Below are 115,343 nucleotides of genomic sequence, written 5' to 3' on the forward strand. Positions count from 1 at the left end.
TGAAGAGATTGAAAAACCCCAGTTAATTGCTGGGGTTTTTATGTATAAAGGTATTTGGCGTTATTGTGCTATTTCTCATAAACCTTTTAATCTTAGTCAGAGTTTTCAAGAAGGTTTCGATTACCTTCGGTGTTCACCTCATTTCTCAGCCGATGCTGGTCATCAATTTTCTGTTGATTACGTTTTTTAACTTCGTTAATAGCAGCGCTTAGTTGATCGTTGATTTCCTCTACTTCAGATTTTGCTGAGAGGTAATCTTTATCTACTGTGACCATGCTTTTTTGTGTAGGCATGTCCATCTCTAGGAGACCTGCATTGTTTTTGAGGTTCTCTAGATTAGTATCAGCACTCGTGATAATTGGTTGAGAAGAATCGTCTGTTTGAAGCCTTGGAGGCTTGTTTTCTTGTGAGTAATTTCTGATTTGTGCTGTGGTGGCTTTGGAGGTGGGTATTGTTTTTTCGGTATTGCCATCGATAGCGTTAGAGGTTTGCGAGGCTGCTTTTTTGGTGTTTTCTAAGCTGACGATTGGCGTATCATTGTTGGTGGTTGTATTCACTGTCTTATTTTTTTCAGTAGTAACAGCGGTACTAGCAGTATTGACGTTATCGATACTATCATTCTTATTATCCAACGTTTTAGTGCTTGTGATAGTAGTGGTATAGACCTTATCTTTGGGCAGTGAGGTGGTCGTGCTGACAGCGGCTAGAGGCTCTGTATTTGTGCTATTGTCAGTCATTTCTGGAGTGTCAGAGGATTTTGCATTGAAATACAAAATAAAGAGAACCCCAGCATGTACCAATATTGCAAGACATAACGCCCAAAACCATTTTTCACGAAATTTCATCATTAGATGGCTTTACCTTTCTCATATTGGTACGTGCTGAACACCTCGAGGTTATCAAATAATAAGCGTTATTGATACAGGGAGTCAATTGAAAGCTTCTGAACTAAGTATTTTAAACCGAGCACTTTTATACTAGGCATCTTTGGTCTCAAATTCAGCAAGCATGTCTGTGATTAGCTGATCTTTTTTGTGCCATACTTGCTCGACCCAGTCAAACATCTGCGCTTTTATCGCTTCATCTGTTTCATAACCGCCGTTTTTAATCGCAGTAAATAAGTCTTCAGGTATCTCAATATGACGTACATCGACGCCTAGACGTTTGATGTTACCTTTCCACAAGTCACTATAAGTAGGTATACCATCAGGGTAGACAATCGTCATGTCCAAGATACCGTCAATCTCTGAGCCTAGGGCGCTCAAAGCAAGTGATAATCCGCCAGCACGGGGCTTGAGCAAGTGCTTATATGGCGAGTTTTGCTTGTCACGTTTGCTAGGAGTGAAGCGCGTTCCTTCTAGATAATTTAGCAAAGTAAAAGGCTTGTCTTTTAATAGTGCACAGGCTCGTTTCGCCTCTTCGATATCTTTACCCTTTAAGGCAGGATTTTTGGCAATGGCTTCTTTAGAATGTCGACGCATCATGGGAAAATCAAGAAAGTAAAAAGCCTGACCAATCACTGGGATATAGATAAGCTCAAACTTTGTAAAAAAGCGCGTCAATGGTAGGCGCTTTTCACTGATATATTGCATGATGCTGGTATCGACCCACGATTGGTGGTTGCTCATCAGCAGGTATTGACCGTCTGTGTGTACATCATCAGGTAAGCTGATACGCCAGTCTTTACGAGGCAGGACATTGTCGATGACAGCATTATTACTGTTGATCCAATAGTTGGTGACATTGATAACGGCTTTGTCAGCGATAGCAGCGCCAGTGATGGCTTTGGCGGCGCCCATTATCCATACAGGAGGTCCTGCCAAGATGCTATTAAAGGTAATCACGCCAGTTGCTGTGGTGAGTGATGCGGCTTTGCCCAGTTTTGGGGCGCGTTCATGTAGTTTCTGAACGATTGATTTCAATCGCATAGTAAGTCCTTTTTCTCATACCAGTGATGAGGTATTGATAATATTGCTGCATGATTTTAGCAGAAATCAATCTCAGTGTACGAGTATTAACAACAAATAATAAATAGCCGCTTTAATGAAACGCATTATTTTTGCCATAAAAAAGCGTACCAAGGCATGACCTTGATACGCTTTTTTCAAAACTATCGCCCATAAAAAGTAGGGCTATTTAGCCATGCATACCGCGGATTGGATAGTTGTTCTCTGGTTTTCTAACGAACACCAAACCGTTTGCAAGCGCTTCAAGGTCTGGTCTAGAGAATGGTGCATTTGAGATATCAACGATTTGTATCTTGCCTTCGCTGTTTATGACAAAGACAGCGGGCTCTGCAAATGGATGATTCGTTTCTTTGGCTGAACGTGGATCAGAGATATAAAGCCCTAGCGTATTCATCTGTTCGATAGTCAGACCATAGGCAATAGGGAAGCTGATATCTAAGTCTTCCAAATGACCTTCTAGCTGCTCTTTACTGTCGCCAGACACGGCAATGACGTCGACACCATTGTCATAAAAAGACTTTTTCACCGTCTCTAACGTATTTAGATATTTTGTGCAGATTGGGCAGTGCTTGCCGCGATAGACAACCACCAGCTTCCAGTCATGACCGTTCGCAGGTTTGCCAAGTTCTGTCATCTCTCCATTTAATAGCTGTACCTCCATTTCAGGAAAAGTAGCACCAGCTTTGATTTTTTGAGCATAATTATTTGACATAGTTCTTATCCTTTTTAATGGCATTTTATGATGAGTATATGTTGAACAATCTTACTTTAGCAGTCTTAATTGTAAAAGTATGGGGTGTTTACAGTGCTCCAAAGTAGCAATGGGAAAAGTTAACATTACCTTGAACATTCTCTAATAAGACTACTTAAGTAAGTGAGTAAGTCATAGACAAAGCGTCTATTTGTTTGATTCTTCAGTGCTCTGAGCATCTAGTTTATCTTGAGTTTTTAGCTCAAAATCTGACGCATCATGACGTTCATGGAGTTGCTCAGAAGGTTCGCCCCAAGTGCGGTTGACCTTGCGCCCACGTTGCACAGCAGGACGCTCTAAAATCTCTTTTGCCCAGCGGCGTACATTTTTATAGCTTTCAACCTGCAAAAATTCTCCTGCACCATAAGCCTCACCAAGTATTAAATTGCCATACCAAGGCCACGTGGCGATATCGGCAATCGTATATTCATCGCCGCCTAAATAGCGATGTTCTGCCAGCTCTCGATCCAGTACATCTAACTGACGCTTTACTTCCATCGTAAATCGGTTAATAGGATACTCAAACTTTTCTGGTGCATAAAAGTAAAAATGTCCGAAACCGCCACCCAGATAAGGGGCAGAGCCTTGCAGCCAGAAGAGCCAGTTCATGACTTCAGTACGTGCTGCGGCATCCTTGGGGAGCAGTTTTCCAAACTTTTCAGCGAGATAAAACAAGATAGCGCCACTTTCAAACACACGGCTACCAGTCTCTGTATCAAACAGTACTGGGATTTTTGAGTTGGGGTTAATCTCAACAAAGCCTGATGAGAACTGTCCGCCTTCACCAATCTCAATAAGGTGCGCGTCGTACTCAGCTTCTGTCACACCCAACGCCAGTAATTCCTCGACCATAATGGTGACTTTTTGCCCATTAGGCGTACCCATTGAGTAAATTTGCAAAGGGTGTTTGCCGCGAGGTAGAGCTGCTTTGTGCGTGGCGCCTGCGATAGGGCGGTTGACGCTTGCCCATTTACCACCACTTTCTGCATCCCATGTCCAGACGCTGGGTGGCTTGTAATGATTGGAGTTTGACATAATGATGATACCTTTTTGTAGACTGTGCTCAGTAGGGTGCGATTGATAGATCAGGTTTATGGTTTTTATTCTGACATCTCAGTCAACTGCTCGATAATATTTTTATAGTTTTCTACGCCTTGGGCACCACTTACTAGATGGCGACCGTTAAAGATGACCGAAGGCACGCTTTGAATGCCTTGCTGTTTGGAGTGTTGTACCAACTGACGTATATCTTCAGCAAAGCGTTGGTCCTCGATGACCGCGAGTGCTTCATTACGATCTAGTCCAATGCGAGCGGCGATATCAGCAAGCACAGCGCTGTCACCTACATTACGATTATCAACGAAGTGCGCGACGAATAATGCTTGTTTTAGGTCGTGCATACGTCCTTGCTGATCTGCCCAATGCAGCAACTGATGGGTATTGAACGTATTGTAAGTACGAAAGTCATCGGTAAACTGAAAATTAAATCCAACTTCTGCACCCGCCGCTGTCATTCTAGCTCGGCTCTCTTTAATTTCCTCAGCAGTTGTACCGTACTTCTCCATGATATGCTCACGATAGTTGCGTCCTTCAGCTGGCGTGTTAGGGTTCAGCTCAAACGGATGCCAGTGAATCTCATGCGGCGTGTTGGTTTGTTTTAATGCCTCAGCTAGTTGACTATAGCCGATAGCGCACCAAGGGCATACAACGTCTGACACAATATCTATTTGTAATGGTTTTTTTGAATGCTGCATATGATCCCTCATTAGCTATCAATTAATATGAAAAACTGCTGCCCGACGATGTTTCGAACAACAGTATGAAAACATCAAATGGACGGTATCAGCGCTTGCTGCAAGACGTATTAGTCAGCTTTATGCCATTCAAACTTCTGGAATGGTTTGTCGACTGGGGTATTAGCTAGGTGGTTGGTGTAGTTGCTCATGACTTTTTGAGCCGCACCAAGAATGACTTCTAGAATCTGGCGTTTAGTATAGCCTGCGTCCAAAAATGCTTGAACTTCTTTATCATCAACATTACCACGATTACGTACGACAGAAAGCGTGAAATCACGTAGCGCTTCTAGGCGAGCGGTTGGTAGCGGCGTTTCATCGCGTAGTGCATCAGTGATGGCGTCATCTACTTTCATGCTCTTAGCAATACCAGTATGCGCAGGCACACAGTAATGGCAAGCATGTTCGACGTTGATGGTTTGCCATACGACAGTGGTCTCTTCATCATCGAAACTGCTGTTTAAAAACAACTCATGCAGACGTTGATAACCTTCTAGCAGACCTGGCGCTTCAGCCATCACAGCATGTAGGTTGGGCACCATACCAAAAGCATTGATAGAGGCATCAAGCAAGGCTTGGCTTTCTTGTGGGGCGCTTTCTTTATCATGTAAAGTAAAATCGGTCATAATAGTATTCCTAATAGTATATTTGAAATTTGGTGTGTTTGTGATTTTTATGCTAGTTAAACTTATCTGCTGATTTATATTTAACGATTAAATTGAGTGTTCACTCAAAATCAGACATATTGCTTTGTAACCGAGTCAATAAAGCCACTATAAATGATGTTGATCAGTCGTTCAATAATAATTTGAGTGATCGTTCAAATAAATTGTAACAGCGAAGTTATATTTCTATCTTCTGCGCGGTTTATAGTAATAATATCAGTGGTTTGAGAAAGTGGTGCTTTGTAAACGCAGACGTAGTAACGAATACTGTCAAGCTAACAAAGCAAATTAAATGATCACGATGCGATATTATCAACCAAAAACCACTCAAAAAAAAGAGCACAGCAGCGCTCTTTTTAATATAAATATTCCTATGGTCTCATTCTCATTGAGTGATTATAGAGATTAAGCAATTTCTGTCATCTCATTCAGTATGAAGGACTCAATAGCGCCTTCTGTTGCGGCTGAAAATTCTTTTAGATGTTGATTTTCCATATGTATTTGCCACAGCTCGCGCGTGGCCCAGCTTTCATGAAACATGAAGTGAGCAGGGTTGTCGTTATCTTGGAACAGATCATAACCAAGACAACCTTCTTCATCACGCGTAGGTGGTATGAGTTTTTCGAGCTCAGCCTTGACTAGGGCGACGCTGTCATCTTTGGCAGTGATATTGGCAATAATCGTTAATGTAGACATGTTTAATCCCTTATTATCGTTAGTTAGTAGGATGGATAGAGTAGCCTGTATGGGTATGCAAAACATTATATCAATGTACAGCATAAGATAAGTTATTACTTGAACGACCGTTCAATTACGGTTATAGTATTTGTCAGATAAGCAGAAAACACGTCTATCTCTACGATCTTTTTTATTCTTTCTACTACCTTTGATAGTTATCAGATGACTATGTCCTAATAGGATAAGATTATGCTTAAGTTTTATTTTCACCAAACGCCAAACCCAATGAAAGTGGCACTGTTTCTTGAAGAGACTGGTTTGCCCTATGAGCTCGTTGCTGTCGATACGCTAAAAGGGGAGCAGCACACGCCTGAGTACCGTGCTATCAATCCCAATGGCAAAACGCCCGCCCTTGAAGATGATGGCAAGCGCGTGTTCGACTCTACTGCTATCTTGATGTACTTGTCTGAAAAAACAGGATTGCTGGCAGGACAGCCAGAAGATCGTAGCGAGATGCTCTCATGGTTGATGTTTTTAGCAACTGGTCTGGGCCCTTATTCTGGTCAATCTGTGCATTTTAGGCACAAGGCGCCAGAAAAAATTCCCTATGCGATGAACCGCTATCTTCGTGAAGCTGAGCGTCATTACGAAGTGCTCGACACCCATTTGGAAGGCCGTGAATATTTGGTTGGAGACGAGTATTCAATCGCTGATATCTCCGCATGGGGCTGGATAGATAAGGCAACGGTGGTACTAGGCGACGCTGGATTAGATAATTATCCTAATCTAAAGCATTGGTTTGCCACTATTGATGCCCGTCCTGCGGTGCAAAAAGCGCGTGAAATTCCTAAAAAAATCGACTTTAAAACTGAGTTGGATGAGGTTGCTGCGCGCGCACTTTACCCGCAGAATTTTGATAAAAACAGTTAATCAAAGCAGAGATATGCAAAAAGCTTCATAATAAAAAAGTGATTAAAAACAGCAACTAAGGTTGATTCTATAAACTTTGCCTTAAAATAGATTTTGAGGCAAAGCTATTAAGGTAAAAATTATGAGTGCTCCAATAAAGTTCAATCGCGAGGATGTGATCGAAAAAGCAAAAAATCTCTATTGGGAAAAAGGCTATCACGCAACCTCGATGCGCAATCTGCAAGACGTCATCAATATGCATCCTGGTAGTATTTATGCGGCTTTTGGTAGTAAAGACAAGCTCTTTATAGAATCCTTAAACCGTTATGCGGCAGATGGTGCCAAGCGGTTGGCTGACTGTATCGAGCAAAAAGACACCGTGCTTGCTGGATTAAAACATTTTATCCATACCGTCATCGTATGTAATAAAGCGACGGCACCAAGCGGTATGTGTATGATTGTAAAAACGATCGCTGAGCTGACTCAGAATGATAGTCCAGCGCTGTTGGCACATGCCACAGGGATTTTGGAAGGGATAGAAGCCTCATTCGCTACGTTATTCGCACAAGCTATTGATAGTGGTGAAATCAGCGCAGAGAAAAACCCGATTGAATTGGCGCGCTATCTTCAAATTCAGATCATAGGTCTGAGGACGTATGCTCAGATTACCAGTGATGACGCTGCAGTAGAAAAGTACATCGATGATATTTTTAAAAACATCGTATAAAGACTGATACTTTTTAGCAAAAATACCCTGACTGTCTACTTAAACAGTCGGGGTGTTTTTTTATGAGCTATTTTATGTATTCCCTTTACGGCGAGTCTTTAGAGTCACTAGAATTATCACGAATGAATTTGAGTAGCAGCTCAGCCAGCTTTTCGCCTTGATCTTCTTGAAGAAAGTGTCCACCGTTAACAATGGTCGTATGCTGCTGACCATTGGTGCCGGGGATGAGTTTTTGCAGAATACGGTCGCCGCCACCCGTCACTGGGTCAGAGTCACTAAACAGTGTGATAAAAGGTTTTGTCCATTTGCTCAGTACTTCCCAAGCCGCACGATTTTTTTCTGACGCAGGATCATCTGGTGTGGTGGGGACAAGCATCGGAAACTGCCGAGCGCCTTCTTTATAAGATTCATCAGGAAAGGGTGCATCGTACGCATCCATCACCGCTTGCGATAGTATTGTTGTGGTACCACTTTTAATAGTCGCGCCTACATTGAACTGCGGTGTCTCTTGCGAGAACTGCTGCCATTTGCGAAACCCTTCGCCAGGATCGTGATCTCCAGTCGGGAGCATCGTATTGCCAGCGGCTACCCGAGCAAACTTATCTGAGTTTTCTGCCACTAAGCGCAGACCGATCAGACCACCCCAATCTTGACAGAACAACGTGATATTATTCAAATCTAACTGGTCAAGTACCGATTGCATCCAGTCGACGTGACGCTGATAAGTGTAGTCAGTACGCGCTGCTGGCTTATCTGATTTGCCAAAACCGATGAGGTCTGGCGCAATGACACGGTGTCCTGCGGCCGTCAGTATCGGAATCATTTTGCGATACAGATAGCTCCAAGAAGGCTCGCCGTGTAGCAGTAATATGGGGTCAGCATCTTTTGGGCCTTCATCGAGATAATGCACGCGCAGCTCACCGCCCTCGGTATCGTCGACCATCAGATAGTTTGGGGCAAAGTCATAATCGGGCAGGTTAACAAAACAGTCATCAGGTGTTCTAAGGGTTTTCATATATCATCCTTGAGTGAAATAAATAACCGTGCACTCTTGCACAGTGTTGAGGAATGTTGAGATTTGCTTTAACAAAGTCCTGAATAAAGACTATAGCGTACAACTGTCTGCTGCTACAAACTTTCGTAATGAACAGTTCAGTGTTGAATGCTATGCATGAGAATACTGAAAAATTGTCATCTTCAGCTCGATTATTACGGTCAATAAGCCATATTTTGTGGGTCTAATCCTGCCGCCAATAAACCTTTATTACAACTTCTGCACGGCTGAGATCAAGTCGCTCTCTGAGCATGGGACGCAGTGCCTTGACGGTGCTTGCCTCTAACGCACCCCAGACTTTATCAATTTTTATAGGCTGATCCGTTAAATAATTACCTACCGTACTATCGATTAGGGAGGCTAAATGCTGTCCTGAGCATTGTTGATCGATGACGATGGGAAGTACGGTGAAGTTGTCTTTAACGCCATTCTTGGTAGTGCGCTCATTATTGCCATCAGTACTATTATTAATGCTGCTATTAATACCAATACCAATACCACTACGTATTTTTACGTTATCAAAATAACGTTGATCCGCCGCGTTGTGTGTGACGCAAACAACTAATGGCGGTGTCGGATTTTCCCAAAGCTCAAGCAATCTCGCGACAGTTGGCATAGAGGTTTCATCAGCGATCAGTAACGCTTGACCATCACGTAAATGATCCACTTTTTCAGGGAATTCTCTTTTGGTGACTATGGTTTCACCTACCTGTAGCGACTGAGCCCAACTGCCACCCAGTGTATCTCCATGAAGAAACACATCGACCCACGCTTGTATGCCAGTAGGCGTTTGCCATGCTTTTCTTAAGGTGTAATAACGATGAGCGCGTGCAGAGCGTGCGTTGTCCTCTATACCAGTGGTTACGCTATTATTAGCGGCGCTATTGTGCGTCAAGTCAAACAAGTAAGCATAGCCTGCGTCATTGATTGGCACTGAGGAGGGCTGTTTGTTTAATGGGTCATTATTACTTAATTCGGGCATGCGTAGTTCAAGACGGAGCATGTTCTCGCTGACTTTATAGCGGTTTTCCACTGTAAAGGTTTGCTTGATTAATTTGATGGTTTTTTTACCCAGTTTTTTATCTGCCCTTTGTTTGAGTGCAATATATTGAATTTGTAGCTCATCAGGGTGGGTAATGGCTGCGGGAAAGGCAATGAAAAAGGTTTGATTCTGCACAGTGTGGTTTTGAGCATTAACAGATTGAGACTCTACATTTTTTGGCTGTACTTGTAACTCGAGACCTTCAGCGTAAACCGTCGTCAATTGTACTTCTATATTATCTAATTCAGCAGTGGATATAGGGGTAAATGTCTGTAAAAACCCTAACAGCTCATCTATATGTTCTTCATTGATATGACTGATGATGTCTTTTAGTTCAGGGGCATTTAAGGATGTATATGGTTTGTCTTGACCATAACTATTATGTGCAGAAGATAGAAAGATATTAGCCATATTGATACTCATAAGCAGATGGTAAGTGAGGAGATAAAACGCTAGTTGTTTAATGATAATTGTTTTTATTATCGTTTACGAGTAAAATCCTCTTTTATTGTCGCTTTTGTTTCAAAACTATAAGCATCATCGACGCCAATTTTTTACTTTTTTATCAATAATGAGTGCCTATATGTTACGTGCAAACCAACTGACCATCAGTCGTCAAGGGAATACTTTACTAGATAACGTGAGCTGCGAGATTGATATCAAGCAGTTGGTGGCGCTAGTTGGACACAATGGTTCAGGAAAGTCGACTCTGATTAAGGCATTGGCAGGGGAGATGGCGAGTAGTAGCGGTAGTATTACCTTAGATGATACTCGCATCAATGATTACGGCAGTAAGGAGCTGGCACGTCATATGGCTTATCTGCCACAGCAACTGCCTGACGCCGCTGGATTTACCGTGCGTGAGCTGGTGATGCTCGGACGCTATCCGCATCAAAAGTGGCTACAAAAGCCAACCCAGATTGATAGAGATAAAGTTGAGCAAGCGCTAAAGGTGACCCAAACCGAAGCGTTTGCTGATCGTATCACGGCTACATTATCAGGCGGTGAGCGTGCCCGTGCTTGGCTTGCGATGTGCTTGGCGCAAGACACCAAGTATCTACTGCTTGATGAGCCGCTCGCTGCGCTGGATATGCATTATCAGATTGAGGTCATTCAGCTTATCCGCCGCTTGGTAGATGAGCAGGGCTTGAGTGTGGTGATTATTATTCATGATATTAATTTGGCCGCGCAATATGCGGATCGTATCATCGCGCTAAAAAACGGCCGAGTTTGTCACAATGGCACTATCAAAAGTACGATGCAATCTGAGGTATTACACGATATTTTTAACGTTGATATGCAACTGCTTAATCATCCTATAACAGGGCAGCCTGTTGCAGTTGCTTGACATCAGATCGCTTCTCTTTCACCCAAACTCGCCTAAAAAGATATGCTCCTATGTTTTCTATTTTTTATCAATACGAATCATTCAAGTGCTCGATACTCATGCCAGCGTCAGTGACGCCAATAACAGTACGCAAGTGGCAGACGCTTTTAGCTTTTATAATATTAGTCTGTCTAACGTTGACCGCTTGTAGTCACTCATCATCCGACAAAGATATTACTCGGTTTGATGAATCATCTCCTGAAAATCTCGTTAAAACAGAAAATAGTCATAGTGACCGTATTAATAGTGACAATATCAATATCGTCTCCCCTGATTGGGGCAATGCTGCAACGCTGACGGCGATGGGGCATGCGCCGATTGCCACTGGTGATATCAGAGTTTGGGACAGATGGGTGGGTCGCCCCCGTCTACCAGCGGCGACCACCGATATTGGGATTCGTTATCAGCCCAATGCTGAGCTGGTGGCACAGCTTCCTGTTGATATGATCGTGGATAACGCTTTTTATGAGCATGCCCGCAGCTTATATGGTGATGTCCCTGCGCAGTCGGTGATGTTTGCGGCAAAAGGAAAAGCGGCAACGTGGGCTGACTATACGGAGCCGACGCGCGCGCTTGGCGTATTGATTAATAATCCCAAGATGGCTGAAGACTATATTGTACAAAGTCAAAAAGACATACAGCTTGCCAGGCAGCAGTTTCAGCAGCGCTATTCAAAAGTAAAAAAAATTGCGGTTGTCCAGTTTGCGGATGCCAATAACATGCGCATGTATGTTGATAACAGTCTGTTTAAGGTGGCATTAGAGCAGATGGGCAAAGAGCTTGTGGTCTTAGGGGAGGGCAATCAGTGGGGGTTTGTACCAATACGAATGGGTGATTTGGCGCGGTTAGATAATGAGACTTGCCTGCTGATCATCGACCCACTCAGTCCCATCACCAGAGCTGAGATTAATGACAGCTTGGTATGGCAGCGTTTGGGCTATGGTGAGCGCCGCTGTATGGCGGAGTTGCCGCCAGTCTGGATATATGGCGGGATGTCGTCATTGGTCAGTCTGGCCAATAATTTATCCACGGTTTCGTTAACAGGTGGCGCGATATAATGACTATTCATACCAATCATACGAGCAGTGCCAGCAACACCAGTAGCGCTAATAGCCTAGGCTCCATGTCCTCCTCGTATACGGAAACTGTGATGACCTCATCGCCCAAGCCGCCACCACATCCATCTCAGCCTCCGTCGTCTGTCATGAGCAGTACGTCTTGGCGATTTTGGATGACTTTTATAGGATTGGTGGTTTTGTCTGCCTGCAGTGGCTGGGCACTATTAGAGCGAGAATGGACACGCCCGCTCAGTGAGCTGTTTTTACCAAGTTTGCAGCTTGATATTGCTAGTATGGCGACACAGCTGCACTTAGTGGCGACCAGTGTGGTGGCGCTATTGGCAGGCGGATTATTAGGCGTAGTCAGTATTTTGTTACAACAGTTGGTCAAAAATCCATTGGCATCAGACACCACTTTGGGAGTCGGAATTGGTGCCCAGTTGGCTATGTTGATTGTGACGCTATTTTTGCCGAGTTTGGCTATTTATGGTGGCCTCTACGTGGCCTTTGTCGGTGCCATCATGAGTATGGGTTTGGTGTTTGCCTTGTCCGCGCCTAGTCGCTTTAATCCGCTGATTCTGATACTGGCAGGTTTGGTCGTCAATATCTTGCTTGCCGCTGTTGCCAATGTATTGGTGTTATTTTTTGCTGAAAGAAGCAATGGTATGTTGTCATGGGCGGCTGGGTTTTTGGCACAAAGCAGCTGGGATAGCAGTCGAGCGCTGATGATCACAGCGACCTTGGCGACGATAGCCTGCCTGCCTTTATTGAAGCCGCTGACACTGATGAGCTTAGATGACTCACAAGCCAAACGTTTGGGCGTGCCTATCAATGGTATTCGCGCCTTAGTGGTAGTGATTGTGGCGGTGGTGACCGCACTAGTCATCAGTGAGGTTGGGCTGATTGGTTTTATAGGGCTTGGTGCGGCAAGTTTGGTCAATGCGCTAGGCATCTCGTCTATCGGTAAACGTTTGGCAGTCGCATTTGCGCTAGGTGCATTGCTGCTACTGTTGACCAGTAATGTTGCGTTATTGCTTGAGCCGATACTGGATATGCAAATCCCGGCTGGTGCCATGACGGGCATACTTGGTGCGCCATTGATTATTTGGCTAATTTTGCGCCAGCGCCACGAGCGTATAGAAACAGTTACCCCTATGATGAGCGGTCAAAATACAACGGTTATATACTGGCGATGGGGGGCGGGTTTGCTCGCTGTTATTATGCTTGCGTGTGTCTTTGTGCAGGATATCAATGGTTGGGGATTTAGTACCGATTGGGCGCTGACACAGCAATATCGTCTACCTCGTAGTTTAAGTGCTGCGGCAACAGGGTTGATGCTCGCGGTCGCAGGCGTGTTGCTACAGACGCTAACGCGTAACCCTATGGCGAGTCCTGAGGTTTTAGGTGTCAGCTCAGGCGCGGCGCTGGGGGTGATTTTAGGATTTTTATTATTACCCAGTTTGGGGCTGTCGGCTGGAGCAGGTACGTTACTGATTTCAGGACTGTCAGGTGCGATGGCGGTATTGCTGTTGGTCATTTGGCTGGCACGTAGAGTCAGCTCAGGCTATTTGCTGTTAGTCGGTATTGGTATCGCTGCCATGATGGATGGGGTCATGCACATGGTCAAGCTCTCAGGTGACCCTCGTCTAGAGGCGATGCTCAGCTGGTTATCAGGCACCACCTACAGTGCTCAGCCTAGCACAGTATGGTATCTGATTGTCATTGCGCTTATCTTATTGGTACTTAGCTTATTGATTATCAAACCCTTACGTGTTCTTGGTCTAGGGACAGGTGTCGCACGAAATTTGGGTGTGGCAGTGACACCCGTGACATTATCGATACTGGCGCTCGTTGCTGCCCTTAGTACCGCGAGCACGCTTGCTGTGGGTCCTTTGAGTTTTATTGGCTTGATGGTGCCGCATCTAGCCACCTCACTTGGAGCGGTAAAGCTCGAGCGGCAGTTGCCATTAGCGGCATTGTTAGGGGCAGGGATCATGGTGATAGCTGACTGGATTGGACGATATGTGATGTTTCCTTATGAGCTACCTGCTGGTACGGTGGCTGCTATCATTGGCGGTGGCTATTTCTTATGGCTTATTCGTAAAGCGCCAACCACCGCTAATGGTTAGTTTGTCTTTTTATTCAGCAATTAAGCATTCATATATACGAGTACAGATGAGCGTTAGAGGCTCTGTACTCGCAAATGATACTTCACTGATCGTAATGGTTGTTGACGATCATGCTAACGCTCAATGCATCATTTCGCTGATCTTATTTACCAATCAAAAAATTGATAAACTGGGTTGACAGTCCATCAGTGGTAGTAGATACTACGCTTCAATAAAGATAATGATTATCATTTACATTATTATTATCTTTAAATAAATATCAGCTGTAGATATGAGTATAGAACTTACGCTGCAACGATGATTTAAAACTACTGACAACAATAAGGCTGACATGATGGATACGATTCTTTTAGACGAAACCCTTGATAATGAATGCTACTTGTATCGTCAAGATCAATTTGAGTCAAAGGTTCGCAGTTATCCGCGAAAACTGCCTTTTGCAATTCAATCTGCCAAAGGGGCGTGGATTACTGATGTTGAAGGTAATGAGTATCTTGATTGCCTATCAGGTGCAGGAACATTGGCGCTTGGGCACAATCATCCAGTGGTCACTGAAAGTATCAAGCAGCTTTTGGACAGCCATCTGCCTATGCATACTTTGGATATCACCACACCATTAAAAGACAAATTTAGTGAATTTATGTATGAGCTGCTAGCTACCAGTAGCGATGAGTATTGCTTGCAGTTTTGCGGGCCGACAGGCGCAGATGCCGTAGAGGCCGCTATTAAACTGGCCAAACAAGTCACTAAGCGCTCAGGTATTGTTAGCTTCAGTGGTGGCTATCACGGCATGACGCATGGCGCGTTGGCTATCACAGGAAACTTGGCACCCAAGCAGGATATAGAAGGTTTGATGGGATCTGTACAGTTCTTACCATATCCCAATATGTACCGCTGCGCATTTGGTTTGCCTTTTGAGCAAAGCATTCATGCTCATATGCACTATTTTGAAAACTTCTTAAAAGATGCAGAAAGCGGTGTGGTCAAGCCGGCAGCAGTGATTTTAGAGGTTGTACAAGGAGAGGGCGGTGTCAATCCTGCACCTATAGAATGGTTAAAGCATGTACGCCAAGTGACCAAAGAGCTTGGTATTTTGTTGATTATTGATGAGGTGCAAACAGGGTTTTGCCGTACGGGACGTTGGTTTGCCTATCAACATGCCGATATTGACCCCGATATGATTGTGATGTCAAAAGCGATCGGTGGCGGTTTACCCCTTGCGGTATTGGGCATCAAAAAACAATATGATGTATGGCAAGCAGGCAATCATTCTGGCACTTTTAGAGGCAATCAGCTGGCAATGGCAACAGGACTTGCCACCCTCAATTACCTAAAAGATAACCATGTTGCTGAGTATGTCTCAAAAATAGGCACGTGGTTTATGTCTCAGCTAAAAATGCGCCAACAGCACTATCCAAAAATCGGTCAAGTCAGAGGGCGGGGGCTAATGATTGGCATAGAGATCATCAATCCTAGCTTACCTAAGCAAAATGATGGCAGCTATCCAGCAGACAGTGATGCAGCTGCTAAAATCCAGCAAGCGTGCTTCAAGCATGGTTTGGTGATAGAAAAGGGCGGACGCGGCGGCACGGTACTACGCTTATTACCGCCACTCAATATAACCAAAGATGAGTTACAGCAAGTGCTGCAAAGGCTTGATAGGGCGCTAGAGGATAATCGATAGTGTCTTAACAGCATTCAAATAGCCATAAAAACAACACTAATAACAAGTCAGTGATCTACGATTGATAGCATCGTGGAGTAGACAGGTGAGGATATTTTGCCTTTATTAAATCAGCAGACCAGTGAGCAGTATCTCACGCAGATGCAAAAGACAAGCGCTGTGATCAAGCAGTGGCTGGATGACAATAACGTGTATGTGGGTGGCACACCTCAACAAGTACAAGTAAATAATACTGTTGAGATCCACGAGCAAGGTCGAGATATCGACTCCATACTTGCGGATATTCAAAACAAGTTTTTGCCAAGCTGTGTGTCCACTGCCAATACCAACTGTTTGGCACATCTACATCCACCCACCCTAGTTGTCGGTCAAATCGCTGAGATGATTATCGCCGCTACCAACCAGAGTATGGACTCTTGGAACCAAAGCCCAGCGGCGACTTATATCGAAAAAGACTTGATCCATTGGTTGTGTCAACGTTGTCAGTTCGATCAGACCTATCATCAAACGAGCGGTAACGCTGGTGGGGTTTTTACCAGTGGCGGGACGCAGAGTAATTTGATGGGATTACTGCTGGCACGCAATCAGTTTTATGAAAATAAAGGCGTTGATGTACAAAAAGATGGTCTGATAGGTCAGCAAAAGTGCTATATATTATGTTCAGATCAGGCGCATTTTTCTATCGAGAAAAACGCGGCGCTCCTAGGCTTGGGTCAAAAATCTGTCATTAAAATAGCGACCGATGCATCAGGTGCCATGTTGATGTCTGACTTGCAGCAAAAAATAGCTCATCTTGGGTCTGACAACGTGATCGCAGTTGTGGCAACCGCTGGCACCACGGATTTGGGCGCGATTGATCCGCTAATGGCTATTGGCAAAGTTTGCCATGATGAGCAAATATGGCTACATATCGACGCGGCATGGGGCGGGGCGCTACTGTTATCAAAGCGCTATCGACATCTGCTTCACGGCTTGGATTACGCGGACTCTATTACCTTAGATTTTCATAAGCATTTCTTCTTACCGATTAGCTGTGGCGCTTTTTTATTGAGGGACAGTCAGAGCTTTGAAAGTATTCGTCATCATAGCGAATATCTAAACTCTGCTGAAGATGAAGAGGATAATATTCCAAACCTAGTCACGTACTCTTTGCAGACCACACGCCGATTCGATGCGCTAAAGCTGTGGATGGCGCTGGACTTACTGGGAACGGATGGCTATGCATCCTTGATTGATAACTGTCTGGATACTGCTAAGCAGGCGGCAACGCTGATTGATGCAAATGAAAATTTTGTGTTGGTACATGAGCCTATTATCAGTAGCATTTTGTTCTCCTTCGTCCCCAAAGATACAGTGCTATCTGGCGAACAGCTCGCTCAGCTCAATCGTCATATTGCGCAAGCATTATTGATTAACAATATCGCCAATGTGGCGACCACTCAGTTTTCGCAACAGCTCTGTCTCAAATTTACCATTTTAAATCCCAATACCCAAATCAATGATATTGCAGACATCATTGAGCAGATGGCTATTGCTGGTTTTAACCGACTCAATTCTGACAACCTGAACGTTGATGAGAAAAAATAACATGATGCAGCATAAAACGCTTGATCGTCTCACACTACAAAATCTAATCAATGCTTACTGTTTTGAGACTGGGCACGGCGAGATTCTAGCCGTAGAACACCAGAATGATGTGCAAAAACAGGCGTCACAACACAAGCCACTATTAATGCTAACGCTTGCGCCTTTCGATACGGTCATGGTCGTACCTGTCGATAGAATCAGCCGATTGGGGCAGCACCGCTTGGCATCTACACCCCTTATATTAAATGAGCCGCTACCAAATAAGCAGCCAGATGCTTCATTGCAAAGCAGCCAATGGATTATCCCCTCTGCGATGAGCGTAGCGTCCCTGCTTATTGAAGACATCGTCCATCGTTATAAAGACAAAGCCGCGCTGGATGCCAATGGTGTCTTAAAACGCTGGATTGAGAGTTATGAGGGGTTACAGATCATCTTGGCGCACCGCAATGATGAGATTGATGACATCGTTGACTATCAGCAAGACTTTATTCAAACCGAACAAAATCTGATTTATGGTCATGCTATGCACCCCACCCCCAAAGGCCGTGCAGGGTTTTATGGGGACGAGTGGGCAAAGTATGCGCCCGAGACCAATAGTAAAACTCAACTGCATTATTGGCTGGTGCATCCGAGCTGCATCACAGAAGAGTTTGTTGATGGGGATAGTATTACCGCTCTACTCAAATCCAAGCTGCAAGCTGGCATGAGTGACTATCAGCAGCACCTACTCGATGCGCATCCAGACTATAAGCTGTTGCCATTACACCCTTGGCAAGCAAGGTTTTTGCAGCAGAAGCCATGGTATCAAAAGCTGCTAGAGAGTAGTCAGCTGTTTGATTTTGGTGAGCTCGGTTGGTATCTGCATCCAACAACATCAGTGCGTACGCTGGCTGCCTTTGACGCGCCTTGGATGTTCAAACTGTCGTTATCGGTGGCGATTACCAACTCTGTGCGGATCAATCTGCCTAAAGAATGCAAGCGCGGTATGCATGCCTGCCGAATTTGGCGTAGTGATTATGGTACTCAGCTAAAGCATCAGTACCCTACGATAGCTGTATTGAATGACCCTGCTTGGCTTGCGCTACGTGTCGATGGAAAAGTCATCGATGAGACGATCTGTATTTTACGTGATAACCCTTTTACACATAAGACACAAGTCACCAATCTTGCAAGTTTAAGCCAAGACCATCCTACTCGTCTGACCAATCGCTTGGAGACACTGTTTAAGTCTATTCATAAACGGACTGGTGAGCCTTTAGAAAAAATAGCTGTCCAGTGGTTTGATGCCTATTTGCAAGTTGGTTTTATACCGCTTATTCATATGTATTACCAGCATGGGATTGGGTTTGAGGTGCATCAGCAAAACAGTTTAATTGAGCTGACAGAGGGCTATCCTACCAAGTTTTGGGCCAGAGACAATCAAGGGTTTGGCTATATTGCAGAGTATGCCGCGCCGCTCATCGATGCTTATCCCGAGCTTATTAGCGAAGGAGAGTGCGTCATTCCAGAGGATTTTGCTGACTCACGATTTGCCTATTACTTAGTGGGTAATAGCATATTTGGCCTGATCACTGCCATTGCTCGGACTCAGCTTGTGAGTGAAGAGAGATTAATCACGACGTTTAAAGAGTGCTTAATGGCGTTAGAGCAACAATACCCGCATCGCTCGTTATTTGATTTGTTGTTGCGTAGTCCTACATTGCCGTTCAAAGGCAATCTGCTCACCAGACTCTATGCGCTTGATGAGCTGACCGCACCTGTTGAAACCCAGTCTATTTATGTCGATATCCCAAATCCCATGGTGACGTAGCTTGCGATGCTGTGGCTTGCTAGGCGGTGCTACAAAAATAATCGCACAATAGAAGCGATGGTGACAAATAATAATCAGAACAAACGCAATGATTGAGGGGCAAACGTGTTAGATATTATTGGTATTGGTGTAGGGCCGTTTAATTTAAGTTTGGCGGCATTACTGAAAAAGACGGAGATCACCGCTAAGTTCTTTGAACAACAGGCGGCGTTTAATTGGCACAAAGGCATGATATTACCGAGCACCACACTGCAAGTGCCTTTTATGGCAGATTTGGTGACGCTGATAGATCCAACCAGCTCGTATTCCTTTTTAAACTACTTACACACCCAGCATCGTCTGCTGAAATTCTATTTTTTAGAAGAGTTTAAAATTTACCGTAAAGAGTACAACCACTACTGCCAATGGGTAGCGGAGCAGCTGGATAGCTTGAGCTTTGATGCGGCAGTGATAGACGTAGTGTTCGATAATGATGATGATGGGTTTGTCGTGACGGTATGCGAGCAGGGGACACAAAAAACCTATCATGCCAAAAATCTGGTCATAGGAACGGGCACGCGGGCCGCGCTACCATCATCATTGCAAGCTATTGCCAAAAAAGCGCCACACCGCTGTATGCATACCGCCCATTTTGCAGACAACTTTGATTTGGATCGCCTTGATGCCAATCGCCTAGATTTGAATAGCGTCAAAGCAGAAGACAAGTTGACCAAAATATTGGTACTGGGTTCAGGACAGTCCTCAGCCGAGGTGTATAGAACCTTATTTGATCAGCAGTTTGATGATGAGCACAATGACCATAGTAACGGCAACGCCAAGTTTCAGTTAGATTGGATGACTCGCTCGGCAGGGTTTTTCCCTATGGAATACTCTCCATTAGGCTTGGAGCATTTTAGCCCGGCGTATACAGACTATTTCTATGGTTTAAACTCAGAAATCAAGCCTAAGGTCGCCGCTAAGCAAGATCTGCTCTATAAAGGCATGGGATTTGAGACCATACGTGATATTTATTACCGTCTTTATGAGCGTAGCATTAACAATAAAGATTTGCATTCAACGCTTATATCCAATTGTGAAGTGACGCAGGCAACATTGGCTGAGTCGCTAGATAGCATCAGGTTGACCATGAGGCAGCGTGAACAAAACCAGATATTTACGGCTGATTATGACTGTGTGATTGCTGGCACAGGATATCGTTATGGTCTGCCTGAGTGCTTAAACACGCTATTGCCTGATATCTCGCATGATGCATTTGGACAGCCAGTGATTGATAGAGACTATATATTAGCCTATCAAAAAAATACTACAGGCAAGATTTTTGTACAGAACCAAGAAATACATACTCATGGCGTTGGCGCTCCAGACTTGGGGCTAGGGGCTTACCGAGCAGGATGCATCGTCAATCAGCTAACGGGTAAGCAGATTTATGATACCGATGCCTTACCGGTTTTCCAAAAATTTGGCGCGTAGCTTATATAAACTGCCTATTTTAAAACCCACTCAAAAAGCGTTCACTATATCACCATACTACAATAATGAGGAGTGAGTCATGCCGACCATCACCCAAAGCCTGCCCGATACCTTTAGTATCGAGGCTTACCAAAAAACGTTTGCACTGAGAGCTGTCAGCTATCCAGAAGACATGCCATTACTGTATCAATGGATGCATGCCGAGCATGTGGTTGATCAGTGGCAGCTACATCTCCCAATGTCTCAGCTAAAGACTCATTTTGAAAAAATGCTGGCCGATGATCATCAGCGTCTGTATTTGATATTGTGTGATGATGAGCCGATTGGTTATACCGAGATTTATGAGACGGCTCGAGATCGGTTGTCGAATTATTATAAAGCCAAAGACACAGACATGGGCTGGCATATTTTGCTGGGTGATCCTGCGGTGGTTGGTAAAGGCTATCTCAAGCCCACAGGTATGATGATTAGTAAATTCATATTTGAGCAGACAGACGCCAAAAAAATCGTGGTCGAGCCAGACAGTAAGGTACAAGTTTATCGATGGGTGGCTGATAGCTTTGCCTATCGTGTACAACGTCTGATTGAGATGCCAGAAAAAACCGCCTCATTGTATTTTTGCAATCGTGATGAGTTTTTGGAATCTAGAGGGTATCTCAGTTTTTATGGTGCCACGGCTGAATGAGCAAAGCGCCCATACACACTGTGGCGATCGATAAAGCGCCTATCAATCAGACACTGACAAATAATACTCACAAAAACAGCAATAGTAATCGCCTAAGCGATAAGCAAGTACGGCGGGTACTGGTGACCTTATTGCTTGGTGGTACGGTCATAAGCTTTAGTAATAGTGCGCTCAACCCAGCGATCCCTGTGTTTATGTCAGTGTTTGACGTCGATATTGTGCTGGGCGGCTGGGTGTTAAATGCTTATGTATTGGCCATGAGTGTGGGGCTGATGCTGAGTGGTTACTTAAATAAAAGGTTTGGTTTTAAGCCGGTTTATTTGGCGGCAATACTTGGTTTTATGCTCGGCTCGGTCATTGGCATGTTGTCCTCTAATATGCTCTTTGTCATTGGGGCTAGAGCTGTCCAAGGGCTGAGTGGCGGTCTGATTATTCCGCTCTCGATTGGCATGCTATATCAGATCTACCCAAAACAGCAACACGGTAGGATAATGGCGCTATGGGGCATCGTTATTATGATGTCATTGGCGTTTGGCCCTCTGGTCGGGGCTTATTTGGTTGAGCAGTTTGCATGGTGGACACTATTTGCCATTACGTTACCACTCAGTGTGGCGGTCATGGCGATGGTATGGCGGCTAATACCTGACATGCGCTCACATGACAAAACAAGTTCTTTTGATGCGGTAGGGTTTGTCAGTTTGATCATTTGGCTATTGGCCATGATGGTTTGGCTGAGCACACTACAAATAGATTTTACTCAAGGTATCTCAAGCCGCGATGGTTTGTTAAAAATAGCGGCGTTGGGTGTATTGTTTATTGGGTTTTTGCTGTCAGCCGTGGCTTGGTGGGCATATGAGAGTCGTCAGAGCCATCCATTATTAAATACTCGATTGTTCCATAATAAAAACTATTTGCACAGTAATATCATTAGTATTACCCAAACGGTAGCCCTGATGCTGTGCCTCTTACTATTGCCTATATTGATTCAGGATGTAATGGGTGAAAGTGCTTTATGGACTGGGGTTGTCCTGATGGTCGCTACGCTCGTAGCCAGTATCACCACGCATTACGCTGGCAGGCGGGTGGACAAGCGTGGCGCCCGAGGGATTGGTATTGCTGGGATTATGATTAGTGCGCTGTCTACCTTGATGCTGGCATGGTGCTTGTACCAGCCAACACTTTGGCTACTCATACTGATGATGAGTATGCGAGGTGTGGGAGTGGGTTTGGCGTATCTACCAACCACCACGGTGGGGTTCAGTAGCTTACCCAAAGACTCGGTCACCGAGGGAGCTGCACTCAATAATATCAGTCGCCGTATTATCTCTACTATATTTATCACGTTGGCAACCCTCTATATCCATAGTCGAAGCGCGCAACTACTAGCCGCAGGAAGTAGTGTTGGTATGACAAGCGCAATCCAAGAAATACTGGTGATAATCGCGTTGATGCTATTATTCACGATTCCCTCTGCCTGCAAGTTACCCCGATCAGCATGATCACATAGTTAATATTTGGGATAAATATGGATTATAATTGTAAATAATTATCATTCGCCTTAATGATTGTCCATTTTATATTTTTATTTGATTCAATTCTTAGACAGGAAGCTCATATCAATGTTCAATAATCTAGCAAATGCCCTCCAAAACAATCATAGCGCAGAGTCCACTTGTGCCAATAGGCCGTGGCACGCGCCTGTTGATTTGCCAACCATGAGACGCGCTGAGCAACGAGTGATTAAGCAACTATTACAAGCATTACTCTATGAAAATATCATTGATTTTGACTCTCAAAATGTAAACAAAACTAATGATAGTGCTGATAATCAGACGCTGCTCACTTTTACTATCAAAGCGGGTGAGGATATCTGTTATACCGCACAAGGGTATATTCATTATAGCTTCGACATCATCCGTTTAAATGACACGAACGTGCAGCGGGTAGTTAATGGTGTTGCCCAAGACGCCATCCTCGAAAACATGATTAGTGATATTTTGCTTAATATTGAGCATGCAGCGCTCAAGGATGGCTTTATTACCGAGCTACGCCACACCTTAGTAAATGAAACACAATCTCAGGTGCTAACGTCTCATGAGCCGGTTTCTATTGAGACGCTCACGTATGATCAGCTCGAAGGCTATCTGACAGCAGGGCATCCTTATCATCCATGTTTTAAGTCTCGTATTGGTTTTGATATACAAGATAACTATGACTACGGGCCAGAATTTGGTCAAAACATTGAAGTGGTCTGGTTGGCTGTTAGGGCAGGGCTGCTTGTTAGCAATACCACGACTGATATTAATGCTAATGAATGGGTTGAGGATTATATAGGCACTGATAAGCTTGCTCTGCTCACTGCCAAGCTCAGAACAGCATTGGTCACTAAAGATGAGCTGGCTGATGATTATAGTCTGATACCTGTGCATCCTTGGCAATGGCAAAATACCCTAATTCAGGCGCTACAACCACTGATTGCTGCACAAGAAATTGTTTGTTTGGGCAGTACAGGCCATCAATACCATGCTCAGCAGTCTATTCGCTCGCTGACAATGCTTGATGATGACAATCGTCATGAAGGTATTAATAATAATAAAGCTTACTTAAAACTGAGCATGCATCTGATCAACACCTCAAGCACGCGACTGTTGGCCAAGCACACCGTGATGAATGCAGCTATTGTCACTACCTGGTTGAATCAGCTGATTGCAGAAGATAAGACCGCACAAGCCCTGCCCATCGCGTTTTTGGGTGAGACCGTTGGTGTCAGCTTAGATCATGAGGTGCTACGCACACGCGGCTATCAGCATCCAGATCTATACGGCGGAATGGCGGCTATCTGGCGACAAAACGTCAATCAATATCTAGCAGAAGGCCAAACAGCATTTCCGCTTAATGGAGTGAGTTTTATCAATGCAGATGGCTCACATCTTATCGCACCTTGGCTAGATAAATATGGCGTAGAGACATGGATTAAACAGCTGATTCAGGTTACTGTCACCCCTTTATTACATATCTTATTTGGTTATGGTATCGCATTAGAATGCCATGCCCAAAATATCGTCTTGGTACATGAAGCGGGCTACCCCATAAAAATCTTGTTAAAAGATTTACATGATGGGATTCGTTATTCGCCTAAGCACTTAACTCAGCCGCATTTGCGCCCAGATTTTTATAGTTTACCAGCAGCCCATGCTGCTTTGAATAGAGGGTCATTTATCGAGACAGAAGACACGGATGGCATCCGTGATATGGCGGTTGCCTGTCTATTTTTTGTGGCATTGTCAGATATTGCAATCTTTATGCAGACGCATTACCAGTATTCTGAGGTTGCGTTTTGGCAGCAGGTTGCTGATTGCGTGACCGACTATCAAGCATCTCATCCAGAGCATCAAGCGCGGTTTGACTTGTTTGATGTCTTTGCCAAGCAAACACGTATTGAGTCTTTGGCTAAGCGTCGCTTGTTTGGCGACAAAGCATTTCCGATTAAATATATCAATAATCCATTGTTCAAAAGTCGGGGGTGAAGTGATGCATACGTTATTTCCTGTGCAAACCCCTGTAAAAAATGGTCACATTGAGGCAAAAGACAAGCCAAACATAGAAGTCATCCAATGGGCGCTGATTAGTCATTTGGTAGAGTGTTTCCTATTAGAGCAGTGGGTAGAAGAACGCTATATCCAAGTGACAACCACCACTGAGTATTTAGCGACCTATAAAGTCTCTGAGGCGCAAAATATCCATCAGTTTTTAGCGTTATTACCGCAGCCATATCATCAGTTTTTTGAGCAAGACAGTCCGCTAATCGTAATGGAGGTTGACGATGACAGACAGTTACTACTGCTGGTAGAACCTGCGTACGTCTCACCGTGGCGACTGTCTAAATCTTGTTTCCCTATCCTTCATAACCTTGATAACAGTGCTATTAACAATAACGCTATTGGCAGCAATGCGCTAGTTAACAAGCCACTAGAATCAATCAGTACAGCGCAGCAGCTGTTAGAAATTTTCCTATCAATGATAGATAAGGCAATGCTATCTGATGAAGGTGTCGCAAAACTCAAAGAGAGCTTGGAATCCTCATTGATCGCTCAAAAAAACTCAGCCGCTGCCAATATATCAATGGCGGTTTGTCAGCGCCCATACTGGCATCAGACCCTGATTGCCGCAGAGCAATGGGCATCATTGATGGATCGTCCGTTTCATCCGCTAGCAAAAGGAAAGCTGGGCTTTACGTCAGCTGAGTATCGACGTTATCTGGCAGAGTTCAACCAACCGATGAAGCTGGTATGGGTTGCTATTGCCAAGAGCCATCTTATGGTGGCCGCGCATGTCATCGACTTGGCAGCACAGAACCCAGCGGCTTATTTTTTGGATGAAGGGCAACAGCAGCAGTTAACACAGGAGCTTACCGCAAAGCGTATTGCAGAGACGCACGTGGCGCTGCCGGTACATCCTTGGCAGATGACGCATGTGGTTGATGATATGTATGCTGATGAATTGGCTGATGGTACAGTAGTCATACTTGATTTTGAGGCACTGACTGCCTACGCCAGCTCATCCATGCGCAGTCTGCTGATTGACACAGATACGCCAAACAGTATCAAGTTGCCAATAGGGGTACATGCCCTAAACTCAAAGCGCTACTTACCCGTACTAAAGCTTATCAATGGTGAAAAAAACCAAGCCATACTGATGCAGGCAAGAGACATAGACGATACTTTAGCATCGCAGCTGCGGCTATGGGATGAGCGTCTGTGGTGGGGGTTTATGTCAACAACCCATTTGCATGATAAAAGCGCTATCAATCCCTATTTTTATCAAGAAAAGCCCACGCACTTGGGGGTGATGCTGCGTCAATTACCAACAGACTTGTGTGATGATAGAGTTCAGTTATTACCCATGGCAAGTTTAGGTATGGTGGTCTACAAGCAGGGTGTCAGTCATCATATTTTTGATGAAATCATTCAGGGTAGTAGTCAAAATAAGAGTGCAGCCAGTCATCCAGATCATTTGACAGCCAACAAAAAATCTTCGGTAATAAGAGTGTTTAGAGATCTCTGTGAGGTATTTTTGGGGACGATGCTACGCTGTCTACGTTTGGGGTTTGCGCCTGAGATGCATGGGCAAAATATAGTGCTCGTGTTAAAAAACCATCATTTTACCAGTCTATTACTGCGCGACCATGACTCAATCCGTGTTTATCTGCCCTGGCTGGCGCGTCATCAAATCCCAGATCCTCACTACCTCAGCCCACCAGAGTTCAAAAATCGTTTGTACCGAGAGACGCCGCAATCGCTGATATTCTACTTACAATCGTTAGGAGTGCTGGTCAACATTCGGGCGATCATTGAGTCACTGGTTGAGCATTACTCTATTAATGAAGAGGCGCTGTGGCATGCGGCAATGATCAGTATTGAAACCGCTTTGACAACGATCGATTTTGATGCCGATCAGCGTCAGATACTCCGTGATGAGTTACTCACCAACCCAGAGTATCCACACAAAACCTTGCTATTACCAGTTATCGCACGCGGCGCTGATCCGCATGGTAGTATGCCAGCTGGAGAGAGCAGAACAACAAATCCATTTATGCAGGTCAAAAAGCACCTCTAGTGAGAAATCCATGAATACTATAGACATTAATCATCTGATAAACACCTATAAAAACATTGGCAGCTCAACCATTGGTCATCTGACTGCAGCGGGATATTTGCCAGATATCAAAGCATTTAATCCTTGTAACAGCACGATAGCGGGCAAAGTATTGACAGTTCAGCTGATCTCTGACAATACCGATGTGATCAATCAAGCACTCATTCAAGCAAAACCGGGTGATGTGCTGTGTATTGATGCTCAGGTACTAGGGACAAAGTCATGTTGGGGAGCGCTGCGTACTTGTGCCGCCATTTATGAGAAGTTGGCTGCCGTGATTATTCTTGGGCAGGTTACCGACTCAGTACAGCTTCAGCAGCTAAAGTTTCCTATCTTTGCCAAAGGCATTAGTGCGCTCACCACATTCAAAAGCCCCCAGGCAGCAGGTACACTGGCAACTGACATTGATTATCGCTTTGGAGAGCAAGTTATTCCTATTTATTCAGGGGGCATTGCCATCATGGATAATGACGGCGTGTTTATCTTGCCTATTGCTATAGCACAGCAACTAGCCAAGAGATGTCAAAAAAAGCAGGGCGAAGATGACACTAAGTTTCAGCGGTTTATTGAGGCTTATCGCAATGATCAATTAGAGCAGTTATAGCTAATCTACTTTAAAAAAGGTACCTTGCTACTGGTATTCATTTTTCGCAGCCTCATGAACACCAGTAGCACCTGACAAAAAGTATGTCAGCTCTTGGTTGGATTGACTGTATTTAGCCGCTAGCAAGTGGCCATTATCTGAGCCAGTGACTTATTTATTGGGACGAAGAGGTCATCAGTAAAATAACAGATAGCCACTTATAAACAGCTATTTGTAAATACCTATAGAAATAAAAATCATTATCATTTAGAATGTCATTCACAAAGTTAGTACATACAGTATTATTTGCTAAATATAACGCATATCACTGCCTACTATCCAACTAAGTGAAATAACCTAAGTGAAGTAATTATGAAAAGCCACCACCACGTTGCTCTATCTCTCCTTACCCTTTGTATCAGTCAGCAGTTATACGCACAAACCAATGCCAATTCAGTACAAAGCGCATCAAATGTGCAGACCGTCGCTGCGGCGACCTCGAATGCAGCATCAAGCGATGTGCCTAGTGTGACCTTGGAGACTATCAAAGTCGCTGCCAATGCCAAAACAGGCACGGCGCTGGCACAAAAAATCAGTGAAATGCCCGCCGTCACGCAAGTGATTCGTGAGGCAGACATTCAGGCGCAGGCGACGGGCAATCGCACGGTCGGGGACATCTTAGCCCAGCTCGTGCCCAGCCTCGGCGTGAGTAGCGGCTCAGTCAGTAACTATGGCACGACCATGCACGGGCGTCCTGTACAGTATTTGCTAAACGGCGTGCCATTATCTGGCTCGCGCAGTCTGTCACGTGAGCTGAACAGCATCGACCCTGAACAAATCGAGCGCGTCGAAGTGCTCTCAGGCGCGACCAGTATCTATGGCGCGGGCGCAGCGGGCGGTCTGATTAATATCGTGACCAAATCGACGGCAGGCTATGGCTTGACAAGACAAACGCGCCTTGGCATCAACAGCAGCCGCGAGTTTGAATCCGACTCGCTCGGCTACCACGTGGGACAAAGCCTCGGCTACGGCGGTGAGCGCGTGTATGGTAATCTCGATGTGGACTACGAGACCACAGGCGGCAAGTTCGACAGTCATGGCGACCGTATCAGCCCCGATGCCAACCAAACCGACAACCAAGACACCGATACTATCAGCGTTAACGCCAACCTCGGCTTCGATATTAGCGACACCAAGACCATGAACCTTGCGGCGACCTATTATGACAGCGAGCAAGACACCAATTATGGCGTCGATTATGGAGATAATCTGTCTGTACTGCTAAAAGGTACCACACCGTCACTACGTGCTATCGATGGTGCTAAAATCGAAAACCAACCATACAATACCAAAAGCTCAGTCAACCTGAACTATAACGACAGCGACTTTTTGGGTTCAAACTTAAGTCTGACAGGCTATTACCGTGACGAAAAGGCACGCTTTTATCCGTCAGGGAAGCTTTTTAACAAACAAGCCCAAGAGGTATGGGTAAATAATGGCTTAACCGATGCAGATACCTTAGGCAAATTATTGGGTGCAGCGGCTGTGGTCACCCAGTCGGAGGCGGACATTGAGGTGATGGGACTGCGCGCCGCGATGCAGACCGAAACCGATGTCATGGGCAAAAACACCTTGTTCAGCTATGGCGCGGACTTTGAGCGCGAAAACAGCGAGCAGACCTATTATGGTCAAGATTTGGATACTTTCCAAACCAGTAATGGCCTTATCTCAAAAAGTAACGGCATCACCTACAACGGCGGGCCAAAAACCACCATTGATAAATGGGGCGCGTTTATCAACGCTGATGTGGATATGACCGATAAATGGCACACCAGCGCTGGTGTGCGCTATCAAAACATCAAATCGGATACGGATCGTTTTGTACCCATCTATGAGCAGTTGTTAGAAGACTACTTTGCCGATCCGCGTATCAACGGCGTTGCCAATGCCTATGGTATCGACTATCAAGCGGGCGATGTCGAGGCGGGCAGCAGCGAGCATGACAAGGTACTGTTTAACCTTGGCACCAGCTATCAGCTGACCGATGATGACCAAGTGTTTGCCAACTTCTCACAAGGCTTTACCACCGCAGACGTACAGCGCGCCTTACGTGACGTGCGTGCAGGCTATGTGGTCAACTCAGACAACATTCAGCCGATTTCTATCAATAACTACGAGCTGGGCTGGACAGGCACGCGCGGTGATACCAGCGCAAAAATCAGCGGCTTTTATAACGACTCGGACAAGACCGTACGCTTTACCAACGATTATACCGTTGAAGTTGTCGATACGGACGAGCGCATCTACGGTGCTGAAGCCTCGGTCACGCATGATTTGAACAAAGACTGGCAGTTTGGTGGCAGTCTGGCCTACACGCGCGGTCAATACAAAAGAGACGGCGACTGGCTGGAGCTGGACGCGGTGCGCCTAACGCCATTCAAAGGTACGGCATACGCGCAGTACAACTTTAGCGAAGACAGCAACATCCGCTTGCAAGCGCTGGCAGTGGGCGGTAGCGATAAGGCGTTTAAAGACCAACAAAACGATCCAGACGCGAGCGCACAGCCATTGACAGGCTATGCGACTTTTGACGTGCTTGGGCAAGTCAAACTGCCTGTCGGACGCATGGGCTATGGCGTGTACAACATTTTGAACAAAGACTATCAGAGCGTCTATCACCAAACGACCTTTAACGATTTAAACCGTCTGCCTGCCTCGGGTACGACTTATGGGTTGAGCTATACTGTCGATTACTAAAAAGCGCCACGCATTAAAAAATCCTTGAGGCTATGAAAAATTAGCGTGAAGGGTTTTTTAATGTTCATAACTCTCTAAATCATTCATTTGCTCCAAGAGTATTTGCTAGCGTTTCCAACTTTACGCTTTATCAGATGTAAAATTCTTCTTTAGTATTTTATGATTGACTTATAACGTATCAATGCTAATCTAAGCATTCTTTGGGGAGTAGCCTGCTTTCGTATTGCGAAAGCGTTCGTATCAACATACTTGGCCACATGCCATGGTACGAACACCTCTCGGTTGGCGAGACCATCGATATATCTACACTGCAGGTCGGGGGTGTGGCTATGTCGTGGACTCTATACTCGACCAGAGAAAATCACATGAATCCTATCGCACTTCTACTACTTGCTTTTTCTATGTCTACGGATGCCTTTTCTGTGGCAATCAGTAAAGGAGCAATTCTTAAAAACCCTCGTTTTACCGAAGCTTTGAGAATGGGCGTTATTTTTGGCACCATTGAAGCGATCACGCCGATTATTGGTTGGTTAATTGGTCATTCTGCTACAACCTTTATAGATACGTCTTTTATTGAGGCATGGGATCATTGGGTCGCGTTTGTCATACTTCTTGCGCTCGGTCTGCACATGCTATATGAGGGATTGAAGCCAAGTGATGAAACGGCAGAAGCGCCGTCGAAACATTCTTTTTTCAAACTTGCTTTGACTGCATTTGGTACCAGCATTGATGCCATGGCTGTTGGTGTAAGCCTAGCATTTGTAAAGGTCAATATTTTACTGGCGGCAGGTCTGATTGGTCTAGCGACTACGATAATGGTCACGCTAGGGGTGATGTTAGGAAAAGTGTTGGGCTCATTAATTGGTCATAAGGCGGAAGTATTTGGTGGTGTCATGCTGATGCTCATCGGTGCATGGATTTTATTTAGTCATCTTTAGTCACTCGATAGATATTAGCTACTTGATAAATGAAAGCCCATCTATATCAATAGTTGGGCTTTTTTCTGTCTACAATCAGCACATAACACCATAACTCTTGCTAAATGACCGGAACATCTCAGCACTACAAAAATTGTTAATCATCAATAGGATAACCATGGTAAAGATAAAAATGCCAATGCCCCACATAGGCAAAGTGAGCATCCAATTCGTCAAATTTTGGTTACCACAATGGCTACAGTTCCAATCAGAACGTTTTAGGCTAGTATCACATTTCGGACATCTTTTATGATTAATAAACAATTTAGCCTCCCTTACAAATATATACTTTTATAAGAGTATATATCCGCCATACCGATTGGGCAATTGTTTATCAGGATAATCGTATATTGTCAGTGATTGGATAAAAATCTCTAAAACCATACATATTTAAAAATATTTTGTTACATATTGTTAAATATCAGCCGATGCTATGTATAATGCAGCACTAGTACAGTTTTCATTCATATGCCCTTAAGAAGAAGATTTTATCATGTCAAATAAGCGTCCCTTATATATTCCCGTTGCTGGCCCTGCTCTTTTGGAGACCCCTTTGCTCAATAAAGGCAGTGCTTTCTCAGCAGAAGAGCGCAATAGCTTTAATTTAACTGGGTTACTACCGCATAATATTGAGACGATTGAAGAGCAATCATTGCGTGCTTATCATCAGCTGCGCTCATTCACGAGTGATATGGACAAGCATATCTATTTGCGTAATATTCAAGACACCAATGAAACCTTGTTTTATCATTTGATTGAGCAGCACATCGAAGAAATCATGCCGCTCATATATACCCCGACAGTTGGTCAAGCGTGTGAAAAATTCTCGCAAATCTATCGCCGTAAACGGGGGTTATTTATCTCATATGCTGAGCGCCATCAAATCGATGATATATTGCAAAACGCTACCAAACAAAACGTCAAAGTGATCGTTGTCACTGATGGCGAACGTATATTAGGACTAGGCGACCAAGGAATTGGCGGCATGGGTATTCCAATTGGTAAATTGTCTTTATACACGGCGTGCGGTGGTATTAGCCCAGCGTATTGCTTACCAATTTTGTTAGATGTTGGCACCAATAATCAACAGCTCCTTGACGATCCTATGTATATGGGCTGGAGAAACCCACGTATTTCTGGTGATGAGTATAATGAATTTGTGGATTTATTCATTCAAGCCGTTAAGCGCCGTTGGCCAGAAGCATTATTGCAGTTTGAAGATTTTGCACAGGAGAATGCCACCCCATTATTGAATAAATATCGTGACCAGTTATGCTGTTTCAATGATGATATTCAAGGGACGGCTGCGGTATCGGTCGGTACTTTGATTGCTGCCTGCTTGAATAAAGGTCAAAAACTGAGCGAGCAAAAAATCGCATTTTTAGGAGCAGGCTCGGCAGGTTGTGGTATCGCCGAACATATTGTTCGCCAAATGCAGCGTGAAGGATTGACTGAAGCGCAAGCACGTAGCCAAGTATTTATGGTTGATCGTTATGGTCTATTGACTGATAACATGACAGAGCTGCAAAAGTTCCAAGTACCATTAGTACAAAAAGAATCCGCTATCGCACACTGGGATAAAAGTAACAAGCTGGGCTTAGCGCAAGTGGTTAAACAAGCAGAAGTCACCGTATTGTTTGGTGTCAGTGGCCAAAAAGGTCTGTTTACCCAAGAAGTCATCGAAGCGTTATGCGCCAATACGGAACATCCAATTGTATTACCGTTGTCAAACCCAACATCTCGTGTAGAGGCAACCCCGCAAGAAGTGATGAACTGGAGTCGTGGCAAAGCCATTATTGCAACAGGTAGTCCTTTTCCTCCTACGACCTACAATGGCCAGACTTTTGAAGTGTCTCAGTGTAATAACAGCTATATATTCCCAGGTATCGGTCTTGGCGTTCTGGCGGCTCAGGCGACAAGTATTAGTGATAATATGCTAATGGCGGCAAGCCAGGCTCTTGCAGATATCTCTATGGAGTACGAAAAAGTACCAGGTGCTATACTACCGCCAATCAAAGTGATCAGAGAGATTAGTGAAAAAATAGCCTATGCCGTAGCAGTGCAAGCGGTTGAAGATAAGCTGGCACTACCTGATACTGCGGAGAACTTACAACGCCGAATAGAGGCAAACTTTTGGTTACCTGAATACCGTCACTATCGCCGTACTTCTTTTTAATATAGAAAAGATATAAAAAAAGCCCAACACTGCGATAGAGGTAGTGTTGGGCTTTTTTGTGTGAGCAAGCAGATGAGGCTTATGCTCGCAGAGATGCAAGAAAATTAGAAGGATATCGATAGTATACTGGCAGATTATGAGTAGAGGAATTAAGTAACTCAATCAAAACTGTCAGACAATAAAAAACCCTTACAAGCCAATGCCTGTAAGGGTTTGAATTTGGTGGGCCCAGTATCAATCACATAAATATGTTAAATTGTTGATTTAATTAATTTTATATAAGAATATTTTTTCTTATACCAACGGTTATACCAACAATTGAATCGAATTATAGATCGATTTTCCAGCCAATATTACAGTATGTTTGGTCTTAAAATTAATTGTTATTTATTGTTAGATATAAGTAATATGCTAATTGAAGAATATAAATTATTCTAACGCTACCTTAACATCATTCAGATAATATGTGGGGAAGGAAAATGCTAAGAAGTCATGTATATATTCTTACCCCATAGTGGTAGGTAGTGAGTAAAATATTGTCTATTCTAGTGAGAATTTAATATTCCAACGACCAGCTTCCTTATATTCACCTTTAGCATTCAATTTAAAATATCGGTTCTTATCAGCATCTGAGGTTAGCTGATAGGTTACACCACATTGCGAGTTTAAGCATTGCGCGATAAAGGTACGATTGGTTGCTCTTGGTTCAAATGTGGATAGTTGATGACATAAAGGGCAGTGCTTCAAAACTGCTACTTCTTGATTTTTTTCTAGCAGACTCGCTTTATCTGTATGACGCAAGTAGCTTTCAATTTCTTTTTTACTATTAATAGATAACTCATTTATTAATTGATAGCTACTGGCGTTCTTATAGATACTATTAGTCTCTGCTAGACTTTGTAGAGCACGACTGGAGATTTTATTAAATGGTAGGTCACTGGCATATCCTGTTAATATGTCAACGTATAGCCATTCTAGCAGTCGAGTAATAAGGCGCTCGGTAGCCATAAAATTAAGTGGATTAGCTAGTATCGCATTGTTTGTGACAGGCTTATTCTCTGATAGGTCAATCTTTGACTCTAAAAGATGAATAACGATCAGATGGGGATTACTTTTTATATCATGATTTAAGGTATCATCAATTTGATTGGCGATGGAAATAATATTTAATAGGTTTTTCGAATATGTATGAGTCAAACGCCAGTTATGTGTTTGTTGATCGACTTCAACAGTTACTTGCCAGTTAAGTTCATCGTTTGCTAGAAGTATACTACCAGTAGTTTTTTTAATAGTATTAAAATTCAACTCTTCGAGTGCCCTTAATAAAATTAACAAAGCATATTGATTGTACTCTTCTTGGAACTGGCGCTTTTTTTCCAACGCTTTAATTAAATCTTTCACTTCTTGAGACTGTTTATTGAGTTTTGTCCATAAAATACCCACATGTCTATAGTGTTGGTCATGCATCAAGATATTTGTCTTGTGCAACTGGTTTGAAATATTCTTATGGGCTTGAGGGATTTTTAGGTAGAGTCCAAAACTTTGTAATCTAGTTATGTTATCTTGCAATGCTAAGTTTTTTTCACTAATTGTCATTAGCTCTTTGCGTTTTTCGGCGGATTTTTCATCACTGAGATTGCTTGCCCATAAACTACAAAGAAGGCTGGTTAGTTTGTAATAGCTTTCATGCGCTTTATCAAGTTGTAGGGCATCATCAATATTATTGATTTGTTCCTCTAGTTCTCTAAGTCGTTGTTGTAAAAATAGCATGACCCTATCGAGTAGTCTTGAAAAAACTTTATTTTCATATATAGAGTAGTTATCGTCACTAATTTTAGCTAAAAGTTTTCTAGGATACACGCCTGCTAAAGTACGCCTTTGCCAAGTCTCGGAATGCACAGCTAAATAACGATGAGCTTTATTAGATATCTTCTTTGCTCGGCTAACATCAATTAACTCTTCATCGTAACGAATATCAAGTCTAGGCTGGTAGGCTATTTGATGTAAATGACCTGTTTCCAATACGTCGAACAAAGATTGTTCAAAATCGTTCAATTTAGCAGTGTCCTCGAACACTTTCTCAGGCACAAGTGGGCTAGGTAGAGGAGTCAATTCATCCTCTGCTAGCCATAATGCCAATTGTAAGGCTATATGTTCAATTGAACGACTCATTGTACTTGTTATCGCTGGATCTAGGCATAGTACAGAATCTGCGTCATCTATCACAAAGTGCCCTGTACTATCACAGAAAAGAATAGTATAAGCATCTACTTCAAAACGTCGATTGTAAGTAAATGGGCGAGTATTCACATATCTTTGTGGAATTACAGAAGTACTTATAGGTAATGTGGATAATGAGACGATATCGCCTGTAATTCTATCAAGCATATATTAGACTCCATTTAACCTTTCTATATCCTGCTCTAAAAGATAACTACTCTCTTCAGGAACACCCGATAAATCTAAGGTCTCCCATATTCGTAGTAAGCTATCGTTGATATCTTCAATCTTATCAGAACGTGTATCATATCGACCACAGACTTTACCAATACGGAATACTTTAGTAGCTAACAAATGGTCAAGTGCTTCTGCCATCGTGCCACCGCAAGCCATATAGACAGGAATAAACTTACGAGCTTGGTTTTGCAAGCGATTACCCCAGCTAACTTTAATTTTAAGTAGGTTTTTTTGCAATTCGCTCTCTAATAACAACTCGAATATATCATCGACATCTGACTGATATTTTGTAATAGCTTGTTCAAAACGTTCTATCAAACTGCTATAGGAGTATTGAGTATTGTCCACCGTATTATCGAAAGTAAGTTTCTCACTTCTGTGTATTTCCATAACGTGGGCTCTATCATAGGTTTTGTCAGCAAACTCTTTGGTTGTTTCATCGTGGTTTGCAGTGCCTATAAACCATACATTTTTAGGTATCTCTAAGGTCCGACCATTTTTAAATAGCAAGGGTGCATCATGATGTGAGCTATCTAATAAGTTTATTTTTGCGATATCAGATGTTTCTAGTAGAGACAAAAAGTCAGCAAAATACTGTTCAGGTTGGGATAAGTTCATTTCATCTAATAAAATTATTTGTAGAGTATTCTGAAATCGCGGTTGTTGAGCACGGTATAAAGCTTGTAATGCTTCTTTGGCATAGAATTTTTTCTCAAACGCGTTGTAGTGGCCTAATAAATCTTCTCTATCACGCCAGCCTGCTTGTACTCGAATCACCTCGCAATAAAGTTCATTATCATTATCGGGTGGGTTATTAATCGCTTTTGCAAAGGCACGAGCTAAGCTGGTCTTCCCTGTACCAGAGATACCTTGCAAAATATGTAGCTTGCTCATTGACAGTCCAGCAATAAATAGCCGTATGTCTTTATTAGTGTAATAAAGCCCTTGATTGGCAATGCGGGCACGCATAAGGTTTGAGAATTCCTCTAAGCTTGGCACGGCTTGCAAGCCACTTGCTAGATTACTGAATTTTTCATCCATGTCACTAAGTAGCGCAAATGGCAGTGCGCCTTTTTGAGCATCTTCTAAGTCATCAATTTGACTTTTTAATTGTTCAATACTAATATTCAAAACTCTTTTATGTTCTTCTAATATTCGTTTTTCTTGTAGCAAATTTTGACGTTCAAGTGCGCTTAATCGAGTGTTATTAAGTTCACTCTGAGCCTCGGCATAGCGTGCTTTTAAGTCTTCTAACTGACTTAGTGTGTCATCTAATCTTTCTTCTAATCTTTCATTATCTTCTATTAAGCCATCTTCATAACGTTCACTTAGTTCATGCTTAAGCTCTCTATTCTTCTGTCTAAGTCGGTTTAGTTCTTCTTGAACGTTATTGATACCATCGTTGTTTAGTTGGCGCTTTAAATCTTCAAATTGAGCATTTTCTTGTGCCATTCTATCTATCTCATTGATTGCCTTTGCTTTACTCTCTATAAGCGCTTTATTTTCAGCGGTTAATTGAGTTATTTTTGCTTCAAACTTCCGATGAATATGACTTTTTAGCACATTGTTTTGAATGTCTAACTGTGCTTTTGTTTCTTCTAATTCAGTTTGTGCCAGTTTAAGTGCACTCTCCTGTTCGACTAAATCCAACTTTTGCTTTTGTAAGGCTTTATTGTCATTTTCCTTTCTGGCGTGTAATGCTTTTAATAAATCCTGTTCTAAATTATTGGCTCTAATGGTTAATTCTTCTTCTTTTAATACGATTTGTTGTTCACGTTCACTAAGCTGGACATCTTTATTATAAATATCTTTTAATCGTTGCTCTATTTGAGCCAGAGATGTTTTTTGTAGTTCACTTAGTTCTTTATTTTTGACTTGTAGCGCTTCTTGTTTTTGACTCGCAAAACCCAATTCAGCATTAATTTGTTGCTCTTCTAAAACAGATAACTGCTTTTGAAGCTCAAGCTGTTCTTTTTTTAACCCCTTCTTTTCTTCTAGTAACTGCTGGCGCGCCTTATCAAGCTCTGTTTGCCCTTGAGCTATTGATGCATTATCTTCGTCAAGTTTGGTCTTTTGACGGTATAGATCGCTCTTTTGTTGTTCTAGAGCTTCAATCTCTTCATTTAGAAGAGTGTTTTTACTTTGGTATTCAGCCGAGTCTTGCTTGTATTGCTGTTCAGCTGCAGTATAAGACTCTAGGTCAGCTAGCATTTTCTCTCTAAGCTCACTATCCTTTTCCAATAACATTTCTTGTTCTTTATCGACAATCGAACCTGTAACACTTTTTAGAAGCTCTGATATTTTTGTAACCTCTTTATTTGCACTAGGGCTAGGAATTTCAGACTTTACATGGTTATTTTTTCTGTTCTTTCTTGCCATAGTGCTATGCCTTATCAGTTAATTGGTTTAAGTAATTTTGAACCCATTGAGTTGTAAATTTTGCCAGATCGAGCGCTGTACTTTGGGTAATATCAGTCTTTGGCCCGTCATGCGAGCTTTCATTACGGTAATCACATATTTGACTTAAAAATAGCAAGTCAGCATCTAAATCATCGGTAAGTAGCAATGGGTGATTAGAGTAATCAGCAATTGCTAGAATATTTGCCGTTATAATAGGCTTTAAAGAGCTATAGATAGTGGGGTATTTACCCGTTGAAAAACCTATAGCTGACTGTACCGCTCTAACATTACAAGTAGAGAAAGGTTCTAGACTCTCATCTAGAGCTCTGTTATTTGCTCGTAAAATTAGGGCTTGCAATAAGAATTTTTTATCTGAGGAGTAGGGCAGTATCTTATTATGTTGATGTGGGTAAGTGGTCAAAACATGTTTAAAGCAAGCTTCTAATGACTTTTGAGATTGCAATAATAAGTCATCGATATCTGCGCTATAGTTATGTTCTTCGAGATGTTTTTGTCTGCGCAATAGTTTAGCGAGATGCATATCGAGATTATCAATCTCATTAACATTTGGATATGACGATAATATTTCAAAACGCATTTCTTCTTGTAAATGCGCCTCAAACTCTTCAATGCTTTGTTTGTCAGACTGATCAAGCCCCATAAATCGTTTAACTTTACTTGCAAAGGGTTTGTTACCCTGTGCTATGCTGTCATGTAAGTGGATAATCCAGTCATCAGATTGAGTAATATGTAATGGGTCTTGAAGCTGAGAGAAATGCTTTGTATCTATACTGTGCTGTAGATGAGTAAGGATAAAGTATGGTGTGGGTTGCTTGCTGGCAATATCAAAGTTACCAAGATTGATATTAGAAGTGGCAGTTTTTTTTGAGTCATTACTACGGTTACGTAATCTACCACTGGCTACGGCTCTTTTATATAGTTCAAGTGCTTGCCTAAACTCATTCTTAGTTGGTTTGGTAAAACGATATTTTTGAGAGGTATTTACGATAAAAGGTTCAATGTTTTGTCCTGTGTTTCGATCCGCTTTGATAGTAACGCTATGGTCGTTCTTAACAACATCTAAGTAATTTAGCTTATGTGCGACAACACGAGGCCAAAGATGACCGTCAATAGCATCTTGGATAATATAACCCAGTTGTGTCTTATAAGAGGGCGTAGCTGTTTTATCTAGTGCCTGCCAGCCCAATGGTGTAAGATTTATAATGCCCTTGTCACTATTCACGTAACCACGATTAAAAAGTTCATTTATGATAATATCAACAAGTTCAGCATCAATATTTAGCCATTGACTCATTTGCATGCGATCACGCTTGTTATACTTTAACAGCTCAAGAATGGTACGTTGAAAAAAGTTGAAGTTATCTTCTTTGTCCGCGATGGGGGTTATTACTTCCCACAGCCAGACTGGAAGAAATGCCATGTTATGTCTATCATTGGTATTTAGATCCTTCATATCGCTATTGCTATAGAAAGATAGGTAATTATCAGAAAATTTGTCCATAATCACCTCGACATAGTTGGCTCATAGCTGTTAAAGATGGAATGTGTTGTTCTGTTAATGGATGCTCAGCTAACATTAAGTCACCTGCGATAATAATCAAACTTCTTTGTCGACTAAAAGCCACGTTAAGGCGATTATCTACACGCAAAAAGCCATAGAGCGAATTGAGTTGAGGTTCAGTCATCTCATAGCCCCTATTTTTTGTTACGGTTTTTAAGTCATTAGGTAGCGTGCGTACAAGTGACAATAACACCACATCAAACTCTTTACCTTGAAATGAATCTACTGTACCCACTCGCAAACGCTCATCACCTATATGACTGCCTTTAGTCAGTTGTTGATAGTCAGGATGTACTTCGTTGTTTAGAATCAAATCAAGCTTTTGCATTTCTTGCATTAGAGCGCTTCTTTGATCTCCATAAAAGGTGATCACACCGACACTTATTTCTGGATTTTCATCTAGAATGCGTTTTGTCTCTTGGGAAATCCAAATAGCTTCATTCATATTTCTTCTCTTATTACCTTTTTGAGTACCTTCAATATGTTGCCAGTGACATACCATGCCTTCGTATCCAGATATGTCATGAATAAAGTCAGTAGTGGGTCTACCTGACTTAAGCTTAGATAGCCCATGATTTTCGTAAAAATTTTTGCTAATAAAATCTCCAAGCACTGGATGCATACGGAATTGCTCATCAAGCATTACTACTCGTTTTGGTTGCCCGTCCTCTTTCTCTAGCTGGGTTAAGTTCTTTACCATTCTTTGAAATAAGCTGTCGCGTAGCATTTCGCTTTGCAAGCTGTCCCAGTCATCTTCTTCTACCATTTGGGTTTCCACGGCATCATCAAGCATATGCGGCAGTTGTCTATGATCTCCTACCAATACAATCCGTCTATTTGCCATAGCCATTGGTATCATAAGATCTAATGGTGTGGCACGTGCAGCCTCATCCACAATGACATTTTCAAAGTTAATGTTGGAATCTTGGCTAAGTTGAGTTAAGCGTCTCATGTCTTGGCTGGCTGATTTTTGACAAGTGGCCGCATAGACAGAGGTATAGTGGGCGATTGTTTCGTCTACTTTGTTATCATCAGTAGCGACTGTTTCACGAAATTGCTTTAAAGCCAAAAGATACCCTAATGTATGCGACTCGCTAATTTTTTTAGTCATTTGAGTATCAAGTTCATCTAACCTATCGCAATCACTAGCAGTTAGTATGCTTTGTATATTCAATGGTCTAAAGTCAGGTAAGCTCTTATCTAATAAAGTATCTTTCAGTTGCTGTAATGGTATTAGATCAGCGTCTGAAGGAGGGGGGATTTGCATATGACCAAAGTTATCTAATATTTGAAGTTTATCTTCTGATATGAGCTGAGTGTCTGGATTATCATTTTGTAATAATGTTAAGTAGGCGCTTAACTCCGCGCAACGTTGGATTCCATCATCGGCAAAACTTGAAGCAGAGGTTCGAAGTGCCCAAATATTAGGTATACAGTTTTGTAATAATGAAGGAGAAAAGTAAGACTGCTCTAACGTAAAGCCTTCCCACCATAAGCGCCAATCATGAGACGGTACAATATGATAATACGTATTAAAGTCTGTCAAGATTCGGTTGATCTCTATTTTACTGCGCTCTTTTATATCTCTAGCACCCAAACGCAAGTTTAGGGTTGCATGCTTTAATGAATCGAGTAATGTTAACGCATAACAATCGTCTATCTCTTGAGTTAAAACATCCTGTGTAGAATTACGCCATTTTTGGATAGGCAGATTGACGTCTTTTTGTCCTACGTTGTCTTGATACTTACTACCAACACGTAGACCAGGTAAGCCTAATACCTGTGTTCGGCTATTGGCGTTATCAACTGCATCATGTTGATAGCTGGTTAACAGGATGGAACGTTGAACTGGCGTATCATCCTTTGCTTTTTCTTCTACGATTCGCTGTTGAATAGCAGCGATGACTTGAGTCTTTCCTGTACCAGGTGGTCCGATAATAACAGTAACATCAGTACTGTTTAAAGCCGTTTCAATGGCTTGTTGCTGTCTGCGAGTAGGTGGGCCCGCTTTAAATAGAGTTTTTACCTGTGGACTATGCCATCTTAATTTGCGAGACTTTTTGATAGTGGGTACAGCAATACCTTGCATTAAATAGTCTAAACTTGGCATTGGATTATGATGATGACTAATTTGCTCTAAGGCTAGAACCTGACGTTGGCGTTGAACTTGAGTTGAATAAATTGATAAAAATAGAAAGCTATTACCGTGTTTATCGACAGGTTTTTTTTTCTCACGAAATCCTGTGTATTTAATAGTCAAGTATCCTGAATCACTGTCAATATCAACGATTTCACATTTCCAAGGTTCTTCTAGAGCTTTCTTGTGGTCAGCTTTACTGCTATTCCCAGGGCTGCTGTTACTTAGCCACTCTGGCAATGTCGATGCTATCTGAAATACATGGTTTTCTTTATCATTACTTTGAATACTTGCCTGTAATGCTTCGGCAAATTTTTTTAATTGCTCTTTGTTTACACTAAGACGAGACAAATTTTGTTGCTCTAAAATTTTGTCATCTAGTATTTTTAAATAGTTAAATTTTTGCGCATTTATGACAACTTTTTGCCATTGTAGATCACTATATTTTTGCCATACTTTGATATAGTTACCATGGGTGTTTTTACTATCTTTGAGCGCAGTTTTATAATGAGGCTGATTGAGCTTTTGCGCCTGAGAGTTATCAAAGAAAACAATATTACCCTGTATCGCGCTTAATTCAATATTATCACTATGTGGATTAAATGGTCTGATTCTTTGTATATTCCATTGGTTATTTGATACTTTAATATCAAGGATATGTGCTTTACCTACTAGACTTAAAGTATCATCAGTAGAATTTTGATTTAGGAAGGTTATAAATAGTGCTGTAGTATAAGAATGAGAAGTCTCTACAAATGATACATTCTCAGTGATTAGAAAGTTCTCTTCTAACCATACTATAGCTAAATTGACGTCATTATCTCCAATATGTTTTTGGTTTTTGAGTTGCTCAACGATGTATTCACTGATACCAAGATTAAAATTTTCCCCGTCTACTCGAACTATTTCATCTTTAAGGGGTGTTGCCATTAGCCAAAGTGCATCGGTCTCTTGTTTGACTAATGACCACAATAGATTGTGCTGTTGAATATATAGTTTAGCATGAACAGCTGTCTTATCAGCAGACTGTATATTCTCTAGGGTAGTTACTGTGCCACCTTGAGCTAAGTACAGAGATTCGCCTTCTACCCATACGTTTACTGGTTTTTCCTCTATCAATCTGACGCTATCATCAATGAGGGTTGCTTCAAACAACTCACTGGAGTTGATTCTAAGTTCAAATAAGTTCATTTATATCTACCAGATAAAACGCCAAAAAAAGTATGAAGTATTGTCAGTACTGCTAGAGGAAGATGATATTTTCAGTGCATAAAAATCATTTCGTTTAATTGCTATTTTCAGTAAACGAGTCTTCTTAATATCTACTGTTTTATTATCTTTTAGCCTGATAATTGTAATAGTTTCATTATTTTTTGGTGTTATATGAAGGCCGTCATCAGTGAGCTTGAGTTCACACCAAGGTGATAGTTTTGTTAAGTCAAAGCGGCTGTAAGGTTCGGTATACAGATATTTGTCATAATTCAAGCTAATGATTGAAGTATTATGACAGTCTATATCTTGACTACTAGTATCGTCTATTTGTTCAGTCGTATAAAAGAACTGTGATATGGATAAGGAGTATGGTTCGTTAGACTCACCACAAAAAAAGCATTGCCTATCATTATTAGCGACAAAACTACTCTGAAAATGCTCACCTTGACAGGGCTGATGTTGACAGTACATTAGTATCTGAAGCGTTTTATTTAGTTCGTGGTGCCATTCATTCATACTAGGCCTAAGGTATAGGCCACTACGTAGTCTACTATCAGCAAAACAACGTTTAAACAGTTCAAATAGGTCATCATTAATTAATTCATTCAGTGGCATACCTGCGCCATTGTGCTCATTACTATCATCTTCTGGATCAAATATCCAAGCGTAAGCTCCTTGTTCAACTTGCTCATCGACCACATCGGAATCTTCATCATCATAAGCATCTTCCACACCGATACCTTCATTATATGGATGATTATGAGCAAGTAGTTGCTGTGCTATGACAGCAAAAGCCCAACAGTCTGTCCAAGAACTGTTTTCTGACTCATTTCTTAGGACTTCTGGAGCGCCATAGCCAGGCGTGTAGTAAGAAGCAGCGTGCGAACTTTCCTGCGTTTTGATATTGTCAGCATCTATCAGCCACACCTCATTATGATCATAAGATGTAGACACATAGATATTGTCTGGTGATAAGTCGCCATAACACAAGCCTTTGCCATGAAGCTGGGCTAACGTTTGGGCTAGTTGTATTAATAATTTTATCCGTCTGGCTAATCCACCAGTGTCACGATAAGCGTCTGCCATGCTAACGTTGATAGAACTATCTTGAATACGCTTTATTTGCTGAGTAAGCGATTCGAGGTTATCCATTAACTCCATGACATAGCCGACACGATTTTTTAATTTAAGTACGGCTATAGGTAGAGCGATATTTAAATCTCGTATGGGCCTACGTACCACCCATTGTATTTTTGCAAATTCTTGATGTCTTTTGACGTCACTATCTATAGGGTTGGTTATTTTTACAATCAGATTATGATGATTGGTAGTGAATACTTGACCTTGCCCGCCTTGCCCAAGTTTGCTTGTTAATTCGTAGACGGTGCCATGAGTATCTTTAACTTCCTTATTCTTTTGTGCTACTGCCATGTTGTTTTTTCCAAATAATTACCCCAATACTTTTATCATCACTATGATGAGGGGTTTGCCAATTATTGAGCTCATTAATTAGGTATTTCTTACCTTGACGAGGGCTAATAGCTATGAATTTACCAGACAGAAAATCTAAAAATTGTTGAGGCTTATCTATATCATCACTAATTCCATCTGTCATTAATGTAATTGTGGCACCAAAATCTAATTGAATTTCTCGGTAAGTCCAATCTTGCCAACGTATTGAATATCCTAAAGCAGTTGTTTCATTACCAAACATATTGTCAGATTTTTCATGATTAACGCCGAAAGTATCTGTCATATAGTAAATAGCACCGTCACCTAGCTGAAAAAGCCTTACTTTCCCTGAGGAGTCTCCCCAAGCAAACAGGCATGTTGTGGCGGCATCTTTAGGAGAGGTACGAGGAAGATAATCTTTCAAGTACATTAGCCATTGCTGGTATATTCTTTTTACTACACTTTTTTCAGGCTCATTGAAATTGGTCTCACGTAAGGTAGTACACACTGCTTTACACGCAAGATATGAGCCAAGGGAGGCATAAGGACGAGAACCCATACCATCACAAACGACTACTAACCAATGAGCACGCCAAACACGCTTCAAAATAGCATCTTGATTACGTTTAGATTCACGATGGTTTTTTGGCCCTCGAACAGTAGCTATAGATATATTTACATTCACTAGTCGAAATCACTTAGGTCAAGCTCATCGTCTGTGGATATATCATTAAAATCTATCTTATTAATTTGATTTGGCTTTGTGCTACGAGATCGTAAAGTGACGCTCATGCTAACTGCTCTAAAAAATCTAGAAATGTCTTTAGCATCATGTGCTTTGAACACCGGCGTTTCAAGGTCATTAATAAATTGTTTTAACATATGTATATTAGCATCTGCTCCAATACCCATTGCCATTCTTACGGCTTTGCTGGCACGTTCAGATTCTTGTAATTCGACAAAGGGTTGTTCCCAATTATCTGTAGGGTTGCCATCAGACACCAATACTAGAGTAGGCTTGTATGCTCGACTTGGTATGAGCTCTTTGTCTTCTAACAATTCTTTTGCCATTGTCATTGCACTACCCATGGGAGTACCGCCACTTGCTACTAAGTCTTGCATACCTGATATTTCATCAGCTGAAGTTAGAGGTAATATCATCGAAGCATTCTCTCCCCCAAATGCGATGATAGCGACTTGGATAACTGCATTGAGATGGCTTTCTTTGCCAAACGATATCAGCATGTCTTTAAGTGCTAAATTCAGAGCTTCCATTTTTCCATCTATACTCATACTACCGCTAGTATCTGCCAAAATAATAACTGGTAGAGGACGTGGCTTAGCAGCTGCGAATTCGCGCATTGCCATAATTATTTCCTTACATTAGACGAGATTTATTGCACTATCCTACTGTCTAATCTTACAGAGGTAAAGCAGTTTATTAAGACTTTCTCGAGCAAATATTTTTAAATGTTATTGTCAACTTGTACATAAACTAGAATGGTTTTAGCTATGAAACCCTGACTGTCACAGAGCCAACAGACAAATCTTATGATTAGCAATTTGTAGTGCAAGCTTTATATAAACAGGCTTAGATGAATTATCGATATAGTATGTTCACATTTTGGTAGGTAATCAGTTTATCTATAAATGCTATCTGTAGACCCGTAATATTGTAGGTAACGGCATCTAGTAATACTTAACTCATAGATGTAAATTAATTCTGTAAAATCTCATTACTTCAAACCCCGATATTAATAGCGTCACCTAAGAAAAATAAATTTCATACTCCAGCCCTCTACACTATATAGATAAACCCCAATATCAGACACGCCACCTGAGTATTTGTTGTAAGGCTGTAATTCCCTCTAAGCTATATGATAAAAGGCGTAAAAGTAATTTATTGTGTAGGACTATTTTAACTGCTTGTTTCTTTATTCTATTAAAGTTAATAATGCAATACCCTAAAAATCGCCGATATCCTCACCTAAGAAGCAGATCGTATCTAATTTATAATAATGAATAAAGGTTTAAAATTGAGTCGAAATATATGTAATGTACATTCATATTGCTCATAAAATGATAAGCGATGTTAAGTGAATCGCCTGGACAATATGAAAGTGTATTTTACCTGAGCAGCCAGCAACGCCTAACCAATTAAGATTGTTATGATATTGCTTTTTAAACTCAAAAGATAATATATAGCCAATTGTAATACTCTGTCTATCATGACTGCAGAGTTTCAGGTACGCACCAGCCTTAGAGTCAACGGTTTGAAAGTTGACCACGTAGAAAGATAATCAGCTCATTTGCTACACGTATTCAAGGTTTCAATCTATAACGCAATTTGAATAATGTGGAAAAGACCTAGTGGTTTATTGATAAAGCGTTATACCAGGGTATAATGACAAACAATTTTAGGGCCATTAACTTACAAAGATGATTGACACAACTTCTTCATTATTCAATGAGAGCTTATAGTTATGACTACAAAAGAAAATCAACAAAAATTTGGCTTTAAATTCGGGCAAAATGGTGCACATTCAGCCCGCACTATGATGTTCTCGGAGCTGACACAACTATTTGAGGGACAACCAGTAAATGCAAAACCTGACGATTATCGTGATGATATTGAGCAGGCTAACGTTTTACATAAACCTACCAGTAAGTCGCGCACCTTGACTTGGCGACATCTCGTCGATTTGTATGGCATGGATACAGAAATTACACTTTTTCGAATCTTCCGACAATTATGGGAGAGTGATGCTAGCGCACGTCCTTTACTGGCGTGTCAGATGGCATTGACGCGTGATCCTATATTAGAGATGTCCAAAGCCAAAATATTATCTCTGCAGTTAGGTGAACACTTGCCAAGAGAAGATATGGAACAGGCTATTAGTGATCAGTATCCTGACAGGTTCAGTGCAGCGTCGCTCAAATCTCTAGCGCAAAATGTTAACGGCACATGGACAAACGCAGGTTATTTGCACGGACGGAACAAAAAGCATCGAGCTGAGCCTGACGTGAGGCCGGTTAATGTGGCATTTGCTCTATTACTCGGCTATCTACAGGGAGCGACCGGAAATCGGCTGTTTAATACCGAATGGACTAAAATCCTGGGTTGTCGTCAGGAACGTTTGGTCGAGCTGACAAGGCAGGCAAGCTACAGTGGTTTAATTGATTTCAAGCACTCTAGTGAGGTGATGGAAGTGACATTTCCTAACTATTTAAATGAGGAAGAGGAGTCATGGATATATGAGTAATCGATTGAATCGCCTGATTCAAAGCTATTCTAGTTATATTAGTATTCCCTGGATGAGAGGATTGGCAGATGAGCAGCGTGTACTGTTTGCCGTCTACCACAAAGAAGATGAACTAAAGCTACGAGCGCGTACTGAAGAGTTCCGTTTGGCGACTGAAAGCGCAGGACATACTTGGTTAGAGTTGGATATAACGCGCCTGTTTCCTGAATGGATGGCAGAACAAAAATACCGTGAAGACTATTTTGAAGATCCAGAGTTTTTGAAGTCTAAGTATAAGGTATTTACTCGACAGTCTGTGGAGCTGTTAGCAGAGCGTATTCAAAATGAAGCTGATGAAGACACCCTGGTGGCTCTAGTAGGGTGTGGCACATTATTTGGCTTAGCTTCCGTATCGGACTTTGTAAAGCAATTAGCTCTTCATGTACCAGGTCGCTTACTGGTATTGTTTCCAGGAGAGTATATTGATAACACCTATCGATTGCTAGATGCTCGCGATGGCTGGGGTTATCAGGCCACAGCGATTACAGCAGAAAACTAATATATATTAATAATATACCTACCTGTCTTACTTTAGATCAGCGTAATGTTTGCAATGGAGCTTGAAGAAATGTTGAACCGTGAAATTTATCAGTTAGATCCGACGCTGAACCGATTAGAAAACAATGGTGTTGCAGAAGTAAAAGATGATCAGTCTAGTCAAGCTCTTAAAACTTTGCGTTATGAAATACAGACATTCGTCTGTGATGGTGAGTATGAAGCTGGATTAGATAAAATTTTATCTGCCTATCTGACAAACCTAAACAGTGATCATGAGCAGCCAGGAGTCTGGATCTCTGGTTTTTTCGGTTCAGGTAAGTCGCACCTGGCAAAGATGCTTAGAGCTTTTTGGATTAACCAAGAATTCAATGATGGAACTAGAGCAAGGGATATTGCTGATTTGCCATTAGAAATTAAAGATCAATTCAAAGAGCTGAGCAGTGTTGCTAATCGATATGGTGGTCTTCATGCCGCATCTGGAACATTAGGGTCAGGTGCAAATAATAATGTGCGCATGGCGCTACTAAATATCATATTCAAATCTGCCGGGCTCCCAGAACAGTATCATCAGGCTCGTTTTGTGATGTGGCTCAAGAAGAAAAATATTTTTGAAAGCATTAAAGCACGTGTTGAAGATGAAGGAGATTGTTGGGAAGACGAATTAGAAGATCTGTATGTCTCTCGTAGTATTGCTAGGGCATTGCTTGAAGAAGACAATACGCTAGGTGAAGACTTCAAAGAGGTGCGTCAGCTTCTTCGTGAACAGTATCCCATTGCCTCAGATATTACTAACCAACAGATGGTAGATGCAATTTATGATGCTCTGGCATCAGATGGTAGCTTTCCACTAACTCTGATTGTATTAGATGAGGTACAACAATATATTGGCACTGATGCTGAAAAAGCACATCAAGTCCAAGAAATGGTTGAGACTTGCTGCAAACATTCTAAATTTAAAAGCAAATTGCTATTTGTCGCCACTGGTCAAAGCGCATTGTCGGGCATGGCAAACTTGCAACGCTTGCTTGGTCGCTTCCAGATTCCTGTACAGCTGTCTGATACTGATGTTGAGTCGGTTATCCGCAAAGTTATCTTACAGAAAAAAGCCTCGGTTAAACCCCAGCTAGAGTCTATGCTGCAATCTCATCTAGGAGAAATATCTCGGCAATTACGAGGTACGAAAATTGAACATCACCGTGAAGATGAGAAAGTTCTGTTGGCTGATTATCCATTATTGCCGGTACGCCGGCGTTTTTGGGAAAAGGTCTTACGTATCGTAGATACAACAGGTACAGTTTCTCAGCTACGCAATCAGCTCAAAGTCATTCACGAAGCAGCTCAGGCTACAGCAGACAAGCCACTAGGTCATGTCGTGCCAGCTGATTTTATCTATGATCAAATCTCAGTAAACCTTTTACAGACGGGTGTAATCTCTAAGGAAATCACAGAAACCATTGGTCGGTTTTCTGCGGGTGATGCTGATGACAAGCTCAAGTCTCGTATACTCGCTTTGGTCTTGTTGATTGGGAAACTGCCTACTGATCCAGCAGCTGATTGTGGTGTAAGAGCCACCGCTGATATGCTTGCGGATTTACTGATAGAAGACTTTAATAACGGCAAGGATGCGATCCGTACGGCCGTGCCTCAGTTACTGAAAGAGTTGACTGAAGAAGGTCTGCTGATGGTTATGGAGACTAGCGTAGGCGCTGAATACCGACTGCAAACGCAAGAAAGTGCCCAGTGGTATGACACTCTACGTCAGGAGGAGGCAGATCTGCGTGGTAATATGCAGCGCGTCGAAAATATACGTGTGGACTTGCTCCATAAATCTATCCGCCAGGACATTAGCAAGATTCGATTGACTCAAGGTAAGTCTAATGAGATGCGTCAGCTGATTGTTAGTTTCGATTTAGAGCTGCCAAGCGATGCCAGTGAAAAAGTCTATGTTTGGATACAGGACGGTTGGAGTCTTGATGAAAAAAGCTTTATATCCGAAGCCCGTCGTCGTCAGCCTAGCGAGCCGACAATATTTGTTTATATCCCTGCGCGTAACCGCTCTGAGTTGACCAATGCAATCATTACAGAGAATGCAGCATTTGCGACACTAGAGAAGCGTGGCATTCCTAATACTGACGCAGGTACGGATGCTCGTAGTGCGATGGAAACTCGCCATCGTGACGCACAAAAGCAAGCCCAAGCTTTATTGAGTGAGATTTTTGCTGGCGTGCAAGTATTGCAAGCCGGTGGTAGTGAAGTTGAAGGTAATAGCATTGCAGAGCGTGTTGAGACGGCTGCTAAAGCATCCTTAGTTCGTCTGTATCGTGAGTTTGATGTCGCTGATAATACGGGATGGGGTAAGGTCTATGATCGAGCTCGCAAAGATGGCGGACAGAATGCATTAGAAGCTATAGGTTACTCTGATGAGCCTGAGCAGCATCCAGTTTGCGCACAAATCAAACGCTACATAGGAGTATCTAAAAAAGGTAGTGAGATTCGAGATTATTTTTCTGCCGCTCCCTACGGTTGGCCGCAAGATACTATCGACGGCGCTCTATATGCATTATTGGCCAGTGGTATTCTGATTGCTAAAGGTAATGGCAATCATCCTGTTTCTGTAAAAGAGTTAGAACGTAAACAAATCAGCCAAACTAATTTTCAACCAGAAAGTATCACTATTCGCCCAGTAGATATGATTAAAATACGTGGTTTAATGAATGCTAGCGGCATTGCGTGCCAGCCTGGTGAGGAAGCGGCTAAACTAGATTTGCTAATAGATAAAGGTCGTACATTGGCAAAAGAAGCAGGTGGCGATGCTCCTTTTCCTGAGCGCCCAAGTTACCGTTTGTTTGATGAGATTGCGCAGCAATCTGGTAATGCCAAGCTTAAATATGTTCTAGATGAGCAAGATGCCATCAAGCAGTCACTCCAACAATGGGCTGAGACTGCTGATAAGATTCAAAAGAGACGACCTGATTGGTTTGTGTTAAAAGATTTGTTAGACCAGAGTCAGGGTCTGTCATTCCAAGCTGATATCCAAGCCGAAGTAAGTGCCATCGAAGCCAATCGCTCGTTACTCGACGAACCTAACCCAATTACTAGCCTTAGTAAGCAATTGGTTGATAAGTTACGTGAGGCCGTACAGTATCGTGTAGATAGTTACCTCGAACAGCATGCCAAGAATTTGGCTCAGTTGGAAGATGATAGCTATTGGCAGCAACTAGATGATACTCAGAAAAATGAGATTCTGAATAAGTTTAAGCTAACGACGTTTAATCAGCCGGCTCTAAACAATGCTGATGCAATTATCGACGCACTGAATGAGGTTAGTCTAGAGCAATGGAGAGATCGTACAGATGCTCTAGCCAGCAAGTTTGATAATGCACGCATGGAGGCGTTACGAAGATTGCAGCCTAAAGTACAATATATTGCTCTGCAACGAGCGACTTTTGAGACAGAGGAAGACGTCAATACCTGGCTAGCGGAAGTTAAAACTCAAATTCTTGATAAACTTAGTGATGGACCGGTGACTTTCTAATGGCAACAACTCGACAACCTCTTGATAAAGCATTGCGTCGTACGTTAGAAGCGACAGTGATTAAAGCTCGTGATATTGCTGAGCTAGCGGCAAATCAAGCAATTAATCGTCTGGGTGTAGGTGATGCTAAACCTGCTGACTATTTAAATGATGAGCAGCGCAAATTACGTACTCGCTTGCGCGCGCGTGGTCGTCAATTGGGCGACATTAAACATGATAATGGTCGTCAAGCCACTCATAAACTAGTCATCGAAGTGGCTTATGAGCACTGGCACCGTATGCTATTTGCTCGGTTTCTTGAGCAAAATAACTTGCTCATGTATGACGAACACACTTCGTTAAGCTTAGATGAATGTAATGAGTTAGCCCAAGACTCTGATACAGCTCGCGATGATTTAGAGCGTGGCTGTGAAAGCGGTTGGGAGTTGGCAGGCGTGTTGGCATCGAAGATGTTGCCGCAGATTTTTCGTATAGACTCGCCAGTGTTTGAGTTAGAGTTCGCTCCTGAACATCAGCGTAGTCTAGAGCAACTTGTCACTGGGCTGTCTTTAGCAACTTTTCAAGCTCAGGATAGCTTAGGCTGGGTATATCAGTTTTGGCAAAGCAAGCGCAAAGATGAAGTAAATAAATCTGAAGTGAAGATAGGCGCAGATGAGTTGTCGCCTGTCACTCAGCTATTTACTGAACCTTACATGGTCAGCTTTTTGATAGACAATGCCTTGGGTGCTTGGTGGGCTGGCAAACGACTGACTGACAGTGATTGGCAAAATGCTAGCAGCGAACAAGAGCTACGCAATAAAGCCGCTATTCCAGGCGTATCACTTGAATATTTACGCTTCGTACAAGATGAACAAACCAAAATATGGCAACCAGCCTCAGGCACTTTCGATGCTTGGCCAGATGAGCTTAGTGAATTTAAAGCCATAGATCCATGTTGTGGATCAGGTCACTTCTTAGTTGCTATATTCCTCATGCTTGTGCCAATGCGTATGCAGCTTGAGAGCCTCAGCGAACAACAAGCCATAGATAAAGTGCTAAGTGAAAACTTACATGGGCTTGAGCTAGACCAACGCTGTGTAGAGCTGGCAGTTTTCGCCTTAGCGTTAGAAGCTTGGCGATATAAAAATGGTGGTGGATATCGTAGTCTGCCAGAATTACATTTGGCTTGTAGTGGTCTATCTATTTCTGCTGCCAGAGACGAATGGAAAGCGCTAAGCCGAAATGCTGGCAAGCAAAACCTAAGTATTGCGCTGGACTGGATGTATCAAACCTTCCAGGATGCGCCAGTGTTAGGTAGTCTGATTAACCCGCGCCGTAGTGATGCGGCAAAGATTGCTAAATGGAACGACTTACAGCAATTGCTAGGCGAGGCACTAGAAAAAGACCAAAACAAAGCTCATGACGCTGATAACAGCGATCAAACCAACCAACTAGAAGCAGGGATTGTGGCTCAGGGCTTAGCAAAAGCGGCTGAACTATTAGGTAGCCAATACACTTGGGTAGTGACTAATGTGCCTTATTTGGCATTAGGAAAACAGGACGACACTCTGAAAGACTATTGTGAAGCTAATTATTCAGAAGGTAAGAACGATCTTGCAACCGTGTTTCTTGATCGCTGTTTAGAGTTTTGTGTTGAAGGTGGTACATCTAGCGTTGTTTTACCGCAGAACTGGTTATTCTTAGGTAGTTATAAAAAATTCCGTGAAAAACTTTTAATCAATGATACATGGCATTTTATCGCTCGCTTGGGAGCTAAGTCTTTTCAAACACCTATGTGGGATTTTAATGTTCAGTTACTTACCTTGAGTCGTGGCAATACTACTAGCGGAGCAGTGAGTTTGCTAGATATTGGTGGACAAGATAATTGGATTCGAGGTATTGATGTATCTGTACCCCGTACTGTGACGAAGAAGAGTGCCAGCTTATTGAAGAATGAAATTAAGAGTGTAAAACAGAGTAAACAACTGGATAACCCGGATGTGAGAGTAATATTTGGTAAGGAACAAAAAGGCAAGCTTTTTGATCAGTATGCATACTCATATGAAGGACTCACAACCGGCGATCTTGATAGGTTTGTAAGATCATTTTGGGAGATTGTACAGAGTTCTGATTGGTCGTTCTATATTCAAAATACAAATTCAAGCTGTCATTATCATGGAAGAACTGACTCTATTCATTGGGGAATGAATGGAGAAATTGTGGCTGAATTTCCAGGATCATTTATTAAAGGAAAAAAAGCATGGCAAAAGCGAGGGCTCCGGATAACACAGATGAGAGATTTACCACCAACGATTTATTCTGGTGAAGTTTTTGGAAAAAATGCAGCAACATTAATTCCGAATGATAGCAAGCACCTTACTGCCATGTGGTGCTTTTGCTCATCTCCTGAGTATAGCTTAGCAGTCCGAGAGATTGATCAGTCATTAAAAGTAACTAATGCTACATTAGTGAAAGTCCCTTTCGACCTAGACCACTGGACCAAAGTAGCCGAAGAGCAGTACCCTAATGGACTACCAGAGCCATATACTAATGATCCTACCCAGTGGATATTCCATGGTCATCCCTGTGGCTCAGTGATTTGGGATGAAGAAACAAAATGCACTGCGAATGGTGAACTACGAGTTGATGACAGTATATTACAAGTCGCTGTAGCTCGTTTATTAGGTTATCAATGGCCAGCTGAGAATGATACTGAAATGGAGTTAGCTGTTGAACAAAGACAGTGGGTTGAGCGTAGCAAAGAGCTTAACCAATTTACTGACGACGACGGTATCGTCTGCTTGCCAGCAGTGCGCGGTGAAAAGGCTGCTGATCAGCGCTTAGAGGCATTACTCCAAGCCGCCTATGGCGAAGCCTGGACGACACCTCTAAAAAATCGCCTGCTGGAAACGGTAGATGGCAAGTCTCTCAACCAATGGCTACGTGATAAGTTCTTTGAGCAGCACTGCAAACTGTTCCAACATCGTCCCTTTATTTGGCACATCTGGGATGGTTTAAATGATGGTTTTAGTGCTTTGGTCAACTATCATATGTTAGATAAAGCAGGGCTTGAACGACTCATTTATACCTATCTGGGTGATTGGATCCGTACCCAGCAAAGCGGCATGGCTAGTGGCGAAGACGGAGCACAGGAACGTCTCGCAGCAGCTGAAGCGCTGAAGCGAGAGTTAGAAGCTATCCTTGAAGGTGAAGCACCTTACGATATTTTTGTACGCTGGAAGTCATTAACAGAGCAACCTATAGGTTGGAATCCTGATCTTAACGATGGTGTTCGCTTAAATATACGCCCATTTATGAAAGCTCGTGATGTCGGTAAAAAAGATGCTGGCGTGTTGCGTTGGAAGCCTAATGTAAAATGGACCAAAGACCGTGGTAAAGATGTCGAGTCTGCCCCTTGGTACACCTTAGGTTTAGAGTACGAAGGCAAGGAAGGTGATCGTATTAATGACCATCACCTGACGTTGGCTTACAAGCGCGCGGCGATGGAGAGTAGGTAATGAGTGAAAACTACCAGGGTATGCGCTGGCTCAAATGCGACTTACAAGTGCAGACTCCCGAGGATAGTGCGCATTGGGCTGATAACGATCTGCGTTTAGGGGAACCACGGAGATCAAAGGTGGGTGGAATGCCTTGTGAGAAGAGCATTCAAGAAAAAGCTAGAGTTTTCCTAACACGTTGCCATGAGCTTGAGTTAGATGTTATTGGCATAACTGACCATAATTTTTCGCAAAAATCCGATCCGAGGGACTGGTTTCTAACCCACTTAGTTGAACAGAACCGAGGGGTTGCAAGAGAAGTTGGACGGAACCCATTGGTTATTTTCCCTGGGTTTGAAGTGGATATTGGTTATCATGTTTTATGCTTATTCCCAACTGCTAAAAAACAAACGCAGTTAGAAGATTGTAATCGCTATCTTACAAAGTTGGGTTTAGCTGAGTCAGAGAGATTTTCTTCAGGCACGCCTAACCTACTTAGAAAAGATGGGCAAAATGTTTCATTGAAAACGCTTATTAGCTTAGTTCAGAGTGAAATGGGCGGAATTGTGATAGCAGCTCATTCAGACCAAGCTAGCGGTATGTTAGAGCAAGCGATATATCGAGAGGATTTTAAGCACCCTGAGCTGTATTGTGTTGAAGTGACTAAGAACCCACCAGCGCAAAAATATTTAGATATCTTAGAGGGAAGAAATACTGACTGGAAAAGAGACGGGTTTTATCCCGCTTACATAATGTCATCAGATGCAAAATCTCTAAAGACAGAAAGCTGTGGGAAACCAAAGCCTAACAGTCTTGGCTATAGGCATACTTGGATTAAAATGTCCAAACCCTCTATTGAGTCATTACGGCAAGCATTTTTAGATCCTACTTCTCGCATTAAGTTACCTGAGGACGTCACAACCGATAAAAACCCATCCGTTTTAAGTAATTACCCTTATATCAAATCCATTAAAATCGAAGGGGCTGAATTTTTAGATAACCAAGAAATTCACTTTTCACCCAATAAAAACTCTCTAATTGGTGGGCGTGGTAGTGGCAAGTCAACAGTGCTTGAGTATTTGCGTCTTTCCTTGGGTAAGGAAAATAAAGAGCAAGGTAGCAAAGCAGAGCGAGTTAAAAAGACTACTCAAAACCCAGACTTTAAAGCGACAGTCGAATACCGTCAAAAGCACGGTGTGGATTATACGCTTGAGCTTACGTCTGCGGGAACGTCAGTTATAAGTCACAATGCACAAGACCAGGCTATATTATTAGAAGGTTTGCCTGCTCAATTTTTTAGTCAGCAGCAATTGAATAAGATTACTGAGGCAGATGAGAATGGGCAGTTAAAAAGTACAGAGCTGCTACTAGAGTTAGTAGATGGCTTCGTTGCTGACGAGCTGAAAGAGTTAAAAGAGAAAGAAGAGATTTTGTTAGGTCAGATCAAGCACAAGCAAAGTCTAAAAATACTACATGATGATAACTCAGAAAAAATCACTAAGCTGAAGCAGGAAATTGAAGGTTTAGCGCAACAGTGGCAAGCAAGACAAGACGTACGGGCTGATGCTGAGACTCATAGTCTGCTTAAAAAAGAGAAGGCTTATGTTGACTCATTGGTTGGTTTAGTTAATAACGATATTGATCAGCTTAAAATTAAAGCTTTAGAGTTTGATGTGAGTTTTAGTGGTTTTGTTCATGATGATACTCCCAATACTGCATGGTTTAAGAGCGTTGATCAGAAGGTTAAAAACGCTAACCAAGTATTAAAAGACAATATTTTAAGGCTAGTTGAACAACATAGATCAGAGCTTGATAGTTTTTTTGTGGGAAGTGAGCAGTGGGCGTCAATTCAAGGTCAGCTTGATGAAGCAGACGGTACATTTCAAAAAGCTTGCGCATCAAAAGGTATTCAGCCAGAAGATATAAAAGAGCTAACATCGTTATCAGCTCAGAAGTCGCAAAAAGAACGAGAAGTTAGTCAGCTCGAAAGAAAAAATAAGGAATATGGTAATGATATTCAGGAGCTTGATGTATTAAAGCAAGACTTAGAAACTATTTGGGGGCAGCAGCTTGACCTCAGAAAGCAGGCTGCAGACAAAGCTAACAAGCTAGCTGTTTACGAGGGAAGTAATAAGTCTTTTGTGACAGTAGAGTTGATATACCAAGGAGACAAACAGTATTTCTTACAAGCTTGGGAAGATTTTGGACCAAAAGACAAACGAGCAACGTTAGCTAAGGATTGGTGTGACTTAATCAAAGAGTGTTTAGAAAGAGCAACCTCGAATCTAAACAGTAGTATTTGGACTGCTCTTTACCAAGAGCTTGAATCAGATGAAGAGCTAACAGAGGTGAAAAGTTATATTGATTCAAACTCTAGTAAGTGGAATAAATTAATAACTCGTAGAGTTCCTGATTCCATTGATATTACGCTTTACCGTTCTGATGGGTCTGAAGCGGGTAAAATATCAGCCAACACCTTATCAGATGGTCAGAGAAATACCGCAGTTCTAGCTTTACTTTTGGCGCAAGATGGAGGGCCATTGATCATCGACCAGCCTGAAGATGAGCTGGATTCAAATTTTGTTTTTAACGAGCTTATTCCAATGATTCGTCGCATGAAAATGAAGCGACAGCTCATATTTGCCACACATAATGCCAACCTACCAGTTAATGGTGATGCAGACTTGCTTTATGCCTTCGAAGCAAAAGATGGTAGGGGAGTTTGCAAAGCGCAGGGTGGTTTAGATTGCCAAGATGTAACTGAGGCTGTTCTAGATATTATGGAAGGTAGTGAAAAAGCGTTTACTAGTAGGCGTGAAAAGTATGGATTTTAAAGCAAAAGAGATAAGCATAAGAGTGTAAGTTTATTCATTGCCTATTTGTTGAATATACAAGTTGAAGTTTAAAGCTATAACACTTGTATTAGGTGGTTTTGCATTTTTTATTAGCAACATTCCTATCTATCCGCAAGGAATATTATGAAACTTATTGATTTACTGGCCAAAGAATTACGTGCCAGCGCTAAGTACAACTTGAATGTTCAAGTAGCTCCCAGTGTGATTCTTTGGATCGATAAGCAGCGGCAGGGGGCTGAATAAATGAAGTGTAATTGGCCTGACTATGATCCAGCAGTAGCATTTTTCCCTGTCGAACTGAAACCTGTATTTATACAATCGTCTCGGCAGAGTGGAGACTTATTTGGTTATCATGCATTGCCGCGTCATTTTGCAGTAGTAGAGAGCGAAAGCGACTATGTTTTTGCGGTAGTGACTGAGAATTATAAATTAGTGACTAACCAGCAAGCATATGAGCTCGCAGCAGAAGCACTTAAGGTAGTATTTGATTTCACAGCATTGAAGGATATGGCATGTCTAAAAATAATAATGCCTAAAACACGCTCTTTTTGTCACATAGATCTGATACATAAGGAAAGTAGTTTTAAGCCATGGAAAAATGATCAATGGATACCTTTTATCCGTATCACCAACAGCTATAATCGAACGCATAGACTACGTTTTGAGATAGGTTTCTGTCGTCTGAATAACCTTAATGAAGTTATTTTTGAGAGTAAGAGTGTAGAAATTAGTTTTGCTCACACTAAGCAATTGCATGACATTATGCTTCGCTGGCATGAGAATATTGGTGAAATTAAAGAGCTAGAAGTTGAGTTCATTAATCAGCTGAGAAACCTTGAACGTTTTCATGTGCCTAGGCGTTATATGTTGCCACTAGCATGTAAGGTATTTGGGATTAAGCTAAATCCTAAGAAATCTATCAGCTCAAGCAGAATTAACGATTTAATCCTATTTCGTAACGATATAGATCGGCTTACTAATGACTATTTCCATACTCTAGGCGAGCAAGGTTATGCTGCTTTGAATGTACTAATGGACTATGCTATTCGGCCAGTTGGAGTAATGTCTCCTGAAAATAAGATAGATAGATACCAGCGTAGAGCTGGCGATTGGATCAATGATTTCTCACAGCAAATAGAGAGTCGAGAATTCTCTTTTGAAAACTACCTTAAAGACTATATAACAACCTCCAAGATGATTACTGAATTATGATTAAGTCCGTTTATAACTACCCAGTTTCTACCCTGCTCGATATTGAAAGCGATGTAATATACGTTATCCCACGCTATCAACGTGAATATACTTGGAGTCGTATACAGTGGGATGCACTGCTCGATGATTTATTAGATAACGAACTTCATTACTTTTTGGGCTCAATTATCTGTATCAATCAATCTCAGGATTCTTTAGCAATTCGGGAGCTCGAGTTAGTAGACGGTCAACAACGTATGACGACAATATCGATTTTGCTGGCTGCCATCTATGATATTTTCAATAAGCAGCCGAATCTCGTTATGGAACAACAGATTGAGCTCTACAATCTAAAGCATAAATTAGCTTTAAAGAAAATGCCAAATCAACCACGTCTAGTACCTCAAGTACAGAATAATAATCAACAAGATTATTTTTCGGTATTGGATAGTATAGGCATTCTTCAAGATATAGAGATGGCTGCACATGCAGGTAATCGCCGAGTGTTTAAAGCGTACCGGCACTTTCACTCTCGCATTAACCAGTATCTTGAGCACAGTGATAATCCGATTATTAAACTTCAAGAATTATTAGAAAAAGTAAATACAGCAACTTTAGTGAAGATTGAAGTAGCAAGTACTTCTGACGCCTACACTTTATTTGAATCGCTAAATAACCGTGGCGTGCCGCTTACCGCCATCGACCTTATCAAAAATAAGCTACTTGCTGTACTAGAGTCTCAAGATAAAGGTAGTATTGATAAACAGTATAATCGTTGGAAAAAAGTGATTGATGCTTTGGGTGACGACTATGCAGTGCAAGAACGGTTTTTCCGCCAATATTACAACGCTTTTAAGCCCAGTTTAAAGCAGATAGTCTCTGTACCGGTAGCCACCAAGTCAAATCTGATTAAAATATATGAGAAGCTAATAACCCAAGATGCTGAAGGTTTTCTGCAGACAATGATTCGTATGTCTGAATACTATGCGCAAATTGTAAGTTATCGCGCTGTGCCCAATCAGCCTAAATTATCTTCGTTATTACTATCATTAGATCGTATCCAAGGTAGACCAGCATATCTACTACTAATGGTGCTATTTGAATGTAAGGCTGATCTTAAACTGCAAGACATTCACTTAGAACAAACAGTAGAATTTCTAATCTCCTATTTCGTTCGCCGAAACGCGACTGACTTACCACCAACCCGAGATCTCACTCGTATTTTTATGGATGTGGTTGAGAGTATCATGACATTAAAAGGTGATGAAGTGGTTAAGCATATTCAAACTAGACTCAAAGCCGAAAGCGCTAGTGATGAGCAGTTTAAGAAGAGTCTCAAAGGACCCATTTACGAGGATAATAAAGCAGTCTGTCGTTTCGTTCTATGTGCTTTAGAAGAAAGTCGTATGACTCGTGAGACTCAAGTGGATCTATGGGCGCTTAAAGGTAAAAAGTATATCTGGACTATTGAACATATTTTTCCTCAAGGCGACAACATACCGATTGACTGGGTAGAAATGATTGCTGATGGAGATACAGAGCTTGCTGAGGAGTATCGTCAAGCTTATGTACACTGCTTGGGGAATTTAACCATCTCTGGTTATAACAGCGCGCTAGGTAATAAAAGTTTTGAAGATAAGAAAAACCGAGTGGATAAGCAAGGGCGTAAAGTTGGCTATAATAATGGACTATATTTAAACGAATCACTAATTGAACAAGACAGTTGGTCTGTTCAAAAGATTGAAGATCGTACTGATAGACTAGTCGCCGAGATAATGGAAAAGTACCTATTAACAGTATCAATTGCCAGTATTTAGTAGTGTTATAGCAATGCCTGTTTATCTCTTTATGGGAAGATTATGAAAATTATTGATTTACTAGCAAAAGAAGTACGTGCCAGCGCTAACTATAACTCAAATGTTCAAGTAGCTCCTAGTGTGATTCTTTGGATTGATAAACAGCGGCAGTGGGAGTCAGCACTACCTTTATTGCAAGCCGCTATGTCTGAGCTGATCGTTCTAGGAGACTATGCTCCTGAGAAAAAAACAGGTCCTGCTATCTGGATTAAATGTGTTGTTGATGGCGCTCTTTCAGAGGTTGAGCTTCCTAAAGATCGCACTCCTATTGTTTATTTACCAGGCATTGAGCGCCGAGACTTACGAGCCATTGCTACTTGTCCTGAAGCGCTGATGCCTTTAGCTGAACTGCAATACCGTGGTAGCTGGTGGATATATAATAATTCTGGACGTGATTGGACCGTAAATGCTTTTTTGACTTCAGATAACGGTGGTGTGGGTCTTGATGTTGCTAGGGATGACAAAAGCCAGCAAGCGATGTTGCGTGTATTGAATGAGGTTCTTGAAAGTAAGCGTGAAGATCTAGCGAATCGTCGTCTTGAGGCTTCAGACTTTAACAAGCTAGTGTCCAGTGATCCAGTCCGTGATTTACTCAGTTGGATGAACGATGAAAAAGCTTGCCGTGAGCGCTGGGATGAGGCGCGCTGGCAAGCGTTAGTCGGTATTTGTGAAACTGAATATCATTTCAATCCCGAGCAAGATGGCGAGCTGACAGCCGCTGAGCTGTTATGTCAGCGTCAGGGAGTTTGGGAGGGAGTGTGGCAGCGTTATGTTGAATCCTGTCATCATTACCCTTCTTTGCCCGAGCTATTACTAAAGGTTCAGGGTGATCTTGTTGCTGATGGTGCAAGTTACCCAGTTATAAACCAAACTGAAGAATCTGCTTTAGAAGAATCATTATCTCAGCTACAAACACTTAACTCAGTCGAGATACGTCAAGAGTTAGCTGCACTAGAACAGTATCATGCTGAACGACGAGAATGGATTTGGTTTAAGTTAAATATGGCTCCGCTGGCTGGTGTGCTGAAGTATTTGAGTGGTGTTGCAAGTATAACTCAGCAGGGTTTTTCTGGCACTGACCCTGAAGAGATGGCTACGTTATACCGTGATAAGTATTGGCAGGCGGATGACCTAACCCTCAAAGCCTTGGCTTATCCTTTAAGGTCCAGTCAGCAAGCTTTAGTACAAAAACTGCTTGCCCTCATCTATACGCCGTGGCTCGATGAGGTTACCTATAACTTCCAAAGTTTAGTAAAAGATAAAGGCTATCCCGGTACAACTCAACTCAACAAGGCGACAGCTGATTATGCTGATGCGGGAGAGGTGGTATTCTTCGTTGATGGCCTGCGTTATGACTTGGCACAGCGTCTTGTTGAACAGTTAAAGCCATTGGGAGAGGTTGGACTTGCCACTAACTGGTCGGCATTACCTTCAGTTACTGCAACGGCTAAAGCTGCTGTCACGCCAGTACACGATCGTCTAACCGGTAGAGGAACCGACCGTGATTTTGAACCAAGCCTACTGGATGAAGATAAAAGCTTCTCTGCTTATTACTTAAGAAAATTTCTGAAAGAAAAAGGTTGGCTCTACCTTGAAGAGGGTGACTCAGGAGATCCGGCATTTAATGCATGGGTACAAAGCGGCGATATAGATAAGGAGGGCCATGTAAAAGGTCTTAAACTTGTAGGAAGGGTTGATAGTTTATTAGATGAAATAGTTGAGCGGATTGAAGAGTTGCTGGCGGCAGGATGGCGTAAAATTAGAATCGTAACGGACCATGGGTGGATGTTGACTCCTGAAACGATGCCGAAGGTGGAGCTACCTAAACACTTAACAGAAACTCGTTGGGGACGATGTGCAGTAATTAAAGATTCAGTTGCCAGTGGCTATTTGCAGGTAGGTTGGTACTGGAACAGCCAAGTCAGTATCGCTATAGCCCCAGGGGTTTCGTGTTTTAAGGCTGGCTTGCATTATGATCATGGTGGCTTGAGCCTACAGGAGTGCTTGACACCGGTGATTGAAGTTCTTAATAAACAAAGCTCGATCCCAGCTACTACATCAACGATTACAGCGACCCTATCAGATTTGCGTTGGATTGGGTTTCAGTGCAGAGTGCAAGCTGATAGTGACTTTGATGGGATTGTCGCAGTGCTACGAATACACGCGGCTGACTCAGACTCTGAGATTAGTAAGCGTAAACCCCTTAAAGAAGGTAAATGCACGCTCATGGTGGATGACGAATATGAAGATACGTCAGCTATTCTTGTACTGCTAGACGAGCATGGCAATGTGATAGCAAAAAAACCAACATTAGTAGGAGACATGTAAGTGGAATTAGATGGGCTAGACCAAAAGGCTGCAGATTTCTTTGAGGGCTACATCGTTCGTAAGGATCTTGTCCGTACATTTGCTCGCCAGTTCCCAGTACCAACTTATGTGGTTGAGTTTATGCTGGGTCGTTATTGTGCATCAACAGACCCAGATGAAATAGAGGAAGGTCTTGAAATTGTCCAGCGTCAGCTGTCTTCAAGAACAGTACGTGCAGGAGAGGAGGAGCTATTCAAAGCACGTGCCTATAAGGATGGATCAGCCAAGCTTATTGATATCGTTAGTGTCAAGTTTGTCGAAAAAGAGAATGGTTACCTTGCCAGCTTACCTAGTTTAAACCTTACTAAAGTACGTATACCGGACAAGATTGTTGATGATAATGAGCGTCTTTTGACAGGTGGGTTTTATGCTGAAGTAACGCTTGAATACGACAGTATTATTGCAGAAGAAAAAGGCAATGCTTTTGGTATAGCTGAATTGCGACCCATTCAAATGTCAAAACGTAACGTGCTAGATGTGATGAATGAAGCTCGCACAAACTACACTAGTGATGAATGGCGTGATTTCTTAATTCGCTCTATCGGCTTGGAACCAAGCGCTTTATCACAACGGGCTAAAGATGCCATCCTACTGCGTATGGTGCCATTCGTTGAGCGTAACTACAATATGGTCGAATTGGGACCACGTGGTACAGGTAAGAGCCACTTGTTCCAGCAGGTATCCCCTTATGCTCATCTGATTTCTGGTGGTAAAGCAACAATCGCTAAGATGTTTGTGAATAATGCTAGTGGGCAGCGTGGTTTGGTCTGTCAGTATGATGTAGTTTGTTTTGATGAAGTTAGCGGAATATCCTTTGATACTAAAGAAGGTGTCAATATCATGAAAGGCTACATGGAGTCAGGTGAGTTTAGCCGAGGTAAGGAAAGTATCCGTGCAGATGGGTCGTTGGTGTTCGTAGGAAACTTCGATGTGGATGTTGAGCATCAGCAACGTGTGGGCCACTTATTCGGTCCTTTACCTGCAGAAATGCGGGATGACACCGCATGGATGGATCGTATTCACTGCTATTTGCCAGGCTGGGATGTCCCAAAAATGAGTAAAGAGCTCACTACAAATCATTTTGGTTTAGTTAGCGACTTCTTTTCTGAATGCATGACTCGCCTGCGCTTTCAAAGTCGTGTCTCTGCTATGCAGAATCGTGTGTATTTAGGTGGTGCACTCAGTGGCCGTGATAGCAATGCAGTTAATAAAACAGTATCAGGCCTACTAAAATTAATGTATCCAGATGCCGAGCTTAGCGTATCTGATGAAGACTTAGAATGGGCAATTCGTTTGGGGCTTGAAGTACGCCGCCGGGTGAAGGAGCAACAGAAGCGAGTTGGTGCTGCTGAGTTTCGTAATACCCATTTCAGCTACACTATCGGTGATGATGGAATTGAAAAGTTTGTCGCTACAGCAGAGCTAAGAGCAAATAACGAGATAGGCGATGACCCCTTAGAGCCAGGACAGGTTTGGACTATTAGTGAGGGTGGTTCTGAGGTTGATGACAATGCCGGTTTGTATCGTATTGAAGTAAACGAAGGGCCTGGCTCCGGAGTGAAGATTCTTAATAATCCAGCACCTGCTGCGTTCAAGGAGTCCTTACGTTACGCTGAACAGAACCTCTATGCGCGCTCCATGCAGCTGATAGGAGATCGTGATCCTAGAGCTCATGAGTTCACAGTACAACTGAGGGCTTTCGATGCGGCTAAGAAGGGTTCTAGGATCGGTGTTGCAGCGCTAGTTGCTATGTGTAGTAGTGTGCTGAAGAAATCGCTAAAAGGTGGCTTGATCCTGATAGGGGAAATCAATTTGGGTGGCTCTATTGAACCAGTCACCAATGCGGTGAATATTGCTGAGCTGGCAGTGGAAAAGGGTGCCAGCGTGCTACTTATGCCAGTTACAGCTAGGCGTCAGCTGTATGACTTGTCAGATGATATGGCTACGAAAATTGATATACAGTTTTACCAAGATGCACGTGATGCACTGTTGAAAGCTATAGTAGAGTAAACCCTAACATTACTCAAACCACCTGAGTATTTCGTAAAATCTTAAAAGCGCCTCTAAGTAATTTCTGATTTGACTTAGCGGCGTTTTTTTGTACTAGGTTATGCTAAGCACGTCGTTATTTTTTCCACTAAATCTAATAATAACAAACCCTAAAAAATGACGATATTAACACCTAAGCAGTAGAGCTTGCCCAATTTTATATACTGATAAAAGTCGATATATACTTCATTCTATATACTACACATCCATAGTCCTCGGGTAACCCTCCTAACAATTGATCATGATTATTGAAGCAAACGATAGAATTTAGAATAGTATATAACCTAGAAAACTAATTGGTAGGCAGTTTAATATACTTATCTTAATGATAATCACTGATGAGCGAATGGATATGACAGCGGTTTTAAGTAATGAGGATGAACCTCTTATTGAAACAATAGCCCACGCGTGCGCCATTGCTTTTCAAGGTAATGCCAGCAACGGACTGCAGTAAGACTATTTTTCTTTCTAGATCATTGGGGGGATTACCATTGGTATCAAGAGGATTTAAGGGTGATGGCAGTGACATCAGTACAAGCGCCATTTTGTCTTGCCGTATCGGGTGGCGTTGCTAGCTCTAACAAGTCACAGCACTGCTCAAAGGCAGTTGTCAAAGCAATTTATGATAGTTCACTTTTAAGATGACAGTTTGATAGATTCGATAACCTATAGAGTAGCTCATATGTCTACACACCCAATCGCAACCTACAAAAAATCAGCCCGTTTGTTTGCGCTCTATCAGCGCTTGCCACGTAGTAAAGACAAGGCAATATCACTCACAGAGCTAATGAGTGTTTATGGCTATAATCCTGACCATTACGCAAATGAGCGCAAAAATTTAGAGAACGATCTAACAAGTCTCAATCAAATATTCAATGACGTTTTTCACAGCGATGCTTTAATGCGCCTGCCAGCTTGGGGTCAAAATATCAGCGGCAAGACAGCACGGTTTTATATTGAGCCAAGTTTTAGTATCGATATCATTAATGAGCAAACCGTCTTTTTTTGGCAGATGCTAGCTAATTATACTGCAAACTACTTGCCAGCACCTTTTAAGCAAAGTATTGACGATAAATTGACTCAGTTAGATCGTCAAGATAGACATAGCTTTAATCAAAGCAAGCTGGGGCAGTGGCAAGACCATCTCATTACCCTGCCGAGTATCGTACAAGCACCAAAGCTTGATAGTGAGGTGCTGGCTAGCATTCATCAGGCGCTATTACACAACAAGCAGCTTCAAATCAGCTATCAAAACAAATGGCGTAACAATCCTACAATCAGGGTAATCTACCCTAAAGGACTTATTTTTATCGACAATATGATCTATCTTACTGGGTTTAATCCAACGAGTGATCATATCGATGATAACGTCCTGTTGAAGGCACATCGTAATTTTGCAGTTAATCGTATTGAAGCAGCTGAAGTAACAGAGCAGTTGGTACCGGACTGGGTAGAGCGCAATGCTTTTACTCTTGAGAATCTACGTAAGCTAGGAAAGCTTGAATTGAATAATGGTTTGAAAATCGGACTGGTTCTAAAGGTGCAAAAATATGCCTGCCAGCATTTATATGAGCGGCCGTTATCATCTACTCAAACGATTACGGTTATCGATGACACTTGGAACGAAGTGCGTGCAACAGTTGCCAATACGCAGCGCTTGCAAGACTGGCTAGTCAGTATGTCGCAGTTGGCAGTGGTGATTGAGCCTAACGAGTTAAAAGCGGTTATTTTAGAGCGTTTAGAAAGCGGGATGAAATTATATACAAAATAGTTGATCAAGAATTTTGCTAAAGTACTAAAAGACAAATGCATTTTTTTAATGTCATCAAGGAGCTAGAATGACCACACCTAACTTATTTAAATTTGCCACCTCTGAGTTATCACAAGACGCTTTTATCTGCTGGCTTCTATCGTGGGCGGACAAAGACTATCAGATAGGAAGCGATAAACATAAAGCGCTCAATAAGATAGCAACCAGTGTATTGGCGTTATTCTTCGATAAAGCGAACAAATCACTACCGAGCCATATTGATGAAATAGTAGTGAAGCGTCAAGTGAATAACATTGATGTCCTTTGTATTATTAACGACACTTACTGCGTATTAATTGAAGATAAAGTAGGTAGTATTCAGCATTCTAATCAGTTGGTTCGATACAAGCAGTTTATGATTAATGATCATAAAGTTACTTTCACAGAAGATGAGATAATCCCAATTTATTTACAAACGCATGATCAAAGCAACTACAAAGCTGTGTTAAAGGATGGCTTTTATCCAGTAACTAGAAGAGATTTATTAGACCTCTTTAATAGTGAACAAAATGCGGCACTGCAAGAGAGTGATATATATAGCGATTATCTTAACCATCTGCAGTCTATTGAAGAAGCAGTGCAAAGCTTTCAATCAAAACCCGTCAAAGAATGGAAAAAACGGGCTTGGATTGGCTTTTTTCAACATTTGCAGTCTTATTTAGGAGAAGGTAATTGGAAGTATGTCGCCAATAAGTCAGGAGGGTTCATGGGTTTTTGGGCATTCAAGAAAACGGTAGATGACATCGCTATCTATTTACTACTAGAACAAGATAAGGTTTGCTTTAAAGTCTCTGTTCCTAATATTAAAGGGCGTAGTAAGATTAGAAATGAGCTTTATAAATTATTTAAGACAGAAGCGTCTAAGTTCGATTTAAAAGTGAGTAAGCCGAAGCGCTTTGGTTCAGGCAAGGATATGACTTTTGCTGTACTAGACACAGATATCTTTGATGGTGAAAACTTCATAGATATACAGCAGGTTAATAGACTGATGGATGAAGTACAAAAATTCATTAATCATACGATAAGTCAGTATAAAAATAAAAACGAGTGATACTTTTAGTGTCATAACATTTAGAGTAACAAAAGGTCTAATCATGAAATATCAGCTCGACGAATCGAAAGTAGATGACATTCCATGTGTCGCCTTATACCGACCAAATAAAGGCCATTATTCGCCATCTGTTATCGCCTGTTTTATGATCAATGACGGTTGGAATGAGCAAGCACTACTAGCGCTAAAACAGAAAGTAGATGCTGATATTTTAGTAGGCTTACAGACAGATGATCATAAGTATGAACGCTTGGATATTATAGAGGGGGTTGTTAGATGTCAGCCTGATGAAGTAAATGATGTCATTGAACTGCTAGATGTAAAGTCTGCAAGTACTATCATCGGTATAGATGTAGCAGACGTTATAAGCTTGTTTGAGTGTGGTTATTCATTTCAGTTTGTTCAAGCAAGTGCCACAGGTGAGTCTGAATCAGATTTAATAAAAACAACCACACATAAACTTGTGAAACAACTTTCAAAAGCTCATGATACTAGAGGATTGTTTGTTGGAATGGAGAATGTTGAAAGTCTCCCACTAGATGTCTTTTCTTATATATCAGAAGCTGTTGAAGCGTTATTATTTACTGATGATGTATCTATTTATTACAGCTCAAGTATGATTGATGAACCTGATTGCTTTCGTTTAAAGGCAGTTTATGCTGAAGAAAAGCAAAGCCACATATAATAAACATATGGCTTTGACTGCTACTATAGTCTAATCCAAATAAAACCGATACAATCCTATTAATAATTGCATTTAATGAAATGAACCATGACTTATTCAATAGACTATCGCAAACAGGTACTTTTTAGCATCGCTGATGGTATGACCATACGAGAAGCTGCGCTATTTTATGGACTTAGCACCAGCACCATTCACAGCTGGCAGCAGAACCTAGCTCCTAAAACAACCAGAAATAAAGCACCGACTAAAATACCTGATGACGCCTTAATTGAAGACGTAAAAACATATCCAGATGATTATAACTATGAAAGAGCTCGTCGCTTGAACTGTAGTCAAACGGGTATCTTTAATGCTTTAAAGCGTCTTGGTATCAGTCAAAAAAAAGACCCTAGAACATCCAAAAGCGTGTCCGATAAAAAGAGCGGTATTCCAGAGTAGGCTTGATCGCTTTACGCAGCAAGGCTACCCCATTGTCTATATGGATGAAAGCGGCTTTGAGGCTGAAACCATTCGTTCTCATGGCTATGCACCGATTGGTACACCCTGTATCGATAGCTACAACTGGCAAGCAAAAAAGCGAACCAACGTCATCGGAGCTCTCTATGAAAAGATGCTATTTGCGCTTGATTACGTTGAGCAGAATATCAATAGCACCATATTCTACGACTGGTGCAAACACACTTTAATTCCAAGTCTCAAGACTAAATGCGTGATTGTCATGGATAACGCTCGGTTTCATAAAAGCAAACGTATTCAAAAGCTACTCAACAGACATGGCCATCGTATTCTTTGGCTACCACCGTACAGCCCTGATCTGAACCCTATCGAGAAGAAGTGGGCACAGGCTAAGCTTCTACGCCAAGGATGGATGGAGAATAATCTACCTAAACTGTTTTATGATATGGGCTGTATCGATTTTATAAAGATTTAACTATATCAATTGAAGCTAGTTATATTTGCTAATAGAGTCTCCGCGCCACATAGCATGCTCACATACTGCACAAAACCAACTCTCTTTTGCCCGCATATAAGCAATATCGGCAGGTACTTCAATAGGACAGGCGCTTCCGCAATATTCACAGCACACATCATCTAGGCATGCGTAGCATTGGCTTACGGTTTCAAATAACGTATGGGTACTAATGCTATATTTTTGACAAAGCAGATGGACATAATCCACATAACTCATTTTATGGTTATAGGCCCAATAATCCTCACAAACCCGTTTGTCCCAAGCGTTTTGTGTCATGCTCCATTCAATGCTGATGCCCACAACGTACTCCTTTTTAATGACCTGATACCTACGATTAGCATTACCTTTTTATAGTAATGATATCTATTGAACCAGTCGCACCTATCATCATTAGCCAGCTATTGAGCAGCAAGATAGGTATATGACATAATAAAGCGTTAGTCAGCATAAAATAGTTTTTGACGGAAACTTAGTTATTGCCAACGAGTATTATTCTAGCAGAAAAGTAGTCACTGGCAAGTATTTTTTACTTACCAATAAGGATTTTATTGTGATTTCTTGTAATCTCCCTGTACTTCTAGCAGAAAGACGACTACGGGTGGCCGATCTAGTAAGGATGACAGACATTAGTAAATCAACACTTCATAGGATTTATAACGATGAGACGACTCGTATAGAGTTCGATACGCTAAGCAAATTGTGTGAAGTATTAGAGGTGACACCATGTGAGATATTAAAATACATACCTGATGAAGACAGTAAAAATTAGGTTTTATAAATAATGTAGTTGAATCTATATATTCATTCTAAACTCTAAAAAATAACGATATTATTACCTGATAAGAAATATTCATAGCTCTCACAAATAATAGCATAGCTATTATTTGTGAGAGCTTTTTTAATGACTTTGCACTCATTCATAGCCAACATATTTTTTAATAAATATAATTAAATCATATGCTTGCATAATGTTATGTTATAACGTACCATTAATGAAATAATGATTTTTAGAGCAGTATATAGTGAAAAATAAAACTCTTCGCTCAACTCAAAAGCTGTTAGTTTTGAACTCAGCAAACCTCACCATTCACCCTGATGCAAATACTGCTTTTATGGTTTGGCAGCAGCATAGGTTGCCTCTGCGTCGACCACAGCTGGCAGGCTTAGATGATTATTATCGACCAGCATTGAGGTTATGTATGCTTGATAAAGACAGTTATCAGTTCTTCAATAACTTTGCACGAATCGATGAGGTAATGAGGTTCGAAGATAGCTGGCGTCAGCCTTGTCTGATTGCGCTTGAAAGTCGTCATGATATTAAGCGGCTGGCGTGGTGCGAGGTTCTCAATCTATCTAGGTTTGCTGGCGTGAACCATCCAGCCTTATTTCAAGCCATATATCAAAGTGCGCCAAAGCAGCTTGTTTGTGAGCTGATGGGCGTGCACCGACTAACTGTTAGCAATTACTGTCAGTTTGCAGGTATCAGTCAAAGCAGCTATGAGTATCAACAGTGCAAGGCAGCATGTGATAAGACTTTATTAGGTTTGCCTAAAAATATGAACTGGATGGGTGGTGTACATGGCTGATACTAAAGCATTTGTTGACGTGACTGATAGGCGAGTATTAGATAAGATCGTTCCTGTAGGTTCGCCGCATTATGTCCAAATGCAAGCATTGGTTATTGATATTATTAGTCTGATGCCAGATGATGAGATTGATCTATTGTGTTCGACATCATGTGCTGATACTACTGATTTTCAGGGCATCGATTGTACTGAAATAATCCAACAGATTGTAGGGAAAGGTAAGACTGGAGAGTGGGCGGTTACATACATGCTGCTCGTATTTTATCAAGCATATGGTGCTGTCGATAGCGGTAGTGATGCTTGGCGGTTTATAAGTGGCTATCTCAAGATCATGTTTATGATTGCGGCTAGGCACGATAAGCATTTTGCTAAAATCGACAAATTGGGCGTTCGTATTCGCATGGCACTAAGACCTGCTGATCCGCAGCGCGATATCCTCAGCCAGCTAATTTGTATTCATGCAAAATATGATCGGTTATCTGATTGTTTGAATGATATCAGAAAGTATGAAGCGCTGATCAAACAAGAGGAAGCTACGGGTAAAATCGCTAATCAGCATCTTGCCAGTAAAATTGGTCAAATCAGGTTGGCTTATGAAGTGGTCATCAATAATAAAGCCTTTATCGGTAAAACCTATAATAAGAGTCACAGAAAATCAAAACAGTCCCAAAAAGTAATCAATACAACAACGCTCATTGATGGCGAGCCATTACAGAAAAAATTGTTTGGTACGAAACAATCAAAAAAGCACAGTAATGTGGCAATTGCTGAAAATATTGCCGATAACGATGAAGTACCATTGCTAGACAATGACTTTAAGCCCGCCATACAAATCGCTAAATCCTCAGAGCTACAGCAATGGCGATTAAGAAACAATCACCGACATGCCAGCCGTAATCAGTTTCATTTCCCAACCAATCACCGCCAATTGAGTATCACTGGCTATCAAATGCTATTTGCAATGCTATGGCAGCGCTTTATGAGCGGACATACAGGAAATAGGACGGGCTATGCCGTACTGCTATTGTCACTATTAAGCGGTATTAGTATTGACAATATAATTGATGATTGGCAATGCAGTCGTAGTCAGCGTCAGTATTTTGTTTATGACCGTATCCGTAAAATCAGTAGTATTGCTATCAAGATTGATGTGACCACCAATACCCGAAGTCATCTGCTTGCTCACAGGCAAAGCTATGGTAGCGTATTCAAGCGAGCATTACCTGAAGCGCTGCAGATCATGTTAGAGGATAAAGTTACTGTTTCACTTGATGATGTCAAACTAGCCATCACTGAAGTTAAGAATCAGCTCAACCTGCCAGCTTTGAGTACTCAATATATCGAGTCTGGATTGTTTGTAGTGGTTAAAAATGGCCTTAGTAAACCGCTACATGCTGACATCCTCACAGGTGTTGATGTAAGGCACAGCTCGCCGCTGTATTACACCAGCATCAAAACTGCTGATCTAGAGCAAACCTATATAAAAGCAGTAGCACTGCTAAGCGCATACTGTAATAACAAGCAAAAAGCGTTATTGATAGATGAGTGTAGTGTGCCAATGAATGGTCAAAAACGCTATATTGGTAGTGATATGGCGCTTGAAACTTTCACGTGCCAGCAGTTCTTTAACCAACTGGCTATGAGCGCTGAGAGCTATAATGGGCGGCTTAATCACAGTATCGAGCGCTATATTGCACAATTTAATAGCTACAGCACCTGGCTGTGGCATATTATTATGATTCAAACCGGTATCCGTCCGGTTAAACACGCACCAGGGCTGCTTAACCAGTTTGATTTTAAGCGACGCATATTGTGGGTGTCTGATAAAGAAGAGCGTCACGGTCAGTCTGATGGCAGGCTTATTCCGTTAAGTCAGTTTTTAGTGACTGCTATACAAAACTACATTGATTATATCAAGCAATTTGCTGCTATTTATAACCCTATCTGCCCCAAAACGCCTTATCCCATCGATGCTATTTTGCAATCAGAGCAACCGCTTATTCAAATTTACCAAAAAAATCCAAAAGGCTTTATCGGTATCTCGCCAAGCCGCGTTCGCTACCAGTTGCAAGACTTTTTTAGCCATCAGGATAATTGGCTGCGCCATCAACTGAGGTCTATGCTGACAGAATGCGTGCCAGATTACCTGATTTGTGCGCTTTACGGTCATGAGCATCCGGATCAAGAATTCATGCATCCGATGTCATCAGGCTCTATTAATCAATTGCACCAGCTCAGCCTGCACCTAGATGCAATCGCCGACGAGCTTCACTTAAAACAAATTGAGGTTCGCTTATATGGATAATGTCACTGCGCACAAATTACGGCAGCTCAACAGAGATGATACTAAAAAAAGTGTCAAACACGCAGCTAAAGCTCTGATTGCGGGCTATGTTAATCAAAATCCCATGCAGACGCCTTGTGAGCTACAGCATCATTATGAGGCGATTAATGAGCTATTAGAAAATAAGTTTGATACTGCCCAAAACTTTCAATTAGCGCGGCGCGGGTTTTTAGAATTTATTCGTGATTATAATAAAGCCCATCAGCTATACCTCAATGAGCCTGTGGTGCCAATACTGGCAACTCGTGAGCGCCTGACTACTAACTATGACTGGTTTGTCAATGGACGCGCTGTAGCAGATAGCAGAGCTATGATGATAGATATCTGGCAACGTAAACGACGGTTCTCAGTGAACGATTTAGTTGAGGGACTGATTTATTGCAGTATTATGTATGGTGGTATCAATGATATTGAGGAGTTAAGAGCGCTTTACGTTTGGTTGTTTGGTGAGCGGCTTATTTATCAGATTCGTCTGCCAGCGACTGATGAGAACCGCGCAGAACAGGTAGCTGTAATACCACTTAGCGTGCCTGATGACAACTATGGCTGCGCATTGGATGGTAGTGACGACTTACAGCGCTTTATCGACTACGTACCTGATGATATGACCCTGTGCTTTTTATACGCCATAAAAGATAAGGACTTGAGTAAAACAAAAATAGAGCCATTTAATACCATAATTAATGATATCTCAAAAAGACTTAAACTCACCAATAAAGATATTGAGCGTCCGCAGCACTCCATGCTTATTAAGCATGCCAACTATCACTGGCGGCAGACGGAAGGTAGTCAGATAGATGGCGCGCTTGCCGTGGTGAAGCAAGGTGATATTAAAACCACAGGACTGCCGACTGATAATCTCATTCATTATAACCGAGAGCCCATCAATCAAAATCCTGAGCCGCTTACGTGGTCTGAGTTGTTTGATGTCAGCTATAAAGTATCAGATAAGACACCTAATCAGAGTAATACCATCAACTATCCTAGCTTTAGCAAAAACTTAATTAAAGAAGTGCAAGATGCGCTCAAACTCACCAGAAGTGCTGCTATTTCTACTCTCACAACATTAAAGGTAGATGCTAGTCAGCCTAACGCACGACGTTTGCTTGGCTGGGCGTTGTCATTGGTGGGTGATCATAGTATTCGGCTCAATACGGTCAGTAAATATTTGGGCTGCATTGGTCGCGATTGGCTGATGCTGACGATGGATGAAGATATTGATCAGTGGGAAGGCGATGACTTTGAGGATATCTATGAGCAAATTATTCAAAGTAAGGTTAAAGATGGTCGGAAAAATTCAATCTTAAATAAATCATCTGAATTTAACCGGAGTACTGATGATACAGAAGATGAAGCCAACACATTAGTCGATTCTGTTGAACAGAAAGCAGAGCGAAATACTTCTACGCTAGATCATTTAAAGGATAACCAAAAATTCACTTATGGTCGTCTGCGAGCATTTCATGATTATCAGCGGGCGCGTTTCGATGCACCTTATGTGTATTTTCCATGGGGCAATAACCGGCAAGTGGTTAAAGCCGAAATGGTGTCACCACATGTATATCGCGCAATGAAAAGATACATACAATCATCGAAGTTAGAGGTTGAGCAACAGCAGTTATGCCTAATTGTTTTGGCATTCGCTTATCGCACTGGCATGCGTATTAATGAGATTGTTGGTATTAAAGTTGATGATATTACAGATATAAGCAGTATCAATGGCTATGTCATTGAGTACCCTAAAGTTATCCTCAGACCCAACCGTTATCGTAGGCTTAAAAGCAGTAGTGCCAAAAGGGTTATACCGATAGATAGTCTTTTCAAGGATGATGAATTAAAGCTGTTCACCGCATTCTATTATCAACAAAAAAGGTTAAAGCGGCGTTATTTACTCTCACAAGGCTCGGGTGACCAGCCACTGCCGTCTGTATTTTTTAGTAATATGATGAAAATAATATGGGATAGACTGCTGCTTACCCATGACTCTACCTTTCACAGATTACGGCATACGGCACTTAGTCAGCTGACATTGGTGTTGAGCGGCTCGCCACTGGCTCAGGTGATGACAGACTATGATAAAGAGCATAGTGACGCTATCGTTAGCGCCGTGCTTGCTAATAATAAAGAAAAAGGGATGTGGTTTGGGCTGGCTAGCTTTGCTGGGCATCTAACGCCAGATACTACGTTTGAGCACTACATTCATACCGCGCATTTGCTGGCAGGTTGGCAGATGAGTCAAGCTAAAATTAGTATGCCTATAACTGTATTTGAGATGCTGACAGGTATTGGTTATCAAACGATAAATAAACAAGATGGCATGGCGTATGATGCAAGCACTAAACAGGTTCGTCTTGATAAGATGCGTGGTTATTTGATCAATAAGGTTGCTGGTAAAAGACCACTATTTATTGATAATGATACACTGAACAATGAAGCTTGCCAGCAAGCCCTACAGTCAAAACCAGAAGAAGTGCGACAGTCTATATTTATTCATCCAAAAATATACGATGTAATTGCGCTATTAGAGGAACTACAGACAGTAAATGTTGATAAACGAGTAGGGCAGTTGGCAGAGGTCGCACTTCGGCATGGTATTGCTATCAGTAATGCTAGACAAATTTACGATAATGCTTGCCAGCTATTTACCGATGATAGACTGATTTTAGGTGCGCCTACCGGACATAAGAACCAAAAAGTTTTAGTGACTGCGCTTGATCGTGCGTATCAAATGTCTATTGATGACTCTGATAGACTGGAATCATTTATGAATATATTTTCAAATAAGAAAAATTTAAATATTTCATCAATCCATTTTGGTGTTAAAGAAAGCCAGCTTAAGTTGCTACAGCAATTTATGGCAGTAGGTTGTCAGCTTATTGATGCCAGTCATTGGCAGATTAGGGCGTATAGTGAGCAGGCAGTACGCAATGTAAAAAAAGAACTAGGGCTCGATAGTTTAATACGTATTGGTGCTCGTGAAAATTTCCATGGTTACGAGGTTAGGGTAGTACAGAAAAAACGCAAACGGTCTGATAATAATTTGGCTATAACAGATGAGTATTATAGCTCGTCAGGGGTTTTGAAGTATTTGGGTTGCTTATTGTATGTATTGGCTAACGTTAACAACAATCAATAAAAACCTGTTTTATCTCAGGAAAGAAAGGTATGCTTTTATGTATGTGAGCTGATAAATATTAAGCTATATATATGAATTAGGCCGGGCTTTTCGGAGTCAAGGTCACTTGTAGCCCCATACCATCAATAATCTTTAGCATGGTGTCAAAGCGCGGCTTTTCGGACTGCAAGGTCTTGTAAAGACTCTCGCGTCTTATGCCTGTCCTTTGTGCCAGCTCATTCATACCCTTTGCGCGTGCCACATCGTTGAGCGCTTCAATAAAGTCACTAGGCGCACCATCGCTCAGTGCTTCATTTAGGTAAGCATTGATAAGCGTTTCATCGGTTAGGTACTCCGCCACATCAAAGCGGCTGATTTTACTATCGGTCATGAGGGTACTCCTTTGTGTCGTTCTGTACTTGTTGCCATAGGGTGCAAGCCTTAGCAATATCGCTTTGCTGGCTGTCTTTGCTGCCTCCTAACAGTAACAAGTAAACCGTATCGCCCTCTTGGGCATAATACACGCGGTAACCGTTGCCCTTGAATATTCGCATCTCATAGATACCACCTGTATTAGCTAGGGGCTTATGGTCACCAAAATTGCCGCCTTGCGCTCGTTTGATACGTGTCAAGATGCCAACTTTGCCTAATGGGTCTTTGAGCTTATGCAGCCAGCGCCTAAATGCTTCAGTTTGGTTAATCTCAATCATAAAGTTAGATTATTAGAAAGCTAATAATTAATTGTAAACTTTCGGATAATAGATAACAAGTTACGATTGTGCTGACGGCGCTTTTTATGGGTATATAAGCATCTGGCACAAAAAAGCAGATGGTCATGCCTGCCCATTTAGTTTTATACCTAAGAAAAGCTGCTTAAACTGCTTAAACTGGCTATAACATATGATAGGCAAGGGCTTAGCTTAAGGTAGGCGTTTGCTTAACGTTGCTTAAACTGCTTAATCTGGTCTTAAATTGGCTTGTTTTAGGCTGAGTTTAAGCAATTTAAGCAAGCTTAAGATTGGGTAGTCCTAACACAAAGCCCCTAGCTGTATGGGCTAAGGGCTATTTAAGCAGTTTAAGCAAGATTTCTTAAGTATTAATATTAATCGTATAACTTTGGATTAATAAATATCACTTTGCTTCGTCCCTCCATATCTTGCCTGATATGTTTAGCAGACTCTAGTTTGTCTAACTCAATCTGTAATAACTTAGTGTTCTTACGCATGGGGTTAGGCGCATTGTTAGCGATATAAGTTCTATTGAGCTTATGCGAATTTCTATCACGCGCTTTATCCACTAGCCAATTACTTAACTTCTCACTGTCGTTCTGCTCACCTGTAGGCGTGGCATCAAGGTAGCGCAAGCGCTCGCTTGTAGAATATTCAACCAACATAAAGGCGCGTTTTATGTTATCAGTGGTGATCGTATCGCACCCCTCAAAAAATGCGATCAATGATGCTATGCGGCTTGCATTTTCGGCCATGCGTGAGGCGTAGGCTTTAAGGTACTGTAAGTCACCACCGCATGCCTGTCTGTTCTCAATCATCTGTGCGTGCTCATAAAATACTTGTTCGGTCTGTACGTCCTGCCAGCTCATCTTAACGCGCTGTGGCTGCCCTTGTGTGTCTGTTGGCTCATTGGCGGGTAGGGTATCAAGTAAGCTGTGACAGCGTTGCCAGTATTCTATTAAGACGGGATTGTCATAAGGGTTATCACTACGGCGCTGTGGATCATTCCAAACACGCTGCCCGCGCAGATCATCAGGACATGCAATAAGCGCCCGCGCTAAAAAACCTTGCCCGTTCATCAGTGGGTCGGTCAATGCTGGCTCTAATACCACGCGCTGACCTTGAAGCAATAGTGTCATGCGAACGTGATAAGCATCTGTGCGCGGTGTGGCGTGGGCGGACTTTTGCGAGCGTTGGCGCGATGCTCTGCCACTGCTATGTAGCTTTGTGATTGCGCCTAATGCGCTGCCTGCGGTATCGCCTTTCATGGTATGACCGTTAAAAAACTGCGTCCCCTCATCGGTTGCCCATGATGCGTTACTGATCTCACCATCGACAAATTTATCTAAGATAGGTTCAATCGTTGCATCATCAAAAACAGTCTTGGAGTTGGTGGGCTTTGGCGTGTCGTTTAGATACTCTTTTAACTCAGCACCCTTTAAGCCTGCTTTGTCTGCCTCCCATGTATCTAATTTAGTTAGATATTGTTCATATTGCCCGCGCTCATGCTCGTCTATTTTGAAGTGAGTTAAACCCATAGCCTGCGTTTTACCGCTACCGCTTTCGCCTTCAGTTATTAATATCAGGCTGGCTGGCATATGACTATGCCCCATTGGCGCATCAATAAAACGCTGCCCCATGTGTGCCAGTGCACCTAAGATGCATTGACCAGCCATTGCAAGTGGTACTTGTGCGTAATACGCCACGGCTTCAATGACTCTTCTTAATAAGCCTTTGAATGCATTGATAGGATAGGGCGTGGGGGTGCTAGAGTCGTTAGCTAAATTTTCAGGATCAGGCCATTGCTCATTTTTCGTTAGTTTATGATCGCTTAAGCTTTCTAGTTTCGTGCTATCATTGGCTTGATCACTATTGAATTGACAGTCGCATGTGAATTTATTGTGGTCGGCAACGCTCATGCTACCAACATGAGCGTTTCTATTTTTTGTTTTATTCATAGCCACTCTCCTGTACGTTATGAACAGGATTACCATGACTTTCTAGCCATTCTAAAACTTCAGAGTTTTTCCATGCCACCATGGTTGGTGATAACCTCACACTAGCAGGAAATCTGCCATCACGACTCCATTCATGTAGAGTAGTGCGGCCGAATGGCAAGAGGGGCAGGATATCGTGGGCTCGCGACATACCTTGAGGTGGTAAAAAAAGAGGGTTTTTAGAAATTTTATCTGAATAATTCGGGTTCTGATTACTCATCCTATATCTCCATGTGAGCCGTGACGGGATGTCACGGTATGGATAGAATGATAGATAGAGTATAGAATGATGTCATCGCAACTTGCGACTTGCAAATCGCATGTTGCAACACTCTGAGCCTCAATCGAAAAGTGCTTTATTGGCTTGGCTTAAAATTTTTTCAATATTACTTCTACTCAACTTTGGTATTTCTTTGTTCTCAATATAATCAACCAGATCAGTTTGTTTTTTGAAGTTAAAAGTTTGTTTGTTTTCATCTTTGTCTAGTTTCAATGCAATATCCTTTAAAATACAGACCATACGGTATACGCTATCTTTTACGTCTTTTGTACTTTCACTAGGCTTATTAGAAATTTCGACTTGCTTTTTAAGTCTTTTGATTTCTTTATTTTGTTGACTTATGAGTCTATTAGCCTCCTTCAAGTCTTTAGCTAATCTAGGAGCTAAATTAATATTTTCAATTCTATGAAGAAGATGATTTAAATCTTGGCTTGAAAATTTCAATCTGCAAAATTTTTCAAGTTTTAACTTTTCATGATATTCACTATCAGGCATATGTAATACCCAGCCTAAAACCTCGGCCTCTTTCAGTGTGGGTGGTAGATTCTGTGATTGATATTTATTTTTATGGTCTAGTAATATGCCTGTGTAATCACAACTAGTATAATCAAAAGGACTATTAGAAATGAACTTCATATGCTGAGATATAGGTTTAAAATCATCAATAATAACTTTTAAGCCTAAATGACTAAGTATTACGTTATTAGGAGATATACGAAATATACCTTCACTATAGTAGGCAACATTAATTTTACTCGCATCATACTTATCCACAAAAGTAGCAAGTAGCTTTTTGGTCTGATATATCAATGTGTCTATGTCTAATGAACTATCATATTTTTGTGGAGCTAAAAGCTCCTTTAACTCCAAATCACTAATATCTTCATTTATAGTAGCTGATAACTGTTTTATAGCATCTTCACGGTTCTCAGCATAGATGGATTTAACAGGATTAACAAAACCGTTATAATGAACATAGGGTGTCAGTATATGAGTATCAATAAGCTTTTTTATTGTCTGGTCACTACTAAGTTTAGGGTCTTTCGTTTCAGCTAATTTACTTTTAACTTCATCGAGAGTATAAAAATCTTTTAAATGATCGGACATTATTGTTCCTCTTTTCCTAAAAGTTACTCAAGTAGTCTGCCCAATCATTCATCATTTCTCGACGATAGTCTAAATGCTGAGCACCGTTGTAAGCCTTACTAATTTTGTTTTCTTGTTCATGAGCTAGCTGTAATTCAATAGCTTCGTGCATATAGCCCTGTTCATGAAGAGTAGTACTTGCCAGCCCTCTAAACCCATGACCAGTCATCTTGTATTTATAGCCCATTTGATAAAGGGCATTAATAAATGCGTTCTGACTATACGGCTTACGAGTAGAAGGGTTGTAGAACACATACTGCTCTGAGAAATTTAGCTCTTTGATTTGCTCTAATATCTCTATAACCTGTGGCGCAAGCGGCACAATATGAGGTCTGTCCATTTTCATTTTGCTTGCCGGGATGCGCCAAACTTTATCGTTCCAGTCGATCTCTGACCATTCCATGAACCTAAGCTCATTTGTGCGCACGAACGTATAGCATAAAAACTGTAGGCCTAATTTGACTGTAATATGCCCAGTGTAGTCATTAATATCTTGCAAAAGCTTTGGCAACTCTTTCGAAGTAACTCGACTATGGTTTTTAGTCTTATGCGGTTTAATGACCGCTGATAAATCTGCTGCTGGGTTTGAGGTAGCCGTACCTATACGAATAGCATGTTTAAATATCTGTCCAACTTCTGCCATAATCCTGCGCGCCATCTCGTTAGCGCCGCGTGCTTCAACATTCTTGCCGATTGTCAAAATGTCGGGTGGGGTAATATCATCAATCAGTTTATGACCAATAATTGGTTTTACATCACGAATATAGGCTGAATAATTTCGGCTAAATGTACTAGCTGCTAAAAAGGTCTTGCGGTCTGCATACCAAGCCTGAGCAATAGTATCAAAAAGCCTCGAACCGTCTTGCTCTGCGATTTTTTCTTTCTTTTTATCTTTTGGGTTAATACCTTCGTTAATAAGCTGCTTTATTTCTAAATTACGCTGGCGGGCCTGTTGTAATGTAATAACTGGGTATTTACCTAAAGTGAGCGATTGCTGTTTACCCTGCCAGCGATAGGCGCTAACCCAGACCTTGTTCCCTGTATGTCTTACCCACAGTTGTAGACCGTCACCATCACTATGTTTGTCAGGGCGGCTAGGTGTACATTTTTCGCTCGGGGTTAACTTGTTGATGATAGTATGAGTTAGTGGCATGTTGGTATATCTCCGCGTTGGTATAATCTATACCAACAAATATACCAATATTCTATATGGTTCGCCACATACCAAGATATTCGTAAATCTCGCAAAACCCCATAAAAAAAGGCTTGCCGCATCGCTGCGAACAAGCCTGATTCATTATATGGTGGGCCCAGTAGGACTTGAACCTACGACCAAAGGATTATGAGTCCTCTGCTCTAACCAACTGAGCTATGGGCCCTAACGTTAGACGCACAATGATACCTGATTTTTTGAATTTTTCAAGTAAAAGATAACAAGTAATCAATAAATTTTTTATCAGTTTTGATGGTGATCAAACGCTACCGCCAGCTAGGGTCAAACTACGGCCACCATCCACTGTGATAATCTCGCCTGTGACATAACTTGCTTGTACCAAGTACAGTACGCTATGAGCAATTTCTTCAGGTTTGCCGATTCTTTGCATAGGAACGGAGGCAATAATATCTTGCTGTTTTACATTATCAAGTGCTTGATCACTATCAGACTCAGGTAAGATATTGACGCCAGGAGCGACACCATTGACACGTATGTCTGGTGCCAGCTCTAACGCTAACGACTGCACCATCATTCGATGCGCAGCCTTTGCCATATTATAGACCGTATAATTACTGAACGGTCTATCCTGCGCATGTATGTCCAATAAGCTGATAATACAACCTTGCTGATGTTTCAGATAGGGCACTAGCGCTTGACTCAATAATAAAGGTGCCTTGGCATTGGTCAGAAGTAATTCATCCCACTGGGTATAATCAATGTTACCAAGCGGGCTTGGGTAGAACCGTGACGCATTATGTACCAGTACATCTAGCTGCCCAAACGCTTCTATGATATTTTTAACAAAATCCTCTAACGCTGCACCATGATTGACTACTGCCAAATCCGCAACAATAACCACTGCGCTATTAGCACGGCTTTTATTAAGTTGGTCAGCTAAGCTCTTAGCTTCTTTTTCGCTACGATGACAATGAATAATGACACGGTAGCCTTGACTGTGTGCTGCTCTGATAATTGCCGCACCAATGCGCTTAGCGCTACCAGTTACCAGCATCACCGGAGGTTGGGTGCCAGTATTCTTTGATGGCAGAGTGTTAGGTTTTTGGTTCATAGTGACAATGCTTTTTAAAATACTTTTTAATAGGCGTCATGCGCTTGTAAGTGTTCAATTCTACTTTGACGTAATGCTGCCCCAATGGCTGGCCCTTTGAGATCTGGTGCAATATCTGTCATACCGATTGCATGAAAGCTATTCAGTGCCAGCATCATCTGACGGTGCTGTTTTGCCAGCTGTAAGACGTGACTGCAGACAAGGAGCTGTGACAGCTTATCTGGCTCTTTATGAGCACCACAAGCTTGTATAAGGTCAATCTTTTTGGTAGCGCTCAGACTATTTATCATGCTTAGCGTTTCGGCTTGCTGAGCGAATAGGGTAGCGAACTGTGTATGCGCTTTGGGGACTTTAGCTTTATTACCGATATCATTGATATCTCTTAGCGCTTTTAATTGGTCAGATTGTGCATCCCTATACTCATTATTAAATAGTGACGGGGTCAGGCTGACCATTAACAGTGCCCAACGCTGTGACAAGCTTAGGCGCATTTGGCCTGCAAAATATAATGCTGTCTGAACCGTCTCTCGTATATGAGTGTCCTCCCAAGCATCATGCAATGGTGCAAAATACTCTGTGAGCGCGCCAATTTCAAACAATTGCTGCCAGTATACTTGCGGTGATACCTGCATCGTTGCACGGCTTGATTCTTGCCAGATACGTTCCGCACTCAAATGAGCAAGCTCTCCTGAGTTAACCAGTTGACGCATTAGGGTCAAGGTGTCTTCCGCTATGATAAAACCCAAATCATAATAACGCCCATAAAATCGAGCCGTCCTCAGCACTCGTAATGGGTCTTCGCTAAAAGCGTCAGATACATGACGTAGCGTTTTGTTCTCTAAATCTTGTAGCCCACCATAATAGTCAATGACTTCACCACTGATAGGGGTGTCATCAGCAAGACTAGTGACCTCTATAGCCATCGCATTGATAGTCAAATCACGACGTTGTAAATCGTCCTCTAAGCTCACATCAGGGCTGGCATGTACGCTAAAGCCTTTATATCCTGAGCCTTGCTTGCGCTCTGTACGTGCAAGGGCATATTCTTCGTGAGTGGTGGGATGCAAAAACACAGGAAAGTCGGCACCTACCTGCTGAAACCCTGCATCAAGCATCTCTGCGACGGTGGCACCAACCACAACGAAGTCTTTATCTTTGATGGGTTGCTTTAGCAGTCGATCACGGACAGCGCCGCCCACAAGGTAAATTTGCATAGTAGCCTCTTTTTTTTTAGCTAGATGTTACCAACTCAATTTTCATTTATCAAAAAAAACAGCCAATGCTTTATAAGTTGCATTGACTGGTTTTAGTATAGCAGAAGGGCTCTGTCAATGGATGACAGAGCCCTTCTTAATATAGTCAATCCTCTATAAATTGGCTACGGTGTCAGCCTCGCTCAGTCTACTATTTGTAGTACTTTCACTCGGCTTCCTTGTATCCAAATTATATTGAACCGACTATAGTGCATCCATACTGTGTATGTTTAATGACTATTTTTCGTTTTCTAGGTCTTGAGCTTCCGTGACCGTAAGCGCAGTCATATTAACGATACCACGCGCGGTCGCTGACGGCGTCAAGATATGTACTGGCTTATTAGTACCTAATAAGATAGGCCCAATAGAAGCGCTACCAGTCGCTGTTTTAAGTAGGTTAAAGGCAATGTTTGATGCATCAAGGGTTGGCAAGATTAGCAAGTTTGCGGCACCTTTCAATGGGCTTGATGGCATATCATTTAGGCGGATATGTTCATTGAGTGCTGCATCCCCTTGCATTTCGCCTTCAAACTCAAAGTCTACATTCATATTGGTGAGCAGTTCATGAACCTTACGCATTTTGACAGCGCTGGCACGATTTGAAGCACCAAAGTTAGAATGAGAGACCAACGCAACGCGTGGCGTGATACCAAAACGGCGTATTTGATCAGCAGCCAAAACAGTCATTTCAGCCAACTGTTCAGCGGTTGGATCTTCATGCACATAAGTGTCAGCGATAAAGATATTACGATCTTGCATCAATACAGCATTCATCGCATAAAAATCATTGACGCCTTCTTTTTTGCCAATGACGTTCTCGACATATTTTAGGTGCATCTGATAGTCACTAAACGTACCACAAACCATACCATCAGCATCACCGTTGTCGACCAGTAAAGAACCAATCAACGTGGTTTTGCGACGAACATCACGACGAGCAAGTTCAATACTGACACCGCGACGTTTGTTTTTCTCGTAATAACCCTGCCAGTAGTCTTTGTAGCGAGGATCGTCATCAACGTTGACGATGGTAATATTCTCGCCAGCTTTTAGGCGTAGGCCTAGCTTTTGGATATTGGCTTCGATAACTGAAGGGCGACCAACCAAGATAGGTTGTGCTAGCTTCTCATCAACGACAACTTGCACAGCGAGCAAGATATTGTTGTCTTCACCTTCACAGTAAACGATACGTTTTGGCTCAGCTTTGGCACGAGCAAAGATGGGCTTCATCACAAACGCTGAGTTATAAACAAACTCAGACAGACGCTGACGATAGGCTTGCATGTCATCGATCGGTAGCGTGGCAACGCCTGAATCCATCGCTGCTTTGGCCACAGCAGATGCGATTTCAATGATTAGATTTGGCTCTAGAGGGCCTGGAATTAAGTAGTCACGACCAAAGCTCTGCATCTTTTCGATGTTTCTAGCGCTGGTAGTTGGAGTGGCTTCGACATGTGCCATCGCAGCGATTGCTTTTACGCAAGCGACTTTCATCTCTTCGTTGACGGTTGTCGCACCAACATCCAATGCGCCGCGGAAGATGTACGGGAAGCATAGCGCGTTGTTTACTTGGTTTGGATAATCTGAGCGACCGGTTGCCATGATGACGTCTGGACGTACCGCATGTGCCAATTCTGGCATGATTTCAGGTGTTGGGTTGGCAAGTGCAAAGACGATAGGGTCTTTTGCCATACGGCGAACCATATCTTCTGATAGTGTACCGGGCATTGATAGGCCTAGGAACATATCAACATCGTCCATGACTTCTTCAATAGAAGTAGCTGTGATATCACGAGCATAGCGCTGTTTGGTTTCATCGAGGTTTTCACGGCTAGTGCTGATGATACCGCGTGAATCTGAAACAATAATGTTGTTTTTATCAACACCAAGTGCGCAAATGATATCTAAGCAAGAAATGGCTGCCGCACCCGCGCCTGAACAAACAATTTTAATCTCTTCGATTTTTTTGCCAGTAATCAACAAAGCGTTTAGCATCGCTGCGGCAACAATAATTGAAGTACCATGTTGATCATCATGGAACACAGGAATGTTCATACGCTCACGTAATACGCGCTCAATTTTGAAACATTCTGGTGCTTTGATATCTTCTAAGTTAATACCACCAAAGGTAGGCTCAAGAGAAGCAACCGCTTCGATGAACTTATCTGGATCATTTTGATCAATTTCAATATCAAAAACGTCGATACCTGCGAACTTTTTGAATAGAACGCCTTTACCTTCCATCACTGGTTTTGATGCCAATGGACCGATATTACCCAGACCCAGTACAGCAGTACCGTTAGTGATGACACCAACTAAGTTATTACGTGCCGTATATTTAGAAGCGAGCTTTGGGTCTTTTTGAATCTCAAGACACGGTACAGCCACACCTGGAGAATAGGCAAGTGCTAGATCGCGTTGGTTAGCCAGCTGCTTAGTTGGAGTTACTGAGATTTTACCTGGGCGTGGAAACTCATGGTAATGTAAGGCAGCTTGTTCAAACTGCTCTTTTTCTGTACTGAGGTTATCCGTATTCGAAGTGGTATCGTCATTCATAATAATTGCCATGGTTAGAATAAATTGGAATAAATTAAACGGTGATAAAAAAACGTCTAACCCTCAGAAATAATTGAATGATTGTAATCATCAGCAAAGGGCTTTGAACGTTAAATGACTAACGACCATCAGAATCACGGTCGTTGATCAAAAATCAGGTCAAAAAAGCAATCTAGCAAAAATAGTCATTCTACCATTATTGGCAATTCACTGCCTAGTCAACCGTATGGAAGCATGCGAATAATATAATAAAATGATATTCGTTATTTATCTGGTTGATAATGCCAAAAAACACAGACAAATATCAACCTTAATTTGATAATATTTCAAAATATTACAGTATACATCCATATTAAGATGAGCAGCTAATAGGCATTTGCGGTACGTTCGGCGCCGGTGCACTCGTATCGAGATCAGTCGCGATATCTTGGACGTGATAAGGATTAGCCAGCAAGCGATAGACACGATCGACTTCTTCAAACTGACCTTGCTCTGCGGCAGTAATGGCACGCTGCGCCATACTATTGCGCAAAACGTACACAGGGTTATTGGTCCACATATCGTTGATTGCTTGTTCAATTGGTAATTGCTCAACCTGTGCCAGATAACGTATAGACCAATCTTGCCACATTTGCTGTGCCTCAAGGCTTAATTCAGTAGTCATGGTAGTCAGTAATTTTTGCTCATATGGGTGATCGTTTGGCGCGACCAAACCGAGGAGCGCACGGAAACTATTGGTATAATCGAGTAAGTTGTCTTCTAACAACGTTAACCATTCAAAAGCCAAGCTCAGGCTGTCGCTTTGGTGTGGTAGTCCAAGCTTGCGGCATAGCCCTTGCTGATAATGCTGCATAAAGGTTGCTTCGTAAGGTGCCAAGCACTCAGAGAGCGTCTCACGGTTGATACCTTGCAAGCGCATAAAATGCGGCAGCCAAACGTTTAGATTCCAATGACCGATAGCGGGCTGGTTTTGGTAAGCGTAGCGACCAGTGTGGTCAGAGTGATTGTTAATCCATGCAGGATTGAAGCGCTCCATAAAGCCAAACGGTCCAAAATCCAAAGTGCTACCTGTAATAGATAAGTTATCCGTGTTCATCACACCATGTGCAAAGCCAATCAGTTGCCAGTCAGCAATCATCCGAGCAGTGCGCTCAACGACTGCGGTCAAAAACGCTGCTATGGGCGCATCGCTATCGCGGCACTCTGGATAATAAGTGTCAATCATATAGTCGGTAAACTCACCGAGTAAGTCAGGTGCAAAGCTGGCAATCCATTCAACATGACCAAGGCGAATATGGCTATCAGCCACACGCATCAATGCCGCACCCGCTTCGATACGCTCACGGCGCACTCTCGTAGCAGAGACAACAAAACCCAAGGCATTGGAAGAGGAGATACCAAGCTGCGTCAATGCGTGACCGCATAAGTACTCTCGAATCGTACTACGTAAGACCGCACGTCCGTCACCCATGCGTGAGTAAGGCGTCAGGCCAGCCCCTTTGAGGTGCAAGTCTTGTGGTTGTCCATTGCTATCAAGCACTTGCGCCATCAGCAAACCGCGTCCGTCACCCAGTTGTCCAGCCCATTGTCCGAACTGATGACCTGCATACGCCATTGCCAATGGTCTAAAGTCAGATGGCACATATTGGCCACCCAATATCTCAACCCAATTGGTCATTAAGTCTTCATTGTCTGTCCAACCTAACTGCTGTGCGACTTGGGCATTGAAGTGTCCAGCACGGGGAGTGTCCAGTGGCGTGGGCGGCTGCTCATGATAAAGGCGCGTGTCGAGATTGACATAAGTATTTTGATAACGCATACAGGCCGTTTCCATTAAAATATAAAAGTGAGAATGCCACTATAACATAGCACTCATATGGCATCGTTGCACTCTGTCCATCTCTTGTAATATCTAGCCAAAAAATAAAATTAGCTAATTTGGGTGAGCTGAGTTTAGTGGGCTAGTTGGTTACTGTCTCTAGGTTGGAGATCGCAACGATTGAGCCTATATATTTCACCATTTACTACGATAATAAGATTATTAAAAGTAGAGACAGTGACATAAACCATAAATTATAAACAAAAAAATCCCCCTATCTAGGACGGATAGGGGGAAGGAGAAACGTTACGATTACAGTAGTTGATTATGCTATTTAAGCGGCTTTTTGGCTGACACCAATAGAACGGAAAGCATTTTTCAAGTTATTGTTATGCTCAAGAATTTTTTGCTCAATCTTGGCATAATCATGCTTTAACTTATCATCAGCTTCATGCAAACGATCAGCGAACTCTGTCTTTTTAAGTTCAATCGTTTTTGCTTTTAGCGCCTGCCACTCTGCAACAGTCTGTGTAAAGGCATCATATTCAAATTTAATACGATCTTGGAAACTCTTCATCGCGTGAGGAAGATCAATGCCACTGTTTGTAGCCGTATCAATTTGCTGCTGTGCTGTTTTGAACTGCATTTGAACTTCAGCATGTTTGATCGTCGTATCATCCACAGTACGTAGATCAGAAGCCAAACCAATCTTTGACAAACCAGCGATTAACCATTTGGTTGGATCATACTGCCACCATTTTACGCCATTACGATAGTCGTATTGGAAGAAGTGATGGTAGTTGTGATAACCCTCACCCCACGTAAAGATAGCCAAGAAGAAATTATCACGTGCAGTATTGGTATCGGTATAAGGACGATTACCAAGCATATGGCATAAAGAGTTGATAAAGAACGTAAAATGATGCGTTAGTACTAAACGTAGTAGCCCTGCGATAACCAATGTACCCCAGACATCACCAATCAACCAGCCAATAGCGGCAACCATACCGACGTTCATAGCAACAACCCACAGACCATAATACTTATGTTGTATCTGTAGTACTCTGTCTTTGGTCAAGTCCGGAATGTTTTTGTAGTCGAACTTACCACTAGGATAATTACGCAGCATCCAGCCGATATGACTGAACCAGAACCCGCGTTTTGCTGAATACGGATCTTCTAAACGATCATCGACATGACGATGATGGACACGGTGACCAGAGACCCAGTCAAACGCAGAGCCCTGTACCGCTAGGGTAGAACCAAGCAATAAAAAGTTTTTAACGACTGGGTGCGCTTTATAAGCACGGTGCGCCAATAGACGATGGTAACCCGCTGTGATGCTCATACCTGTCCATACCATAAAGGCACCAAATACGCCCCAAACAGGCGCACTCACTTCATGAGTAAATAAGTACCATGGTGTAATGATAGCAGCAGCGATTGGCGTCGCTACCAAAATAGTCGCTGGAATCCAGTTGATTGGCGCTTTTGTAAATTCAAACTCGCGCATATCAATACTTTGCTCTTTTGTCAGAACATCAGTTTGCTCAGAAGCGTTAGCGTAGTTGCGTTTTGCGGTAGGCTGCTCGTCAAGCGCCATTTGCGCTTTCTTTTCATCAAAACGAGTCTTGAAACGCGTGACTTGAGTGCTGGCGTTCTTTGCAAACGTATCGCCAGATCTGATAGCGAAACGTAAGCCTTTCAGCGGTAAGCCAAGTGCTTTTTTTGCAATCATATAATATCCCTAACGGTATTAATTTAAGTCCCCATAGTACCTGAAAAAACGTATAAAGTGAACACTTATACACTATAAAAATATTGCTAAATAACAATAACTTGTATGAATTACAGACTGTATGAGTCAAAAATGCCGATGACTTATCAGGCATTAAGGGAAAGTGTAAGTAACGCTATAGATATGTAGGGACTATGAGGGTGAAAAAAGAGATTTATTCAAAAGTGGAAAAATATGAATAGAAAGTTCAAGGTAATAATAAATGACGTGGAAAGTCAGTAATAATCACGTCAGTATTCCAGCTTATAAGCTGTTCAATCGTATGGACATCATTGACCGTCCAAGCGCTCACAGGCAACCCATAACGGTGACTATGTTTGATAACATCTCGAGTCAAAAGTGGATAATGAATACCTAATTGAATACAACCAAGCTGCAAAGCGGTGTTTGTCGCTCCTGCCAAGGCATCTGGCGTGCGAATCAATAATCCTCGCGGTATGCGAGATAATAGTTTGTGGCGTTGTAACCGATTATGCAGCTCCACATCAAAGCTGGTCAGCACCACCGGTAAGCTGGCAAGCGGTGTATCGATAAGCTCTTGCGCCAGTGCATTAACCAACACTGCATAATTGGTTCTATTGTGAGTTTTAATCTCAAGCTCAATCACCCTAAATCCGCTCAATACAGGTGCTATATTGGCTAAAGTCATGATTGGCTGCCCAAATTGTAAGCGGCACTGAATCTCTGTGAGCCCGAGCTGATCAACACGTGACTGTTGACCGCACATGCGCTCCAAATCATCGTCATGGAATACAATCAAGTGACCATCCGCATTCAGTTGAATATCAAATTCAACCCCTGCCAAGCCTTGTGAAGTCAGATTTTGAGAATACTTAAAGCCTGAAAATGTATTCTCTAAACTCTCTCCGCGAGCGCCACGATGACCTAATAAACGCGTGTTTTTAAAATTTACCATATCACATGACTACTGACTAATTTTACGACTCATCATATATCGTCATGGCATCAACGTCTAATAGAATTTGTGGCGTGAACCAATGCACTTTGTGTCTGATATTTCAGAAGATGATTTTCTAGTATTTGTTATGTTTTTGCAACCAAACGCAGGTTTTACCCATAATGAGGGGCGCTATTTGTATATCCATGGGCTACACTAATGACCATTTCAACCAAACACCGTATAATGATGTGGTTTTCAAATCTATCGCAGACCGTTAATAACACCATTGTTTTATAAGTCTGCAATGCAGTTTGAGTGTTAAATACTGTCCATCAGGGGCGGTAAGAACCAGTAAATTGGGAGTAAAGTAAATATGAGCGTAGCAAATATAAGTTTGAGCAAGTGGCATAAAGTGGCTGGAATCGGAATAGTATGTAGTTTGGCGCTTGCAGGCTGTGATCGCTCAGAGAAAGAAGATACTGCCGATACGGCAGAGATGACGGAACAAGAGCCAGTAGCGACCGAAAGTGCCGTTGCTCCTGCGATCAATTGTGATGACCCGATGGTACAAGACCGTCTCAAATCTGCTTTAAAAAATACACTCAACCAACAAGCACAAGCGTTGGCTGCTAATTATGCAAATGATGCCGAGATTAGCCTAGAAAGCGGCGTTGTTACTGAAAAAATCAATGGCGTGGTTATTGATGTGCAAAACGCTGCCATACTACAAAAAGCCAATGACAATGGTATGACAACATGCCAAGCAAGTGTCAGCATGACACTGCCAAGTGAAGATTTGTATCAAGCCAGTCAAGTGCAAGCGGCTAACAATCAGCCAAGCCTGCAATCTCGTTTGGCGCAAGACAATATCCGTATCAATAACAACATGCTCGTTGATGACGCCTTTACTTATGTTGTCGGTACTCAAGGCGGGCAAGTGCGCACGCGTATTGCTGGACAGCCAGCATTGATTACTGTGGTTTCAGATGTGATGGCAGGCTCTGTGTTGAAATCTGCGATGGATGAGGAGCGTGCTGAGCGCCGTGCAGCAGCCCAAAGCAGTAACAATAATACTCAAGCAGCACCTGCTCGTCAGCAGCCTAGAACCATCACGCCAGTTGAGCCGATTCGTCCTACTAAACCTGCAACGCCGCCAACCATCAATAAACCGACCAGCAACCAAAACAGCTCGACAGAAAACAATCAAGCAGCGGCTACTACTGAGACCGAAAAACCAGTAACGCCAGCGACGCCAAAAGCAGTGCCGAAAGATGAAACCATCGATATGGTCATCATTGAAGATGATAGTGCTACTTATTAATTTGCAATTTTATGAGTAGTTAGCAACTGGTAGTTGATAGATACTGTTAGGTTAAAAAAACCCCGTAACATGAGTGCTGCGGGGTTTTTTATCAGCGAAAAATCAATCTAGTTCAAAGAATGCTAGCAAGATTAGGTTTGATTCACTAGCGATTGTCAGCGAAGTTTTGCAAGACTTGACTGTCCCATAGTACTTCAGAGACTTGTTCGGGATCTGTACAAAAGCGCGCGGCGACAAACAACCAATCAGATAAACGATTGATAAAGCTGATGGCAGTGCGGCGTATGGCTGCTGGGCGCTGCTCCTGCAATAACACAGCTTGGCGCTCAGCTCGGCGACACACGCTACGTGCTACATGCAACTGGCTCACCAGTACAGAACCTGTGGGTAAAATAAAGTCTTTTAGTGGTGGCAGCGTGGTATTCATCATATCGATTTGTTGCTCTAGCCACTCAATATGAGTGACATTGACGCCCTCATATTCTGGCATGGCAAGCTCACCGCCAATATTGAATAATAGATGCTGAATAATAACTAAGGCTTGAGAAAAATCTTTGCTGATAGATTGGCCTTTGTTTCTTTGTAGTTGAGCACGCACCAGTCCAATGTGTGAGTTGAGCTCGTCGATATCACCCATGACACCGAACAGATTATCAGCTTTACTGAGTCGACTGCCATCAGCCATACCAGTGCTGCCATCATCTCCAGTACGCGTGTATATTTTGCTTAATCGATTGCCCATCTTTACATCCTTAATGGTTTTTATGATTGAATGGTGGTAGTTGCCTGCTCATTGTAGTATTTTACGCCTGTTTTCGCTAAGATAATGGGTTACGTTAAAATTATAATCATACTATCAGTACGGCTTGCTTATTTGCTGCGCCTGATATTTTCAATCTATTTATTTTATTTATGCTAAAAGGCTCTTTTATTATGACCACACCACTTGCAGATGCAATGTCTCAACTTGTTATTTATGACTCACTGACTGGCGGCAAGCGTCCGTTTGAACCACTCAAAGCAGGTAAAGTGGGTATGTATGTGTGTGGCATGACCGTCTATGATTATTGTCATATCGGGCACGCTCGAATGATGATTGGGTTTGATATGGTGGTACGTTGGCTCACTCAATTGGGTTATGACGTCAATTACGTGCGTAATATCACTGATATTGATGATAAAATTATTGCGCGCGCTGCCGAGAATGGCGAAGAGATTGGGGCGTTGACCCAGCGCTTTATTACAGCGATGCATGAGGATTTTGTAGCCCTTGGCTGTTTGGCGCCTGATGCTGAGCCGCGCGCGACCGACCATATTGATGATATGCAAACCATGATCGAGACACTGGTCACAGGTGACTATGCGTATGCAGGCGATAATGGCGATGTCTACTATGCTGTCGATAGTTTTGCGGATTATGGCAAATTGTCTAAGCGCAATCTTGATGAGATGCAGGCAGGATCACGTGTCGATGTCGAAAATGATAAGCGCAATCCGTTTGACTTTGTGCTCTGGAAAGCGGCGAAACCCGATGAGCCGCAGTGGGCCTCACCTTGGGGGCAGGGGCGTCCGGGTTGGCATATTGAATGCTCGGCCATGTCTACCAAGTGCTTGGGCAATACCTTTGATATTCATGGCGGCGGTCATGACTTGCAGTTCCCGCATCATGAGAACGAGATAGCCCAGTCCGAGGCGGCAACAGGTTGTGAATACGCGCGCAACTGGATGCATGTTGGATTTATCAACGTTGATGGCGAAAAAATGTCTAAGTCGTTGGCTAACTTTTCAACCATTCGTGATGTGACAGCAAAATACCTGCCCGAAACGGTGCGTTTTTTCTTGCTATCTAGTCATTATCGTAGCCAAGTTAATTTTTCAGACAGCGCATTAGATGAAGCTCATAATAGCCTAAGCAGACTATATAACGCGTTAAAACTGGCTGAACAGCAGAAAGGGCAAGCAATCGTAATTGATAAAAACTTGACCACCGAAGCTTATCGTACGGATGCTGGACAAGATTTTATTAAAGCTATGAATGATGACTTCAATAGCTCAACGGCAATTAGCGTGTTATTTGGTCTAGCACGTGACATCAACAAAGCTATCAAGGCTGAAGAAGTCGATACAGCGTGGCAGTTGGCACTGCAACTAAAAGCATTGGCGCAGGTGTTGAATATCTTACAACAACCCGTGCAGCAGTTTTTGCAAGCGGTGATTGGTGATAAAGCAGAAGATGGTTTGACTGATGCGGCTATTGATGGGTTAATCGCCGAGCGTGCAGATGCCAAAACCAACAAAAACTTTGCGCGTGCTGATGAAATACGCGAACAGCTAAAAGAGGCTGGTATTGAGCTTGAAGATAGCCGTGCAGGCACCACATGGCGCCGTGCATAGATATATAGACGCTGTACATCAGATTACATACGTATGCTAATAAATTAAGTCAGCTCACGCTGGCTTTTTTTTGCAGAGTGCATTAGGTTAAAGCATACCGAATATACTTTGTATATCCATCCCTTTTATATCCGTTCCTTTTGTAGACCAATGGCTTTGAAAATATGAATACTCTTAAAAATAATAATGCTGATGATCGTGGCATAGCAATGGATATTGACGGTGGTCACCGCCGCGATGTAGAGCGTAATAATATCCGCTACAATGCAATGCAGGTGGTTTTAGGGTTTCTTATTATAGCCATCAGCGCTATCTACATCCCCGCCAGTGCGGCAAATGAGCAAGTATCAAATGAGGAAGACCGCTCGCAAGTCGATAGCAAACCTGGCAATTTGGCTGAGTACGCTGTCCAACAAATAAATACAATCAAAGACGAAAATATTAGCATCTCTGGTATTACTGAAGAGATATTTGATCCCACTGAGCGTAGCGCGGTACAGCAGGCAGGGATATTGCAAGGTGATGTGGGATTGACAGGGGAGTATAGCGAGAATTACTACTTACTCAACAAGCTCAATGTTGGGTTACCACCATTAGCTGAGCCACCAAATTTGGCGACGCCGCTTGCGACCTTGGAGTTTTTTCAATCTGCGGTGATGAAGCAACAGTATGATTTGGCGGCTTATGCACTCAATATGAATTTGATTGATGAGCAAAACCAGCGTACCCGTTCGCTTGATTTAACCAAGCAGCTTGATTTTCTGCTATCTGAAAAAGAGCTATACGTATTTGATGATATGCCCGATCGTCCTGATGGTCTGATCGAGCCACCACTGGGTAACGATAGTAGTGTTATGGGCATCCCTAGACGCTCTATTCAGCTGGGTTATATCGAGTACCGAGAACGCCGTGTTCCTGTTTACTTGGAGCGGGTAAGGGTAGGTGATCAGGCGCCAGTTTGGATATTCTCTGCGCAGACAGTGGGTAATATTGAAAATCTCTATAAACAATATCATCCATCAGAGTTTGAGCGTTATCTGCCTACTTGGTTGAAATTCCAGTTTTTTGGTATTGCGTTATGGGAGTTTTCAGCGCTCATCCTGTTTTTCTTATTTACCATGGGCGTCGGTTGGATATTAAGTAAAAGCACGGAAAAACTCATCAGCCGCTATGTTGATCATGAAAAATACAATATCTCTGCTGGCAGTGCCAATGGTGTGGCAGATTTGGTCAGCAAACTGACCGTGCCACTAACCTTTACTATCAGTTTTTCGCTCGTTTTTACCTTAGTCTCTGGCGGTTTTCCTTATCTAGATGCAGTGGCTTCATCAACCCGTCCGCTGATTTGGACGGGGTTGGTATTTAGTGCGATGTGGCTAGGCATTCGTGCTATCAATTTTTTTGCCAACCGTTACCAAGACATGCAGATTGAAAACCTAGCAGAAGAGCATTTTGATAAAGTGCGCCGTCGCCGCACTTATGTGTCAATATTCCGCCGCGTTTTCATTTTTGTCATGATATTGGGTAGTATCTGGATAGGACTGAGTGAGTTTGCCAACATGGAAGGTCTTGGCAAAACCTTACTGACTTCAGCTGGTATTGCTGGCGTGGTCATTGGTATCGCCGCTCAGCCCATATTGGGTAACATTATTGCTGGGGTGCAGGTGGCAGTGACGCAGCCTGTACGGATTGGCGATAGCGTGATAATGGATGGTAATTTCAGTACTGTGGAAGATTTGCGTTATACTTATGCGGTACTCAAAACATGGGATGAGCGTCGATTAATCGTACCGATGCGCCAGTTGATCACTGAGAGGGTAGAGAACTGGTCACATACTGAAGTGCATCAGACTTGTCCTGTGTTTTTATATATTGATTATGGTGCAGATATAGATGCCATTCGCCAGCAGTTTATATCAGTAACTAAAAATAATGAGCTTTGGGACAATGAAACTGAGCCCGAAATATTTGTGGTTGAAGTGACAGAAAACACCATTCAGCTGCGCGGTGCTGTTTCAGCAGTAGGTCCTATAGAAGCATGGACACTTGCTTGCGAAGTGCGTGAGCAGATGCTTGGCTACTTGCATCAGCAGCAAAATAAGTACTTGCCGACAGAGCGTTTTACGTTAACATAAAATCCTTAACGCTCAGAGAGAGTTAGTCGCTATAAAAAAGCGTCATTAACTATACAGTGCATGTTTGTCATCGGCAAAGATGTAGAAGATGTATTTGTGTAAAATAATCTGACAAATATAGTATGTCAGAGGGGTGCTTATTTGTTATAATGTGGCGTTATTTTTATAGGATAACTGAGTGGTTAGCCATGAGTCAGCATTGTATATGCAGTTGCAATGATTGATATGTCTAACTCTGAGCTCCTACCCATCAAAATAACCACCACTAGGGGTCTGTATGTTGCGAATTGTCGATGAAGCCTTAACCTTTGATGACGTTTTATTATTGCCAGCCTATTCTGAAGTTCTGCCAAAAACTGCCGATCTGTCTACCCGTTTGACCAAAAACATTACGCTAAACCTTCCGCTGATTTCTGCGGCTATGGATACAGTAACTGAGTCTGAGATGGCCATTACCATGGCACAGCTTGGCGGCATGGGTATCTTGCACAAGAGTATGGATATCGAAAAGCAAGCAACACAAGTACGCCGCGTCAAAAAATTTGAAGCGGGTACGGTTGTTGACCCAATCACCGTACATCCAGAGATGACAATTGGTGAATTGCTACGCTTAACGCAAGACAATAATATCTCAGGCGTACCTGTGGTCGAAAAGGGTACAGATAACGTAGTAGGTATCGTGACTCACAGAGATTGGCGTTTTGAGACCAACTTGTCATTGCCAGTTAGTCAGATCATGACACCAAAAGAGCAGTTGGTCACCGTACATGAAGGTGAAAGCAACGAGAATATCAAAAGATTGCTACATGAGCATCGCATCGAAAAAGTCATCGTTATCGACGACAACTTTCGCTTACGCGGCTTAATTACGGTCAATGATTTTGCCAAAGCCGAAAATAATCCAAATGCGTGTAAAGACGAGAAAGGTCGTCTGCGTGTTGGTGCAGCGGTTGGTACAGGTGCAGACACGCAAGCACGCGTCGAAGCGTTGATCGCTGCTGATGTTGATGTGATCGTAGTAGATACGGCGCATGGTCACTCAAAAGGCGTGATTGATAAAGTCTCTTGGATCAAGAAAAACTATCCGCATGTTCAAGTTATCGGTGGCAACATCGCCACAGGTGAAGCGGCACTTGCACTACGTGATGCTGGCGCTGATGCGGTAAAAGTCGGTATCGGCCCTGGATCTATCTGTACCACGCGTATCATTGCAGGTATCGGTGTACCACAAATATCAGCTATTGATAATGTTGCTAGTGCATTGAAAGACAGTATCCCATTGATCGCTGACGGCGGTATCCGCTACTCAGGTGATATGGCAAAAGCGATTGCAGCTGGTGCATCGTGTATCATGGTAGGCTCACTGATGGCTGGTACAGAAGAGGCACCAGGTGAAGTTGAGCTGTTCCAAGGCCGTTATTACAAAGCTTACCGCGGTATGGGTAGTCTGGGTGCGATGTCTGGATCAAACGGCTCATCAGACCGTTATTTCCAAGATGCCAAAGATGGTGTAGAGAAACTCGTACCAGAAGGTATTGAAGGCCGCGTTCCTTACAAAGGACCTGTTGCTGGTATCGTTAACCAATTGGTTGGTGGCTTACGCTCATCAATGGGCTATACAGGCTCTGCGACTATCGAAGATATGCGCACCAACCCACAGTTTATCAAAGTCACATCAGCAGGCATGAAAGAGTCGCATGTTCATGATGTACAGATCACGAAAGAAGCGCCGAACTACCGTGTAAACTAATCGGTATTTTATAGCTTTGCACTGTTTGAGAACTGGCTCAGTTGCAGAGCTGTAGTGACGTTGAGATACAAACAGCCAACAATGCTCTGTTATTGTTGGCTGTTTTTTTTGTAGAATATAAAAGCATATTATTACAATAGCAGTATTGCCTGCGTATACGCTTGGCCTTTTATTTTTAGAACTGAGGAACATACATAATGAGTTACTTTGGCACTGATGGTATCCGTGGAAAATTTGGTGAATTGCCTATTACCCCTGACTTTATTTTAAAACTGGGTTATGTGACTGGACAAGTACTCATAGAAGCCAATGAAAATTCTACGCGCAAACCAAGTGTGGTCATCGGCAAAGATACGCGTCTCTCAGGTTATGTCATTGAAGGTGCTCTGCAAGCAGGTTTTAACGCTGCTGGCGTCGATGTTTATATGCTTGGTCCATTGCCAACGCCAGCGATTGCACATTTGACTCGCAGTTTTAATGCGGATGCTGGCGTGGTTATCTCAGCGTCACATAATCCTTATTATGATAACGGCATCAAGTTCTTTTCAGGTAATGGTAAAAAAATCAGTGATGAGATGCAGATAGCCATCAATGACAGATTAACGGCAATCATGAGTGACGCTAATAACAATAATGCCACGATGCCTATCCTTGACCCTGCAAACCTAGGAAAAAACCGCCGGATTGACGATGCAAAAGGTCGATACATTGAATTTTGCAAAGGCAGCTTCCCATATCAGTATGATCTCAGCCATCTGACCGTCGTGGTTGATTGTGCCAATGGTGCAGGCTATAGCGTCGCACCTAGAGTCATGCGTGAGCTTGGTGCTAATGTTATCGCTATCAACAATACACCCGATGGTATTAATATTAATGCTGAATGTGGCTCTACCCATCCTGAAAGTCTGCAAAAGGCTGTGCTTGAGCATGAAGCAGATGTTGGTATCGCATTAGACGGTGATGGCGATCGCATTGTGATGGTTGATGAGACAGGTAAGCTGGTTGATGGTGACGGTATCTTATATGTGCTTGCGACCCAAGGACTCACCAAAGCGCAAGGCGTCGTTGGTACGCTCATGAGTAATATGGGATTAGAGTTAGCACTAAAAGCAGCAGATATTGATTTTACTCGTGCAAAAGTAGGTGACCGCTATGTCATGCAAGATCTGGAAGCCAATGGCTGGATACTAGGCGGTGAGCCGTCTGGGCATATTCTGTGCCTAGACAAAAGCCGCACAGGCGATGCGATCATAGCAGGGTTGCAAGTATTGGCTGTGATGCAAGCGCAAGGACGTGCACTGAGTGAGCTGGTCGAAGGGTTTGACGTACTACCACAGAAGCTGGTCAATGTACGCTTGTCTCAGATGCAAGACCCGTACAAGCATGAAGAACTGGTCACCGCTTTTGACAAAGCACAGACGACTTTAGAAGGCCGTGGCCGTCTTCTTATTCGCCAATCAGGTACAGAGCCTATGATTCGAGTCATGGTTGAGTCTGATGATGAGATAGAGTGTGATGTGATGGCAAATGATTTGGCCGATCTTATCAAGTCAGTATTAGGCTAATAGTATTCAAAACTTAATACTCAAAGCTTAGTATTCAAAGCTTAGTATTCAAAGCTTAGCACTCAATATAACAATGTTGAAATGTCATAATTTTACAACAAGGAATGACCATGAGCATGGACTTTACCGACCAACGCCTTTCATATGAAAAAGGCGAGCTTGATCAACAGTCAGCACCAGCGTCACCATTCGAGCTATTTAAGGCTTGGATGGATGAGGCAATAGCACAAAAAGTGCAAGAACCTTATGCTATGAGTTTGGCAACCTGCGGTGCAGACAACAAACCTAGCGTCCGTATTGTGTTATTACGTGAAATTACGGATACAGGTATTATTTTTTATACCAACTATGACAGCGCAAAAGGACAGGATGTTGTAGAAAATCCTAATGCTGAAGCACTGTTTTTTTGGCATGAGCTTGAGCGCCAAGTTCGTATCAGCGGACCTATTGCTAAAATTGATGCTGAAAAATCCGCTGCCTATTTCCAAAAACGTCCACACGATAGCCAGATAGGTGCTTGGGTCAGTCAGCCGCAAAGTGGAGAAGTGGCGAATCGCGACATAATGGAGCAAACGTTCGAGCAACTACAAGCAGAGTATCCAGACGGTACTAGCGTACCAACACCAGCGTTTTGGGGTGGGTATGAGATTACGGTCGAAAAAATCGAGTTCTGGCAAGGTCGCGCCAATCGTATGCATGACCGCATCGTATATACGCAAGATGATGATGGACAAAGCGCTGAAAGCTGGACGACCAAGCGTCTACTACCATAGTGTTTGAATAAGTCTAAAATCCATAGTATTAGAAAATATAAAAAAGCCACTCTATGTGCTCAAATAAGAGTATGTAGAGTGGCTTTTTTATATCAGTGATTTGCTTTATTTGGCATTATTTAGCACTGGTATCGACATCCACAGAGACCGACATACCAGGACGCAAGCGTGCAAGCTCAGGTTGATTCGGATCTAAGTCGATACGTACTGGGATGCGCTGCGCAATTTTTATATAGTTACCTGTCGCAGGATTGGCGGCACCTGCACTAAACTCACTGCCAGTGGCTGGTGAGATATTGCTCACATGACCCGTAAACTTGGCACCGCCAAGCGCGTCCACATGAATAGTAGCTGGTTCGCCAATTGCCATACTGGCTATTTGGGTTTCTTTAAAGTTTGCGATAATCCAGATACCTTTTGGTACGATATACATGAGCTGGGTGCCCGCGCTAACGTACTGGCCTTCTTTGACACTGACTTGGCTTAGCTGACCGGACTCAGGTGCTGTGATGATCGTATTATCGAGATTAATTTGTGCTTGCTTCACACCTGCCTCAGCACTTTTGATATTTGCGTCTAGTGAGGGTTGGGTGCCACTGGTTTTGGCGCGGTTTTGTTGCGCGGCTTGTAAATTGGCTTCAGCTTGTTGCACGCTTGCCTGTGCTTGAGCAAGTTGCGCCTTGATATGAGCCACTTCTGCTTTTGATACCGCACCAATAGCATCTAAGCCCTGATAGCGATTGACGTCTTCACGAGCGCTCTCGACATTGATTTTGGCACTATATAAGTCGGCTTTGCGTGCTTCTATTTGTGCTTGGCTAGATTGCGTGTCTTGAGCATTGGTAGAGCGACTGGTGATCGCCACTTCAGTATTGGCCTCTGCTTGTTCCAGTTGCTGCTGAAACGTTCGATCATCTATTTTTATCAGTAGATCGCCCGCTTTTACATCAGCAAAATCCTGCACCGCTACTTCGGTGACATAGCCGGAAACTTGCGGGCTGATAATAGTGGTTTGACCTTTGACAAAGGCGTTATTAGTTTGTTGCACCGTAGGAGTGAACGGTGGGAGCTTCCAAGCGTATAAGATCAAGGCCACCCCAATGACAATCAACACAATCAATAATCCTAAATTTAGGTAGGATTTTTTCTTGGGAGACCAGCCAGCCGTATTTGAGATCGGCTCTTTTGGCGGCATAGGCGTTTCATTATCATCGTCTTGATTTTCTACAGGGCTCTCTACGGAGTTATCCTCACGCACGCTATCAGGCGTATCAGTAGCTGCTTGTATCTCGGATGTATCCGCTTTCTTTTGCGTAGCGCTTGCAGCGGTCTCTGCTGGAGCCGTAGCAGACTCTATACGTGTGTCTGTTGCTGGAGCATCAGTTGACGTCTGAGGTATTTTATTAAGCTCATTTGGTTTTTCTTGGCTCATGACGTACTCCTAAATGTTAATAAGCAAATATCTGAATATTCTGACTATAAATGAATATGATAAAAAATCACTAATATAATAAGTTGGATTATTTTGTTTCGCGCATCTTGGCAATGACAGCGAGCTCTTTGGCCAGTGGATTGCGCTTGTGGTAACGGTTATAAAGATAATTGATCAGCAAAATAATCGTAACGGCAGTAGCAAGACAGGCCATCAGAAAAAACAGATCGCTGTACGCTGCGACCGTTGCTTGGCGCTGAATGCCTTGCAGTACTTGACTAACTGCACTGATATTTGCTTGGGCCGCGTCAGTGGTCTGATTCGACAGCATATTACGAGTGCCTGCCACCTGAGCGCTAAATGTAGGATCCCCCAAATTCAATGAGCTGACCATGTCTGCATAATGCATTTGTGTACGAATGGTCGTAAATGCTTGAATGGCTGCTGCACCTGCCAGTCCGCCAACTGTTTGGGAGATGCCAAAAATCACTGAAAAACTAATAATATACGCAGGACCACTGCCAATAGCCCGCAAAAATCCTTCAAAAACCAAAGGTCCCATGAAATACACCGCGGCAAAGGCAATCAAAAACTGGCTAAGATAAAACATATAGGGTGCTGAATTAATTGACACACCAACATCCATCCAAGACCCTAAGGCAATCAATGCCACTGCAAAAATAACAGGTCGGCGCAAATCCATCGCATTGGTACTAAAAATACTAATAATCAAAGCCAGTGCACTGGCGGCTATAATGACCGCATAAAAAGTAACCAGCTGATCGTTACCGTAGCCAAGGTTGGCGAGTAATCCTGCCGCGCCGACGTTTTGCTCAGATAACAAAATCCGCATGACAGCGCCCGTCACCATAAAGGCAATAATATTGCGGCTACGCATCCAACGCACTTGTAGCATCGGGTTTTTGCGATGCGTCTCAATCCATAACGCGATGCTAATGCCGGCGATAGCAATCATCAGTGGATAGACGAGCCAAGGTGTCGTCCACCATAAAATTCGACCTTGTACTAAAACGACAGCTAATGCAGCCAGACCACTAGCAAAAAAACCAAAGCTTACAAAATCCAATTTCTCAAATACTTTTTCTGTATTCCCTGGTGGTAGCTCTAATATATTAATCAGCCCAAAACAAATCAGCGCCAAACCAAATTGAAATAAAAATAAGTTTTCAAGCTGACCGTCGATAGCGAGGTAGGGTGAGATGACACGTGATAATGGAATACCAAACTGCACCAGACCAAAACCCAATATTAGGCCACTAGTACGTTTGACGGTTGGCATGCCTTGCAGACAATAAAATAAGCCCAATACGGTCATACCACTTGCCACCATACCACTAAGTCCCCTAGCGACAATCTCTAAATAGTAGGGCTCAATGCTAATATTAGGTGTGTCTAACAAGTGACTACTGATCAGCCACTGTAGACTGGTGGCGGCTAACAAAAATGACAGGGTGATTTTACTAAAAAGCGACATGCCAAATTGCTGACGAATTTTGTACAGTAGAACGGTGATACAGGCATTGGTCATATTATAACTGACCGATATCCAACCACCTTCAGCAGGCGTCAAGCCCAGCTGACCTTGAATTTGCGTCAGGTTAGCGACAAGTAGGCCATTTTGGAAGCTGGCTGTAAGACCTACAAAAATCCCAATAAGTAAATAAAATACTTTACGGCGTGCCGGATGGTCAGGATTGGCTGGAGAGCCCACCATTATTGGCTGTTCGTGGGGCTTAAACTGGTATTCGTTACTCATGGGCGTACCACAATCTGTATAAGGAAATAGAGTGACATAGGACAGATGCCAGACGGGGAGTCAGGTCAGTGCAGTTGGTATTTATAGCGTGAAAAGTCAGTCAACTCACTGATGGTATCTGAAAGATAACCCAAAAAATTCAGAAAGGATTTTATCATAAATTTTATCGTGCTTTTGTCATCGACACGTAATTCATGGATGGTGTCAAACAGTTTGTTTGGTTGCTCTATGGCTTAATGCTCTCATATGACATTGATGACTATAATGCGATGGTTATTTATGCAAGCATAAAATAAAGCACGCATAAAAAACAGCTCTATACAGAGCTGTTTTTGTGCATCAGAAAATGGGTCTGTCAGTTATGATGCAATGCTAAACAGATTGGTCGTACTTAGCCTCTAACTGCATAGCACGTTGATAGCTATCGAGACTGGCAAGTGCTTCAGCATATTGTCTAATATTCGGGTAAGCATTGAGTTTTTGACGCTTAGCAAGAATGATTAAGTCAAATGACAACATAAAGTCAGCACCACTTAGCTTATCACCCACAATAAAAGACTTACCTTCAACCGATGAATCCAGATATTCAAACAATCTGGTTTTTTCTGTATCGATGTAGCCATTCAAAAACTCATTGTCATCAATACCTGCTTTTTTGGTAAATAGCTCAAGCATTAATGGCAACATCAGCGAACTTTCTGCAAAGTCTATCCACTGTAGATAGTATCCATAATCCGAACTATCTGTAGCAGGGCGCAGACGCTCTGGCGCAAATCGTTCAATCAATAACTCGGTAATCGCACCGGACTCAGCGTAAATCTGTCCATCCATCTCGATAACCGGAGATTTACCGAGCGGGTGAACTGCCTTCAATGAATCTGGTGCCAAATGAGTCTTGGCATCACGCTGATGACTGACTACTTCATAAGGCACGCCTAGCTCTTCTAAGAGCCACAGCGTACGCAACGAGCGTGATTGGTTAAGATGATGTAAGCGAATCATGATATTAACCTTTGAGCTTGCTAATCAAACGCTTAGCCGCTTCTTCTGATGACGCTGGGTTTTGACCTGTGATTAATAAACCATCTTCAACCACAAACTCTTCCCAATCAGCGGCTTTTTCATAGTTCCCGCCATTGGCTTTCAAGACATCTTCTACTAAGAAAGGCACCACATCTGTCAAACCAGCAGCTTCTTCTTCTGAATTAGTGAAGCCAGTAACGGTTTTACCTTTTACTAAGTACTCGCCATCCACTTTGACGTTTTTAAGCGCGGCAGGTGCATGACAAACAAAAGCAACAGGCTTATCTTGCTTAACGAAATTCTCGATCAATTCGATAGAGTTCTTATCTACTGCCAAGTCCCACAATGGACCGTGACCACCAGGGTAGAAGACTGAGTCAAAATCTTCTACTTTCATGTCAGCAAGTTTTTTGGTATTAGCCAAGTGCTCTTGCGCATCTTTGTCGTCTTTAAAACGCTTGGTATCTTTGGTTTGTGTGTCTTCGGTATCGCTACTAGGGTCTAGTGGTGGCTGACCACCAGCAGGAGACGCTAGAGTGACATTGGCACCTGCATCGAGAAACGCATAGTAAGGAGCTGCAAATTCTTCTAGCCAAAATCCTGTTTTCTTACCAGTATCGCCTAGACGGTCATGTGAGGTTAGTACCATTAAAATATTCATAATTATCCTTATTTATTGTTTATATGTGAGTAAAACAAATCATTAACAGTCACATTTTTATTGATAGGGTATTCATTCAAATGGCGAGCCAAATGATCAAAAAATCATCAGTATAAGTGGTGACCGCTAATATTATTCCTGCTTCGGACGTAACTTTCAGTAGTGATCTTAGCGATTTGTGTTGTTAAGTGGTTATTAATAAAAAATCGTTACCTATCGCTTATTGCTTAACAACACTCACCTAACATCAATTACTGAACGTCAGAGACTTTGACCACTGTTTTACCAAAGTTATCACCGTTTAACATACCGACGAAGGCATCTGGTGCATTGTTTAGACCATCAGCGATGTATTCTTTGGTTTTGACGTCGCCTGATTCTACCCATTTGCTCATGGTTTCTAAAAACTCTGGGAAATGGTCGCCGTACTCTTCAAAGATAATAAAACCTTTGATGGTGAGGCGGCGGCTTAAGATAAGGCCGGTCAATACGCTCAAACGATCTTTACCTTCAGGAAGTTCGGTCGCATTGTACTGGGCAACAAGGCCACAGACAGGAATGCGAGCATGAGCATTTAGTAAAGGCATGACCGCATCAAACACATGACCACCGACGTTTTCGTAATAGATGTCGATACCATCTGGACAGGCCGCTTTTAATTGCTCAGCAAAGTCATCGGCTCTGTGGTCGATACAGATATCAAAGCCAAGCTCCTTGACCGCAAAGTCGCATTTTTCTTTACCGCCTGCTACACCAACGGTGCGCAGACCATATTGATTACCCACTTGACCGACCGTAGCGCCAACAGGTCCAGTAGCTGCAGCGACAACTAAGGTTTCGCCTTTTTGTGGTTTACCGATATCAGTCAGACCCATGTAGCCTGTGAAGCCGGGCATACCTAATACACCCAAACCATAAGAAGGGTTTGCCATGTTTTTATCAAGCTTAAGAACACCTTCGCCATCACTGACGCTATAGTCCTGCCAGCCGGAATTTGATACGACCAAATCACCGACAGCAAATTTATCGATATTGGACTCGACCACTTGCGCTACGGTCCCACCCATGATGACGTCACCGATCTCTAATGGGTCTGCATAGCTTTTTGCATCACTCATACGTCCACGCATGTATGGGTCTAATGACAGATATACCGTGCGCAATAACATCTCGTTATCATTTGGCGTTGGGATGTCGCTGGTTGTCATGTCAAAGTTGTCGGCGGTTGGTTCGCCGTTCGGGCGGCTGGCAAGTTTGATTTGACGGTTGGTTTGTTGATTCTGTTGTTTGTCGAAGCTCATGGTAGGACTCCTTTATATTTATTCATTGTCATTATTATAGTGGTGTTAAATGTAGTAACTACTCAGGATTAAACTGAATAGCTACTATAAATAGCATAACGATATGTAGTTATTGTTACTGTCGCGATTTTTTTATAATTCTTTTGACAGTTCTTGCTATAGCGCTTATTAAGACGCTTTGCTAGTTACAGCGCGCTGTAAGATACGACGTGAGACGTCTAAGTCGTTTTTGCCGTGCTCACCAAGTTTGACCATGTTATGTGCATCAAGTTGCTTGATAATTGGATCAATCGCTGACTCAGTCAAATCCACGTCTTCTAGGCTCACTGGTAAACCAAGCTCGCGGAAGAAGTTTTCAGTATAGACAATGGCCGTTTCGATGATGGCATCGTCGTCTTGGTCAGTATCAGTGATGTTCCATACGTTACGTGCATACTGCAACAGTTTTTCTTTTTTACTCTCTTTTAGCTCACGCATGACTGATGGCAACACGATGGTTAATGTACGTGCATGATCGATGGCGTGTAGTGATGTGAGCTCATGGCCAACCATGTGAGTTGTCCAGTCTTGCGGTACACCAGTACCGATCAGACCGTTCAATGCCATGGTTGCTGTCCACATAATATTCTTACGTGTTTCTAGGTTTTCTGGGTCTTGCTTAACAACTAGGCCTTCATCGATAAGGATTTTAAGCAGGCTTTCAGCAAAGGCATCTTGAACTTTAGCATTAACTGGATAAGTCAGATACTGTTCCATCACATGGACGAATGCATCAGCAACGCCGTTCATGACCTGACGTTCAGGTAGTGTAAGGGTTTTTACTGGATCTAGGATTGAGAATTTAGGGAAGGCCAGTGGGTTGCCAAACGGTAGTTTTGCTTGACGTTCACTATAGTTAATCACGCCGCCTGAGTTCATCTCAGAACCCGTTGCTGGGATGGTCAATACCGCACCTAGGTCAATAGCAGAATCGATGTTTTTGCAATAACCAATTAGGGCATCCCAAGCTTGATCACGTGAGACAGTACCGTCTTCTTCAGTTAATGAAGATACAAGTGCAACAAATTTGCTGCCATCAATCACAGAACCACCGCCAACTGCTAATAAGAAATCGATGTTGTGCTCATTAACCATGTCAGCTGCTTTAAGCAATGTGGTGAATTCTGGGTTAGCCTCGATACCACCAAATTCAAATACAGTACGGTTACCGCTCGCTGACAAGGCGTCTTTTACTTCGTCTAGTGTACCAGTGCGCTGTGCTGAACCACCACCGTAAGTAATAAGAACGCGTGCATCAGTAGGGACTAGGTCTGATAATTGCTCGATTTGACCTTCACCAAAAACGATACGGACTGGATTATAGTATTGAAAGTTATTCATAAAATTCCTAATGTTGATAAAAATGGTTCCGTCAAATATGTTGACGTTAAACAATGAATAGTAAGCAATGATTATTTTGCATTTGCTTTAAAACTTGATGCGCATTGTACACCAATTAGACCAGTCGTCTAGTAATTATTTATAAATGATTACAAAACTCTCATATAACGTTTTTATCAAGCATTAGTTCTTTAAACGACAATATGATGTGTGGGTGCAAACATAAGCCCCCAATTTAGGGGGCTGCAATATCAAGAACATTACTGTTTGTTATCAACGTCCCATTTGAGTGGTCGTCATTTGCCAGATCTCAGCTAGAGGCGTATTTGTTTGACTGATCTTAGCCATTAGGCTGGCACCAAGCCACGCGAAATACCAGCGTTTGGCCATACTCTCAGCTGATATATTATCGTGACGAGGTACAGACCCGTCCATCCATCCTGCCTTGATCTGCTCGGCGAGCCACATGGTTGTCTGTTGATAGCCCCTATCAAGCGCTTTACGCATAGTTTCTGACATATCAGCCACTTCTGCGCTTAGTTTAACCACTAAGCATCTCTCGTGATCACAACCGTTCTGCTGGGTGTCGTACCAGTTTTGGAAGTAATCATATAGCTTTTGTTGGGCGCTCACGTTTTGTGCATCGATGATATCAAGACGAGCTTTATATAAGCTGAAGTAATGATTGATAATGGCCTCACCAAACGCTTCTTTTGAGGCAAAGTAATGATAAAAAGAGCCTTTAGGCACGCCAGCTGTGTCTAAGATTTGTTTGAGGCCGACGGCGGTAAAGCCTTTTTTGGCTATTAACTGGTAACCAGTAGCAAGTAAATGGGCTTTAGTATCGGGTGTGGTGCTAGTGTCTGTGATATTAGACATAAATAGAATTCTCTCCCTTGATAATCATAGTAATAGGGTTGTCAGGTTTCATTTGAGCGTCATGTTGGTGGCATATTCTAATGATATATATTTATATGTGTTACGTTTTATCAACAATATTGCTCAAAAAAATAGTCTTGTTTTATTAATAGCTATGGTAGCATTAGACCAGTCGTCTATCAAGGTGGGTTTTGTTCTTATCAGTTACTATGAAATTTTTGTTTCAACTTATGATTAACTATAACTATGAATCCCCCACCTACAAGACATCTCCAACTATTTTATTCAAAGTACTGAAAATAAATTTTTATACAGTAAAGCAAACATGAGGATAATTATGTCAACCAACGATAATAACAGTAACGCCTATAGTGATTTTCATTTGCAATTCATCGGCGGTGAATGGCAAAAAGGTAAAGATGATAGCATTAATACCAACACTAATCCCTACAATGGCGATACGCTTGTAGAGATTCAGCAAGCGACTAAAGATCAACTAAATGAAGCATATGATGCTGCTAGTCAAGCTCAAGCCGAATGGGCGAAAACGACCCCAGCTGAGCGTGCAGCTATTATGTACAAAGTGGTCAGTATCCTAGATCAGCGCCAGGATGAAATCGTTGACTGGCTGATTAAAGAATCAGGCAGTACTCGTATCAAAGCCATGGTCGAGTTCGGTGCAACGCGTGCGATTACCCTTGAAGCAGCGACATTCCCTAATCGCGTCCATGGTGAGATTCGCTCATCGAATACCCCTGGTAAAGAAAACTTCATTTATCGTGAGCCAATCGGCGTTGTCGCTGTCATTAGCCCATGGAACTTCCCACTACACTTAACTCAGCGCTCCATCGCGCCAGCCTTAGCGCTTGGTAATGCTGTTGTGCTCAAGCCTGCTAGCGATACGCCAGTGACAGGTGGTTTGCTATTGGCTAAAGTGTTTGAAGAAGCGGGTCTACCAAAAGGTCTATTAAACGTTGTGGTCGGATCAGGCAGTGAGATAGGCGATGCAATCGTTGAACACAAAGCGCCAAGTTTAGTGTCGTTCACAGGTTCGACCTCAGTGGGTAAACATATCGGTGAGTTGGCAAATGGCGGCGAATATATCAAGCAAGTGGCACTTGAGCTAGGTGGTAACAGTCCATTTGTGGTATTAAAAGATGCTGATATCGAGCAAGCGGTGAAAGCAGCTGCCTTTGGTAAGTTCTTGCATCAAGGTCAAATCTGTATCGCGATTAACAGAGTGATTGTAGAAGATGAGATATATGATGATTTCGTAGAGCGTTTCTTGGCGCACGTCAAAACATTGAATGTCGGTGATCCTAGCAAGCAAGATACGGCTGTCGGTCCTATCATCAACGAAAAACAAGTTAAATCGCTCAAAGAAAAAATCGCCAAAGCGCAGGAAGAAGGCGCGAAAATGATACTTAGCGGTGAGATTGAAGGCCAAGTCGTACCGCCGCATATCTTTACTGAAGTGACTCGCGAGATGGATTTATCATGTAATGAAGTGTTTGGACCATTGGTCGGTATCATTCGTGCTAAAGACGAAGACGATGCATTATCAATCGCCAATGACTCTATGTATGGCCTATCTAGTGCCGTATTCACTGCTGATATGCAAAAAGGTCTGCGTTTCGCTCGTGGTATCAGAGCAGGTATGACCCATATCAATGATATCTCAGTGAACGACGAAAGTAATACGCCGTTCGGTGGTGAGAAAAACTCAGGTATCGGTCGTTTCAACGGTGAGTGGGTACTAGAAGAGTTCACTAGAACACATTGGATATCAATGCAAAACGAACCACGTCAATATCCGTTCTAATAGCATTGCGTTACGATAAATAATAAAAAAGACCGCTTCGATAGCGGTCTTTTTTTTGTGATGTTCGATGGTTATGCTTGAACCTACTTAGAGGACAATTGGTTTATAGTTTAGTCATCTATCTAGCATGGAAGCCTAATAACCCTTCAATTTCTTCGATAGTCATACGTCTGACCAGTGCTTGCTCTTCTACTGACAAGCGATTGGTATGTTCTTTTATCATGGTATGGATGCTCCGAGATATCTCAGAGGTCGTGGCGTAATACATTTGTGGCTGCTCTTTCGTCAATCTCATCAAAAAACGATTGATAAGTTTACGTTTCTCGTCTGATTTATTTTCTTCAGTCGTAGTATTATTTTGAGTCATGGTATTCTCCTAGAGGTAAGCCATTTAAGCAGTCGAGCTTCTGAGAGTCAATGGTTATAAGTAATTTTTGGGGCTAAGCGCATCACCTTACAAGTACTACGCTCGTCTCATGGTTGAATGCTCAGTGTGTTTTACATCGTATATGATATTTCAGATTTCAAGACTAAAAATAAATGAGCGCTAAATGGCCAAAAGGATAGGGTATGTCAAATGAATCAGCGAATAATTCAGAGAACAACTCAAAGAATAATAACGTCACATTGGTACTATTCCACAACGATCTGCGAGTAGCGGACAATGCTACATTGTCAAAAGCCGCTGAGCTAAGCGGTAATGGACAACTGCTGCTTGTTTATGGAGCATCATTGGCGGATGGGTTGAGTGATAAAAATAATCATCCTGCTTATCATTATGACACTATGGGTGTCGCCCGCCAGCAGTTTTTACAAGAGAGCTTGATTGACCTAAATGCATCGCTAGAGCAGCTTGGTAATAGATTACTGTATTTGCAACAAGCTTCCGCAGTGTCAGATACCTTTGCGCAGTTGAATGAGCTCATTAAGGCGCAGCAAGTTACCGATATCTGTGTCAGTAAAACAGACGACTATTATCAAAACCAAGTCTATGCGCTACTACAGAATAAACATCCACAGATATGTTGGCATATCGAGACAACGGCTACTTTGTTTGACGAGTTACCGCTAGAGAGCTTACCCAAAAGCTTTACGCAATTTCGCAAAAAAATTGAAGCAGATTATGATTTGCTGCATGCCGAGAAAGATATAGTGATTTATCCAACGCCAGAAACACTTGCTCCATTGCCTGACAATATGCAGAGTAGGGACGAGTACTTTTTTGAATCGCAGTTGTCTAATGAGATAGAAATTGATAAGACATTAAATCAAGCATCTAACTTTACAGGTGGAGAGTCAAATGGCCTCAAGCACTTAGATACCTATTTTGATTCTGATGCGCCGAGCACTTATAAGGCCACACGAAACGCGCTTGATGAGTGGACACATTCCACTAAGTTCTCCGCTTGGCTGGCGAACGGCTCTTTGTCTGTCAATACCGTATTGAATCGACTGCGCCGTTATGAGCGTGATGTCATCGCCAATGACTCAACTTATTGGATATGGTTTGAGTTACTTTGGCGCGAGTATTTTTATTGGTACGCTGTCACCCATCAGCAAAAGTTGTTTTGGTTCAAAGGTATTGGTGAGCACACGCCATCAACCCAACTTGATCAAAGGCGTTTGGAGAAATGGAAAAGTGGAAAAACGGCGTACCCCATTGTCAACGCCTGTATGCATCAACTGAAGGCAACAGGATATATGTCAAACCGTGGACGACAGCTAGTGGCAAGCTGCTTTATCCATGAGTTAAATCTTGATTGGCGCTGTGGGGCGACTTACTTTGAGCAGCATCTTATCGATTATGACGTCGCCAGTAACTGGGGAAATTGGCAGTATCTAGCAGGTGTGGGGGCGGATCCAAGAGGATGTCGGCAGTTCAATCTTGATAAACAAACCCAGCAATACGATCCAAACGGTGAGTTTATCCATCAGTGGCAAGGTGAGTTAGAATAAGATGTCTCATTCATATATCCTAGAAATATCGACAGACTAAATACGAGGTAGATTCATATCATGAAAAAACCAAGTCCTTATCTCACCTTTGCAGGTGCTATTCCGTTTGTCGCTTGTGCGCTCTTGCTGGTTATAGGCATTATTGACATACCTTACTTAGGGGCAGTAGCTGATATATTAAGCGCTTATGGTTTGGTGATTGCATCGTTTATGGCCGGATCGCAGTGGGGTAATCATTTAAGCTTGGCGGATGACGACAAATGGGCCGTCCGATTGCCTTTAGTCAGTAATGTGATTGCAATTGTTCTGTGGCTCGGGTTTTTAATGTTACCAGTGGTCGGTTTTATTTGGTTACTGGTCATTGGATTTGCCAGCATGTTGATGATTGATTATGGGCTCAATCGCGCGCGTATTATCACGCCAGATTATTTCAAAGTGAGAACCTATGTGACGGCGATAGTGGTTGTGTCTTTGATCGTGGCTGCTATGCAATGACAAGTAATATAATCAGTTATATTTAATAAAAAGGGTCGCTAATATGGCGACCCTTTTATATTGGTAAAGTATATCTGTTAATGTAAAAACTATGCTTTTTCTAGCTTAGGACGGGCTTTCTCAATAGCTTTAACCAATGCTGTTTCAAACTCGCCATCATTGAACCTCACAAGATAAGAGTGTGCTGCGCAAAAATTGCGAACGTCGCGCCATTCATGTGCTAGGTTGGTTGCCCAGTCGCAATATTGTGCGCCTGCATTTGGCTCATTTTTGAGTGCTTTTTTGGTGGTAGGGTGCAATATTAGCTCAGGTAAAACGGCTTCTAATAGCTTCATTGGCGGGCTCATAAACGTATCATCAACGTGTAAGCTTTGGCTGGCAGGATGATAGGCCAATAGGGAGCCTGCATGAATCATCTCATTGGGTGCGATATAATGGA

At 42.4% G+C, this 115,343-nt stretch carries 83 protein-coding genes, 1 tRNA gene and 1 riboswitch (1 of these 85 running past the window's edge); of the genes, 44 read left to right on the forward strand and 40 right to left on the reverse strand.

Annotated features, from left to right (window positions below; translation table 11 throughout):
• Positions 1–92: 92 nt before the first annotated feature.
• From I3255_RS11280 to I3255_RS11310, 7 genes are all read right to left on the reverse strand, one after another.
• Positions 93–848, reverse strand: coding sequence for a hypothetical protein (locus I3255_RS11280; protein ID WP_238038901.1), 756 nt, complete (start codon positions 846–848; stop codon positions 93–95).
• Between the two features lie 129 nt (positions 849–977).
• Positions 978–1,928: an acyltransferase gene (locus tag I3255_RS11285; protein ID WP_238038902.1), complete on the reverse strand. Its 951-nt coding sequence runs from the start codon at positions 1,926–1,928 to the stop codon at positions 978–980.
• A 208-nt stretch (positions 1,929–2,136) separates the two neighbouring features.
• Complete coding sequence (locus tag I3255_RS11290) at positions 2,137–2,679, reverse strand: peroxiredoxin-like family protein (protein ID WP_238038903.1); 543 nt, start codon at positions 2,677–2,679, stop codon at positions 2,137–2,139.
• A 186-nt stretch (positions 2,680–2,865) separates the two neighbouring features.
• Positions 2,866–3,753 (reverse strand): glutathione-dependent disulfide-bond oxidoreductase, encoded by an 888-nt coding sequence (gene yghU / locus I3255_RS11295; RefSeq protein ID WP_238038904.1) that lies wholly within the window; start codon positions 3,751–3,753, stop codon positions 2,866–2,868.
• Positions 3,754–3,818: 65 nt separating this feature from the next.
• Positions 3,819–4,472: a DsbA family oxidoreductase gene (locus tag I3255_RS11300; protein WP_238038905.1), complete on the reverse strand. Its 654-nt coding sequence runs from the start codon at positions 4,470–4,472 to the stop codon at positions 3,819–3,821.
• 110 nt (positions 4,473–4,582) lie between these two features.
• Positions 4,583–5,137: a carboxymuconolactone decarboxylase family protein gene (locus I3255_RS11305; RefSeq protein ID WP_238038906.1), complete on the reverse strand. Its 555-nt coding sequence runs from the start codon at positions 5,135–5,137 to the stop codon at positions 4,583–4,585.
• A 444-nt stretch (positions 5,138–5,581) separates the two neighbouring features.
• Positions 5,582–5,872, reverse strand: a complete 291-nt coding sequence (locus tag I3255_RS11310) for a putative quinol monooxygenase (RefSeq protein ID WP_238038907.1) — start codon at positions 5,870–5,872, stop codon at positions 5,582–5,584.
• A gap of 231 nt (positions 5,873–6,103) precedes the next feature.
• Between I3255_RS11310 and I3255_RS11315 the strand changes: the two genes are divergently transcribed.
• Positions 6,104–6,784, forward strand: coding sequence for a glutathione S-transferase N-terminal domain-containing protein (locus tag I3255_RS11315; RefSeq protein WP_238038908.1), 681 nt, complete (start codon positions 6,104–6,106; stop codon positions 6,782–6,784).
• Positions 6,785–6,905: 121 nt separating this feature from the next.
• Positions 6,906–7,490 (forward strand): TetR/AcrR family transcriptional regulator, encoded by a 585-nt coding sequence (locus I3255_RS11320; protein ID WP_238038909.1) that lies wholly within the window; start codon positions 6,906–6,908, stop codon positions 7,488–7,490.
• Positions 7,491–7,575: 85 nt separating this feature from the next.
• Here I3255_RS11320 and I3255_RS11325 read toward each other — a convergent pair whose 3' ends face one another.
• Both I3255_RS11325 and I3255_RS11330 read right to left on the reverse strand, forming a co-directional pair.
• Positions 7,576–8,505, reverse strand: a complete 930-nt coding sequence (locus I3255_RS11325) for a haloalkane dehalogenase (RefSeq protein WP_238038910.1) — start codon at positions 8,503–8,505, stop codon at positions 7,576–7,578.
• Between the two features lie 223 nt (positions 8,506–8,728).
• Positions 8,729–9,997, reverse strand: coding sequence for a siderophore-interacting protein (locus tag I3255_RS11330; protein ID WP_238038911.1), 1,269 nt, complete (start codon positions 9,995–9,997; stop codon positions 8,729–8,731).
• A gap of 172 nt (positions 9,998–10,169) precedes the next feature.
• Here I3255_RS11330 and I3255_RS11335 point away from each other — a divergent pair, with 172 nt between their 5' ends.
• The 15 genes from I3255_RS11335 (at position 10,170) to I3255_RS11405 (ending at position 33,544) form a co-directional block, all read left to right on the forward strand.
• Positions 10,170–10,934 carry an ABC transporter ATP-binding protein gene (locus I3255_RS11335; RefSeq protein ID WP_238038912.1) on the forward strand — a complete coding sequence of 255 codons (765 nt, stop codon included), beginning with the start codon at positions 10,170–10,172 and terminating at the stop codon, positions 10,932–10,934.
• Between the two features lie 50 nt (positions 10,935–10,984).
• Positions 10,985–12,031: an ABC transporter substrate-binding protein gene (locus I3255_RS11340; protein WP_238038913.1), complete on the forward strand. Its 1,047-nt coding sequence runs from the start codon at positions 10,985–10,987 to the stop codon at positions 12,029–12,031.
• A complete protein-coding gene (gene fhuB / locus I3255_RS11345) occupies positions 12,031–14,160 on the forward strand; it encodes a Fe(3+)-hydroxamate ABC transporter permease FhuB (RefSeq protein WP_238038914.1) in 2,130 nt (709 codons plus the stop codon). Before I3255_RS11340 ends, fhuB begins: the two co-directional genes overlap by 1 nt.
• Before the next feature lie 334 nt (positions 14,161–14,494).
• Entirely contained in the window at positions 14,495–15,844 is a 1,350-nt protein-coding gene (locus tag I3255_RS11350) for a diaminobutyrate--2-oxoglutarate transaminase family protein (RefSeq protein ID WP_238038915.1), read from the forward strand.
• A gap of 96 nt (positions 15,845–15,940) precedes the next feature.
• Positions 15,941–17,431 carry an aspartate aminotransferase family protein gene (locus I3255_RS11355; RefSeq protein WP_238038916.1) on the forward strand — a complete coding sequence of 497 codons (1,491 nt, stop codon included), beginning with the start codon at positions 15,941–15,943 and terminating at the stop codon, positions 17,429–17,431.
• A gap of 1 nt (position 17,432) precedes the next feature.
• Positions 17,433–19,241, forward strand: a complete 1,809-nt coding sequence (locus I3255_RS11360) for an IucA/IucC family protein (RefSeq protein ID WP_238038917.1) — start codon at positions 17,433–17,435, stop codon at positions 19,239–19,241.
• Between the two features lie 105 nt (positions 19,242–19,346).
• Positions 19,347–20,711: a SidA/IucD/PvdA family monooxygenase gene (locus I3255_RS11365; protein WP_238038918.1), complete on the forward strand. Its 1,365-nt coding sequence runs from the start codon at positions 19,347–19,349 to the stop codon at positions 20,709–20,711.
• Between the two features lie 79 nt (positions 20,712–20,790).
• Positions 20,791–21,396 carry a GNAT family N-acetyltransferase gene (locus tag I3255_RS11370; protein WP_238038919.1) on the forward strand — a complete coding sequence of 202 codons (606 nt, stop codon included), beginning with the start codon at positions 20,791–20,793 and terminating at the stop codon, positions 21,394–21,396.
• Entirely contained in the window at positions 21,393–22,895 is a 1,503-nt protein-coding gene (locus I3255_RS11375) for an MFS transporter (protein ID WP_238038920.1), read from the forward strand. The genes I3255_RS11370 and I3255_RS11375 overlap by 4 nt, the downstream gene beginning before the upstream one ends.
• Positions 22,896–23,015: 120 nt before the next feature.
• Positions 23,016–24,923, forward strand: coding sequence for an IucA/IucC family protein (locus I3255_RS11380; protein ID WP_238038921.1), 1,908 nt, complete (start codon positions 23,016–23,018; stop codon positions 24,921–24,923).
• 4 nt (positions 24,924–24,927) lie between these two features.
• Positions 24,928–27,012: an IucA/IucC family protein gene (locus tag I3255_RS11385; protein WP_238038922.1), complete on the forward strand. Its 2,085-nt coding sequence runs from the start codon at positions 24,928–24,930 to the stop codon at positions 27,010–27,012.
• 10 nt (positions 27,013–27,022) lie between these two features.
• Positions 27,023–27,655 carry an RraA family protein gene (locus tag I3255_RS11390; RefSeq protein ID WP_238038923.1) on the forward strand — a complete coding sequence of 211 codons (633 nt, stop codon included), beginning with the start codon at positions 27,023–27,025 and terminating at the stop codon, positions 27,653–27,655.
• A 351-nt stretch (positions 27,656–28,006) separates the two neighbouring features.
• Positions 28,007–30,391: a TonB-dependent receptor gene (locus tag I3255_RS11395; protein WP_238038924.1), complete on the forward strand. Its 2,385-nt coding sequence runs from the start codon at positions 28,007–28,009 to the stop codon at positions 30,389–30,391.
• Positions 30,392–30,581: 190 nt separating this feature from the next.
• Positions 30,582–30,749: riboswitch (yybP-ykoY riboswitch) on the forward strand.
• 7 nt (positions 30,750–30,756) lie between these two features.
• Positions 30,757–31,329, forward strand: coding sequence for a manganese efflux pump MntP family protein (locus I3255_RS11400; RefSeq protein ID WP_238038925.1), 573 nt, complete (start codon positions 30,757–30,759; stop codon positions 31,327–31,329).
• 529 nt (positions 31,330–31,858) lie between these two features.
• Positions 31,859–33,544 carry an NAD-dependent malic enzyme gene (locus tag I3255_RS11405; RefSeq protein WP_346268625.1) on the forward strand — a complete coding sequence of 562 codons (1,686 nt, stop codon included), beginning with the start codon at positions 31,859–31,861 and terminating at the stop codon, positions 33,542–33,544.
• Between the two features lie 540 nt (positions 33,545–34,084).
• On the opposite strand, the gene I3255_RS11410 is transcribed toward I3255_RS11405, so the two are convergent.
• The 7 genes from I3255_RS11410 to I3255_RS11440 are packed head-to-tail and all read right to left on the reverse strand — an operon-like array spanning position 34,085 to position 46,152.
• A complete protein-coding gene (locus tag I3255_RS11410; protein WP_238038927.1) occupies positions 34,085–35,932 on the reverse strand; it encodes a hypothetical protein in 1,848 nt (615 codons plus the stop codon).
• Between the two features lie 3 nt (positions 35,933–35,935).
• Entirely contained in the window at positions 35,936–38,380 is a 2,445-nt protein-coding gene (locus tag I3255_RS11415) for an AAA family ATPase (RefSeq protein ID WP_238038928.1), read from the reverse strand.
• A gap of 4 nt (positions 38,381–38,384) precedes the next feature.
• Positions 38,385–39,923, reverse strand: a complete 1,539-nt coding sequence (locus I3255_RS11420; RefSeq protein ID WP_238038929.1) for a hypothetical protein — start codon at positions 39,921–39,923, stop codon at positions 38,385–38,387.
• Entirely contained in the window at positions 39,907–43,311 is a 3,405-nt protein-coding gene (locus I3255_RS11425) for an AAA domain-containing protein (protein WP_238038930.1), read from the reverse strand. The genes I3255_RS11420 and I3255_RS11425 overlap by 17 nt, the downstream gene beginning before the upstream one ends.
• Positions 43,312–43,317: 6 nt before the next feature.
• Positions 43,318–44,763, reverse strand: a complete 1,446-nt coding sequence (locus I3255_RS11430; RefSeq protein ID WP_238038931.1) for a protein kinase — start codon at positions 44,761–44,763, stop codon at positions 43,318–43,320.
• Complete coding sequence (locus tag I3255_RS11435; RefSeq protein WP_201593638.1) at positions 44,741–45,469, reverse strand: PP2C family serine/threonine-protein phosphatase; 729 nt, start codon at positions 45,467–45,469, stop codon at positions 44,741–44,743. The genes I3255_RS11430 and I3255_RS11435 overlap by 23 nt, the downstream gene beginning before the upstream one ends.
• Positions 45,469–46,152, reverse strand: a complete 684-nt coding sequence (locus I3255_RS11440; protein WP_201593639.1) for a VWA domain-containing protein — start codon at positions 46,150–46,152, stop codon at positions 45,469–45,471. Before I3255_RS11440 ends, I3255_RS11435 begins: the two co-directional genes overlap by 1 nt.
• A gap of 1,187 nt (positions 46,153–47,339) precedes the next feature.
• Here I3255_RS11440 and I3255_RS11445 point away from each other — a divergent pair.
• The 14 genes from I3255_RS11445 (at position 47,340) to I3255_RS11510 (ending at position 70,390) form a co-directional block, all read left to right on the forward strand.
• Positions 47,340–48,047: a hypothetical protein gene (locus I3255_RS11445; protein WP_238038932.1), complete on the forward strand. Its 708-nt coding sequence runs from the start codon at positions 47,340–47,342 to the stop codon at positions 48,045–48,047.
• Positions 48,040–48,585 (forward strand): DUF1788 domain-containing protein, encoded by a 546-nt coding sequence (locus I3255_RS11450; protein WP_075101224.1) that lies wholly within the window; start codon positions 48,040–48,042, stop codon positions 48,583–48,585. The genes I3255_RS11445 and I3255_RS11450 overlap by 8 nt, the downstream gene beginning before the upstream one ends.
• A 45-nt stretch (positions 48,586–48,630) precedes the next feature.
• Positions 48,631–52,119, forward strand: a complete 3,489-nt coding sequence (gene brxC, locus I3255_RS11455; RefSeq protein WP_238038933.1) for a BREX system P-loop protein BrxC — start codon at positions 48,631–48,633, stop codon at positions 52,117–52,119.
• Positions 52,119–55,616: an N-6 DNA methylase gene (locus tag I3255_RS11460; protein ID WP_238038934.1), complete on the forward strand. Its 3,498-nt coding sequence runs from the start codon at positions 52,119–52,121 to the stop codon at positions 55,614–55,616. Before brxC ends, I3255_RS11460 begins: the two co-directional genes overlap by 1 nt.
• A complete protein-coding gene (locus I3255_RS11465) occupies positions 55,616–58,429 on the forward strand; it encodes a TrlF family AAA-like ATPase (RefSeq protein WP_238038935.1) in 2,814 nt (937 codons plus the stop codon). The genes I3255_RS11460 and I3255_RS11465 overlap by 1 nt, the downstream gene beginning before the upstream one ends.
• Positions 58,430–58,693: 264 nt before the next feature.
• Positions 58,694–59,662 carry a hypothetical protein gene (locus I3255_RS11470; protein ID WP_238038936.1) on the forward strand — a complete coding sequence of 323 codons (969 nt, stop codon included), beginning with the start codon at positions 58,694–58,696 and terminating at the stop codon, positions 59,660–59,662.
• A complete protein-coding gene (locus I3255_RS11475) occupies positions 59,659–61,458 on the forward strand; it encodes a DUF262 domain-containing protein (RefSeq protein WP_238038937.1) in 1,800 nt (599 codons plus the stop codon). Before I3255_RS11470 ends, I3255_RS11475 begins: the two co-directional genes overlap by 4 nt.
• A 42-nt stretch (positions 61,459–61,500) precedes the next feature.
• Positions 61,501–63,825, forward strand: coding sequence for a BREX-1 system phosphatase PglZ type B (gene pglZ, locus I3255_RS11480; RefSeq protein ID WP_238038938.1), 2,325 nt, complete (start codon positions 61,501–61,503; stop codon positions 63,823–63,825).
• Positions 63,826–65,874, forward strand: coding sequence for a protease Lon-related BREX system protein BrxL (gene brxL / locus I3255_RS11485; protein WP_238038939.1), 2,049 nt, complete (start codon positions 63,826–63,828; stop codon positions 65,872–65,874).
• Between the two features lie 721 nt (positions 65,875–66,595).
• Complete coding sequence (locus tag I3255_RS11490) at positions 66,596–67,684, forward strand: WYL domain-containing protein (protein ID WP_238038940.1); 1,089 nt, start codon at positions 66,596–66,598, stop codon at positions 67,682–67,684.
• Positions 67,685–67,751: 67 nt separating this feature from the next.
• Positions 67,752–68,774: a PD-(D/E)XK nuclease family protein gene (locus I3255_RS11495; protein WP_238038941.1), complete on the forward strand. Its 1,023-nt coding sequence runs from the start codon at positions 67,752–67,754 to the stop codon at positions 68,772–68,774.
• 43 nt (positions 68,775–68,817) lie between these two features.
• Entirely contained in the window at positions 68,818–69,459 is a 642-nt protein-coding gene (locus I3255_RS11500; protein WP_238038942.1) for a hypothetical protein, read from the forward strand.
• Positions 69,460–69,546: 87 nt separating this feature from the next.
• Complete coding sequence (locus I3255_RS11505) at positions 69,547–69,897, forward strand: IS630 transposase-related protein (protein WP_238038943.1); 351 nt, start codon at positions 69,547–69,549, stop codon at positions 69,895–69,897.
• Positions 69,824–70,390, forward strand: coding sequence for an IS630 family transposase (locus tag I3255_RS11510; protein ID WP_227678906.1), 567 nt, complete (start codon positions 69,824–69,826; stop codon positions 70,388–70,390). Before I3255_RS11505 ends, I3255_RS11510 begins: the two co-directional genes overlap by 74 nt.
• A 15-nt stretch (positions 70,391–70,405) precedes the next feature.
• Here the strand turns inward: I3255_RS11510 and I3255_RS11515 are convergent, their stop codons facing one another.
• A complete protein-coding gene (locus I3255_RS11515) occupies positions 70,406–70,732 on the reverse strand; it encodes a hypothetical protein (RefSeq protein WP_105245356.1) in 327 nt (108 codons plus the stop codon).
• A gap of 250 nt (positions 70,733–70,982) precedes the next feature.
• Here I3255_RS11515 and I3255_RS11520 point away from each other — a divergent pair, with 250 nt between their 5' ends.
• From I3255_RS11520 to I3255_RS11535, 4 genes are all read left to right on the forward strand, one after another.
• Positions 70,983–71,201, forward strand: a complete 219-nt coding sequence (locus I3255_RS11520) for a helix-turn-helix transcriptional regulator (protein WP_093071416.1) — start codon at positions 70,983–70,985, stop codon at positions 71,199–71,201.
• A gap of 295 nt (positions 71,202–71,496) precedes the next feature.
• Positions 71,497–72,018, forward strand: coding sequence for a hypothetical protein (locus I3255_RS11525; protein WP_238038944.1), 522 nt, complete (start codon positions 71,497–71,499; stop codon positions 72,016–72,018).
• Positions 72,011–74,323: a hypothetical protein gene (locus I3255_RS11530; RefSeq protein WP_238038945.1), complete on the forward strand. Its 2,313-nt coding sequence runs from the start codon at positions 72,011–72,013 to the stop codon at positions 74,321–74,323. Before I3255_RS11525 ends, I3255_RS11530 begins: the two co-directional genes overlap by 8 nt.
• On the forward strand, positions 74,316–77,498 hold the full coding sequence (locus tag I3255_RS11535) for a site-specific integrase (protein ID WP_238038946.1): 3,183 nt from the start codon (positions 74,316–74,318) through the stop codon (positions 77,496–77,498). The genes I3255_RS11530 and I3255_RS11535 overlap by 8 nt, the downstream gene beginning before the upstream one ends.
• A 76-nt stretch (positions 77,499–77,574) precedes the next feature.
• Here the strand turns inward: I3255_RS11535 and I3255_RS11540 are convergent, their stop codons facing one another.
• The 13 genes from I3255_RS11540 to I3255_RS11600 all read right to left on the reverse strand — a co-directional run bounded on the left by I3255_RS11540 (position 77,575) and on the right by I3255_RS11600 (position 92,255).
• Positions 77,575–77,868 (reverse strand): addiction module antidote protein, encoded by a 294-nt coding sequence (locus I3255_RS11540; RefSeq protein WP_238038947.1) that lies wholly within the window; start codon positions 77,866–77,868, stop codon positions 77,575–77,577.
• Positions 77,858–78,187 (reverse strand): type II toxin-antitoxin system RelE/ParE family toxin, encoded by a 330-nt coding sequence (locus I3255_RS11545; protein WP_238038948.1) that lies wholly within the window; start codon positions 78,185–78,187, stop codon positions 77,858–77,860. Before I3255_RS11545 ends, I3255_RS11540 begins: the two co-directional genes overlap by 11 nt.
• A gap of 392 nt (positions 78,188–78,579) precedes the next feature.
• Positions 78,580–80,163 (reverse strand): DUF3987 domain-containing protein, encoded by a 1,584-nt coding sequence (locus I3255_RS11550; RefSeq protein ID WP_238038949.1) that lies wholly within the window; start codon positions 80,161–80,163, stop codon positions 78,580–78,582.
• A complete protein-coding gene (locus tag I3255_RS11555) occupies positions 80,156–80,422 on the reverse strand; it encodes an AlpA family phage regulatory protein (protein ID WP_238038950.1) in 267 nt (88 codons plus the stop codon). Before I3255_RS11555 ends, I3255_RS11550 begins: the two co-directional genes overlap by 8 nt.
• Before the next feature lie 120 nt (positions 80,423–80,542).
• A complete protein-coding gene (locus I3255_RS11560) occupies positions 80,543–81,589 on the reverse strand; it encodes a hypothetical protein (protein ID WP_238038951.1) in 1,047 nt (348 codons plus the stop codon).
• A 16-nt stretch (positions 81,590–81,605) separates the two neighbouring features.
• A complete protein-coding gene (locus I3255_RS11565; protein WP_238038952.1) occupies positions 81,606–82,781 on the reverse strand; it encodes an integrase arm-type DNA-binding domain-containing protein in 1,176 nt (391 codons plus the stop codon).
• Between the two features lie 149 nt (positions 82,782–82,930).
• Positions 82,931–83,007, reverse strand: a tRNA-Ile gene (locus I3255_RS11570).
• A 93-nt stretch (positions 83,008–83,100) separates the two neighbouring features.
• On the reverse strand, positions 83,101–83,913 hold the full coding sequence (locus I3255_RS11575) for a pteridine reductase (RefSeq protein ID WP_238038953.1): 813 nt from the start codon (positions 83,911–83,913) through the stop codon (positions 83,101–83,103).
• 26 nt (positions 83,914–83,939) lie between these two features.
• The gene (locus I3255_RS11580; RefSeq protein WP_238038954.1) at positions 83,940–85,127 is read right to left on the reverse strand and encodes a tRNA nucleotidyltransferase; all 1,188 of its coding nucleotides are present in this window, start codon (positions 85,125–85,127) and stop codon (positions 83,940–83,942) included.
• A gap of 276 nt (positions 85,128–85,403) precedes the next feature.
• Positions 85,404–87,722 carry an NADP-dependent malic enzyme gene (locus tag I3255_RS11585; RefSeq protein WP_238038955.1) on the reverse strand — a complete coding sequence of 773 codons (2,319 nt, stop codon included), beginning with the start codon at positions 87,720–87,722 and terminating at the stop codon, positions 85,404–85,406.
• Between the two features lie 352 nt (positions 87,723–88,074).
• On the reverse strand, positions 88,075–89,541 hold the full coding sequence (locus tag I3255_RS11590) for a protein adenylyltransferase SelO family protein (protein ID WP_238038956.1): 1,467 nt from the start codon (positions 89,539–89,541) through the stop codon (positions 88,075–88,077).
• Positions 89,542–89,875: 334 nt separating this feature from the next.
• Positions 89,876–91,054, reverse strand: a complete 1,179-nt coding sequence (locus I3255_RS11595) for a fatty acid desaturase (protein WP_238038985.1) — start codon at positions 91,052–91,054, stop codon at positions 89,876–89,878.
• 472 nt (positions 91,055–91,526) lie between these two features.
• Positions 91,527–92,255, reverse strand: a complete 729-nt coding sequence (locus tag I3255_RS11600) for a glycerophosphodiester phosphodiesterase (RefSeq protein ID WP_238038957.1) — start codon at positions 92,253–92,255, stop codon at positions 91,527–91,529.
• A 358-nt stretch (positions 92,256–92,613) separates the two neighbouring features.
• On the opposite strand from I3255_RS11600, the gene I3255_RS11605 reads away from it, so the two are divergent.
• Positions 92,614–93,561, forward strand: coding sequence for a hypothetical protein (locus I3255_RS11605; protein WP_238038958.1), 948 nt, complete (start codon positions 92,614–92,616; stop codon positions 93,559–93,561).
• Between the two features lie 145 nt (positions 93,562–93,706).
• Here I3255_RS11605 and I3255_RS11610 read toward each other — a convergent pair whose 3' ends face one another.
• Positions 93,707–94,303, reverse strand: coding sequence for a cob(I)yrinic acid a,c-diamide adenosyltransferase (locus I3255_RS11610; RefSeq protein ID WP_238038959.1), 597 nt, complete (start codon positions 94,301–94,303; stop codon positions 93,707–93,709).
• 191 nt (positions 94,304–94,494) lie between these two features.
• On the opposite strand from I3255_RS11610, the gene cysS reads away from it, so the two are divergent.
• From cysS to pdxH, 5 genes are all read left to right on the forward strand, one after another.
• Positions 94,495–95,955 (forward strand): cysteine--tRNA ligase, encoded by a 1,461-nt coding sequence (gene cysS / locus I3255_RS11615; protein WP_238038960.1) that lies wholly within the window; start codon positions 94,495–94,497, stop codon positions 95,953–95,955.
• A 164-nt stretch (positions 95,956–96,119) separates the two neighbouring features.
• Positions 96,120–98,090 (forward strand): mechanosensitive ion channel family protein, encoded by a 1,971-nt coding sequence (locus I3255_RS11620; RefSeq protein ID WP_238038961.1) that lies wholly within the window; start codon positions 96,120–96,122, stop codon positions 98,088–98,090.
• A 277-nt stretch (positions 98,091–98,367) separates the two neighbouring features.
• Positions 98,368–99,840 carry an IMP dehydrogenase gene (gene guaB / locus I3255_RS11625; RefSeq protein ID WP_058024512.1) on the forward strand — a complete coding sequence of 491 codons (1,473 nt, stop codon included), beginning with the start codon at positions 98,368–98,370 and terminating at the stop codon, positions 99,838–99,840.
• 197 nt (positions 99,841–100,037) lie between these two features.
• Positions 100,038–101,405 (forward strand): phosphoglucosamine mutase, encoded by a 1,368-nt coding sequence (gene glmM, locus I3255_RS11630; RefSeq protein ID WP_238038962.1) that lies wholly within the window; start codon positions 100,038–100,040, stop codon positions 101,403–101,405.
• A 116-nt stretch (positions 101,406–101,521) separates the two neighbouring features.
• Positions 101,522–102,178, forward strand: a complete 657-nt coding sequence (pdxH, locus tag I3255_RS11635) for a pyridoxamine 5'-phosphate oxidase (RefSeq protein WP_238038986.1) — start codon at positions 101,522–101,524, stop codon at positions 102,176–102,178.
• A 115-nt stretch (positions 102,179–102,293) separates the two neighbouring features.
• On the opposite strand, the gene I3255_RS11640 is transcribed toward pdxH, so the two are convergent.
• The 7 genes from I3255_RS11640 to I3255_RS11670 all read right to left on the reverse strand — a co-directional run bounded on the left by I3255_RS11640 (position 102,294) and on the right by I3255_RS11670 (position 110,631).
• Entirely contained in the window at positions 102,294–103,610 is a 1,317-nt protein-coding gene (locus I3255_RS11640) for an HlyD family secretion protein (protein WP_238038963.1), read from the reverse strand.
• 88 nt (positions 103,611–103,698) lie between these two features.
• Positions 103,699–105,387, reverse strand: coding sequence for an MFS transporter (locus I3255_RS11645; RefSeq protein ID WP_238038964.1), 1,689 nt, complete (start codon positions 105,385–105,387; stop codon positions 103,699–103,701).
• Between the two features lie 372 nt (positions 105,388–105,759).
• Positions 105,760–106,389, reverse strand: a complete 630-nt coding sequence (locus I3255_RS11650) for a glutathione S-transferase (protein WP_238038965.1) — start codon at positions 106,387–106,389, stop codon at positions 105,760–105,762.
• Between the two features lie 4 nt (positions 106,390–106,393).
• The gene (locus tag I3255_RS11655) at positions 106,394–107,071 is read right to left on the reverse strand and encodes a type 1 glutamine amidotransferase domain-containing protein (protein WP_238038966.1); all 678 of its coding nucleotides are present in this window, start codon (positions 107,069–107,071) and stop codon (positions 106,394–106,396) included.
• Positions 107,072–107,322: 251 nt separating this feature from the next.
• Complete coding sequence (locus I3255_RS11660) at positions 107,323–108,372, reverse strand: NADP-dependent oxidoreductase (RefSeq protein WP_238038967.1); 1,050 nt, start codon at positions 108,370–108,372, stop codon at positions 107,323–107,325.
• A gap of 168 nt (positions 108,373–108,540) precedes the next feature.
• Positions 108,541–109,752: an iron-containing alcohol dehydrogenase gene (locus I3255_RS11665; RefSeq protein WP_238038968.1), complete on the reverse strand. Its 1,212-nt coding sequence runs from the start codon at positions 109,750–109,752 to the stop codon at positions 108,541–108,543.
• Positions 109,753–110,025: 273 nt separating this feature from the next.
• Positions 110,026–110,631: a TetR/AcrR family transcriptional regulator gene (locus tag I3255_RS11670; protein WP_238038969.1), complete on the reverse strand. Its 606-nt coding sequence runs from the start codon at positions 110,629–110,631 to the stop codon at positions 110,026–110,028.
• A 337-nt stretch (positions 110,632–110,968) separates the two neighbouring features.
• Between I3255_RS11670 and I3255_RS11675 the strand changes: the two genes are divergently transcribed.
• The gene (locus I3255_RS11675; RefSeq protein WP_238038970.1) at positions 110,969–112,453 is read left to right on the forward strand and encodes an aldehyde dehydrogenase family protein; all 1,485 of its coding nucleotides are present in this window, start codon (positions 110,969–110,971) and stop codon (positions 112,451–112,453) included.
• A gap of 118 nt (positions 112,454–112,571) precedes the next feature.
• Here I3255_RS11675 and I3255_RS11680 read toward each other — a convergent pair whose 3' ends face one another.
• Entirely contained in the window at positions 112,572–112,820 is a 249-nt protein-coding gene (locus I3255_RS11680; protein WP_010201084.1) for a hypothetical protein, read from the reverse strand.
• Between the two features lie 203 nt (positions 112,821–113,023).
• Between I3255_RS11680 and I3255_RS11685 the strand changes: the two genes are divergently transcribed.
• Together I3255_RS11685 and I3255_RS11690 are read left to right on the forward strand one after the other, a co-directional pair.
• Entirely contained in the window at positions 113,024–114,409 is a 1,386-nt protein-coding gene (locus I3255_RS11685) for a DASH family cryptochrome (RefSeq protein WP_238038971.1), read from the forward strand.
• 60 nt (positions 114,410–114,469) lie between these two features.
• Positions 114,470–114,904, forward strand: a complete 435-nt coding sequence (locus tag I3255_RS11690) for a DUF3429 domain-containing protein (RefSeq protein ID WP_238038972.1) — start codon at positions 114,470–114,472, stop codon at positions 114,902–114,904.
• A gap of 89 nt (positions 114,905–114,993) precedes the next feature.
• On the opposite strand, the gene I3255_RS11695 is transcribed toward I3255_RS11690, so the two are convergent.
• A protein-coding gene (locus I3255_RS11695) for a hypothetical protein (RefSeq protein WP_238038973.1) crosses the window boundary here: on the reverse strand, positions 114,994–115,343 show its final stretch. It continues 397 nt past the right edge of the window; the window shows 350 of its 747 coding nt (coding positions 398–747); the start codon falls outside the window, past its right edge; its stop codon occupies positions 114,994–114,996.

The sequence above is a fragment of the Psychrobacter sp. Ps6 genome (genome assembly GCF_022129235.1).
Taxonomy (GTDB): Bacteria; Pseudomonadota; Gammaproteobacteria; order Pseudomonadales; family Moraxellaceae; genus Psychrobacter.

Bases quoted from the DNA above. Each gene is read 5' to 3' on its own strand.
- I3255_RS11385 (WP_238038922.1), top strand. From the start codon at position 24,928: ATGCATACGTTATTTCCTGTGCAAACCCCTGTAAAAAATGGTCACATT.
- I3255_RS11540 (WP_238038947.1), bottom strand. From the start codon at position 77,868: ATGACCGATAGTAAAATCAGCCGCTTTGATGTGGCGGAGTACCTAACC.
- I3255_RS11565 (WP_238038952.1), bottom strand. From the start codon at position 82,781: ATGCCACTAACTCATACTATCATCAACAAGTTAACCCCGAGCGAAAAA.
- I3255_RS11460 (WP_238038934.1), top strand. From the start codon at position 52,119: ATGGCAACAACTCGACAACCTCTTGATAAAGCATTGCGTCGTACGTTA.
- I3255_RS11415 (WP_238038928.1), bottom strand. From the start codon at position 38,380: ATGGCAAGAAAGAACAGAAAAAATAACCATGTAAAGTCTGAAATTCCT.
- I3255_RS11325 (WP_238038910.1), bottom strand. From the start codon at position 8,505: ATGAAAACCCTTAGAACACCTGATGACTGTTTTGTTAACCTGCCCGAT.
- I3255_RS11670 (WP_238038969.1), bottom strand. From the start codon at position 110,631: ATGTCTAATATCACAGACACTAGCACCACACCCGATACTAAAGCCCAT.
- I3255_RS11690 (WP_238038972.1), top strand. From the start codon at position 114,470: ATGAAAAAACCAAGTCCTTATCTCACCTTTGCAGGTGCTATTCCGTTT.
- I3255_RS11290 (WP_238038903.1), bottom strand. From the start codon at position 2,679: ATGTCAAATAATTATGCTCAAAAAATCAAAGCTGGTGCTACTTTTCCT.
- I3255_RS11440 (WP_201593639.1), bottom strand. From the start codon at position 46,152: ATGGCAATGCGCGAATTCGCAGCTGCTAAGCCACGTCCTCTACCAGTT.
- I3255_RS11305 (WP_238038906.1), bottom strand. From the start codon at position 5,137: ATGACCGATTTTACTTTACATGATAAAGAAAGCGCCCCACAAGAAAGC.
- I3255_RS11390 (WP_238038923.1), top strand. From the start codon at position 27,023: ATGAATACTATAGACATTAATCATCTGATAAACACCTATAAAAACATT.
- glmM (WP_238038962.1), top strand. From the start codon at position 100,038: ATGAGTTACTTTGGCACTGATGGTATCCGTGGAAAATTTGGTGAATTG.
- guaB (WP_058024512.1), top strand. From the start codon at position 98,368: ATGTTGCGAATTGTCGATGAAGCCTTAACCTTTGATGACGTTTTATTA.
- I3255_RS11660 (WP_238038967.1), bottom strand. From the start codon at position 108,372: ATGAGCTTCGACAAACAACAGAATCAACAAACCAACCGTCAAATCAAA.
- I3255_RS11300 (WP_238038905.1), bottom strand. From the start codon at position 4,472: ATGCAGCATTCAAAAAAACCATTACAAATAGATATTGTGTCAGACGTT.
- I3255_RS11685 (WP_238038971.1), top strand. From the start codon at position 113,024: ATGTCAAATGAATCAGCGAATAATTCAGAGAACAACTCAAAGAATAAT.
- pdxH (WP_238038986.1), top strand. From the start codon at position 101,522: ATGGACTTTACCGACCAACGCCTTTCATATGAAAAAGGCGAGCTTGAT.
- I3255_RS11550 (WP_238038949.1), bottom strand. From the start codon at position 80,163: ATGAATAAAACAAAAAATAGAAACGCTCATGTTGGTAGCATGAGCGTT.
- I3255_RS11400 (WP_238038925.1), top strand. From the start codon at position 30,757: ATGAATCCTATCGCACTTCTACTACTTGCTTTTTCTATGTCTACGGAT.
- I3255_RS11555 (WP_238038950.1), bottom strand. From the start codon at position 80,422: ATGAGTAATCAGAACCCGAATTATTCAGATAAAATTTCTAAAAACCCT.
- I3255_RS11470 (WP_238038936.1), top strand. From the start codon at position 58,694: ATGAAGTGTAATTGGCCTGACTATGATCCAGCAGTAGCATTTTTCCCT.
- I3255_RS11600 (WP_238038957.1), bottom strand. From the start codon at position 92,255: ATGGTAAATTTTAAAAACACGCGTTTATTAGGTCATCGTGGCGCTCGC.
- I3255_RS11450 (WP_075101224.1), top strand. From the start codon at position 48,040: ATGAGTAATCGATTGAATCGCCTGATTCAAAGCTATTCTAGTTATATT.
- cysS (WP_238038960.1), top strand. From the start codon at position 94,495: ATGACCACACCACTTGCAGATGCAATGTCTCAACTTGTTATTTATGAC.
- I3255_RS11280 (WP_238038901.1), bottom strand. From the start codon at position 848: ATGATGAAATTTCGTGAAAAATGGTTTTGGGCGTTATGTCTTGCAATA.
- I3255_RS11395 (WP_238038924.1), top strand. From the start codon at position 28,007: ATGAAAAGCCACCACCACGTTGCTCTATCTCTCCTTACCCTTTGTATC.
- I3255_RS11340 (WP_238038913.1), top strand. From the start codon at position 10,985: ATGTTTTCTATTTTTTATCAATACGAATCATTCAAGTGCTCGATACTC.
- I3255_RS11335 (WP_238038912.1), top strand. From the start codon at position 10,170: ATGTTACGTGCAAACCAACTGACCATCAGTCGTCAAGGGAATACTTTA.
- I3255_RS11640 (WP_238038963.1), bottom strand. From the start codon at position 103,610: ATGAGCCAAGAAAAACCAAATGAGCTTAATAAAATACCTCAGACGTCA.
- I3255_RS11610 (WP_238038959.1), bottom strand. From the start codon at position 94,303: ATGGGCAATCGATTAAGCAAAATATACACGCGTACTGGAGATGATGGC.
- I3255_RS11410 (WP_238038927.1), bottom strand. From the start codon at position 35,932: ATGCTTGATAGAATTACAGGCGATATCGTCTCATTATCCACATTACCT.
- I3255_RS11320 (WP_238038909.1), top strand. From the start codon at position 6,906: ATGAGTGCTCCAATAAAGTTCAATCGCGAGGATGTGATCGAAAAAGCA.
- I3255_RS11380 (WP_238038921.1), top strand. From the start codon at position 23,016: ATGTTCAATAATCTAGCAAATGCCCTCCAAAACAATCATAGCGCAGAG.
- I3255_RS11370 (WP_238038919.1), top strand. From the start codon at position 20,791: ATGCCGACCATCACCCAAAGCCTGCCCGATACCTTTAGTATCGAGGCT.
- I3255_RS11315 (WP_238038908.1), top strand. From the start codon at position 6,104: ATGCTTAAGTTTTATTTTCACCAAACGCCAAACCCAATGAAAGTGGCA.
- I3255_RS11545 (WP_238038948.1), bottom strand. From the start codon at position 78,187: ATGATTGAGATTAACCAAACTGAAGCATTTAGGCGCTGGCTGCATAAG.
- I3255_RS11535 (WP_238038946.1), top strand. From the start codon at position 74,316: ATGGATAATGTCACTGCGCACAAATTACGGCAGCTCAACAGAGATGAT.
- I3255_RS11360 (WP_238038917.1), top strand. From the start codon at position 17,433: ATGATGCAGCATAAAACGCTTGATCGTCTCACACTACAAAATCTAATC.
- I3255_RS11425 (WP_238038930.1), bottom strand. From the start codon at position 43,311: ATGAACTTATTTGAACTTAGAATCAACTCCAGTGAGTTGTTTGAAGCA.
- I3255_RS11310 (WP_238038907.1), bottom strand. From the start codon at position 5,872: ATGTCTACATTAACGATTATTGCCAATATCACTGCCAAAGATGACAGC.
- I3255_RS11490 (WP_238038940.1), top strand. From the start codon at position 66,596: ATGTCTACACACCCAATCGCAACCTACAAAAAATCAGCCCGTTTGTTT.
- I3255_RS11495 (WP_238038941.1), top strand. From the start codon at position 67,752: ATGACCACACCTAACTTATTTAAATTTGCCACCTCTGAGTTATCACAA.
- I3255_RS11475 (WP_238038937.1), top strand. From the start codon at position 59,659: ATGATTAAGTCCGTTTATAACTACCCAGTTTCTACCCTGCTCGATATT.
- I3255_RS11530 (WP_238038945.1), top strand. From the start codon at position 72,011: ATGGCTGATACTAAAGCATTTGTTGACGTGACTGATAGGCGAGTATTA.
- I3255_RS11645 (WP_238038964.1), bottom strand. From the start codon at position 105,387: ATGAGTAACGAATACCAGTTTAAGCCCCACGAACAGCCAATAATGGTG.
- brxC (WP_238038933.1), top strand. From the start codon at position 48,631: ATGTTTGCAATGGAGCTTGAAGAAATGTTGAACCGTGAAATTTATCAG.
- I3255_RS11505 (WP_238038943.1), top strand. From the start codon at position 69,547: ATGACTTATTCAATAGACTATCGCAAACAGGTACTTTTTAGCATCGCT.
- I3255_RS11375 (WP_238038920.1), top strand. From the start codon at position 21,393: ATGAGCAAAGCGCCCATACACACTGTGGCGATCGATAAAGCGCCTATC.
- I3255_RS11655 (WP_238038966.1), bottom strand. From the start codon at position 107,071: ATGAATATTTTAATGGTACTAACCTCACATGACCGTCTAGGCGATACT.
- I3255_RS11445 (WP_238038932.1), top strand. From the start codon at position 47,340: ATGATGTTCTCGGAGCTGACACAACTATTTGAGGGACAACCAGTAAAT.
- I3255_RS11650 (WP_238038965.1), bottom strand. From the start codon at position 106,389: ATGATTCGCTTACATCATCTTAACCAATCACGCTCGTTGCGTACGCTG.
- I3255_RS11595 (WP_238038985.1), bottom strand. From the start codon at position 91,054: ATGCGCGAGTTTGAATTTACAAAAGCGCCAATCAACTGGATTCCAGCG.
- I3255_RS11575 (WP_238038953.1), bottom strand. From the start codon at position 83,913: ATGAACCAAAAACCTAACACTCTGCCATCAAAGAATACTGGCACCCAA.
- I3255_RS11665 (WP_238038968.1), bottom strand. From the start codon at position 109,752: ATGAATAACTTTCAATACTATAATCCAGTCCGTATCGTTTTTGGTGAA.
- I3255_RS11350 (WP_238038915.1), top strand. From the start codon at position 14,495: ATGGATACGATTCTTTTAGACGAAACCCTTGATAATGAATGCTACTTG.
- I3255_RS11420 (WP_238038929.1), bottom strand. From the start codon at position 39,923: ATGGACAAATTTTCTGATAATTACCTATCTTTCTATAGCAATAGCGAT.
- I3255_RS11465 (WP_238038935.1), top strand. From the start codon at position 55,616: ATGAGTGAAAACTACCAGGGTATGCGCTGGCTCAAATGCGACTTACAA.
- yghU (WP_238038904.1), bottom strand. From the start codon at position 3,753: ATGTCAAACTCCAATCATTACAAGCCACCCAGCGTCTGGACATGGGAT.
- I3255_RS11430 (WP_238038931.1), bottom strand. From the start codon at position 44,763: ATGGCAGTAGCACAAAAGAATAAGGAAGTTAAAGATACTCATGGCACC.
- I3255_RS11285 (WP_238038902.1), bottom strand. From the start codon at position 1,928: ATGCGATTGAAATCAATCGTTCAGAAACTACATGAACGCGCCCCAAAA.
- fhuB (WP_238038914.1), top strand. From the start codon at position 12,031: ATGACTATTCATACCAATCATACGAGCAGTGCCAGCAACACCAGTAGC.
- I3255_RS11585 (WP_238038955.1), bottom strand. From the start codon at position 87,722: ATGAATGACGATACCACTTCGAATACGGATAACCTCAGTACAGAAAAA.
- I3255_RS11605 (WP_238038958.1), top strand. From the start codon at position 92,614: ATGAGCGTAGCAAATATAAGTTTGAGCAAGTGGCATAAAGTGGCTGGA.
- pglZ (WP_238038938.1), top strand. From the start codon at position 61,501: ATGAAAATTATTGATTTACTAGCAAAAGAAGTACGTGCCAGCGCTAAC.
- I3255_RS11330 (WP_238038911.1), bottom strand. From the start codon at position 9,997: ATGGCTAATATCTTTCTATCTTCTGCACATAATAGTTATGGTCAAGAC.
- I3255_RS11680 (WP_010201084.1), bottom strand. From the start codon at position 112,820: ATGACTCAAAATAATACTACGACTGAAGAAAATAAATCAGACGAGAAA.
- I3255_RS11590 (WP_238038956.1), bottom strand. From the start codon at position 89,541: ATGCGTTATCAAAATACTTATGTCAATCTCGACACGCGCCTTTATCAT.
- I3255_RS11580 (WP_238038954.1), bottom strand. From the start codon at position 85,127: ATGCAAATTTACCTTGTGGGCGGCGCTGTCCGTGATCGACTGCTAAAG.
- I3255_RS11620 (WP_238038961.1), top strand. From the start codon at position 96,120: ATGAATACTCTTAAAAATAATAATGCTGATGATCGTGGCATAGCAATG.
- I3255_RS11560 (WP_238038951.1), bottom strand. From the start codon at position 81,589: ATGTCCGATCATTTAAAAGATTTTTATACTCTCGATGAAGTTAAAAGT.
- I3255_RS11675 (WP_238038970.1), top strand. From the start codon at position 110,969: ATGTCAACCAACGATAATAACAGTAACGCCTATAGTGATTTTCATTTG.
- I3255_RS11500 (WP_238038942.1), top strand. From the start codon at position 68,818: ATGAAATATCAGCTCGACGAATCGAAAGTAGATGACATTCCATGTGTC.